At 62.8% G+C, this 115,343-nt stretch carries 84 protein-coding genes, 3 tRNA genes, 3 rRNA genes and 1 pseudogene; 38 read left to right on the forward strand and 53 right to left on the reverse strand.

What is annotated here, in order from left to right; genetic code table 11:
* The first annotated feature begins 45 nt into the window (after positions 1 to 45).
* Together mltF and FLM52_15180 are read left to right on the forward strand one after the other, a co-directional pair.
* On the forward strand, positions 46 to 1,539 hold the full coding sequence (mltF, locus tag FLM52_15175) for a membrane-bound lytic murein transglycosylase MltF (protein NVN57083.1): 1,494 nt from the start codon (positions 46 to 48) through the stop codon (positions 1,537 to 1,539).
* An 82-nt stretch (positions 1,540 to 1,621) separates the two neighbouring features.
* Complete coding sequence (locus FLM52_15180; protein NVN57084.1) at positions 1,622 to 3,577, forward strand: sensor domain-containing diguanylate cyclase; 1,956 nt, start codon at positions 1,622 to 1,624, stop codon at positions 3,575 to 3,577.
* Positions 3,578 to 3,688: 111 nt separating this feature from the next.
* Here the strand turns inward: FLM52_15180 and FLM52_15185 are convergent, their stop codons facing one another.
* Positions 3,689 to 4,135: a nucleoside deaminase gene (locus FLM52_15185; protein ID NVN57085.1), complete on the reverse strand. Its 447-nt coding sequence runs from the start codon at positions 4,133 to 4,135 to the stop codon at positions 3,689 to 3,691.
* A 200-nt stretch (positions 4,136 to 4,335) separates the two neighbouring features.
* Between FLM52_15185 and FLM52_15190 the strand changes: the two genes are divergently transcribed.
* The 4 genes and pseudogenes from FLM52_15190 (at position 4,336) to FLM52_15205 (ending at position 8,155) form a co-directional block, all read left to right on the forward strand.
* Complete coding sequence (locus tag FLM52_15190) at positions 4,336 to 5,181, forward strand: acyl-CoA thioesterase II (GenBank protein NVN57086.1); 846 nt, start codon at positions 4,336 to 4,338, stop codon at positions 5,179 to 5,181.
* A 672-nt stretch (positions 5,182 to 5,853) separates the two neighbouring features.
* Positions 5,854 to 6,222 (forward strand): transposase, encoded by a 369-nt coding sequence (locus FLM52_15195; protein NVN57087.1) that lies wholly within the window; start codon positions 5,854 to 5,856, stop codon positions 6,220 to 6,222.
* Complete coding sequence (gene tnpB, locus FLM52_15200; protein ID NVN57088.1) at positions 6,219 to 6,554, forward strand: IS66 family insertion sequence element accessory protein TnpB; 336 nt, start codon at positions 6,219 to 6,221, stop codon at positions 6,552 to 6,554. Before FLM52_15195 ends, tnpB begins: the two co-directional genes overlap by 4 nt.
* 63 nt (positions 6,555 to 6,617) lie before the next feature.
* Positions 6,618 to 8,155 (forward strand): annotated as a pseudogene (locus FLM52_15205) (IS66 family transposase).
* Positions 8,156 to 8,288: 133 nt separating this feature from the next.
* Here FLM52_15205 and rrf read toward each other — a convergent pair.
* The 5 genes from rrf to FLM52_15230 form a co-directional block, all read right to left on the reverse strand.
* A 5S ribosomal RNA gene (rrf, locus tag FLM52_15210) occupies positions 8,289 to 8,404 on the reverse strand.
* A 120-nt stretch (positions 8,405 to 8,524) separates the two neighbouring features.
* A 23S ribosomal RNA gene (locus FLM52_15215) occupies positions 8,525 to 11,422 on the reverse strand.
* A 231-nt stretch (positions 11,423 to 11,653) separates the two neighbouring features.
* Positions 11,654 to 13,196, reverse strand: a 16S ribosomal RNA gene (locus FLM52_15220).
* The 16S, 23S and 5S rRNA genes sit together here, the layout of an rRNA operon.
* A 605-nt stretch (positions 13,197 to 13,801) precedes the next feature.
* A complete protein-coding gene (cobA, locus tag FLM52_15225; protein ID NVN57089.1) occupies positions 13,802 to 14,713 on the reverse strand; it encodes a uroporphyrinogen-III C-methyltransferase in 912 nt (303 codons plus the stop codon).
* Between the two features lie 43 nt (positions 14,714 to 14,756).
* Positions 14,757 to 17,621, reverse strand: coding sequence for a molybdopterin-dependent oxidoreductase (locus tag FLM52_15230; protein NVN57090.1), 2,865 nt, complete (start codon positions 17,619 to 17,621; stop codon positions 14,757 to 14,759).
* Positions 17,622 to 18,479: 858 nt separating this feature from the next.
* Here FLM52_15230 and FLM52_15235 point away from each other — a divergent pair.
* Genes FLM52_15235 through nirD form a run of 3 tightly spaced genes read left to right on the forward strand, consistent with a single transcriptional unit; the run spans position 18,480 to position 23,004 of the window.
* Positions 18,480 to 19,913, forward strand: coding sequence for an NAD(P)/FAD-dependent oxidoreductase (locus FLM52_15235; GenBank protein ID NVN57091.1), 1,434 nt, complete (start codon positions 18,480 to 18,482; stop codon positions 19,911 to 19,913).
* Complete coding sequence (gene nirB / locus FLM52_15240; protein ID NVN57092.1) at positions 19,910 to 22,567, forward strand: nitrite reductase large subunit; 2,658 nt, start codon at positions 19,910 to 19,912, stop codon at positions 22,565 to 22,567. Before FLM52_15235 ends, nirB begins: the two co-directional genes overlap by 4 nt.
* Positions 22,564 to 23,004 (forward strand): nitrite reductase small subunit NirD, encoded by a 441-nt coding sequence (nirD, locus tag FLM52_15245; protein ID NVN57093.1) that lies wholly within the window; start codon positions 22,564 to 22,566, stop codon positions 23,002 to 23,004. Before nirB ends, nirD begins: the two co-directional genes overlap by 4 nt.
* 524 nt (positions 23,005 to 23,528) lie before the next feature.
* Here the strand turns inward: nirD and FLM52_15250 are convergent.
* From FLM52_15250 to FLM52_15275, 6 genes are all read right to left on the reverse strand, one after another.
* Complete coding sequence (locus FLM52_15250; GenBank protein ID NVN57094.1) at positions 23,529 to 24,530, reverse strand: branched-chain amino acid ABC transporter permease; 1,002 nt, start codon at positions 24,528 to 24,530, stop codon at positions 23,529 to 23,531.
* 1 nt (position 24,531) lies between these two features.
* Positions 24,532 to 25,419: a branched-chain amino acid ABC transporter permease gene (locus FLM52_15255; protein ID NVN57095.1), complete on the reverse strand. Its 888-nt coding sequence runs from the start codon at positions 25,417 to 25,419 to the stop codon at positions 24,532 to 24,534.
* Positions 25,420 to 25,526: 107 nt separating this feature from the next.
* Entirely contained in the window at positions 25,527 to 26,708 is a 1,182-nt protein-coding gene (locus tag FLM52_15260) for an ABC transporter substrate-binding protein (GenBank protein ID NVN57096.1), read from the reverse strand.
* A 209-nt stretch (positions 26,709 to 26,917) separates the two neighbouring features.
* Positions 26,918 to 27,823 carry an ABC transporter ATP-binding protein gene (locus FLM52_15265; GenBank protein NVN57097.1) on the reverse strand — a complete coding sequence of 302 codons (906 nt, stop codon included), beginning with the start codon at positions 27,821 to 27,823 and terminating at the stop codon, positions 26,918 to 26,920.
* Positions 27,820 to 28,653 carry an ABC transporter ATP-binding protein gene (locus FLM52_15270; GenBank protein NVN57098.1) on the reverse strand — a complete coding sequence of 278 codons (834 nt, stop codon included), beginning with the start codon at positions 28,651 to 28,653 and terminating at the stop codon, positions 27,820 to 27,822. The genes FLM52_15265 and FLM52_15270 overlap by 4 nt, the downstream gene beginning before the upstream one ends.
* Before the next feature lie 632 nt (positions 28,654 to 29,285).
* The gene (locus FLM52_15275) at positions 29,286 to 30,668 is read right to left on the reverse strand and encodes an L-serine ammonia-lyase (GenBank protein NVN57099.1); all 1,383 of its coding nucleotides are present in this window, start codon (positions 30,666 to 30,668) and stop codon (positions 29,286 to 29,288) included.
* A gap of 258 nt (positions 30,669 to 30,926) precedes the next feature.
* On the opposite strand from FLM52_15275, the gene FLM52_15280 reads away from it, so the two are divergent.
* From FLM52_15280 to FLM52_15290, 3 genes are all read left to right on the forward strand, one after another.
* Positions 30,927 to 31,937: a LysR family transcriptional regulator gene (locus tag FLM52_15280; protein ID NVN57100.1), complete on the forward strand. Its 1,011-nt coding sequence runs from the start codon at positions 30,927 to 30,929 to the stop codon at positions 31,935 to 31,937.
* Positions 31,938 to 32,090: 153 nt separating this feature from the next.
* Positions 32,091 to 32,825, forward strand: coding sequence for a hypothetical protein (locus tag FLM52_15285; GenBank protein NVN57101.1), 735 nt, complete (start codon positions 32,091 to 32,093; stop codon positions 32,823 to 32,825).
* Positions 32,826 to 33,243: 418 nt separating this feature from the next.
* Positions 33,244 to 33,570 carry a hypothetical protein gene (locus FLM52_15290; protein ID NVN57102.1) on the forward strand — a complete coding sequence of 109 codons (327 nt, stop codon included), beginning with the start codon at positions 33,244 to 33,246 and terminating at the stop codon, positions 33,568 to 33,570.
* A gap of 213 nt (positions 33,571 to 33,783) precedes the next feature.
* On the opposite strand, the gene rpoD is transcribed toward FLM52_15290, so the two are convergent.
* From rpoD to rpsU, 3 genes are all read right to left on the reverse strand, one after another.
* Positions 33,784 to 35,625: an RNA polymerase sigma factor RpoD gene (gene rpoD, locus FLM52_15295; protein NVN57103.1), complete on the reverse strand. Its 1,842-nt coding sequence runs from the start codon at positions 35,623 to 35,625 to the stop codon at positions 33,784 to 33,786.
* Between the two features lie 326 nt (positions 35,626 to 35,951).
* The gene (locus FLM52_15300; protein ID NVN57104.1) at positions 35,952 to 38,030 is read right to left on the reverse strand and encodes a DNA primase; all 2,079 of its coding nucleotides are present in this window, start codon (positions 38,028 to 38,030) and stop codon (positions 35,952 to 35,954) included.
* A gap of 227 nt (positions 38,031 to 38,257) precedes the next feature.
* Positions 38,258 to 38,473: a 30S ribosomal protein S21 gene (gene rpsU / locus FLM52_15305; protein ID NVN57105.1), complete on the reverse strand. Its 216-nt coding sequence runs from the start codon at positions 38,471 to 38,473 to the stop codon at positions 38,258 to 38,260.
* A 425-nt stretch (positions 38,474 to 38,898) separates the two neighbouring features.
* Between rpsU and tsaD the strand changes: the two genes are divergently transcribed.
* Positions 38,899 to 39,939 carry a tRNA (adenosine(37)-N6)-threonylcarbamoyltransferase complex transferase subunit TsaD gene (gene tsaD, locus FLM52_15310; protein NVN57106.1) on the forward strand — a complete coding sequence of 347 codons (1,041 nt, stop codon included), beginning with the start codon at positions 38,899 to 38,901 and terminating at the stop codon, positions 39,937 to 39,939.
* A 180-nt stretch (positions 39,940 to 40,119) separates the two neighbouring features.
* Here the strand turns inward: tsaD and folK are convergent, their stop codons facing one another.
* Both folK and folB read right to left on the reverse strand, forming a co-directional pair.
* Positions 40,120 to 40,659 (reverse strand): 2-amino-4-hydroxy-6-hydroxymethyldihydropteridine diphosphokinase, encoded by a 540-nt coding sequence (gene folK, locus FLM52_15315; protein ID NVN57107.1) that lies wholly within the window; start codon positions 40,657 to 40,659, stop codon positions 40,120 to 40,122.
* Entirely contained in the window at positions 40,656 to 41,033 is a 378-nt protein-coding gene (gene folB, locus FLM52_15320) for a dihydroneopterin aldolase (protein ID NVN57108.1), read from the reverse strand. The genes folK and folB overlap by 4 nt, the downstream gene beginning before the upstream one ends.
* A gap of 161 nt (positions 41,034 to 41,194) precedes the next feature.
* Here folB and FLM52_15325 point away from each other — a divergent pair, with 161 nt between their 5' ends.
* Entirely contained in the window at positions 41,195 to 41,815 is a 621-nt protein-coding gene (locus FLM52_15325; GenBank protein NVN57109.1) for a glycerol-3-phosphate acyltransferase, read from the forward strand.
* A gap of 158 nt (positions 41,816 to 41,973) precedes the next feature.
* On the opposite strand, the gene FLM52_15330 is transcribed toward FLM52_15325, so the two are convergent.
* The 8 genes from FLM52_15330 to FLM52_15365 all read right to left on the reverse strand — a co-directional run bounded on the left by FLM52_15330 (position 41,974) and on the right by FLM52_15365 (position 50,970).
* The gene (locus tag FLM52_15330; protein NVN57110.1) at positions 41,974 to 43,218 is read right to left on the reverse strand and encodes a polynucleotide adenylyltransferase; all 1,245 of its coding nucleotides are present in this window, start codon (positions 43,216 to 43,218) and stop codon (positions 41,974 to 41,976) included.
* A gap of 91 nt (positions 43,219 to 43,309) precedes the next feature.
* Complete coding sequence (glpE, locus tag FLM52_15335; protein ID NVN57111.1) at positions 43,310 to 43,636, reverse strand: thiosulfate sulfurtransferase GlpE; 327 nt, start codon at positions 43,634 to 43,636, stop codon at positions 43,310 to 43,312.
* Between the two features lie 79 nt (positions 43,637 to 43,715).
* Complete coding sequence (locus tag FLM52_15340) at positions 43,716 to 44,555, reverse strand: symmetrical bis(5'-nucleosyl)-tetraphosphatase (protein NVN57112.1); 840 nt, start codon at positions 44,553 to 44,555, stop codon at positions 43,716 to 43,718.
* Positions 44,556 to 44,626: 71 nt separating this feature from the next.
* Positions 44,627 to 45,007 carry a Co2+/Mg2+ efflux protein ApaG gene (gene apaG / locus FLM52_15345; GenBank protein ID NVN57113.1) on the reverse strand — a complete coding sequence of 127 codons (381 nt, stop codon included), beginning with the start codon at positions 45,005 to 45,007 and terminating at the stop codon, positions 44,627 to 44,629.
* Positions 45,004 to 45,981: a 16S rRNA (adenine(1518)-N(6)/adenine(1519)-N(6))-dimethyltransferase RsmA gene (rsmA, locus tag FLM52_15350; protein NVN57114.1), complete on the reverse strand. Its 978-nt coding sequence runs from the start codon at positions 45,979 to 45,981 to the stop codon at positions 45,004 to 45,006. The genes apaG and rsmA overlap by 4 nt, the downstream gene beginning before the upstream one ends.
* A gap of 194 nt (positions 45,982 to 46,175) precedes the next feature.
* On the reverse strand, positions 46,176 to 47,192 hold the full coding sequence (pdxA, locus tag FLM52_15355; GenBank protein ID NVN57115.1) for a 4-hydroxythreonine-4-phosphate dehydrogenase PdxA: 1,017 nt from the start codon (positions 47,190 to 47,192) through the stop codon (positions 46,176 to 46,178).
* A 27-nt stretch (positions 47,193 to 47,219) separates the two neighbouring features.
* A complete protein-coding gene (locus FLM52_15360) occupies positions 47,220 to 48,503 on the reverse strand; it encodes a molecular chaperone SurA (GenBank protein ID NVN57116.1) in 1,284 nt (427 codons plus the stop codon).
* A gap of 82 nt (positions 48,504 to 48,585) precedes the next feature.
* A complete protein-coding gene (locus tag FLM52_15365) occupies positions 48,586 to 50,970 on the reverse strand; it encodes an LPS-assembly protein LptD (protein ID NVN57117.1) in 2,385 nt (794 codons plus the stop codon).
* 381 nt (positions 50,971 to 51,351) lie between these two features.
* Between FLM52_15365 and FLM52_15370 the strand changes: the two genes are divergently transcribed.
* The 4 genes from FLM52_15370 (at position 51,352) to speD (ending at position 55,174) form a co-directional block, all read left to right on the forward strand.
* Complete coding sequence (locus FLM52_15370) at positions 51,352 to 52,602, forward strand: phosphotransferase (protein NVN57118.1); 1,251 nt, start codon at positions 51,352 to 51,354, stop codon at positions 52,600 to 52,602.
* The gene (locus tag FLM52_15375) at positions 52,602 to 53,462 is read left to right on the forward strand and encodes a nucleotidyltransferase family protein (protein NVN57119.1); all 861 of its coding nucleotides are present in this window, start codon (positions 52,602 to 52,604) and stop codon (positions 53,460 to 53,462) included. The genes FLM52_15370 and FLM52_15375 overlap by 1 nt, the downstream gene beginning before the upstream one ends.
* Positions 53,463 to 53,640: 178 nt before the next feature.
* The gene (locus tag FLM52_15380; protein NVN57120.1) at positions 53,641 to 54,066 is read left to right on the forward strand and encodes an OsmC family protein; all 426 of its coding nucleotides are present in this window, start codon (positions 53,641 to 53,643) and stop codon (positions 54,064 to 54,066) included.
* 313 nt (positions 54,067 to 54,379) lie between these two features.
* Entirely contained in the window at positions 54,380 to 55,174 is a 795-nt protein-coding gene (gene speD, locus FLM52_15385) for an adenosylmethionine decarboxylase (protein NVN57121.1), read from the forward strand.
* Positions 55,175 to 55,290: 116 nt separating this feature from the next.
* Here speD and FLM52_15390 read toward each other — a convergent pair whose 3' ends face one another.
* The 4 genes from FLM52_15390 to FLM52_15405 all read right to left on the reverse strand — a co-directional run bounded on the left by FLM52_15390 (position 55,291) and on the right by FLM52_15405 (position 60,754).
* A complete protein-coding gene (locus FLM52_15390) occupies positions 55,291 to 56,175 on the reverse strand; it encodes an ion transporter (protein ID NVN57122.1) in 885 nt (294 codons plus the stop codon).
* A gap of 166 nt (positions 56,176 to 56,341) precedes the next feature.
* Positions 56,342 to 57,112, reverse strand: coding sequence for a hypothetical protein (locus FLM52_15395; GenBank protein ID NVN57123.1), 771 nt, complete (start codon positions 57,110 to 57,112; stop codon positions 56,342 to 56,344).
* Between the two features lie 78 nt (positions 57,113 to 57,190).
* A complete protein-coding gene (gene glnE, locus FLM52_15400; GenBank protein ID NVN57124.1) occupies positions 57,191 to 60,280 on the reverse strand; it encodes a bifunctional [glutamate--ammonia ligase]-adenylyl-L-tyrosine phosphorylase/[glutamate--ammonia-ligase] adenylyltransferase in 3,090 nt (1,029 codons plus the stop codon).
* Positions 60,281 to 60,382: 102 nt separating this feature from the next.
* A complete protein-coding gene (locus FLM52_15405; protein NVN57125.1) occupies positions 60,383 to 60,754 on the reverse strand; it encodes a diacylglycerol kinase in 372 nt (123 codons plus the stop codon).
* 287 nt (positions 60,755 to 61,041) lie between these two features.
* Here FLM52_15405 and nhaB point away from each other — a divergent pair, with 287 nt between their 5' ends.
* The gene (gene nhaB / locus FLM52_15410) at positions 61,042 to 62,574 is read left to right on the forward strand and encodes a sodium/proton antiporter NhaB (protein NVN57126.1); all 1,533 of its coding nucleotides are present in this window, start codon (positions 61,042 to 61,044) and stop codon (positions 62,572 to 62,574) included.
* Between the two features lie 222 nt (positions 62,575 to 62,796).
* Positions 62,797 to 63,774, forward strand: a complete 978-nt coding sequence (locus tag FLM52_15415) for an oxidoreductase (GenBank protein ID NVN57127.1) — start codon at positions 62,797 to 62,799, stop codon at positions 63,772 to 63,774.
* 305 nt (positions 63,775 to 64,079) lie between these two features.
* On the opposite strand, the gene dacB is transcribed toward FLM52_15415, so the two are convergent.
* The 3 genes from dacB to FLM52_15430 all read right to left on the reverse strand — a co-directional run bounded on the left by dacB (position 64,080) and on the right by FLM52_15430 (position 66,484).
* Complete coding sequence (gene dacB, locus FLM52_15420; protein ID NVN57128.1) at positions 64,080 to 65,495, reverse strand: D-alanyl-D-alanine carboxypeptidase/D-alanyl-D-alanine-endopeptidase; 1,416 nt, start codon at positions 65,493 to 65,495, stop codon at positions 64,080 to 64,082.
* A gap of 202 nt (positions 65,496 to 65,697) precedes the next feature.
* Positions 65,698 to 66,027, reverse strand: a complete 330-nt coding sequence (locus tag FLM52_15425; protein ID NVN57129.1) for a multidrug efflux SMR transporter — start codon at positions 66,025 to 66,027, stop codon at positions 65,698 to 65,700.
* Between the two features lie 4 nt (positions 66,028 to 66,031).
* Entirely contained in the window at positions 66,032 to 66,484 is a 453-nt protein-coding gene (locus FLM52_15430; GenBank protein ID NVN57130.1) for a PACE efflux transporter, read from the reverse strand.
* Between the two features lie 138 nt (positions 66,485 to 66,622).
* On the opposite strand from FLM52_15430, the gene FLM52_15435 reads away from it, so the two are divergent.
* Entirely contained in the window at positions 66,623 to 67,549 is a 927-nt protein-coding gene (locus tag FLM52_15435; protein ID NVN57131.1) for a LysR family transcriptional regulator, read from the forward strand.
* Positions 67,550 to 67,555: 6 nt separating this feature from the next.
* Here FLM52_15435 and FLM52_15440 read toward each other — a convergent pair whose 3' ends face one another.
* Positions 67,556 to 68,245 carry an SAM-dependent methyltransferase gene (locus FLM52_15440; protein ID NVN57132.1) on the reverse strand — a complete coding sequence of 230 codons (690 nt, stop codon included), beginning with the start codon at positions 68,243 to 68,245 and terminating at the stop codon, positions 67,556 to 67,558.
* 477 nt (positions 68,246 to 68,722) lie between these two features.
* Between FLM52_15440 and FLM52_15445 the strand changes: the two genes are divergently transcribed.
* The 4 genes from FLM52_15445 to FLM52_15460 all read left to right on the forward strand — a co-directional run bounded on the left by FLM52_15445 (position 68,723) and on the right by FLM52_15460 (position 75,119).
* Positions 68,723 to 70,597 (forward strand): beta-ketoacyl synthase, encoded by a 1,875-nt coding sequence (locus FLM52_15445; protein NVN57133.1) that lies wholly within the window; start codon positions 68,723 to 68,725, stop codon positions 70,595 to 70,597.
* 243 nt (positions 70,598 to 70,840) lie between these two features.
* Positions 70,841 to 71,350 (forward strand): pantetheine-phosphate adenylyltransferase, encoded by a 510-nt coding sequence (gene coaD / locus FLM52_15450; GenBank protein NVN57134.1) that lies wholly within the window; start codon positions 70,841 to 70,843, stop codon positions 71,348 to 71,350.
* Between the two features lie 10 nt (positions 71,351 to 71,360).
* Positions 71,361 to 71,618 (forward strand): YfhL family 4Fe-4S dicluster ferredoxin, encoded by a 258-nt coding sequence (locus tag FLM52_15455; GenBank protein NVN57135.1) that lies wholly within the window; start codon positions 71,361 to 71,363, stop codon positions 71,616 to 71,618.
* 570 nt (positions 71,619 to 72,188) lie between these two features.
* Positions 72,189 to 75,119 (forward strand): diguanylate cyclase, encoded by a 2,931-nt coding sequence (locus FLM52_15460; GenBank protein ID NVN57136.1) that lies wholly within the window; start codon positions 72,189 to 72,191, stop codon positions 75,117 to 75,119.
* A 108-nt stretch (positions 75,120 to 75,227) separates the two neighbouring features.
* Here the strand turns inward: FLM52_15460 and FLM52_15465 are convergent, their stop codons facing one another.
* Complete coding sequence (locus FLM52_15465; GenBank protein ID NVN57137.1) at positions 75,228 to 75,569, reverse strand: hypothetical protein; 342 nt, start codon at positions 75,567 to 75,569, stop codon at positions 75,228 to 75,230.
* A 213-nt stretch (positions 75,570 to 75,782) separates the two neighbouring features.
* Here FLM52_15465 and FLM52_15470 point away from each other — a divergent pair, with 213 nt between their 5' ends.
* From FLM52_15470 to FLM52_15485, 4 genes are all read left to right on the forward strand, one after another.
* A complete protein-coding gene (locus FLM52_15470; protein ID NVN57138.1) occupies positions 75,783 to 77,117 on the forward strand; it encodes an MATE family efflux transporter in 1,335 nt (444 codons plus the stop codon).
* Between the two features lie 172 nt (positions 77,118 to 77,289).
* On the forward strand, positions 77,290 to 78,600 hold the full coding sequence (locus FLM52_15475; GenBank protein NVN57139.1) for a short-chain fatty acid transporter: 1,311 nt from the start codon (positions 77,290 to 77,292) through the stop codon (positions 78,598 to 78,600).
* Between the two features lie 272 nt (positions 78,601 to 78,872).
* Positions 78,873 to 79,397, forward strand: a complete 525-nt coding sequence (locus FLM52_15480; GenBank protein NVN57140.1) for an acyl-CoA thioesterase — start codon at positions 78,873 to 78,875, stop codon at positions 79,395 to 79,397.
* Positions 79,398 to 79,511: 114 nt separating this feature from the next.
* On the forward strand, positions 79,512 to 80,843 hold the full coding sequence (locus tag FLM52_15485) for a methylated-DNA--[protein]-cysteine S-methyltransferase (protein NVN57141.1): 1,332 nt from the start codon (positions 79,512 to 79,514) through the stop codon (positions 80,841 to 80,843).
* A 13-nt stretch (positions 80,844 to 80,856) separates the two neighbouring features.
* On the opposite strand, the gene FLM52_15490 is transcribed toward FLM52_15485, so the two are convergent.
* Positions 80,857 to 82,308 carry a PLP-dependent aminotransferase family protein gene (locus tag FLM52_15490; GenBank protein ID NVN57142.1) on the reverse strand — a complete coding sequence of 484 codons (1,452 nt, stop codon included), beginning with the start codon at positions 82,306 to 82,308 and terminating at the stop codon, positions 80,857 to 80,859.
* 157 nt (positions 82,309 to 82,465) lie between these two features.
* Here FLM52_15490 and FLM52_15495 point away from each other — a divergent pair, with 157 nt between their 5' ends.
* The 6 genes from FLM52_15495 (at position 82,466) to FLM52_15520 (ending at position 86,515) form a co-directional block, all read left to right on the forward strand.
* Positions 82,466 to 83,068 carry a LysE family translocator gene (locus tag FLM52_15495; GenBank protein NVN57143.1) on the forward strand — a complete coding sequence of 201 codons (603 nt, stop codon included), beginning with the start codon at positions 82,466 to 82,468 and terminating at the stop codon, positions 83,066 to 83,068.
* Positions 83,069 to 83,201: 133 nt separating this feature from the next.
* Positions 83,202 to 83,807, forward strand: a complete 606-nt coding sequence (locus FLM52_15500; GenBank protein ID NVN57144.1) for a glutathione S-transferase family protein — start codon at positions 83,202 to 83,204, stop codon at positions 83,805 to 83,807.
* A gap of 43 nt (positions 83,808 to 83,850) precedes the next feature.
* Positions 83,851 to 84,294 (forward strand): GNAT family N-acetyltransferase, encoded by a 444-nt coding sequence (locus tag FLM52_15505; protein ID NVN57145.1) that lies wholly within the window; start codon positions 83,851 to 83,853, stop codon positions 84,292 to 84,294.
* A gap of 114 nt (positions 84,295 to 84,408) precedes the next feature.
* Positions 84,409 to 84,765: a DoxX family protein gene (locus FLM52_15510; protein ID NVN57146.1), complete on the forward strand. Its 357-nt coding sequence runs from the start codon at positions 84,409 to 84,411 to the stop codon at positions 84,763 to 84,765.
* The gene (locus tag FLM52_15515; protein ID NVN57147.1) at positions 84,765 to 85,349 is read left to right on the forward strand and encodes a DNA-3-methyladenine glycosylase I; all 585 of its coding nucleotides are present in this window, start codon (positions 84,765 to 84,767) and stop codon (positions 85,347 to 85,349) included. The genes FLM52_15510 and FLM52_15515 overlap by 1 nt, the downstream gene beginning before the upstream one ends.
* Positions 85,350 to 85,399: 50 nt before the next feature.
* On the forward strand, positions 85,400 to 86,515 hold the full coding sequence (locus tag FLM52_15520; GenBank protein ID NVN57148.1) for a metal-dependent hydrolase: 1,116 nt from the start codon (positions 85,400 to 85,402) through the stop codon (positions 86,513 to 86,515).
* 85 nt (positions 86,516 to 86,600) lie between these two features.
* Here FLM52_15520 and FLM52_15525 read toward each other — a convergent pair whose 3' ends face one another.
* The 3 genes from FLM52_15525 to FLM52_15535 all read right to left on the reverse strand — a co-directional run bounded on the left by FLM52_15525 (position 86,601) and on the right by FLM52_15535 (position 90,298).
* Positions 86,601 to 87,920: a sodium ion-translocating decarboxylase subunit beta gene (locus tag FLM52_15525; protein ID NVN57149.1), complete on the reverse strand. Its 1,320-nt coding sequence runs from the start codon at positions 87,918 to 87,920 to the stop codon at positions 86,601 to 86,603.
* A 70-nt stretch (positions 87,921 to 87,990) separates the two neighbouring features.
* Positions 87,991 to 89,826: an oxaloacetate decarboxylase subunit alpha gene (gene oadA / locus FLM52_15530; protein ID NVN57150.1), complete on the reverse strand. Its 1,836-nt coding sequence runs from the start codon at positions 89,824 to 89,826 to the stop codon at positions 87,991 to 87,993.
* A 205-nt stretch (positions 89,827 to 90,031) separates the two neighbouring features.
* The gene (locus FLM52_15535) at positions 90,032 to 90,298 is read right to left on the reverse strand and encodes a sodium pump decarboxylase subunit gamma (GenBank protein ID NVN57151.1); all 267 of its coding nucleotides are present in this window, start codon (positions 90,296 to 90,298) and stop codon (positions 90,032 to 90,034) included.
* 256 nt (positions 90,299 to 90,554) lie between these two features.
* Here FLM52_15535 and FLM52_15540 point away from each other — a divergent pair, with 256 nt between their 5' ends.
* The gene (locus FLM52_15540; GenBank protein NVN57152.1) at positions 90,555 to 91,631 is read left to right on the forward strand and encodes a tRNA-dihydrouridine synthase family protein; all 1,077 of its coding nucleotides are present in this window, start codon (positions 90,555 to 90,557) and stop codon (positions 91,629 to 91,631) included.
* A gap of 358 nt (positions 91,632 to 91,989) precedes the next feature.
* Here FLM52_15540 and FLM52_15545 read toward each other — a convergent pair.
* From FLM52_15545 to FLM52_15590, 10 genes are all read right to left on the reverse strand, one after another.
* Positions 91,990 to 92,066 (reverse strand) — tRNA-Arg (locus FLM52_15545).
* A 96-nt stretch (positions 92,067 to 92,162) separates the two neighbouring features.
* Positions 92,163 to 92,239 (reverse strand) — tRNA-Arg (locus tag FLM52_15550).
* Positions 92,217 to 92,309, reverse strand: coding sequence for a hypothetical protein (locus tag FLM52_15555; protein ID NVN57153.1), 93 nt, complete (start codon positions 92,307 to 92,309; stop codon positions 92,217 to 92,219). The genes FLM52_15550 and FLM52_15555 overlap by 23 nt, the downstream gene beginning before the upstream one ends.
* Positions 92,262 to 92,354: transfer RNA gene (locus FLM52_15560), tRNA-Ser, on the reverse strand. The genes FLM52_15555 and FLM52_15560 overlap by 48 nt, the downstream gene beginning before the upstream one ends.
* Positions 92,355 to 92,807: 453 nt before the next feature.
* Positions 92,808 to 92,999 (reverse strand): carbon storage regulator CsrA, encoded by a 192-nt coding sequence (gene csrA, locus FLM52_15565; GenBank protein ID NVN57154.1) that lies wholly within the window; start codon positions 92,997 to 92,999, stop codon positions 92,808 to 92,810.
* A gap of 358 nt (positions 93,000 to 93,357) precedes the next feature.
* Positions 93,358 to 94,605 carry an aspartate kinase gene (locus FLM52_15570; protein ID NVN57155.1) on the reverse strand — a complete coding sequence of 416 codons (1,248 nt, stop codon included), beginning with the start codon at positions 94,603 to 94,605 and terminating at the stop codon, positions 93,358 to 93,360.
* A 109-nt stretch (positions 94,606 to 94,714) separates the two neighbouring features.
* The gene (gene alaS / locus FLM52_15575; protein ID NVN57156.1) at positions 94,715 to 97,318 is read right to left on the reverse strand and encodes an alanine--tRNA ligase; all 2,604 of its coding nucleotides are present in this window, start codon (positions 97,316 to 97,318) and stop codon (positions 94,715 to 94,717) included.
* 242 nt (positions 97,319 to 97,560) lie between these two features.
* Entirely contained in the window at positions 97,561 to 98,145 is a 585-nt protein-coding gene (locus tag FLM52_15580; protein ID NVN57157.1) for a regulatory protein RecX, read from the reverse strand.
* 225 nt (positions 98,146 to 98,370) lie between these two features.
* On the reverse strand, positions 98,371 to 99,438 hold the full coding sequence (gene recA / locus FLM52_15585) for a recombinase RecA (protein ID NVN57158.1): 1,068 nt from the start codon (positions 99,436 to 99,438) through the stop codon (positions 98,371 to 98,373).
* 215 nt (positions 99,439 to 99,653) lie between these two features.
* A complete protein-coding gene (locus FLM52_15590) occupies positions 99,654 to 100,214 on the reverse strand; it encodes a CinA family protein (GenBank protein NVN57159.1) in 561 nt (186 codons plus the stop codon).
* Positions 100,215 to 100,356: 142 nt separating this feature from the next.
* On the opposite strand from FLM52_15590, the gene mutS reads away from it, so the two are divergent.
* Both mutS and FLM52_15600 read left to right on the forward strand, forming a co-directional pair.
* Positions 100,357 to 102,942, forward strand: a complete 2,586-nt coding sequence (gene mutS / locus FLM52_15595) for a DNA mismatch repair protein MutS (GenBank protein NVN57160.1) — start codon at positions 100,357 to 100,359, stop codon at positions 102,940 to 102,942.
* Positions 102,943 to 103,201: 259 nt separating this feature from the next.
* Entirely contained in the window at positions 103,202 to 103,525 is a 324-nt protein-coding gene (locus FLM52_15600; GenBank protein ID NVN57161.1) for a ferredoxin family protein, read from the forward strand.
* Between the two features lie 1,253 nt (positions 103,526 to 104,778).
* Here the strand turns inward: FLM52_15600 and FLM52_15605 are convergent.
* The 5 genes from FLM52_15605 to gltB form a co-directional block, all read right to left on the reverse strand.
* Positions 104,779 to 106,068: a phosphopyruvate hydratase gene (locus FLM52_15605; protein ID NVN57162.1), complete on the reverse strand. Its 1,290-nt coding sequence runs from the start codon at positions 106,066 to 106,068 to the stop codon at positions 104,779 to 104,781.
* 102 nt (positions 106,069 to 106,170) lie between these two features.
* Complete coding sequence (gene kdsA / locus FLM52_15610; protein NVN57163.1) at positions 106,171 to 107,022, reverse strand: 3-deoxy-8-phosphooctulonate synthase; 852 nt, start codon at positions 107,020 to 107,022, stop codon at positions 106,171 to 106,173.
* 131 nt (positions 107,023 to 107,153) lie between these two features.
* A complete protein-coding gene (locus FLM52_15615) occupies positions 107,154 to 108,794 on the reverse strand; it encodes a CTP synthase (protein ID NVN57164.1) in 1,641 nt (546 codons plus the stop codon).
* A 194-nt stretch (positions 108,795 to 108,988) separates the two neighbouring features.
* Entirely contained in the window at positions 108,989 to 110,404 is a 1,416-nt protein-coding gene (locus tag FLM52_15620; protein NVN57165.1) for a glutamate synthase small subunit, read from the reverse strand.
* Positions 110,405 to 110,481: 77 nt separating this feature from the next.
* Positions 110,482 to 114,933 carry a glutamate synthase large subunit gene (gltB, locus tag FLM52_15625; protein ID NVN57166.1) on the reverse strand — a complete coding sequence of 1,484 codons (4,452 nt, stop codon included), beginning with the start codon at positions 114,931 to 114,933 and terminating at the stop codon, positions 110,482 to 110,484.
* Positions 114,934 to 115,343: the final 410 nt, after the last annotated feature.

Below are 115,343 nucleotides of genomic sequence, written 5' to 3' on the forward strand. Positions count from 1 at the left end.
GAGCTGCCGGTATGGTGGAAGCCCTGCCGTGAATGATGCTGACGCATGCTCAAGACCTCGCCCTCTTCTCTCATTCCGCCCGTGCGACAGCTGCTGCGCCACGCGCGGCGTTTTTTCGTCACGGCACTGGCCCTCGCCTTGCTGATACTGCCCGAGCGCACCCTCATCGAGATGCCTACGCGGCTGGACGATGTCCGTGCGCGCGACTTCATTCAGGTCGCCACACGCAACACCCCCACGACCTTCTATCGTGGCCGTCAGGGGCCTACCGGTTTCGAATACGAACTGGCACGTGACTTCGCCGATTATCTTGGCGTGAGTCTGTCGATGGATTCCGAGCACAATATCGAGAGCCTGACCCAGAGCGTGCTCAATGATCAGGCCGATCTCGCGGCCGCGACCCTACCGCTGGATCTCTCCGAACAGGGCCTGCGCTTCTCACGCCCCATCCTCGAATTGCAGGCGATGGTGGTCTATCGACGCGGCATGCACCCGCCCAAGGAATTGAAGGATCTGGTCGGCAAGCGCATCGGCGTCATCAAGGGCGCCGGCACCAGCCTGGTACTGAGGGAAGTCCAGCAGGACATCCCCGAGCTCAGCTGGAAAGAAACCGGCGAGCTTGAGGTGGCGGATCTGCTGCAACGCATCGAGGAAGACAAGCTGGATGCGGCGGTCGTCTATTCCCATCAATTCAAGCTCAACCGCCTGTTCTTCCCCAATGTGGAGAACGGCTTCGACGTGGGCGACCCTCTGACGCTGGCCTGGGCCTTCCCCGCGCATGGCGACATCTCATTGCTGACCGCCGCCAATGATTTTCTCGAGACACGCCGCCAGGATGGCACCCTCGATCGACTGGTCGAGCGCTATTTCGGCCATGATGATTATCTCGAGTATGTCGGCGCCCGTACCTTCATCCGCCAGGCACGCGATCGCCTGCCACGCTATATCGATACCTTCAAGGAAGCCGCACGCGAAACCGGTATCGACTGGAAACTGCTGGCCGCCACGGGCTATCAGGAATCGCACTGGCAACCCGAGGCCACCTCTCCTACAGGGGTGCGCGGTCTGATGATGCTGACCAATGTGACGGCACGCGAAATGAAGATCGCCAACCGTTTGGACCCCGTTCAGAGCATCGATGGTGGCTCACGCTATCTTGTGAGTATAAAGGGACGCTTGCCGGACGAGATCAAGGAACCGGATCGCACTTGGATGACGCTGGCAGCCTACAATGTCGGCCTGGGTCACCTGTTTGATGCCAGACGGATCGTGAAGATGAAGGGCGGCGACCCGAATCGCTGGAAGGATGTCCGCGAAGCCCTGCCCTTGCTTCAGAATCGTGAGTGGTACCAGAAAGTCCGTTATGGTTATGCACGCGGCGGAGAACCTGTCATCTATGTACGCAATATCCGACGTTATTATGAAATACTGAATTATGTTTACCGTAGCCAGCAGCAGTTCTATCAGCTGGACGAGCGTCCGATTACCGACGACGAAGGCGACAGCAATCCCTTCGATACTGTGCCTCCGATTCTCTGAGGATGGAGTTCGGACCGTCAGCACTCCGGTGCCTCAAGTGCACGCATCTTCACCACACATCAAGAGCCTCTAAGGACAGGGAATGACACGCAGACTCGTCTTGATGTCGCTAAGCCTGATCGCGTTCGGCATCGCCTTGCTGGGGCTCTGGCCGTCTGCCGGCAATGAAGCCAATGCGCTACTGCTGATGATGTTGACCCTGCAAGCCGCCGGCCAGACTGCCTGGCACTGGCGAAATACCTTCCTCAGTCAGCTGTTTCTCAGCGCCTCATTGATCCTCAACATCCTGCTGATCTGTACCTTCCTGCTACCGGAGAGCTGGGTGGGGGTGGACCACTGGGGAGGCCTGCTGATCAATCTGCCGGGCGATTGGCATATCGCCAATATCCGCCCGCCTATCCTGATCCTGTTTGCCTGTTTCGGCCTCACGACCTGCGCCCTGTTGCGCATGCGACTGGGATTCGGCTCTGCCATCCAACTGACGCAAGTCACGCTGTTGCTGCTGTTTGCCATGACGACAGACGCCAGCCTTTCCGTCGCCAGCATGGTACTGGCAGGTCCGGAGCGCATCACGCTGACCAGTTTTGTCAGTCTGCTATTGCTCGCACAATGGATCGATGTGCAGCCGGCACTCATGCATATGTGGCGCCGTACTATCGTACCATTGGTCATCTCCTCCATGATCACCCTGATATGCCTGCTCGCCTGGCAACAGCAGAGCCAGGACGAGAACGATCGCATCAACCAGTCGACCTACGTACTGGGCGACAAGATCGCCACGGAGCTGTCTCGCGAGATCAACGACCAGCTCAATGCGATGCGGCGCTTCGCCGGTTTCTGGAGCCTGATGGGGCAGACACCGACGCGCGGAGAATGGCAGCGTCTGGCACGCAGCTATTACAAGGATTTCGATTACTTCCAGAACATCGCCTTCATCGATCCGGACAGCGTGGTTTCGCGCGTCTTCCCGGACAAAGGGCGCAATCATGACGTGCTGGGCGTACGCCTGCTGGATGCTCAACCGGACACGCCGCTGCGCAATCCGCTGGAACTCGGCATCGAGGGCCATACCGGCATCATCGACCTGATTCAGGGCGGCAAGGGCATGGTGTCCTACCTGCCGGTGCGTGACCCTCGCGATGGCACCATTCTGGGGGCGATCGCCATGGTGGTGGACCTGGCCCCTCTGCTCGACAGAGCCATGGACACGGCACGCAATGAGGCATTTGCGGTCACCCTGTCAGAGCGTGGCAACATCTATATCCATGTCGGCCCCGAAAGTCGTCTGGCGCCCTGGGGACATCGCATTCCCATCGAGCTACCCGCCACCGACCTGACACTGGGCCTGCAGCCGACACAGCACTTCCTGGCAGCCACTCGTGGTCGTCTGCCGGAAGTGACATTGCTGACGGGGATTCTGTTGGCTTACCTGCTCTTTCTCGTGATCTACATGTATCGCCGCGTCTCGCAGGAGCACGGCATCGTCAAGAATGCCAACGATGCACTACGCGAAGAGATGGTGCGGCGAGAGCGACTGCAGAACGAGATCCAGTGGCTGGCGCGCCACGACGAGCTGACCCAGCTGCCCAATCGTCGCTATTTCCTCGAGCAGGTGCAGAGCTTCAGCGGCAAGATGCCTCTGACGGTCATGATCCTGGATATCGACTTCTTCAAGACGGTCAATGACAAACTGGGACACTTGGAGGGAGATCGCTACCTGCAGAAAGTTGCCGCCGTCTCACGGGCGCCCGTGGAGTCTGCCGGCGGCATACTGGCGCGCTTCGGTGGTGAGGAATTCGTGGTCTGCATCCCGGAATGTCCGCGTGCGGTCGGCCGCACGCTGGCAGAAGAGCTGCGGCGTGCCGTGCAGGCGGCAGGGTTGCCACAGCCCGCCACGGACAGCGTCGTCACGGTATCCGTGGGGATGGCATGCGTGGCGCGCGCTCCGTTGCGGCTGGATGCACTGCTGCAGGCAGCGGATGAGGCGCTGTATCGCGCCAAGTCCAGTGGTCGCAATCAGGTTCAGGTCGCTGCCTGACGATCCATGCTGAGGCCAACACGATGGCAACGCGAAGAGATCTGAACGGAAGGTTCAGCGCGAGAGGACCCTGCGCGGGCGGATCTGAGCGAAAGGATCAGCATGAAAGGTTCAGCGAGGAAGCTCACCGCGCCGCTCAGCGAAGAACGATTTGAGCAAGCGCTTGGCGTGCGCGGCCAATAGCCCCCCTTCCACCTCGACGTGATGGTTGTGCCAGGGCTGTGCAAACAGGTTGGCACGCGATTCCACCATGCCGGTCTTGGGCTCGGCAGCCCCGTAGACGACCCGCTTCACCCGCGCGTGGATCAAGGCACCACTGCACATCATGCAGGGTTCCAGCGTCACATACAGCGTGCAATCGTCGAGACGATAGTTGCCGAGTCGGGCCGCCGCCGCGCGCAAGGCCTGCACCTCGGCATGTGCTGTCGGGTCGGGGGTGCTGACTGGCGCATTGTAGCCAGTGCCGATGATGTCGCCCTGGGGATTGACCACCACCGCGCCGACAGGCACCTCGCCAGCCTCGAATGCCAGCCGCGCCTGGTCCAGCGCGCGGTGCATATAGTAATGATCCCCACGTGGCCCACTCCGGGCCTGCGGCGCTATCGCCAACTCGTCACTCACCGTAGTTCTCCGGTATCCTGAGGCCATTGTTTCGCTCACCATGATAACGGCTTGGCGCTCGCGCTTCCTCCTGCATTGCCGCCCCGCGCGGGATGGCAGTGCTCCGAGCGCCTGCCCCTCAGCACAAGGATAGATTCATGACCCAAACAGCTACTGCGCCTCTTGAGGCTCTGGTCACCCTGCTGGGTCTTGAGACCCTGGAAGAGAATCTGTTCAGAGGGCACAGTCAGGACCTCGGCTTCCCTCAACTGTTTGGCGGACAGGTACTCGGACAAGCGCTGTCCGCAGCGACACGCACGGTGCCGGTCGAACGCCAGGTCCACTCACTGCATGGCTACTTCCTGCGCCCGGGCGATGCCCACAAGCCTGTCATCTATCAGGTTGATGGCGTGCGTGATGGCGGCAGCTTCACGACCCGCCGCATCAGTGCCATCCAGAATGGCAAGACCATCTTCTTCTGCAGCGCCTCCTTCCATGGCAAGGAGGCGGGATTCGAGCATCAGCTCGCCATGCCCGACATCGAATCGCCAGAGCAGTTGATCGAGCAGGGGGCACGCATCGAGCGCTACGAAGGTCACCCCATCGAGTTCCTGCGCCTGAAGGCGCCGATCACGGCGAGTGATGATGATGCCTGCCCCCCACCACGTCAGCGGCTGTGGTTCCGACTGGCAGGCGAGCTGCCGGAAGATGATGCCCTGCATCGCTACCTGCTGACATACAGCTCCGACTTCAACCTGCTGGCGACAGGCCTCGGCGGACATGGTGTGCGGTTCGGTTCGCCCGAACTGCAAATGGCGAGCTTGGATCACTCGCTATGGTTCCACCGCGATGTACGCGTCAATGATTGGCTACTCTATGAGATGGACAGCCCATGGGCAGGAGGGGCACGCAGCTTCGCTCGCGGCAGTCTGTATAACCGGTACGGCGAGCTGGTGGCATCAAGCGCCCAGGAAGGCCTGACCCGCCTACGCAAACGTCCCTGAACGAATCGCTCTGTGCGAATTGTCCGAACAACAATGCCCCTCCTGAGACATTCTCAGGAGGGGCATTGTCATGTTTGCCTGCGTTTCTCTACAACCTACAATCTACAGCACTAAGAGTAGCGCACTGCGATTCACTATTATCGCGTCAATAGGGGGTCACTTCAGTGCTGTCCTGACACGCGTGCAGTTTTCATCTCGATAGCGTTGTTTGTAGTCATTACGCTGTGACTGCCAACTTCGCATCTGGCCCGACGACCCGCCGCCGCGACGCCTATCGGTATAATATTCGATCTTGTCCTTGATGAACTGACAGTGCTCTATCTTTCTCTCTCGCTCCCCGGCAGATACCATTTCTGATGACATAAGCCCCATCAAAAGAGCCATCATTCCTGCCAATAGAAGTCTTGATGAAGAACATGAAAAGTCCCTCGACATGTCGCCTCCTTGCGCCTGTACACGGATAGATTCCAATGAGTGATTTTCAATGACAGCGCAGACACCGAGCAGGTGCTGCAACAGCAAAGATATCTCTCGATAGCGTGGAATGCCTGCCGGTGGAGACCACCCTCGATAGAGCCCAGCACAACTGTAAGCGACCGGTGATCCCATCTACCGCAGAGTCCTGAATTCCGTCACGTTAGATGTCCACCTATCAATAAGTGGACACTTATCATGACGGAATCAAGCGTGTTGGAAGTTCCTCGCAAGCGTCGCCGCTTCACTGCCGCCTTCAAGGCCAGGATCGTCGAAGCGTGTCAGCAACCCGGTGCCTCCGTTGCCGGAGTGGCGTTGGAGCACAGCCTGAATGCTAACCTGGTCCACAATTGGATCCGTACCACCCGTCAGCAAACGGCTGTGCCAGAAATACCGGCATTTGTACCGGTGCCCATGACTCGCGAGTTGTCACCGGCCACTCCCCAGCATCAGGTGGCGGACCCTATTCGCCTCACGATCCCGCACCCCAACGGCCCGATGGTCATCGAGTGGCCTGCCTCGGAGGCCGACGCCTGCCGATCTCTGATCCGAGAGCTGCTCGCATGATCCGCATCGACGAAATCTGGCTGGCCACCGAGCCGCTGGATATGCGGGCCGGTCCGGATACGGCCCTAGCCCGGGTGGTGAAGGTGTTCGGCGCGGCTCGCCCGCACTGTGCCTATCTCTTTGCCAACCGGCGCGGCAACCGTATGAAGGTGCTGGTCCACGATGGCCTGGGTGTCTGGCTGTGCGCCCGGCGCCTGAACCAGGGCAAGTTCCACTGGGCCGGTCACTGGCAGGGCGATCGTATCGAGCTTTGCCCCGAGCAGGTCACGGCACTGGTGCAAGGACTGCCCTGGCAGCGTCTCGGCGCCGACGGGGTGATCTCGGTCGTGTGATGAGCGGCACAGACTTGGCGGCCCGCTATTCGCGGATGCGCTAATCCCGTTCTCGTCGGCGGGCTGGCATACTGGCGGAATGACGACGCCCCTGACCTGACTCAACTCTCTCCCGATCAGCTCCGCCACTTGGCAGCAACGCTGATGACGCAGGTGGAGGAAAGGAGAAAGCGCTACGCCACAGCGAGCAGGTCAATCAAAAGCTGACCTATGAAATGGCATTGCTCAAGCGCCACGCCTTCGGCAAGCGCAGCGACAGCTCAATGTCCTGCAGATCAGCCTGCTGGAGGAAGGGTGGACGCCGACATTGCTGCCATCGAGACCGAGCTGGAAGAGCTCCACCTCACTGCTGCCACGCCAGTGGCAAGGAAACGCCCAAGCGCACGCCCTTACCTCCCGAGCTACCGCGCACCGAGATTCATCATGATCCGGAGAATGATCACTGCCGGTGTGGTTGTCAGCTGAGGCGGATCGGCGAGGAAATCAGTGAGAGTTGGATTACACGCCGGGCGTGTTCCACGTCGGCGGCATATCCGTGGCAAGTGGGTCTGCGACCAATGCGAGACACTGACCCAGGCACCGATGCCGACGCAGATCATTGACAAGGGCATCCCCACCGCCGGCTTGCTGGCCCAGGTGCTGATCGCCAAATATGCTGATCACCTGCCACTCTATCGCCAGGAGCAGATCTTCGCCCGCGCCGGCGTAGCGATTCCGCGCTCCACCCTGGCCGAGTGGGTCGGCACCTGCGGGGTGCGACTTCAGCCGCTGATCGATGCACTGCGTGAAGTGTTGCTCAACGAGCCGGTGCTGCATGCCGACGAAACGCCGGTACCGATGCTGGCCCCTGGCAAGAAGAAGACGCACCGCGCCTATCTCTGGGCCTACGCCACCACCCGTATGCCGGGTTGAAGGCCGTAATCTACGACTTCAGCGAGGGACGTGGCGGTCAACATGCCCGCGACTTCCTCGGGAAGTGGCGGGGCAAGCTGGTCTGTGACGACTACAGCGGCTACAAGCAGAGCTTCGCCAACGGTGTTACCGAGATCGGTTGCATGGCCCATGCCCGCCGTAAATTTGTCGATCTGCACGTCGCTGGCAAGAGCCAGATCGCCGGGCAGGCTATCGAACTGATCGGTCAGCTATACCAGGTGGAGCGTGAGGTACAGTCATTCAGTGCGGAAGAGCGTCAACGGCTGCGGGAGACGAAAGCAAAGCCCATCGCCGATGCGCTACATCGCTGGATGCTGGCGCATCGCGAGAAGGTTCCGAATGGTTCGGCGACGGCGAAAGCGTTGGATTACAGCCTGAAGCGCTGGGCGGCGTTGACGCGCTACCTGGATGACGGCGCGTTGCCGATCGATAACAACCGGGCGGAGAATCTGATTCGCCCCTGGGCGCTGGGGCGTTCAAACTGGCTGTTCGCCGGATCTCTGCGCAGTGGCCAGCGTGCTGCCACCATCATGAGCCTCATTCAGTGTGCCAAGCTGAACGGCCATGAGCCCTATACCTACCTGAAAAATGTGTTGGAAAGGCTGCCGACCCAAAAGGCTAGCCAAGTGCACGAACTTCTGCCCCATCATTGGCAGCATACTGCGTGATCACTCGCAAGCGGTGATGCCCGAACGCTTACGCACAACTCTCCCGTGTGCGACTTTTCTTTTGCGCCAATTTTTCCTGAGCACAAAGAGAACCGCCCCTGCAGCAAGGCTACAGGGGCGGTTCGGGATAAGTGCCTGACGATGACCTACTCTCACATGGAGAAACTCCACACTACCATCGGCGCTAAGCGGTTTCACTTCCGAGTTCGGCATGGGATCGGGTGGTTCACGCTCGCTATGGTCGTCAGGCGAAACGGTGGCATCTTGCGATGCCTGAGTCACGAGGCTTGTGGCCTCGCGACTCGCAATATGAATCATGCTGACCGATATGTCGTCGATCCTGTCGCAATCCCGGCGGTTTGCCTGGGCAAACCCCTTGGGTGTTATATGGTCAAGCCTCACGGGCAATTAGTACTGGTTAGCTCAACACATTGCTGTGCTTCCACACCCAGCCTATCAACCTTGTCGTCTTCAAGGGCCCTTCAGGAGGCGCAAGGCCTCAGGAAGTCTCATCTTGAAGGGGCTTCCCGCTTAGATGCCTTCAGCGGTTATCCCGTCCGAACGTAGCTACCGGGCAATGCCATTGGCATGACAACCCGAACACCAGAGGTTCGTCCACTCCGGTCCTCTCGTACTAGGAGCAGCTCTTCTCAAACTTCCGACGCCCACGGCGAATAGGGACCGAACTGTCTCACGACGTTCTAAACCCAGCTCGCGTACCACTTTAAATGGCGAACAGCCATACCCTTGGGACCGACTTCAGCCCCAGGATGTGATGAGCCGACATCGAGGTGCCAAACACCGCCGTCGATGTGAACTCTTGGGCGGTATCAGCCTGTTATCCCCGGGTACCTTTTATCCGTTGAGCGATGGCCCTTCCATACAGAACCACCGGATCACTAGAACCTACTTTCGTACCTGCTCGACGTGTCTGTCTCGCAGTCAAGCACCCTTATGCTCTTGCACTCAATGCACGATTTCCAACCGTGCTGAGGGTACCTTCGTGCTCCTCCGTTACTCTTTGGGAGGAGACCGCCCCAGTCAAACTACCCACCATACACTGTCCTCGATCCGGATGACGGACCTGAGTTAGAACGCCAATGATGTCAGGCTGGTATTTCAAGGTTGGCTCCACCGCATCTGGCGATGTGGTTTCAAAGCCTCCCAGCTATCCTACACAGACAACATCAGCATCCAGTGTAAAGCTATAGTAAAGGTTCACGGGGTCTTTCCGTCTAGCCGCGGGTACACAGCATCTTCACTGCGATTTCAATTTCACTGAGTCTCGGGTGGAGACAGCGTGGCCATCATTACGCCATTCGTGCAGGTCGGAACTTACCCGACAAGGAATTTCGCTACCTTAGGACCGTTATAGTTACGGCCGCCGTTTACCGGGCTTCGATCAAGAGCTTCGGACGAATCCTAACCCCATCAATTAACCTTCCGGCACCGGGCAGGCGTCACACCCTATACGTCCGCTTGCGCGTTTGCAGAGTGCTGTGTTTTAATAAACAGTTGCAGCCACCTGGTATCTTCGACCGGTAGGAGCTTACGGAGCAAGTCCTTCACTCTAACCGGTGCACCTTCTCCCGAAGTTACGGTGCCATTTTGCCTAGTTCCTTCACCCGAGTTCTCTCAAGCGCCTTGGTATTCTCTACCTGACCACCTGTGTCGGTTTGGGGTACGGTCGCATGTGATCTGAAGCTTAGAGGCTTTTCCTGGAAGCGTGGCATCGATGACTTCCTGACCGTGGTCAGTTCGTCTCGCATCTCGACCTCGGAGGAACCGGATTTGCCTGATTCCTCGGCCTACATGCTTTCACCAGGACAACCAACGCCTGGCTCACCTAGCCTTCTTCGTCCCCCCATCGCAACCACATCCGGTACGGGAATATTAACCCGTTTCCCATCGACTACGCGTTTCCGCCTCGCCTTAGGGGCCGACTCACTCTGCTCCGATTAACGTAGAACAGAAAACCTTGGTCTTCCGGCGGGGGAGTTTTCACTCCCCTTATCGTTACTCATGTCAGCATTCGCACTCGTGATACCTCCAGCAGACTTCTCAATCCACCTTCATTGGCTTACGACGCTCCTCTACCGCTCATCCAGAGGATGAACCCGTAGCTTCGGTACCTGATTTAGCCCCGTTATATCTTCCGCGCAGGCCGACTCGACTAGTGAGCTATTACGCTTTCTTTAAAGGGTGGCTGCTTCTAAGCCAACCTCCTAGCTGTCTGAGCCTTCCCACATCGTTTCCCATAATCAGGATTTTGGGACCTTAGCTGACGGTCTGGGTTGTTTCCCTTTTCACAACGGACGTTAGCACCCGCTGTGTGTCTCCCACGCTGCACTCACTGGTATTCGGAGTTTGCCTCGGGTTGGTAAGTCGGGATGACCCCTAGCCGAAACAGTGCTCTACCCCCAGCGGTGATACGTGAGGCGCTACCTAAATAGCTTTCGAGGAGAACCAGCTATCTCCGGGCTTGATTAGCCTTTCACTCCGATCCACAGCTCATCCCAGCATTTTTCAACATACTTGGGTTCGGGCCTCCAATTGATGTTACTCAATCTTCACCCTGGCCATGGATAGATCGCCCGGTTTCGGGTCTATACCCTGCGACTGGTCGCCCAGTTAAGACTCGGTTTCCCTACGCCTCCCTATACGGTTAAGCTCGCCACAGAATATAAGTCGCTGACCCATTATACAAAAGGTACGCGGTCACACCACGAAGGTGCTCCCACTGCTTGTACGCATACGGTTTCAGGATCTATTTCACTCCCCTCGCCGGGGTTCTTTTCGCCTTTCCCTCACGGTACTGGTTCACTATCGGTCAGCCAGGAGTATTTAGCCTTGGAGGATGGTCCCCCATGTTCAGTCAGGGTTTCTCGTGCCCCGACCTACTCGATTTCACGTGACTCGGACTTCGACTACGGGACTATCACCCTGTATCGTCAAGCTTCCCAGCTTGTTCGCCTGTCGGTTGTCACGCTTAAGGGCTGGTCCCCGTTCGCTCGCCGCTACTTGGGGAATCTCGGTTGATTTCTTTTCCTCCGGGTACTTAGATGTTTCAGTTCCCGGGTTTGCCTCTATAGGTTATGTATTGGCCTATAGATACTCACCTGATGGTGAGTGGGTTTCCCATTCGGAAATCGTTGGGTCGCAGGGTATTTGCCACCTCGCCAACGCTTATCGCAGGCTATCACGTCCTTCATCGCCTCTGGCTGCCAAGGCATCCACCGTATGCGCTTAATCGCTTGACCATATAACCCCAAAGGGGTCTGTCAAGGATTACGACTCTGTCGGACCTCTCCGACATATCGTTTTGATGGTGATGTGCTTGGCGCACATTCCATCGTCAGCATGATTCACATTGTTAAAGAGCGGCTGTTCAGAGAACAGTGAGAAGCGCGCTCTGATGAGCACGCTTGCCACTGCCGGCTAAGCCAGCAATAAGATCAGGTAATTCGTTGTGAGCACTTGCCGCGAGCAGTAGACAGTGTCGATAAGGAGGTGATCCAGCCCCAGGTTCCCCTAGGGCTACCTTGTTACGACTTCACCCCAGTCATGAACCACACCGTGGTGATCGCCCTCCCGAAGGTTAGGCTAACCACTTCTGGTGCAGTCCACTCCCATGGTGTGACGGGCGGTGTGTACAAGGCCCGGGAACGTATTCACCGTGGCATTCTGATCCACGATTACTAGCGATTCCGACTTCATGGAGTCGAGTTGCAGACTCAATCCGGACTGAGGCAAGCTTTATGGGATTGGCTCCACGTCGCCGTATTGCAACCCTTTGTACTTGCCATTGTAGCACGTGTGTAGCCCTACCCGTAAGGGCCATGATGACTTGACGTCGTCCCCACCTTCCTCCGGTTTGTCACCGGCAGTCTCCTTAGAGTTCCCGACATGACTCGCTGGCAAATAAGGATAGGGGTTGCGCTCGTTACGGGACTTAACCCAACATTTCACAACACGAGCTGACGACAGCCATGCAGCACCTGTCTCAGAGTTCCCGAAGGCACCAATCCATCTCTGGAAAGTCCTCTGGATGTCAAGGGTAGGTAAGGTTCTTCGCGTTGCATCGAATTAAACCACATGCTCCACCGCTTGTGCGGGCCCCGTCAATTCATTTGAGTTTTAACCTTGCGGCCGTACTCCCCAGGCGGTCAACTTATTGCGTTAGCTGCGCCACTAAGTCCTCAAGGGACCCAACGGCTAGTTGACATCGTTTACGGCGTGGACTACCAGGGTATCTAATCCTGTTTGCTACCCACGCTTTCGCACCTCAGTGTCAGTGTCAGTCCAGAAGGCCGCCTTCGCCACTGGTATTCCTCCCGATCTCTACGCATTTCACCGCTACACCGGGAATTCTACCTTCCTCTCCTGCACTCTAGCCAAGCAGTTCCAGATGCCGTTCCCAGGTTGAGCCGGGGCTTTCACACCTGGCTGACTTAGCCACCTACGCGCGCTTTACGCCCAGTAATTCCGATTAACGCTTGCACCCTCCGTATTACCGCGGCTGCTGGCACGGAGTTAGCCGGTGCTTCTTCTGCGAGTGATGTCTTTCTTGCGGGGTATTAACCCACAAGCGTTCTTCCTCGCTGAAAGTGCTTTACAACCCGAAGGCCTTCTTCACACACGCGGCATGGCTGGATCAGGCTTTCGCCCATTGTCCAATATTCCCCACTGCTGCCTCCCGTAGGAGTCTGGGCCGTGTCTCAGTCCCAGTGTGGCTGATCATCCTCTCAGACCAGCTACGGATCGTCGCCTTGGTGAGCCGTTACCTCACCAACAAGCTAATCCGACATGGGCTCATCCGATAGCGCAAGGTCCGAAGATCCCCTGCTTTCTCCCGTAGGACGTATGCGGTATTAGCCTGAGTTTCCCCAGGTTGCCCCCCACTATCGGGCAGATTCCCATGCATTACTCACCCGTCCGCCGCTCGACGCCTCCTAGCAAGCTAGGATCGTTTCCGCTCGACTTGCATGTGTTAAGCCTGCCGCCAGCGTTCAATCTGAGCCATGATCAAACTCTTCAGTTGAAAGCTTGATAGTCTGTTAAGCAGACCAAACTTGGTTCAGAGTCAAACTTCTCGTGAGAGGCTTGCTCCGATATTTGGTGACCTTGTCACCACTCATCGGCAAGCGCTCACACGAATTACCTGATCAAATTTTTAAAGAGCGTCGCTGTGAAGCGAGGAGGCATATTCTACTCGGAACGCTTGAGAAGTCAAGCACTTGATGATGAGTCAGTCGACTGCCTCTAAGCATCATCGAGCGGTGAGGAGCCTTGCTCGATCACCTGTTCCACAAGGAGTGCGGCGCATTCTAACGAATCGCCCGCAATTGTCAATCGATGATTTCGAAGCGGACTCCAAAAACATCAAGCAAAACAATCACCTGCAAACCTCTTTCACCGCTGGCAACGCCATGCGTCCCCGGCAGCGGATGCGTACTTTACGCACGAACCCGCTTCAGCGCAAGGGCTTTTTGACAGCAATGTCCAAAAGAGTGCAAAGCGGGCCCATGCGTTTTCTAATGCCATCAGAGCGACATCTCGAAGAGCACCACATGAAGAGCCCTCCATACAGCCACTTCATTTACCGGCGCTTTCAGTACCACTCCATCAAGCGCACCTCCCCCCCTCTCAACAAGCTTCTTCAAAAACTTCCCTGCAAGACATATGAGCCGCTGCATGCGCGACGGCATCGGCCAATGCACTCTCTCTCCCCGCCGCCATCTGGCAGACACTGCCCACGATGATCAGGCACGGTGTCGGCAATGGATGCTCGGCCAGACGACTCACCATATTGCCGAGCGAGCCATGCAGGGTCTGCTGCTCGGGAAGGCTGGCATTGGCGACCAGCATCATCGGCCAGTCCGCTGGCAGTCCATGACGCTGCAACTCATCGCAGATCACCTCGAGACGATTGAGCCCCATGTAGAAGAGAAGCGTTTCATCGCGACGCACCAGCTGCTGCCATTCAGGCTGCTCGCTCTTGCTGCAGAGCTGAGCGGCCACGAAACGCAGACGCTGCGCATGCGCCCTGTCCGTCAATGGCATCCCCAGGGCAGCGGCCGCACCGGAAGCCGCAGTAATGCCCGGCACGATATGCCGCGTGATGGCGGCCTCATCGAGAGCCGCGAGCTCTTCACCCATGCGGCCGAAGACACCGGGGTCACCGCCCTTGAGACGCACGACCCGCATGCCCTCCCCCGCCAGACGCACCATCAGCGCGCCGATCTCATCCTGCGGCACACTATGATTGCCGCAGGCCTTGCCGACGTAATAGCGCTCACAGTGAACCGGCAGCTGAGCGAGAACCTCATCGCCGACCAGACGGTCATAGACCACCGCATCCGCAGCATTCAGCATTCGCCATGCCTTGAGCGTCATCAAGTCCGGGTCCCCCGGCCCCGCGCCCACCAGCGCGACCTGCCCCGGAAGAAACGCCTCCCAGGCGGGAGAAATCCCGTTGGCATCGCTGCGCGTCGGCGCATGCCGATTCTCGCCACGCCACTCGCGCCGCGACATCAGGCCGTCGGTCAGCCGTGCCATGAGAATCCCGAGAGACTCTGCACTGCTGGATACCGACATCAGATCACGCCATTTCCAACGAATCAGTCCGCTCATCGGATCGCTCCTCTTCCACAAGACGCTTAAGTTCAGGCAGGCAGGAACCGCAGCGAGTGCCGCAGGCCAGTCGTGCGCCCAGGGCTTCCACGGAACCGTCACCGGACTGGATGGCCTGACGGATGGTCAGCTCGCCGACCTGATGGCAGGCGCAGATCATCGCCCCGACGTCCGCCTGCCCGGAGAGACGGCCGGCCAGCAGGCTGCGCCGCTCATGCGCGGAGAGCTGCTCTGATGCGAAGCATTCGCCCAGCCAGGCAATATTGGGTTGGCGATCGAGGTGTGCGTCGCCCGGCATCACCTTCAGCCACCAGACAAGGCGCTCGTCACGAAAGCCCGCTGCACTGATGCCGCCCTGGGCGGCGTCCTGTGCCCAGAGCCCCGCCGGGACACCCAGATGGCTTTCGCACCAATGCTGCCAATCCGGCTGACCCTGACCTGCCAGCTGGTAGCGCACCAATGCCGATTGCGGAATACGTGCCCAGTAGCGCCCATCGAGCTGGGCCACGGCATCCGCCAGATCCTCACGCCCGGCCAGGATGGCGGGGGCGATCAACAAGGTGGCCTGCCACTCGCATGGCAATGGCGCGACTTCGACCGCGCCATGCTTGGATTCCGGCTGACCGGAGAAGGGATCAACGAGACCCGCCAGCAGCGCACCGGCCCGGGCATGACTCGCGAAGTGGTCACTCCAGTGCATCGGAATGAACACCTCTCCGCGACGCTGAGCACTGCTGATGCGCACGCGAGCCCGATAATCCCCACGTAGCCCGCCCTGCTCATCACGCCCCTTGAGTTGCGCGAGACCGCCATCCTGCAGGCCGCGAGCCGCCGCATCCTGAGGATGGATCTCCACGAAAGGCTCGGCCCGGTGATTCATCAGGCGAGCACTGCGCGCGGTACGCGTCATGGTGTGCCACTGATCACGGATACGTCCGGTATTGAGACGCAGAGGCGCCGCATCGCTCAGCACCTGTTGCGGCAGCTGCGGCACGACGGGCACCAGGCGGGCACGTCCGTTGGGGGTATTGAAGGTGGCATCCTCGAACAGGCGCGGCGTGCCGACCAGCTCGCCCTTCTCGCCGCGACGTACCGGCCACTGGATCGGCTTGAGTGCGTCGTAACCCGCGCGATCCAGCTCCGCCAGCGGCGCGATGTTGAACAGCCGCTTGACCGAGGAGGTCGCCGATGGCTTGCGACCGGCCTTGAGACGCGGCGCAGCATTGCGGAACCCCGAGAGGCGGGCGTGCTCACGGAAGATCGCGTGGGGGCCCGAGTAGCCAAAGGCCGTCTCATACCCCATGCGCTTGCCGACCTCCGCCAGCTGCCACCAGTCATGACGCGCCTCACCCGGCGGAGTCAGCACCCCACGCTGACGTGAGATGCAGCGTTCGGAATTGGTGACGGTGCCATCCTTCTCGCTCCAGCTGCTGGCCGGCAGCACCACATCGGCATAGGCCAGGGTGTCGCTGTCGGCCATGCACTCGGAGACGATCACCAGCGGACAGGCCGCCAGCGCAGCACGCACGCGCGCGCTATCCGGCAGGCTCACCGCCGGGTTGGTCGCCATGATCCACAACGCCTTTATCTCGCCACGCCCCAGTGCCGCGAACAGCTCGACCGCCTTGTGACCGGGTCCTTCGGGCAGATTCGGTGCCTGCCAGAACTCGCTGACCAGCGCCCGCGCTCCCGGCGTCTCGTAATCCATATGCGCCGCCAGCTGGTTCGCCAGCCCACCGACCTCACGGCCGCCCATCGCATTGGGCTGACCGGTGATGGAGAACGGCCCCGCCCCCGGCAGCCCGAGCTTGCCGCCGGCCAGGTGGCAGTTGATGATCGCATTGCCCTTGTCGGTGCCACTGGTCGATTGATTCACGCCCTGGGAGAACAGCGTGACCACATGCAGCTGGGAGGCGAACCAGTAATAGAAGGTCTCGAGCCGCTCCACATCGATATCGCAATCCCGCGCGATTGCCGCAAGCGAGCAGTCGTCACGCCTCGCCTGCTGGAGCGCCGCATCGAAGCCCTGGGTGTGGGCCTCCAGGTAGAGGCGATCGGTACGTCCGCGCTCGGCCATATAGGCCAGCAGGCCATTGAAGAGGCGCGCATCGCTGCCGGGACGAATGCCCAGATACAGGTCCGCGATCTCGCAGCTGTCGGTCAGGCGCGGGTCGATCACCACGATACGCAGCAGCGGATTGTCGATACGTGCCTGCTTGAGACGCTGGAACAGCACCGGGTGGTTCCATGCCAGATTGCTGCCGACCAGCACCACAAGCTCGGCACGCTCGAGATCCTCATAGCTGCAAGGCACGGCGTCTGCCCCGAAGGCACGCTTGTGCGCCACGACCGCCGAGGCCATGCACAGCCGCGAATTGGTATCCAGGTGCGGTGTGCCGATGAAGCCCTTGAACAGCTTGTTGGCGAGGTAATAGTCCTCGGTCAACAGCTGCCCCGACAGATAGGCGGCGATGCTGTCCCCACCATGGGTGCTGCGCAGCTCACCGAAGCGAGCGGCGATCAGGTCCAGCGCCGTACCCCAGCTCACCTCTCGCAGCACGCCTGCGGCATCGCGTATCTGAGGCTGCGTCAGGCGGCCGCTGGGTGACAGTGTCTCGGCAAGCGCAGACCCCTTGACGCACAGACGCCCGTAATTGGCCGGATGGTCGTTGTCGCCGCTGACGGCGGCGATCCTGCGCTTGAGCTCACCACCCTCCTGCACCTGGGTTTCCAGCTCAAGCGATACGCCACACCCGACACCGCAATACGGGCAGGTCGTCGAGGCGCTGCAGGGGGAAGACTCACTTGTGCTCTGGGGCTTGCTGGCCTGCATCGACATCACTCCCTGGTGCAGTAAGCATGAAAAAAAGGCGCCTGATGACCCGCCACGTAATGTGCGGTCATCAGGCGCCTTTGCCTGTCGTGGTCAGTCCTGGTCTACCCTGCAGACTGACAAGGAAAACTGACGGTGGATACGGTCTCGTCATGCCGATGGGTGCGCAATCTCGTCTTCGAGACGTCGACATGGCGTGTATGCATGATTGAAGAGCCGCCGTTGGCCGGTTCGCGAGTCTCGCAACAGTGAAGCTTGCGGAGTCACGAACCCTCAATCAGGTATCACACCAATGACCTGACAGACGCACTTAACAGACCAACCCTGACCAATCATCAGAAATAACAATCACTTGGCCGTCACAAGCTACCGAAGCAGGAGGCGAACAGCGCGAGACGGCCAGCGCCAGGTACTACTGACGCACCAGCCATGTGCATCAGCGCATGCGACTGCACCAATCCCTGCCTTGATGTCTCCCGCAACCGCGAACGACTCTGCCATGCCAGGACATCGCCTCGAGCCTCTGCAACTGCAAGTGAATGAAAAATAGCGACTTTCTCTGAAGCGGCACCGAATTCGCCTGAGTATCGGCAGGTTGGGTCAATGACGACCCCGAATCACAGGTCTCGCAGCGCATCACTCCAATGAGTGACATGCCGCAGCCAACGGTCCGCCAGACCTGCCGCAGTTGCGGGTGACAGCGACATCGTCACCTGACGCTGCGTCTCGCTATCCAATGCTTAGCCCTCATCTTCCAGGCAAAGGCGCCTGCTTGACGTCGTGAACATCACGGCGGCAAGCAGGCGCTTTTTTTATGCATCTTTTTCATGCGTCAGAACATCAGCGCAAGGAGGCAGCATGCACGCACCACCTCTCACCCGCGAGCCTACGCCAGCACTGGTCATCATCGGCCACGGCATGGCGGCGCAGAAGCTGCTGGAGCAGCTGGTCTCGCTGAGCCCTGATCAGCAGCTGCCCTGGCCGGTCACGGTGATCGGCGAGGAGCCCCACCTCCCCTACAACCGCATTCAGCTCTCGCCGCTATTGGCCGGCGAGACACGAACCGAAGGCCTGATCAGCCAGCAGGCCGACTGGTTCTCGCGGCACGGCATCACACGGATCAGCGGCGACCCCATCAGCCAGATCGATCGCGCCGCCCGCTGTGTCGAGACCGCCAGCGGTGGCCGCATCCCCTATCAGCGGCTGGTGATCGCGACCGGCTCACGTCCGGCGCTGCCCCTGCCACTACCCGCTCACCTGCCAGAGTCGTCGTCCGCCAATGACTGGCCGCCGGGGCTGATGGGCTTTCGCGATCTGAAGGATGTCGAGCAGATGCAGGCCGCCTGCCTTGCCGGACGGCGGGAGGGCGCCGGCGCACTGGTCATCGGTGGCGGGCTGCTCGGGCTCGAGGCCGCCGAGGGCCTGCGCAAGGGTGGCCTTGAAGTGACGCTGCTGCAACGCAGCGAGCGCCTGATGAACCGTCAGCTGGATGATGTCGCGGCCGGACTGCTGGAGCAGGAACTTCGCGAGCGTGGCCTCGACATCATCACTGGCGCGCATCTCGAAGAGTGGCTCGAGACCCCGGCGGGCCGCATCACCGGCGTGCGCCTCAAGGATGGCCGCGAACTTCACGCCGGATTGACCATCGCCGCCACCGGCATTCGCCCCGAGATCGAGCTTGCGTGTGCTGCGGGGCTGGCCTGCCAGCGCGCCATCCAGGTCGATGGCCACCTGCTCACAAGCGATCCGCACATTCACGCGCTGGGCGAATGCAGTGAGGTGGATGGCGAGACCTTCGGCCTGATCGAGCCCATCTGGGCGCAGATCGAAGTGCTCACCCGCCAGCTTCTCACGCAACCGACTCCGCCCTATCGCAATGCGCCACTGGCGACGCGCCTCAAGATCAGCGGCATCGACCTCTATAGCTGCGGCGAGCTTGCCCCCCAGCCGAAAGACGAGGTGCTGGTCTATCAGGACCACGCCCTGGGCGACTACCGCCGACTGCTGCTGCGCGAGGAGCGCCTGGTCGGCGTGGTGCTCTACGGCGACGTCAGTGCCGGCAATGCCCTGTTCGAAGCGCTCAAGGGCGGCACACCACTGACCAGGATTCGCGAAGACCTCCTGCTGATGCCGGCAGAAGCCCTCGCACGTCTGACTCAGGACGGCCCGCCGACGGCGCCTGATGACCCCAGCGGCAAGCCGGGCACTCAAGACATGACAGACCAGCATCGTGATCGCGACACCACAGACAAGAACGACAACACCCCTGACACCTTCGAGGAGGCCGCATGAAACACCTGATCATCATCGGCAATGGCATGGTTGGCCATCACTGCGTCGAACAGCTGATCGCACTGGGTGCCACCGCGCACTACCAGATTCATGTCTTCGGCGAAGAACGCCGCATCGCCTACGACCGCGTGCATCTCTCGGAGTATTTCACCGGACGTGATGCCGAATCTCTCGCGCTCGGCACCGCCGACGACTACCGCAAGGCGGGCGTCACCCTGCACCTCGACGAGTGCGTCACGGCGATCGATCGCGATGGTGGCCATGTCATCACTCCGCGCGGGCGCTATCCCTACGACAGCCTGGTGCTGGCGACCGGCTCGACCCCCTTCGTGCCGCCCATCCAGGGCCTCGGTGAGCCGGGAAGCGAGGCCGCTGCCAGCAATCGTCTGGTCTACCGCACGCTGGAGGATCTTGATCAGATTCGCGCCGCTGCCGACGGCAAGACACGTGGCGTGGTGGTCGGCGGTGGCCTGCTGGGACTTGAGGCCGCCAATGCCCTCAAGTCACTCGGCCTGGAAGCGCATGTCGTCGAATTCGCGCCACGCCTGATGCCGGTGCAGCTGGATGAGGATGGCGGCCTTGCGCTCAAGCAACACATCACTGCACTGGGCGTGGGGGTGCACCTCAATCGCGCCACCACCGACATCGTGCCCGGCGAGCACCATCAGTGGCGGATGAACTTCTCCGATGGCGAGTATCTGGAGACCGACCTGATCGTGTTCTCCGCCGGCATCCGTCCTCAGGACACGCTGGCACGCAGCGCCAGCCTCGAGATCGGCGAGCGCGGCGGCATCATCATCGATGACGAATGCCGCACCTCGGACCCGGAAATCTTCGCCATCGGCGAGTGCGCTCTGTGGCAATCGCGCATCTTCGGGCTGGTCGCCCCGGGCTATCAGATGGCCCGCGGCGTGGCGTCCCTGCTGGCCGCCAGCGCTGGCGATGCCACAAGCGATGCGCAGGAGAGCTTCCGCTTCCAGGGCGCCGACATGTCCACCAAGCTCAAGCTGCTGGGCGTGGATGTCGGCTCCATCGGTGACGCCCACGGCAAGAGCGAGGGTGCGATCAGCTATCGCTACTGTGACGAGGCCGATGGCGTCTATCGCCGTCTGATCGTCTCGCAGGACCGCAAGCAGGTGCTGGGCGCGGTGCTGATCGGCGACAACTCGCGCTACGACACCCTGCTGCAGTACGTCACCAATGGCATTGCGGCGCCCAAGGACCCGGCGGCACTCATCCTGCCGGATGCCAGTGGCGAGGCCATCACGCTGGGCGCGGATGCCCTGCCCGACAGCGCCACTCTGTGCTCCTGCCACAACGTCTCCAAGGGCGATGTCTGCAGCGCCATCGATGCCGGCAACAGTGATCTGGGTGCCATCAAGGCCTGCACCAAGGCCAGCACCGGCTGCGGGGGCTGTGCGGCGCTGCTCAAGAAGGTGGTGGATGCCGAGCTGGAAAGCCGTGGCGTCGAGGTCGACCGTTCACTGTGCGAGCACTTCGCGCACACGCGTCAGGAGCTCTACTCGCTGGTGCGCGTCGAAGGCATCGAGACCTTCGCCGAGCTGATGGCCAGCCACGGGCGACATCCCGATGCTCTGGGCTGCGAGGTCTGCAAGCCGGCGGTGGGCTCGATTCTGGCCTCGTGCTGGAACGCGCCGATCACCGAGTCCTCGCACATTCCGCTGCAGGACACCAATGACACCTTCATGGCCAACATGCAGAAGAACGGCACCTATTCCGTGGTGCCGCGCATCCCCGGCGGCGAGATCACGCCGGACAAGCTGATCGCCATCGGCGAGATCGGCAAGCGCTACAACCTCTATACCAAGATCACTGGCGGTCAGCGCATCGACCTCTTCGGTGCCCAGCTGCATGAATTGCCGGAAATATGGAGCGAGCTGATCACCGCCGGCTTCGAGACCGGCCACGCCTACGGCAAGTCCACCCGCACGGTGAAATCCTGTATCGGCAGCACCTGGTGTCGCTATGGCGTGCAGGACAGCATGGCGATGGCGCTGACGCTGGAAGACCGCTACAAGGGGCTGCGTTCCCCACACAAGCTCAAGTTCGCCGTCTCCGGCTGTACCCGTGAGTGCGCCGAGGCCCAGAGCAAGGATGTCGGTGTGATCGCCACCGAGAACGGCTGGAACCTCTACGTGTGCGGCAACGGCGGCATGCGCCCGCGTCATGCCGAGCTGTTCGCGACCGACCTGGACGACGAGAGCCTGGTCCGCACCATCGACCGCTTCCTGATGTTCTACATCCGCACCGCCGACCGCCTGCAGCGCACCTCCGTCTGGCGCGAGGGCCTCGAAGGCGGCCTCGACTATCTGAAAGAGGTGATTCTCGAGGACAGCCTGGGGCTCGGCGAGACCCTGGAAGAGCAGATGCAGCAGGTGGTGGACCGCTACGAGTGCGAATGGGCCAATGCCCTCAAGAGTCCCGAGAAACTCAAGCGCTTCCGCAATTACGTGAATGACCAGCGCCCCGACCCGGCCGTGGTCAACATCGTCGAGCGCGACCAGATCCGCCCCGCCAGCCGCGATGAACTGGCCAGTGGCAATCTGATCATCAGCGACGGTGGCGCACGCGAAGCAGTGGCAGAACATCAGCCTCAGTCAACGACCCGCCTGGCCACGGAGGTACGCTCATGACATCGCCTGCACTTGCCACGACACGGAACACTGCATCGCCCCACTCCGCCACGGCGACATCATCCCATCGCTGGGTGACACTCTGTCAGCGCGAGGACCTGGTACCGGGCTCCGGCGTCGCCGCCTGGCTTGAGGCGGACGGCCAGGCCTGCCAGATCGCCCTGTTCACGCTGCCGGCCACAGCCGATAGCGATGACCTCACGCTGTTCGCCATCGACCATCATGACCCGGTGTCAGGCGCCAACGTGATTGCCCGCGGCCTGCTGGGCGATCACGCCGGAGAGCCACTGGTGATCTCGCCACTCTACAAGCAGCGCTATCGACTCAGTGATGGCCAATGCCTGGACGATGACACTCTTGCCTTGATGGTGTGGCCAGTGCGTCTGGCAGGCGGCGAGGTACAGATACAGTGCCAGCGGGCAGACGATGCCTGCTAGCCACACGCGCTATCCACACCCGCAAACCACACCCGCAAACCACATCTGCAAGCCACATAAGTGATTGATGACGTACGCATATGCTCGAAAAACGGCACATATTTGGTGCACAACTATGCTGCAACGCACCATGAATCGCCCAGCAGCGCGCACGCCTCGAGTCATCTGACCGCCAGCTGGCAGCCCACAAACAGGCATCAATATCTCAAGCCACTGTTTTTATTGAGGATACTGAAAAACTGGCATCGGACATGCAATTTATATAGCGAGATGGCAAATGGCGGCTATCTCGCATGGCGTGCTCATTGCTGAGTCGAGGATCCGGGACCGGCGTATCCCCCTCGATATACAATGGCATTTAAGTCCACCCTATCTGGGGTGGACTTTTTTTATGCCTGTAGACAGCGACAAGCCATTGATTTCTTTGATTTATAACAGGATGGGCCGCTCACTTCTTCTTGCTGACCTCCCATCTTGCTTCTCGCTTTTCCTTCTTGCCCCTCGCCCCCTTACCCCCTCGCCGCTCATTTTTCTTCCCGCTGCTGACGACGCGCGATCCAGCGCTGACATTCCCCGATGATGCCGCTGCGGAAGCTGAGCACGCAGACCACGAAGATGGCGCCCAGAATCACGCTGACCCAATCGCCCAGCGCGGATTGCGCCAACTGATGTTGCAGCCCGATGACCAGCCCGGAGCCTACCAGTGGCCCGAGCAGCGTGCCGACGCCGCCCAGCAACGTCATCAGGATCACCTCCCCCGACATGTGCCAGCTGGCATCGCCCAGCGAGGCGAGCTGGAATACCAGCGTCTTGGTCGCACCCGCCAGGCCTGCCAGCCCCGCCGACAGCACGAAGGCCACCAGCTTGTAGGCATCGGTGTGATAGCCCAGCGAGATGGCGCGCGGCTCGTTCTCGCGGATGGCTTTCAGCACCTGACCGAAGGGGGAATGCACCACGCGCCGGATCAGGGCAAAGGCCACCACGAAGATCGCGAACACGAAGTAATACAGGGTGTGGTTGTTCGCCAGATCGAACATGCCGAACAGCTCACCGCGCGGCACGCCATGCAGGCCATCCTCGCCGTGGGTGAACGGCGCCTGGATGAAGAAGAAGAACATCATCTGGGCCAGGGCCAGCGTGATCATCGCGAAGTAGATGCCCTGCCGCCGGATGGCCAGCGCCCCGAACAGCGTCCCCAGCACTACCGCGCCGAGCGTACCGGCCACGATGCCCAACGCCGGACTCAGGCCCGGGTATTCCGCGAGCAAGAAGCCGGTGATATAGGCGCCCGTGGCCAGGAAGGCGGCATGCCCGAAGGACAGCAGCCCCACGAAGCCGAGCAGTAGATTGAAGGCGCTGGCGAACAGCGCAAAGCACAGAATCTTCATCAGAAAGACGGGATAGGCGACCCAGGGTGCCAGCAACCCGAGCAGAAACAGCACGAGATACAGCATGCCCAGCGGGGTGATTCTGCGCGGCGCGCTGCCTGCACGCGCGGCCTGGTGATCCTGTTGCAGTACGGCCATGTCAGGCCTCCTTTCCGAACAGCCCGGCAGGGCGAAGCATCAACACCATCACCATCACCACGAAGATCACGGTATTGGCAGCCTCGGGATAGAACACCTTGGTCAGCCCCTCGATCAGCCCCATCGCGAGCCCGGTGAGAATAGCGCCGAGAATCGAGCCCATCCCGCCGATGACCACCACCGCGAACACCACGATCAGCAGGCTCGAGCCCATGGTCGGCGAGACGGGATACAAGGGCGCGGCCAGCACGCCGGCGAAGGCGGCAAGCGCCACGCCGAGCCCGTAGGTCAGCGACACCATCAAGGGCACATTGATGCCGAAGGCCTGCACCAGCTCGGGATTCTCGGTTCCCGCGCGCAGATAGGCACCGAGACGCGTGCGCTCGATCAGGAACCAGACTCCGAAGCAGACCACCAACGCCGCCACCAGCACCCAGGCGCGGTAGGTGGGCAGGAACATGAAGCTCAGCTTGAAGCCTCCACTCAGCGCCTCGGGGATCGGATAGCTCGACCCCGAGACGCCGAACAGATTCACCAGTGTGCCCTCGAAGATCAGCGCCAGCCCGAAGGTCAGCAACAGGCCATAGAGGTGATCAAGATGCTGGATGCGCCGCAGCAGCAGACGCTCGACCACGATGCCCAGGGCGCCCACCACCAGCGGCACCACGATCAGCGCCGTCCAGTAGTTGAGCCCCAGATATTGCGCTCCCAGCAGCGCCGCGAAGGCGCCCAGCATGTACTGGGCACCATGCGCGAAGTTGATGATGCGCAACAGACCGAAGATCACCGCCAGCCCAAGGCTCAGCAATGCATAGAAGGCACCGTTGATCAGCCCCAGCATCAACTGGCCGAACAGCACCATCAGGGGTATTCCAAAAATCATGGTCATCCGCCCATTCCTTTTCAGCGCCCATTCGCGTCAGCTGCTCGGCGCTGCCGATCATCCGGCCGGCAGCGCCATGTCATACGCCTCAGCGACTCGACTGATGTTCGGCTTCAGCCCTTGACCAGCTCGCACTGGCTGTCCGCCAGCGGTCGGTAGGCCTCAGCGCCGGGGATGGTGCGGATCACGTCATAGACATCCCACTCGCCTTGAGACTCGAAGGGCGCCTTGACCTTGACCAGATACATGTCGTGCACCATGCGCCCATCGGCACGGATGGTGCCGTTGCTGGCGAACATGTCGTTGACCGGCGTCTCGCCCATTCTGGCGCGCACGGTGGCGGTGTCATCGCTACCTGCGGCCGCGACCGCATTCAGGTAATGCAGGGTGCTGGAGTAGATACCGGCCTGCACCATGGTCGGCATGCGCTCATTGCGCTCGTGATAGCGCTGGGACCAGGCACGTGTCTCGTCATTGAGGTCCCAGTACCAGCCGGTGGTGAGCTGCAGCCCCTGCGCCACCTCAAGCCCCAGGGCATGCACGTCGTTGAGGAAGATCAGCAGCCCCGCCAGCGACTGCCCGGCCTGCACCACGCCGAACTGACTCGCCGTGGTCAACGCATTGACGGTGTCCGACCCGGCATTGGCCAGCCCGACGATCTTGGCCCCGGAGCCCTGCGCCTGCAGGATGTAGGAGGAGAAATCACTGGTCGGGAATGGATGACGTACCTTGCCGACGATGGTGCCGCCGTTCTCGTTCACCACCTTTTCCACATCGCCTTCCAGGGCATGACCGAAGGCGTAGTCCGCGGTCAAAAGGAACCAGCTGTCGCCGCCTTCATCGACGATCGCCTTGGCCGTGCCATGCGCCAGCGGATAGGTGTCGTACACCCAGTGGACATGATTGGGCGTGCAATGCTCATTGGTGATGCTGGAAGCCGCCGAGCCGGAAACGATTCCCAGCGTGTCCTGTTCGGCGAGAATCCGCGTCACCGCGATGCTCACCGATGAGGCCACCAGCCCGGCGACCATGTCGACATTCTGCTGATCGATCCAGCCGCGCACCGTATTGGCACCGACATCGGCGCTGTTGCGGTCATCGGCACTCAATACCTCGATCGGCATGCCGTTGACGCTGCCGCCGAAGTCCTCGACCGCCATCTTGAGTGCATCGAGGCCGCCCGGGCCTGCCAGGTCACGATAGGTGCCTGACATGTCGGCCAGGTAACCGATCTTGATCACGCCGTCGCTGATATCGGCCTGCGCGATTCCCGCCGACAGCAGTGATCCCACCATGAGCGCGGACAGCGGCAACAGGCGCCGGCGTGTTGCCGCCGTGATGCGGCGTGACAACGGTAACGCGACGGGGATGGCACTGGATGAAACGGTGGCACTGGATGAAACGGTGGCGCTGGATGTAGCAGTGGCGTTGGATGAAGCGGTGGCGCTGGATGTAGCAGTGGCGTTGGATGAAGCGGTGGCGTGCATGACATCTCCAAGCCGGATTACCCGGCAATATTGTGATTGTTGTGGCGAGACGTGCGGACTTCAGATTGGCGAGTGCAAAGGCCGTGCATGGCGGCCAGCCTGTGCAGCTCATCCCGAGCGGGAGCTCTGACCCCCAGTACCTTGTGCAGATATTCGTGGCGGGCCGGCAATTCAGCCGCGCTGATCTCTTCCAGAATGGTGCCGTGCTCCATCAGGTAATGACGGTCGGCCAGCGGGGCGGCAAAGCGGAAATTCTGCTCCACCAGCACGATGGTCATGCCGCGCGCCTTCAGCATCATCAGCACTTCGGCCAGCTTCTGGTTGATGACCGGCGCCAGCCCCTCGGTGATCTCATCCAGCAGCAGCAGGTCCGCCCCGGTGCGCAGGATGCGCGCCAACGCCAGCATCTGCTGCTCGCCACCGGAAAGGCGCGTGCCCTGACTGGTGCGCCGCTCATGCAGATTGGGGAACAGGGCATAGAGCTCATCCAGCGACATGCCCCGGCTCTGATCCTGGCTCCGGCCCTGGTCATGTCCTGTGCTCTTGACCAGCGGTGGCAGCAGCAGATTCTCCTCGACGCTCAGACTGGCGAAGATGCCGCGCTCCTCTGGGCAGAAACCGACACCGAGATGAGCGATGCGATGCGGTGCCAGCCCCATGCTGTCCTGCCCCTTGATGAGGATCTCGCCGCTGCGCCGGCCGACCATGTTCATGATCGCGCGCAGCGTGCTGCTGCGTCCGGCCCCGTTGCGCCCCAGCAAGGTCACCAGTTCACCGCGCCGCACCATCATGTTGACGCCATGCAGCACATGGGACTCGCCGTACCAGGCGTTCAGCTCGCGCAGGCAGAGCTGCTCTTCCCCCAGCGGCGAGTCGGCCGCCGAGGCTTGCCTGTCCGTCGCCTGCTCCATAACCACCGTCATGAAACCTCCTTGTGCGCATCCGCCGTGGACTCGGGCGCTTCACTGCCCAGATACGCCTCGCGCACCTCGGGGTTGGCCGACACGCTGGCGTAATCGCCTTCCGCCAGCACCCGTCCGCGCGCCAGCACGCTGATGCGATCGCACAGACGGCTGACCACGCTCAGATTGTGCTCGACCATCAGCACCGTACGGCCCCGCGCCGCGACACGAATCAGCTCGACCACACGGTCCACATCCTCGGCGCCCATGCCTTGGGTCGGCTCGTCCAGCAGCATCAGCGTGGGCTCAAGCGCCAGCGTGGTCGCCAGCTCCAGCGCCCGCTTGCGGCCATAGGGCAGACTGGCGGTCACACGGTGGGCGTCATCGCGTAGCCCTACCTGCTCCAGCAGATGCAATGCCTGCTCGTTCAAGCTGTCGAGGCTGCGTTCCGGCTTCCAGAAATGAAACGAGGTGCCCTGGGGGCGTTGCAGGGAGACCCGCACGTTCTCGAGCACCGTCATCTGGGAAAACACCGCCGATATCTGGAAAGAGCGCACCAAGCCCAGGCGCGCGATCTCATGCGACTTCATGCGGGTGATGGATTTGCCGCGGTAGAGAATCTCGCCGCGAGTGGCCGGCAGAAAACGTGTCAGTAGATTGAAGACTGTCGTCTTGCCGGCGCCATTGGGGCCGATCAGGGCGTGGATATGCCCTTCCTGCACCTGGAGATTGACGTCATCGACGGCCGTGAAACCTCGAAAGTCCTTGCTCAAGCCACGCGTCTCGAGAATCGGGGCTGTCGCGGATGCGCCCCCGCTGGCACGCGGCCCCTGAATGGGCGGTGATGGCATGTCAGTACTCCGTCCTGACCGGCAAGCCGGTGGTCTGTGTCTTCCAAGAGACATGGGGGCTGTTCGTCAGCGCTGATGCCCGCAACGTCCGCCCGCAATGTCTGCTCGCAACATCACGGCTCGTCGTCGACACGCAGTATCAACAGGAGGCGCTATCCACAGGCCTTGGTCACAGACCCTGTCCACTGGCCCTGGTCAAGGCGCAATCTACAGACAGCTCTGCCAGGCCTTCGATACGATCCATCGTTACGATCCATCGTTGCGATCAGCGCAACTGACGTTAACGTAAACTAGAATAGCAAGAGGCGCGCTGCCAGCGGCAAGCGCGCTCACTCGACCAATAGCCGATATATCAGCGACTTCTTTACAAGGCAGCCATCCCGAGACATCTCAAGGCCGGCAGATACCCCACCAGCCCGAGCCGAACAGTCGAGATGAGCGTAACTCCCGCCATAAAAAAGACGCCTGTCCGTCGCGGAATACCGCGCCGAAGAGGCGTCAACGAGGGTTGCCGAGATCATGACCTCTGGCCGGAGATCACGTACCTGACAAGAGACAACGGGTTTGGCCGGAGGCGGCAGGCCTCCGGCGGAAAGTCATATCAGCTCATATTGGAGTGGCGACCGGTCGAATCAGCATTCGATGGCGTTGACCGCGAGACCGCCCTTGGAGGTCTCCTTGTACTTTTCCTGCATGTCACGGCCGGTATCGCGCATGGTGCGGATCGCCTTGTCCAGCGAGACGAAGTGATCGCCATCGCCACACATCGCCATCTGGGCGGCATTGATCGCCTTGACCGAGGCAATCGCATTGCGCTCGATGCAGGGAATCTGCACCAGGCCGCCGATCGGGTCACAGGTCAGCCCCAGATTGTGCTCGAGACCGATTTCCGCCGCGTTCTCGACCTGCTCCGGCGTCGCGCCCATCAGCTCGGCAAGCCCGGCGGCCGCCATGGCGCAGGCGGAGCCCACCTCGCCCTGACAGCCGACTTCCGCGCCGGAGATGGAGGCGTTCTTCTTGCACAGGATGCCCACCGAGGCTGCCGTGAGCAGGAAGTCGACCACGTCCTCCTCACGAGCATCCTCCTGGAATTTCATGTAATAGCTGAGCACCGCCGGAATGATGCCGGCCGCGCCATTGGTCGGCGCCGTCACCATGCGACCGCCGGCCGCGTTCTCTTCATTGACCGCCAGCGCGAACAGGTTGACCCAGTCCATCGCCGAGAAGGTCGAGGTGATGATCGACTTGCTGGATTCCACATCCAGCAGACGCGCATGCAGACGCTTGGCACGGCGCTTGACGTTGAGACCGCCGGGCAGCACGCCTTCGTGCGTCAGGCCGTTGTCGATGCACTCGTTCATCACTTCCCAGATGCGCCATAGCCCACGCCGCACCTGGGCCTCACTGCGCAGCGCACATTCGTTGGCCATCATCAGCTCGCTGATGCGCATCTTGTGCATGCGACACAGCGCCAGCAGTTCATTGGCGGTGTTGAATTCATACGGCAGACGCAGGCTTTCGTCTTCCAGCAGCGGGTCACGCGCGGCCTCGACTTCGTCGACCACGAAACCGCCACCCACCGAGTAATAGACATTGCGATACAGCTCATCGCAGTGGCCGTAGGCGATCAGACGCATGGCATTGGGGTGATACGGCAGCGGCGCATCGTGCCACTGCATATCACGCACCCATACGAAGGGCACCGCGATGCGGTTGTCGAGCAGCAGTGTCTGGGACTCCAGCAGCTCTTCGATGCAGGGGTCGATGATCGCAGGGTCGATCGTTTCCGGCAGCTCGCCCATCAGGCCGAGGATGGTCGCCTTGTCGGTACCGTGGCCTACGCCGGTGGCAGACAGCGAACCATGCAATTGCACCTCGATGCGCGCCACGCGCTCCAGCTGGTCGCGCGAGCGCAGGGTCTCGACGAACTGCGCGGCAGCACGCATCGGGCCGACGGTGTGCGAGCTGGAGGGGCCGACACCGACCTTGAAGAGATCAAATACACTGATGGACATGACAACACCTCATCTCGGAAACTCGCCGCGCCTGAGCGCCTGCCAGTGGATGAGGCAATGATGATGGATGGGGACAGGACGCGACAAACCATAAAAATTGGTCGTGGGTTTAGCCTGACTAAACCCTATGCATCAAAAACGGCGTAAACTATGCTCTTCGCGCCACCTTGTGCCGTGATGCCTTTAGCTACCACCGCCATCTGGCCATCGCGGTTTCTCCCTCACTATCTGCCTCCAGCGCTTGCATGAGACCCGCCCATGACGTCTTCCCTCGACAACACGCCTGGTACTGGCCCCGTCGTGCCGCCGACGGCGACCGGCACGCCCGCCACCACACCGAGCCTGCGCCACCTGAATGGACAGACCCATGCCTGGCTGCAGGTATTTGCCTGCGCCGCACGTCATGGCTCCTTCACGCGTGCGGCGGAAGAACTGCACGTCACCACCGGCGCGGTGAGTCAGCAGATCAAGCAGCTGGAGGAGCGGCTGGGCTTCAAGCTGTTTCTGCGTCGTTCACGCGGACTCGAGCTGACAGGGGAAGGCGCGCGACTGGCGCGCGTGGTGGAGCAGTCCTATAGCGCGGTGGGACTGGAGGTCAAACGGCTGCGCAGCGGCTTGATGAGCGGTGTGCTCAGGTTGCGTTCGGTACCGTCATTTCTCTCCAAATGGCTGGCGCCCCGACTACCACGCCTGCAGGCACGCTTTCCGGATATCGAGCTGCACGTGCGCGCCGAGGACAGTGACTCGCCGCTGCGCGAGGGCGATTTCGAGCTGGCAGTCGACCTCAACGACGGCCACTACCCGGGGATGCAGGTCACCGACCTGATGGAAGAGGAGATCTTCCCCGTCTGCCATCCCGGCCTGATGCGCGGACGCCCACCGCTGCGCAGCGCAGAGGACCTCGCCTGGTATCCGCTGCTGCATGACATCACCGCCTGGCGCGGCAGTCACGACCACGCCGAGTGGGAATTCTATCTGGCCAGCATCGGCGCCCCCGAGATCAACGTTCAGCGTGGCTATACCTTCAACCGCAACCACCTGTCGATGGAAGCTGCCATCGCCGGCATGGGAGTCGCGATGGCAAGGCGCACGCTGATCACCGACGAGCTGTCCCGCGGCACACTGATCGCGCCCTTCACACAGCGGGTACTGACCGGCAAGCGCTACGTCATCGTCCACCCCCACGGCACCCTAGATGATGGCCGTATCCAGGCCGTGCATGACTGGATCGTCGAGGAGGCCGAGCGTGATCGGTTACGTAAGGGCTGACGTAGATTTGCGCTTTACGCAACATCGATGCTGAATTGGAATCTCACAGTTTTCTTACCAGAATATTAACTGGCCACCTTTGCACCGTTATAATGAGCAGGCAAACAAGATTTCCATCCTGACAGGCAGTCCATGGACTGTCCGGAGAGCCCCATGTCCCGCCTGACTTCGCATACCCGACATCACCAGACTGTCCCACTCCCCATCAGCGCCGAACAACCGCTGTATGGTGGCAAGCCCACCTCGCTCTTCATGCAGGCCTGCCTGCGCCTGGCCATCTATGCGCCGCTGGTGGCTGCGATGATGTCGCTGGTCATGCATGATGCCTACCACTTCGGTGATGTCGGCTTCAGCGAAGCCAGCTGGACAGAACACATGCAGAGCACTCTGCTGGCGTTGAGCGCAGCCACCATGTGGCTGGTGCATTCACGCCTGCCGGACCTGCGCACCATCAGCCTGCTGCTGTTCGGCCTGTTCGCGGCGTCCCTGATCCGTGAACAGGATGCCCTGCTCGACGACATGATCGGCGATGGCAGTTGGCAGTTCCTGGTCAGCGTGGTCGCGATCCCGGTCATCATCGGCGTATGGCGCAACCGCAGCCGCTTCATTGCCGAGTTCGAGCACTTCGGACGCAGCTTCGCTTTCGGCCTGTTCGGAGCCGGCTTCCTGGCGACCTACGTCTTCTCACGCCTCTACGGTCGCTCGGAATTCTGGGAAACCCTGATGGGGGACTCCTACCTGCGTTCGGTCAAGAATGCCGCCGAGGAAGTCACCGAACTGTTCGGCTACACCCTGATGGCCATTGCCGTGATCGAGATCGTGCTGCTGGCGATCCGCATGGGCCGCCAGCGCCGCGCCCTGCTGCGTGAGCTCAACGCCAACGACTGAGCCCGGCAACAAAACCCTCTTGCCGAGCTGCACGCAAGACCTGTCGCACGACCGTCACTTCGCCCTGCCCCATGAAACAACGCGAAGTGACGTGACATGAAGCACAGCGTGAAGCACAAGAGACAGACCCGTGACTCTCCCAAAAGCCGCTGCTCACCTGAGCCGCGGCTTTTTTCGTTTCTACTCTCAACAGGCTTCGCGAGACAGTCTCTGCTCGACAGCCTTCTCTCGACAGGCTGCGCTAAACAGCCGTCTCTCGATAGCCATTGCGCGAGGCAGTGACCGGAAACGGCTGGACATCAAATGAGAATGATTATATTTTACTAAGCAGTGGATACAATTCAACTATCGCCACTGCCACAGGAAAGCACCGACAGGATCTTGACCGTGTCATGCCCTCATTCTCAAGGAGCCTCACATGCGCTGGTTCAGTAGCTACCGCTTGCACGGTCATAGTCTTGCCCCCAGTCTCCCGCAGCACAGCCTCATCATCAGCATGCGCTGGCCCAGCCGCTGGCGATTGACGCCCGGCGCCACCGTCGTGGTGGAACATCCCAGGCTCGGCCAGCTGGTCAAGCGCCTGCATCGCATCGACGACAATGGTCGCCTGTGGCTACGTGGCGAGCACCCCGACGGCTTGAGCAGCGAGCAGATGGGGCCGGTCTCCCGTCAGTGCATCAAGGGCCGCGTCATCTTCAGCGTGGCGGCGACGCCCTCGTCTCACCAGTTGCGCCACGGCGCCTGATACCCCCCCCCAGGGCACATCACGCAGCTCTGGAACGACACAGTTCGAAGGTGGCAAGATCCGTAAAGGCAAGCCTGGAGGCGGCACAGCCCACAGAGAAAGACCCGTAACGTAAAGCCCGCAAACGACAACGCCCGCCTCCCATTCGCATGGGGGGCGGGCGTTGTCTTGTCAGCGGGGCCAGCAGTCGAGGCGCGGCCCGAGCGCTTCAGATCACTCTTCCATGAAGGAACGCAGTGACTCGGAGCGTGACGGGTGACGCAGCTTGCGCAGCGCCTTCGCTTCGATCTGACGGATACGCTCACGGGTGACATCGAACTGCTTGCCGACTTCCTCGAGGGTATGGTCGGTGTTCATGTCGATACCGAAGCGCATGCGCAGCACCTTGGCTTCACGTGCGGTCAGGCCGGACAGGATACCGCGGGTCGCTTCGATCAGACCTTCGCCTGTGGCGGAGTCGATCGGCGAGACCATGGTGCCGTCCTCGATGAAGTCACCCAGGTGCGAATCATCATCGTCACCGATCGGCGTCTCCATGGAGATGGGCTCCTTGGCGATCTTGAGTACGCGACGCACCTTGTCTTCCGGCATTTCGAGACGCTCGCCCAGCTCTTCCGGCGTCGGCTCGCGCCCCATTTCCTGCAGCATCTGACGCGAGACACGGTTCAGCTTGTTGATGGTCTCGATCATGTGCACCGGAATACGGATGGTGCGAGCCTGGTCCGCGATGGAGCGAGTGATCGCCTGACGGATCCACCAGGTGGCGTAGGTCGAGAACTTGTAACCACGACGGTACTCGAACTTGTCCACGGCCTTCATCAGACCGATGTTGCCTTCCTGGATGAGATCCAGGAACTGCAGACCACGGTTGGTGTACTTCTTGGCGATGGAGATGACCAGACGCAGGTTGGCCTCGACCATTTCCTTCTTGGCACGACGCGCCTTGGCTTCACCGATCGACAGGCGACGGTTCACTTCCTTCAGCTCGCTGACCGGCAGCTGGACCATGTCCTGCTCGAAGGCGATCTTGCGCTGGGCACGCAGCACGTCGGCACGGAACGGCTCGAGCTTGTCGGCGTACTTCTTGCTGCCACCGATGAAGCTGTCGAACCAGTCCATGTCGGACTCATGCCCCGGGAAGGCCTTGATGAAGCTCTTGCGTGGCACCTTGCCGCGCTTGACGAAGATCTGCAGGATGACCTTCTCCTGCTCACGCACCTGCTCGACAGATACGCGAACCTGACCGACCAGACGCTCGAAGTGCTTGGGCACCAGCTTGATCGGCGAGAACAGCTCGGCAAGACGCTCCTGCTCGGCCTTCGCTTCGGCAGAGCCGGAGCCGTACTTCTCGATGGCGGCCTTGGTCGCATCGTTCTGCTCTCGGATCTGCTCAAAACGGACACGAGCCAGCTCGGGGTCCGGACCGCCTTCGGAAGCGGTGTCGTCATCTTCGTCTTCGTCGTCGCCCTCGGACTCTTCGCCCTCGGGAATCTCCTCGACTTCCTCGACTTCGACTTCCGCGACACCCGGGACGCCTTCGTCAGGGTCGATGAAACCGGAGAACAGGTCGGACAGACGTCCACCGTCTTCGCCCAGAGTGCCATCGTAGGCTTCCAGGATGGAGTCGACCGCCCCCGGCAGGAATGCCAGCGACGACATCACCTCACGCGTGCCCTCCTCGATCCGCTTGGCGATCTTGATTTCGCCTTCGCGGGTCAGGAGTTCCACGGTGCCCATCTCACGCATGTACATGCGCACGGGGTCGGTGGTGCGTCCCACATCGCTTTCCACCGCGGCGAGAGCGGCAACGGCCTCTTCTGCGGCAGACTCGTCAGTGGAGGAATCAGACATCATCAAGGTATCGGCATCGGGCGCTTCTTCCGCGACCTTGATGCCCATATCGTTGATCATGCTGATGATGTCTTCCACCTGTTCGGGATCAGCGATATCCTCGGGCAGGTGATCGTTGACCTCGGCATAGGTCAGGTAACCCTGTTCCTTGCCGCGCGCGATCAACTCCTTGAGACGCGACTGCTGCTGCGCATTACCAGCCATAGAACCCCTATCTCGACGAAGAAGAATGAAACACCTGGACGCGACGCGGCTCAGCGAGTGAGCATGGCGCCGGTATAGGGACGAAGAGAGCATCAAGCGCACCAGTATAGCGTGCCATCAGGAGATGCTGCCAGCGGCGTATTTGCCGGACCATCCAGGTGTGTTAGCGTTATCGGTTACGTTGCGGCAGTCCGCATCGGGAGCTACCTCATTAAATAGTGGGCGCGAGCGCGTCTTTCAAGGCCATGCGACGTATTTTCCTGCGCCATCGCCTCAGCTCTCACGGCATTTCCACCATTGTCGGCCTTCCTGGCACCGAGACTGCGTCAGCGCCGTGTTGCCAGCTCCATCAGCAGGGCCATCAGCCGCTGCTTCTCTTCTGCCGACAACTTCTCGCCACGCTTTTCCTTGGCCAGCAAGGCCTGATATTCCGCTTCCGGCGTGGTGCGCGCCTGCTGATGCTGGCAATGCTCCACCAGCCCCTTCAGCTCTTCGCTGCGCACGTCACGCGGAATCAGCAATTCGCGGGCTGCCAGCTGCTCAAGTCTCGGCCCCTGCGCGGTACCGAGGAAGTGCGCCAACAGCACCTGAGGCGAACGATATTGCCCCGCCTTCAGGAGACGCACCACATCGCTCAACAGCTGCGCATCCTCGCTGTCGGCCGGCTCGCCCGCTCCTTCGATCCACTCATTGGAGTCAGGCAGCTCGGCGACCAGCTGAGGCTCGTGCACCAGAAGATGCAACAGGCGCGTCAGCATGCTGACCGAGGTGCGTTTCTGAGACCTGGCCGGCGTCGCACGCGCGGCTTGCGCGCCCTGGCCCGCAGGCATCTCGCCATGCGACTGCCAGTCATCCGGCTGCCAGCCATCGGGCTCGCCATCGCCGAAGCCGGCATCTGCCATCGCCTCCAGCGACGACCACTCGTCCTGCGCGTCACTCAGCGTCGCGCCGTCCTGAGAACTGGCAGCAGGCGCTGAGCGTGTCGCGCCGGGCTGACGTTGTTGCTGTTGCGAACGCTGCTGCGGTTGCTGACGTAGTTGCTGGTGCTGACGCAGCCGTGCCTGCTGGGCTTCACGCGCCGCGGCGCGCTCCACCAGCATGGCATCCAGCCGCTCACGCTCAAGACCACTGCGCCGCTCCAGCTCCTTGAGCAGCAGCGAGCGCAGCACCCCTTCGGGCACGCGCGAGATCCACTCCAGCGCCTGGGTCACGAACCGCTCGAGCTGCTCCATGCGCTTGAGGTCGCGTCCTTCCGCGGCCTGCTCGAACAGGAACTCGGAGAGCCCGGAGGCGCAGGTGACACGCTTCTCGAATGCCTCCTGCCCCTCGCTGCGTACCAAGGAATCCGGGTCCTCGCCTTCCGGCAGGAACAGGAAGCGCGCCTGACGCCCATCGATCATGACCTCAAGCACGGTCTCCAGCGCGCGGCGCGCCGCCTGCCGACCGGCCTTGTCGCCGTCGAAGCAGAACACCACCTCATCGACCAGGCGATAGAGGCGCTTGAGGTGCTCCTCACTGGTCGCGGTGCCAAGAGTCGCGCAGGCATTGCGAATCCCGTACTGCGCCAGCGCCACCACGTCCATGTAGCCTTCGACGATCAGCATGCGTTCCAGCTTGCGATTCGCCTCACGGGCTTCAAACAGCCCGTAGAGCTCGCGCCCCTTGTGGAAGACGGGAGTCTCGGGAGAATTCAGGTATTTGGGCTTGGCGTCGCCCATCACGCGACCGCCGAAGGCGATGGTGCGGCCTTTCCAGTCACGGATCGGGAACATCACGCGATCACGGAAGCGGTCATAGCGGCGGCCGCTTTCCTCGTGGTGGATCAGCAGACCGTATTCAATCTGCACATCCTCGCTGACACCCAGCTTGCTCAGGTGATGCTTGAGGTGCTCCCAGCCTTCCGGCGCGAAGCCGATGCCGAAATCACGCATGATCTCGCGCGATAGACCCCGCCCTTCCAGGTATTCACGCGCCGGCTGCGCGGCCGGTTCCGTCAGGCGCTGACGATAGAAGTCCGCGGCCGCCTCGAGCAGATTGACGCCCTCTTCGCGGGCCTGCTCGCGACGCTGGCGCTCACGGCGCTCGTGCGGACTCTGGTTGCCGCCTTCGCGCGGCACTTCAAGCGCCAACCGCGAGGCCAGCTGCTCCACGGCCTCGGGGAACGGCAGGCGATCGAACTCCATCAGGAACTTGAGCGCACTGCCGCTCGCCCCGCACCCGAAGCAGTGATAGAACTGCTTGTCCGGGATGACGTTGAACGAGGGGGAGTTTTCCTGATGGAACGGGCAGAGGCCGACATAGCTCTTGCCGGCCTTCTTCAGCTGGACGCGCTCACCCACTACCTCGACCACGTCGGTGCGGGCCAGCAGATCGTCAATGAAGCCTTGGGGGATGAGACCAGCCATGATTCGCCAGAAGTCGTGGAAAAACGGACTGACCGCAAGATAGTGCCGGCTCAGCAAAGTGAGCGGCTACCTTCGGGTCAGGCCATTCCTCGAGTTAGCGACATGTGCCAGTGGCGGCACATGGCTCGAGAACGAACGGACCACTAGAGACAAAAACAAGCGGCCACCGTGAGGCAGCCGCTTGGTGTCCTTCCAGAGAGCAGAATATCACTCCCCAAAAGTACGGATCAGTAGAGACGCTCGAAACGCTTGCGCTCACGCTGAACCTTCTTGGCGTGGCGCTTTACAGCGGCCGCCTGCTGACGCTTGCGAACAGCTGTCGGCTTCTCGTAGTGCTCACGACGACGCACTTCGGAAAGAACACCGGCTTTTTCGCAGGAGCGCTTGAAACGGCGCAGGGCGACGTCGAACGGCTCGTTGTCACGTACTTTAACTGAAGGCATTAAACACTCACCTACCTTGAGATCATGAGTTCGGTTTGAACGCACATCCGGTGCAGCCACTCCTCAGGAGCCACCAGCCAGCGACGGTAAACCGCCACCTGCAGGTCGATCCAGCATCAATCAGTCGCCTGCGACACCACCGGTGAGGGTAGCCGTCGCTGGCTGGAATCATGATTCGGGGAGCTTTTGCGGGGTGGTCGGATGCACGACCCAGTCTTGCAGAGTGCCATATTCTAGACACCCGCCCCCGGCTTTGCAAACGCGGAAGCCGGAAATCCTCTCTGCCTCAACACCAGCTGGCGCGACACCCGTGCCCACAGCCAGTAGAATGTCGCGCATTCACGGCACACACGCCTCTCGGGCTCGCTCAGGCAGCCTCGCTGGCCGTGCCGCCCTCTACTTCTGATACTTCCTGAGAGTCAGCCATGCGTGTGCTCGGCATCGAGACTTCCTGCGACGAGACCGGCGTCGCCATCTACGACACGGACCAGGGCCTGCTTGCAGATGCCCTCTACAGCCAGATCGCCATGCACGCCGAGTTCGGCGGCGTGGTGCCGGAACTGGCGTCGCGTGATCACACTCGCAAGCTGCTGCCGCTGATCCAGCAAGTGATGGATGAAGCGCAGCTCAAGGCTGCCGACATCAATGCCATCACCTATACCGCAGGCCCGGGCCTGGTCGGTGCGCTGATGGTCGGCGCGTCCACCGCACATGGGCTCGCCAAGGCATGGGGAGTGCCGGTGCTCGGCGTCCACCACATGGAAGGCCACCTGCTGGCCCCGATGCTGGAAGACGATGCGCCCGAATTCCCCTTCGTGGCGCTGCTGGTCTCCGGCGGGCACACCCAGCTGGTCGCGGTGCGCGGACTGGGTGAATACGAGCTGCTCGGCGAGTCCGTGGATGACGCCGCCGGCGAAGCCTTCGACAAGGCCGCCAAGATGCTGGAACTGCCCTACCCCGGGGGCCCGCAGGTCGCGAAGCTGGCCGAACAGGGCGACCCCAAACGCTATCGCTTCCCGCGCCCGATGGCAGACCGCCCGGGCCTCGACTTCAGCTTCTCCGGCCTCAAGACCCACACCATGGTCACGCTCAAGAAGGCCAAGGCCGCGGATGACCTGGATGAGCAGCACTGCGCCGATATCGCGCGCGCCTTCGAGGAAGCCGTGGTCGACACCCTGGTCATCAAGTGTCGTCGCGCGCTGGACCAGACCGGCCTCAAGCGCCTGGTCGTCGCCGGCGGGGTGAGCGCCAACACCCGCCTGCGTGAGCGCCTGAGCCATGAGCTGACCAAGCGCAATGCCCGCGCCTACTACCCGCGCGGCCGCTTCTGCACCGACAACGGCGCGATGATCGCCTACGTGGGCGCGCAGCGCCTGAATGCCGGCGAGCAGGACACCGGCCCGATGAAGGCCGTGCCGCGCTGGCCGCTGGACAGCCTGGCGGCCCCGAGCACAGCGCAGGACTGAGGCTCAGCCCTGCCAGACGCCAGTACTCTGCCATACGACAACGGCCTGCCATACGACAACGCCCTGCCGATGAGAATCGGCAGGGCGTTGTCATTGAGAGGCCGGTCACACTCACCGCCGGACACTGACACCGGCGACGTGGCGCCTGATGGTGTCAGGCCGGGGCATCAGAGAGCAGTGTCAGACCGTGGCATCGCCGCGAGAGATCATGCGGCAACGCCAGCTGAAGTCCACCGGCCACAACGGCTGCTGTTCGGCGCGTCCGGCGGCCACGAACGCCTTCCAAAGCGAAGCGTAATCCTCGCCGGTGACGGGGTGGCGCTCTTCGCCGAACGACTCGGCCAGCGGCAGCAGCACGAAGGCATTGCGATCGACCTCATCGCGCGGCAGCATCACGCCATCGACCTCCCCGGTCAGGGTACCGACGGTCAGCAGGTCCAGATCCAGGGTACGCGGGCTGAACTTGGCGCTGTTCTTGAGGCGGCCGTTGGCCAGCTCGAGCTGCTTGCACCAGGCCTGCAATTCGCCGACGCTCCAGTCGCTCTCGAAACCTGCGACCAGATTGAGGAAGTTGCGCCCGTCGACGAAGCCCACCGGCTCGCTCTCGTAGACGGAGGACAGCGTCAGGTTGCCGAAGCTCGCTTGCAGCGCATCCAGGCAGACCCGCACATGATGCTCACGCTCGATATTGCTACCGATGGAGATCAGTACCAGACTCATGCCGGCGCATCCGAGGCGGCATCGAGGCTACCGCGCACGATGCGCACGCCAACGGCGGCGGCTTCCGGCACGGCGCCCGGCTTGCGCACCGTCATGGTCAGCCAGGGGATGCCGAACTCTTCACGCAGCAGGGCTGCCAGGCGCTCGGCGAAGGTTTCCACCAGCTCGAAACGGCTATCTTCGGCAAAGGTCTGGATGCGCGCGCTGATGGCGGCATAGTCCAGGGTGTGCGTCAGGTCATCGTCGGCAGCTGCGGCACGAATATCCGTGGCCATTTCCAGATCCATCACCAGACGCTGGCGAATGGTACGCTCCCAGTCATAGACACCAATCACGGTTTCCACGACCAGAGCCTCGATCAGCACACGATCCACGGCGTTACCTCTATGCTTGTCGAATGAACGAATAAAAACGACGCCCAAGGCCCCGCCATCATGCGACTGATTCTACTGCACCCGGCCCCTGCTTGGCCAAGCCGCCTGCCCCTCTCTCCCTGCCTGTGTGCGACACCTCGGACACTCAGCGAGTCGGCATCATGTTGACGGGCCTGATAGAGTGGGGTGCGCAACTGGCCACCTGGCAACAGTTGAGCCTGCTGATCGCCGTGGCCTACGCCAGTGGTTCGGTGCTGGGCGCGGTGTGGATCTGTCAGCGACTGGGGCTGCCCGACCCACGCCTGGCGGGCTCCTTCAATCCGGGCTTCTCCAATGTGCTGCGGCTGCATGGCGCACTGCCCGCCGCCCTGGTGCTGACCTTCGATGCCGCCAAGAGCATGCCGGCACTCTGGCTGGGGCTGGCGCTCTCGCTGCCGCCCTGGGCTCTGGGATTGATCGGGCTGGCCGTTCTGGTCGGCCACAGCCTGCCGCTGTGGCACCGTGGCCATCGCGGTGGCAAGGCCGTGGCCGCCGCCTTTGGCGTGCTGCTGATGCTGGCGCCAGGCGTCGCCTTGAGCTGTGCCGCGCTGTGGGTCGGGCTGGCCTGGCGACTGCGCACGGCAGCCATCGCCTCGCTGGTGGCCGGACTGGCGGCACCCCTGTTCAGCCTGTGGCTGGCGCCGCAGATGAGCGGCGTGATTCTGGTCTTCGCCAGCCTGATCGTGATTCGTCATGCACTGAATCTGCGCCGCCTGAGCGATGGCAGCGAGCCGCGCCTGTAAGCATGCTTTGCTCACACGCAGCGCACTGCTCATGAAAAACACGCTCTGCTCAAACGCACACTCCGCCTCACAAAAGCCCCCTTCCTGCGGCCAGGACGCAAAAGCCCCGGCGCAGGGCCGGGGCTTTCGGGGTCATATGCTCAGCAGCGGGCAGGAGATCAGTGACTGTGTCCGCAGCCGCAATGAGGCGCGTGCACTTCCGGCATGGCCTGCCATTCGCTCAGCGCCTGCTCGATGGCCTGCTGGCGCTGTTCACTGAGCGCACGCCCGATCTCCGCCCCTTTCAGGCCCTGTTCGACCAGAGATTGCGGCGACACCGCCGTCGCGGCTTGCCAGACGGCATTGCCCAACCGTGCCACCCCCTTGTCCTCGACGGCCAGCAGGGCCACCAGCACCGACTGGCGCTCGCCACGCCGCCAGGCATCGACACCATCCAGCCAGGCCTTGAGATCGGCTGCGCTCACGCCACCTTCCCGCCGCGAGGCCTCGTTCAATTCCCGGCACAGACGTGCCTGCTGGGCGGCGTCACGCACGGCGCTGGGCAGGCGCAGGTCCTGCGCCAGGGCATCGATCTCGTCGCGTGACAGGTGCTCCACCAGGCGCGCCATGCGCCAGCAGACCATCTCCGCCTCATCGACCAGCTGACGCGGCAGACGGTCCAGACGCGCCAGCGCCGCTGTGAGCTGTTCGGCATCGCGGGTCAGTGGCGGCATCAGCACCGCCAGTGCTCCCAGCTCATCAAGCAGCTGGAAATAGGACTCGGGGCTGGCCTCGCCCAGCGCCTTCTCGGTCTCCTTCCAGACCCGCTCGGCCACCAGATGCGAGACCTCGCCGCTCTCGACCATGGCCACCATCATCTCACGCGTCTCATCCGCGACCGTGAAGCCGAGCCCCTGATAGCGCGCCACAAAGCGTGCCACGCGCAATACGCGCAGCGGGTCTTCGCTGAAGGCGCTCGAGACGTGACGCAACACACGCGCCTCGAGATCCGCCAGGCCACCATAGGGGTCTATCACCTCGCCCTGACCCGGCGTGCTGTCGAGCGGTTCGGCCATGGCATTGATGGTCAGGTCGCGACGAATGAGGTCCTCTTCCAGCGTCACATCGGGGCTGGCATGCACGCTGAAGCCGACATACCCGTGGCCGGACTTGCGCTCGGTACGCGCCAGCGCGTATTCCTCCTGGGTCTGCGGATGCAGGAAGACCGGGAAGTCCCGCCCGACCGGCCGAAAGCCCCGCGCCTGCATGTCTTCCACCGTCGCGCCCACCACCACGAAGTCGCACTCGTGCCACGGCCAACCCAGGCGCGCATCACGCACTGCGCCGCCCACGCGATAGATCTCAAGCCCGCTCAACAGGCGGTCACGCGAATCGGTCAGTGAAGAAGGCGTCGTCTGAGTCATGCGAATGTCCTTGCCCTGCGGCACGAGATACAAAGCTGAATGAGGAAAGCGAGGAAATACGACCAGTGATGGCAGTCACGTGCAGGCGGCGTCAGCTACCGCTCTCGACGTCATCACCATGCGTCAATTGGTACTGGGTAAAGCCACCATCGAGGGAATAGACCTTCTCGAAGCCCTGCCCCGCCAGCCAGGCGGCGGCCTGCTGACTGGAATGGCCGTGATAGCAGACCACCACCAGCGGCTTGTCGCGCGGGGTGTCTTCCAGAATGGCACCGGCACTGGCGTTGTCCAGATGACGGCTGCCCGGGATACGCCCCTGCGTGAAGCTGAGCGGATCGCGGATATCGAGTACCACGAGCGACGGGTCGCGTTGGCGCCAGTCACTGAGGGTGGCGAGATCAAGATGTTCGAAACTCATGCGGACTCCGCTTGTTGAGTAAGGGGAAAGGCATTCACCAGCGACGGCAGACCTGCTGTCACTGGCGACGGGAGGGCGCTCAGCGCGAGGACAGCGCCGGCTCGAAGACGCGCTCTTCCGTCTCGAGATTGAGCGCCGTCAGGCCACCGCCCCACACGCAGCCGGTGTCCAGCGCCTCGACATCCTGACGCGCCGCCGGTGTCTCGCCTTCCAGAGCAGCCCAGTGACCGAACAGCAGGCGCGGCGAATCATCCCAGGCCCCTTCGGGACGCGGGTACTGGAACCAGGGACGGCACCCCTCCGGCGCGCTGTCCAGCCCTTCCTTGGCCGCGAAATCCAGTCGACCATCACTGTGCAGAAAGCGCATGCGCGTGAAGACATTGACGATGCAGCGCAGGCGCGGCGTGCCTTCGAGATCCTCCTGCCAGCGGTCCGGCGTATTGCCGTACATCTCGCCGAGAAAGCCTCGATAGTCGTCGCCCGCCAGCACGGCGTGCGCTTCGCGGGCATAACCGGCCGCCTGGTCCAGCGTCCAGCTCGGCAACACGCCGGCATGGCTCATCACCGTGCGACGATTGCCGACCAGCGCATCCACCATCAGCGGCTGACGACGTAGCCAGTCCAGCAGTTCCTCACGGTCCGGCGCCTCGAGAATCGGCCTCAGCGTATCGGAGCGCTTGTGGCGGCTGAAGCCTTCGGCCACCGCCAGCAGGTGGAGGTCATGGTTGCCCAGCACCACCCGCGCATCATCGCCCAGCGACTTGACCAGACGCAGGCACTCCAGCGAGCCCGGCCCGCGATTGACCAGATCTCCCGCCAGCCACAGCACATCGCGCCCCGGCGTGAAATCGAGGCGCTGCAACAGAAGTTCAAACTCTTGATGGCAGCCCTGCAAATCGCCAATCGCCCACTGCGTCATGCCCACTCCCTGACCGCCGTGGCGGCCTGACTTGCTGTCTTGAATACGAAACGCTGCGCCACGCGGCCACCCTAGTGAACCTGATGCGGACCGGCGAGACGGAACGGTGCGATGGCGACCTCGAAGGTGCGCGCATGGGTCGCGTCACAGAAGGTATAGGCCCCCTGCATCACGCCGACCGGCATGTCGAGCACGGCGCGTGAGGTATAGCGGAAGCTCTCGCCGGGCGCGATCAGTGGCTGCTTGCCGACCACGCCCTTGCCACGCACTTCCTGCTCGTCGCCGCTGCCCTGTGTGATCTTCCAATAGCGCGCCAGCAGCTGCACGGTCTCATCCGTTCCGTTGTGCACGGTGATGGTGTAGCGGAACACGTGTCGGTTCTCGCTCGGACGACTCTCGTCGGCGCAGTACTCGGGTACGGCGTCGATACGAATGTCCGCCACGCTACTCATGCGTCGTGGTCGCTGGCGTTGCGGGCGTCGCCCTTGGCATCGCTCTCGGCATCGAGACGCTCGCCACTGTCGCTATCACGATGACTATCACTGCCGCTGTCGGCTGCCGACGCACCGTGGCCGACATTGCTGCGCGGACGCTTCTTCGGTGCCTTGTCGGCCTTGTCCACCGTCATGCCCTGCTCACTGAGGTGGTTGCTGATCATCACCAGCTCAGCGACGGTCAGCGTCTGCGGGCGACGCGAGGGATCGATGCCCAGCGCGGTCAGCTGGTCGGCATCGATGCGGCCCTTGAAGTTGTTGCGCAGCGTCTTGCGGCGCTGGGAGAAGGCCTCGCGCACGATGACGGCGAGCAGCTTCTCGTCCTTGGCCGGGTGCGGCAGTTCACGGTGCGGTACCAGACGCACGATGGCGGAATCCACCTTCGGCGCCGGGAAGAAGGCGCTCGGCGGCACCAGGAACAGATTTTCCACCGCGCAGTAATACTGGGTCATCACCGACAGGCGGCCCCAGTCGGTGCCACCCGGCTCGGCGGCCAGACGCTCGACGACTTCCTTCTGCAGCATGAAGTGCATGTCGGAGATCGCGCCGCGCGCTTCCAGCAGGTGGAAGATCAGCGGGGTGGAGATGTTGTATGGCAGGTTGCCGACCACGCGCAGCGCCGGGCCGTCACCGACCAGCTCCGGGAAGTCGAAGCGCAGGGCATCGCCTTCGTGGATCACGAAGTCCGGGTAGTTGAAGAACTGCACGCGCAGACCCGGGATGAGGTCACGGTCCAGCTCGATGACTTCCAGCTTGCCTGCCGCTTCCAGCAGCGGGCCGGTCAAGGCACCCTGCCCCGGACCGATCTCGACCAGGCGCTCGCCTTCCGCGGGACGAATGGCATTCACGATGCGAGAGATGACGCCAAGGTCCTGCAGAAAGTTCTGACCGAAACGCTTGCGAGCGCGATGCGCGGGGAAATGCTGGGACATGGGACTGACCTTCCTCCGGGGAATCCGTCGGGATTCCCGACAACAAGACGCCGCCATGGCCTGCAGGGACACAGGCAGACCGGGGCGGCGAGACCATCCTCGATGGTCGAATGACTGGGGTAGCGAGACGCCACGCGGTGGCGCACGCCTGACGTGCCGCCATGCGGACACGCCCGAGTGATGCGGGGATTATCTCAGGCTCGCGCGGCGGCTGCCATCTCGATGGCGACACGCACGGCCTGCAGCAGGCTGCCGACGTCGGCGCGCCCGCTGCCGGCAATGTCCAGCGCCGTGCCGTGATCCACGGAGGTACGCACGATCGGCAGGCCCAGCGTGATGTTGGCGGCTTCACCGAAGCCGGCATACTTGAGCACCGGCAGGCCCTGGTCGTGGTACATCGCCAGTACCGCATCCACGCCATCGAGATGCCTCGGCGTGAACAGGGTGTCGGCCGGCAGCGGGCCATCCAGCTGCATGCCGGTCGCGCGCAGGGCATCGAGCGTCGGGGAGATCACCTCGATCTCCTCATGCCCCAGGTGCCCGCCCTCGCCGGCATGCGGGTTGAGCCCGCATACCGCGATGCGCGGTACGGCACAGCCGAAGTAGCGCGTCAGGTCCTTGGCGAGGATCTTCATCACTCGCGTCAGGCCCTCGGGCGTGATGGCATCGGCCACCTCGCGCAGCGGCAGGTGCGTGGTGGCCAGCGCCACCCGCAGCCCGGGGCACGCCAGCATCATGACCACTTCCTCGACCCCGCAGACATCGCGCAGGTATTCGGTGTGGCCGGTGAAGCCCGCATGCCCGGCCTCGATCACGGCGGCCTTGGACAGCGGCGCCGTCACCATCGCGCTGGCATGCCCCGCCTGGCAGGCGGCGATGGCGACATCCAGCATTGCCAGCACATGATCGCCGTTGCGCGCATCGATCACGCCCGGCTCGCTGGGCACTGCCAGCGGCACCGGCCACACGGCCAGTTCACCATTGCGGGCCGGCGGCAGCGGGTCGCCTGGCGACAACTCATGCACCACCAGCGGCAAGCCCAGCAGGCGAGCACGACTGACCAGCAAGGCGGGGTCCGCCACGGCGACCAGCTGCGCGGGGAACGCTTCCGCCTGGCCGGCCAGCATGACCAGCAGTTCCGGGCCGATGCCCGCTGGCTCGCCGGCGGTCAGGGCGATGATGTCGGGCGCAGTCTCTTCGCGACGATTCATGACGGTGTCTCGCTGCTACGCTCGGACTTACCGTTCATCGAGACGGTTGTCGACGTAGGCCTCGGCACGCACCTGCTGCTGCCAGGCTTCGAGCTCATCATTGAGCTTGCGCTGGAACAGGGTCTTGCGCACCTTGTCACGCTGGCTGGAGTTGGTCACATCCTGCTGGCGACGCTCCTCGACTTCGATGATGTGGTAGCCGAAGCGGCTCTTGACCGGCTGGCTGATCTCGCCCACGTCCAGGCCATTCATGGCCGTCTCGAAGGAGGAGACCGTCTGGCCCGGGCTGACCCAACCCAGCTCGCCACCCTTGAGGGAGCTGCCCTTGTCGTCGCTGAATTCCTGAGCCAGCGCAGCGAAGTCCTCGCCTCCCAGCAGACGGCGGCGAATGGACTCGGCACGCTCAAGCGCCTGCTGATCGCTGAGGTTCGGGTTGGGCTGGATCAGGATGTGGCGTGCGCGCGTCTGGGAAATCAACGCCTTGCCCGCGCCACGCTTCTCGATCAGCTTGACGAGGTGATAACCGCTGGCACTGCGCAGCGGCTCGGAGACCTGACCGGCCTGCATGCTCGGGATGACATCGGCGAACACCGTCGGCAGCTCGCCGCCGGAACGCCAGCCCAGGTCACCGCCGCTCAATGCCTGACTGCCGGCCGATTCGGCGGCGGCCAGCTGGGCGAAATCGGTGCCCTGCTCGATCTGCTGGCGCAGGCTGTCGGCCTTGGCGCGCGCGGCCTTGACCTGGTCCGGCGTCGGCTCCTGGGGCAGTGCCACCAGCAGGTGGGCCAGATGGTACTGGACGTCGCTGCCGACATTCTGCTGATTGAGATAGCGGTCTATCTCACGATCGGAGATCCGCACCCGACTGGCGACGCTGCGCTGCTGGATCTGCTGCACCAGCAGCTCACGACGCACCTGATCACGCACCTGGGCCAGTGACATGCCGTCCTGCTCGAGCTTGTCCGCGAAGGCTTCCAGGCTCATGCCGTTGTCCTTGGCGATGCCGCGCAGGGTGGCGTTGAGCTGGGTGTCATCGATGCTGAGATTGGCCTGCTCCGCCAACTGCAGCTGAATCTGCTCGTTGACCATACGATCAAGAACCTGACGCTCCAGCACGTCGCGCGGCGGCAGGTTGATGCCACGGCTCTGCAACTGCTGACTCGCCTGGGTGACGCGCTGCTCCATGTCGCTTTGCATGATGGCGTCCTTGTTGACCACGGCAACCACGCGGTCGAGCAACTCGGCGGCACCGGCCGGCAGACTCGCCAGCACAAATGCCAGCCCCAGCGGGGCAATCAGGGTCTTGCGCATCACATGTTCTCTCGGCGTAAAAATGTGGATGGCGCCGCCCTGCGGCGGCGCCTTGGCGTCATTCACGGCCTGGCGCGGCGACTCAGAAGCCCGCGTTGCGATAGCCCGGTACAGCCTGCTCCAGGTAGCTGTCAGCACTCTGGCCGAAGCCTCCCAAGCCCTTGAATTCAAAGGTCAGGAAGATGCCATTCTTCTCTTCGTCATCCGAGATGGTGTTGGCGGTGTCGTTGTCATCCTGCCATTCACGCCAGGTGACCTGCACGCCGTAGCAGCAATCGTTGTACTGCACGCCCAACACCTTCTCCAGTGAACGGGAATTGGTGCTGTCATACATGTAGCGGCCCAGCAGCGACCAGCTCTCGCTCATCGGCGTCGCGAAGGAGAAATCCCACTCGTTGCGGGTATAGCCCAGCACGTCATCCGCGTCCTCATCGTCGTAAGGCACGAAGCCTTCGATCTCACGATTGAAGCCAAAGTTCAGTACCGTGCCTTGTTCCGCGCGATAACGCAGCGAGGTCTGGGCACTTTCGGTCACGCCACGATCGAAATCCTGGAACACGGCCTGGGAGGCGGTCCACTGGTCGTTGAGCACCACATCGGCCTGGAAGACCACCGGCGAGCGGTCACGCGTCGCACGATAGTAGTCGGAGTAGCTGTCGAAGTCGGAGCGTGAGGTCTTGTCCGGATCACCGTCCATGTCGATGTTGCGGTCCGACAGGTAGCTCGACTGGCCGACGCCCAGCTTGAGGCGTTCACGGCCGCTTTCATCGCTGATGAAGCGTGACGACACGCCGTAGGAGACCTTGTTGGTATCGCCGACGCGGTCACCCCCGCTGAAGCGGTACGGAGACCACAGCTGATTCCAGCTGAAGGCGTCTTCCGAGGTGTCGAAGTCGGGCAGATCGGACTGGTCGACCTCCGGCACGTAGGCGTAATAGAGGCGCGGTTCCAGCGTCTGGGTATAGCCGTCGCCGAACCATTCGGTCTCGCGATCGAAGATCAGGCCGCTGTCCAGCGACAGTACCGGGATGGTGGCGGACGGGCTGGTGCTGCGGTCCGTCTCGCGGTCACCATAGTCCAGGCTGTATGACAGGCTGACCAGCTGCGCGCGCGGCTCGATGAAGCTCCAGCTCTGATCACTACGCCAGCCCAGTGCCGGCGCCAGACGCAGGCGCGAACCATTGGCAGCCTGGTCTTCGTCGATATCGGTATCCGTCTCATCGACATCACGCCAGAAGTAGGTCGCGTTGGAATTCCACTCTTCGTAGAAGCCGTTGGACTGACTCCAGCGACCATTCGCGGTCAGGCTCGGCAGACGGTAGAACGGCTTGTCATCGTTATCCAGCGGGTAGTCCATGCGCTGGTAGCCCTGCGCCTTGAACTGCAGGTCCCAGGCATCGCCGTGGTAATCGAGCTGTGCCAGACGCTCGAGGCTATCGGTTTCCGTTTCCCCGAAGTTGCGCCCGAAGTCGTCGAAATAATTGCCATCGGAGGCGGCACCGTACTTCAACTGGTAGTCGGTACGGGCGTCATAGCGGCCAGCATGCTGGTAGTTGATGTACCAGCGGTCCTCGCCGATCAGGTCTTCCTCGTCATCGTCGGGGTCGCTTCCGCCGTCGTCATCGGCGAGCCAGGCGCCCTCGATGCTGCCTTCATCGCCACGCGGCAATAGATAGCGGAACTCGCCTTCCAGCATCTCGCCACGCTCGGAGATGTAACGCGGCGTGAGGGTGGCATCGTAATTGGGGGCCAGGTTCAGATAGATCGGCTGTGCGTAGTCGAAGCCGCTGGAGCTGGTGTAGCTGAACTGCGGCCACAGCAGGCCCGTGTGGCGACGGTCATCGACCGGGAAGCGCACGTAGGGCCAGTAGAAGACCGGCACCCCGCCCATTTCCATGCGCGCATGCTTGGCCGTCCCCCAGCCGGAGTCCTGATCGATGGTGATGTCGCTGCCGACCAGGCGCCACAGGCTGTTGCCCGGCTCGCAGGAGGTGAAGCTGGCATCCTTCAGGCGGTAGCGGCCATCCTCGAGACGCGCCAGCTGCACCGCATCGCCGCGCACATGCTGCTCGTGAAAGACGTAGTGGCCGTTGTCGACGCTGGCCGCATCGCTGTTGAGCGAGACCCGCGCATCGTCGCCACGCAGCAGGACTCCGGGCTGGCGATAGGTGACAGGGCCCTTGGCGGTGGCGGTGTCACGCGCCTCGTTGACGCTGACCTCGGGCGATTCCAGCTGGGAATCGCCGCGCCGCAGCACCACCTCCCCCATCAGGGTGGCGACGCCATCGTTGCCGTAGTTGGCCTTGTCGGCCGAGGTCGTGACCTGCTCCGGCGTGTCGCCCGCCTCGATACGGTAGGCCGGCGTGACATAGCGCCCGGAGCACAGCTGGCCCTGCGGCACCTCATCATAGGGCTGCCAGTCGAGCTGACTGGCTGACAGGGGCTCGGGCGGCGCGGCCTGTGCCATCAGAGGAGCGCCGGCGGCCAGTGGCGCCAGGGTCCACAACAGACGAAAAACCAGTGGCTTGAGCTGCCAGACCGGGCGGTCATCGCCCAATCGGGCTATCGATGCCTGCCGGGAATGAGCAGACAGAGAGGGAGTCGCGAAGCGACGCTGACGTCGCCCGGGAGCGGTCGTCGGCTTGCCCGGATGGGATGAATGGCTGCGCTGGGCCATGGCTGCTCTGTGTCCTTGGCTGGGGGAATCGGTATTATACAGGCCCAGCAACCGGCCTTCCTGCTTGCCGGTTCCGCCTGCCTTCTCGTCACCACACGACAGCATGCGGGGCCGCGGCACAGGCGTCAACTGACAGCCGGCCCCGCACACGCCGACAGGAGCCCAAGCCCCATGACATCCGACGCCCGCCGCCAGGCGCTGCACGCCTGGGCCGCCGCCCGCCACGACCTCACGCCAGAGGCCGTGCGCATGAGCGCCGTGGCTGACGACGCCAGCTTCCGCCGCTATTTCCGCCTGCACCTCGAGGAGCTCGACCCGGCCACGCCGGCGCGCATCCTGATGGATGCCCCGCCCGAGAAGGAAGACAGCCACGGCTTCGTCGCCATCGCCCGCCAATGGCGTGACGCCGGCCTGCCGCTGCCCGAGGTCTTCGCCTTCGACGAGTCACTTGGCTTCCTGGAGCTGGAAGACCTCGGCGACATCCCGCTGATGACCGCCCTGACCAGCACCGAGCACGCCGACCACTACTATGGCGAAGCCATCGGGCTGCTCGAGCAGCTGCATCAGCTGCCACCCGGCAACCTGCCTGCCTATGACGACACCCGGCTGTCCGCCGAGCTGGAACTGTTTCCGGAGTGGTGTCTTGGCCAGCTTCTCGACATGCCGCATGACCGCCGCTACGCCGCCTGGGGCAAGCTGAGAGACCAATTGCTCGCGGCCGCCAGCGCGCAACCGGTGGTGAGCGTGCATCGCGACTTCCATGCCCAGAACCTGTTCCTGCATCAGTCGGCATCCCAGCACCAGCCCCGGCTGTGGATCATCGACTTCCAGGACGCCGTCAGCGGCCCCGAGAACTACGACCTGATCTCGCTGCTGCGTGACCGTCACTGGCGCTGGCCGGAACCCGCCATGGCGCGCTGGATCGAGCAGGCACGCCTGGCCGCCTTGCCACGCTACGCCGCGGCCGGCCTGCCGGCACCAAGCCCGCTCGAGTACCGCCAGAGCGTCGAGCGCATGGGCGTGCAGCGCAATCTCAAAATTCTCGGCATCTTCGCGCGCCTGACGCTGCGGGACGCCAAACCCCGCTACCTGACGCTGATGCCGCGCTTCCTCGGCCATCTGCGCGAAGGCCTGGCCTTCTGCCCGGAACTGATCTCCTTCACCCACTGGCTGGATGAGGTGTTGACGCCGGCGCTGTCGCTGCGCCTGGCCGAGGAATGCGAGGCGCGCGATCTGCGTCTCGCCAATGGCGAGCGCCCCGAGATCAACCTCGATGATTACGATGAGCTGGCGGCACTCGCCGATCGCGCCGCCCGCCTGCAGCGCAATGCGGCCGCCGCTGACACCGCGAAGAGTGCTGCGGCAAGTGGGGAAAGCAAGAGAAGCGCAGCAAATGCCGATAACCAGCCGGGGAGCCACTGATGCGCGCGATGATTCTGGCGGCCGGTTTCGGCACGCGCATGCGCCCGCTGACCGACCACACCCCCAAGCCGTTGCTGGAAGTCGCCGGGCTGCCGTTGCTGGAGCACCATCTACTGCGTCTGGAAGCGATCGATGTGGACAAGGTCGTCATCAATGTGGGCCACCTGGCCGGCAGGATTCTGAGCCACTTCGCCGCGAAGCCGAATGCCCAGGGCCAGCTCGAGGCTTGCTGGCAGGGGCGCAAGCGCTCCCTGACACTGATCTTCTCACACGAGAAGACGCCACTGGAAACCGGCGGCGGCATCGCTCGCGCCCTGTCACTCTCCGATGCGTTGACGCAGGACGCAGGCGATGACACGCCCTTCCTGCTGATCAATGGCGATGTCTGGTGTGACGTCGACCTCACGCTGCTGACCATCCAGGCGCTGGCGAGCCATTCACTGGCTCTACACGCCGACCAGCCGCAGGCGCTGGCGGGGCTGGTGCTGGTGGATAACCCGCCCCATCATCCCGAGGGCGACTTCCTGCTGACTCCGGCGGGGATTGTGAAGGGTGAAACCCGCGCCGAACATGGCGGACAGGACGAGAAGGAAGAGAAAGATGAGCAGGACGAGCAGGCCGGCAGCCGGCTGACCTTCTCCGGCGTGTCGTGGCTGTCACCCCGCCTGATCCGCCGCGCCATCGCCGAGACGCCGGCCTACCAGGGCCCCGACAGTGTCTTCAAGCTGGCGCCGCTGCTGCGTGAGGCCATGCAGCATGGCGAGGTGCGCGGCCTGCATCATCGCGGCGCCTGGATCGATGTCGGCACCCCACAGCGTCTGGCCGAGCTGGATGAGCTGCTGAGCCACGCCAGGGCCTGAGCCAGTGCGATATAAGCTCAGCGCTGGACGTTCCTCCGGGCACGGCGATGACAATGCTACCCTGTGCGCCATCGTGCTCACCGCGCCCTTATTCCTATCGCCCCTGGCCTTTATAGCCACTAGCTCCGGGCCGGTGGCGCATCAACGACTTATCAGAAGGAGAAGTTCCGACATGGCAATGAACGCCAGCATCAAATGGACCGATGGTCGCCAGTTCCTCGCCGAATCCGGCAGCGGCCACAGCGTGGTCATGGACGGCAATCCGGACAACGGCGGTCGCAACACCGGTCCGCGTCCGATGGAAATGCTGTTGATGGGGCTGGGCGGCTGCACCAGCTTCGATGTCATCCAGATTCTGGAAAAGGCCCGCCAGCAGGTCACCGACTGTCACGCCGAACTGAGCGCCGAGCGCGCCGATAGCGTGCCGAGCGTGTTCACGAAGATTCACGTCAAGTTCGTGGTCAGCGGTCGCAACCTCAAGGAATCCCAGGTCAAGCGTGCCGTCGAGCTGTCCGCCGAGAAGTACTGCAGCGCCTCCCTGATGCTGAGCGCCGGGGGTGTCGAGATCACTCACTCCTACGAAGTCATCGACATCGCGGCCTGATCTCGCCTGGCCCTCCCGCCGCTCAAGGCCCCGCCGACGGCGGGAGGGAGCGCACCACTGACGACGACTCGCCAGGATCGGCGGGAATTGTCGCTGGCGTGTCAGCCCTGCCTGTGCATAATACGCCCCTCAAACCGGTCGTCTCACCGGTCGTCTTGTGGCAAAGATGGCACGCAATGCTCCCTGTGAGTCATGCTGCCAGCGGCCGGGACGGACCTTTCGAGATGTCCTCTTCGGCCCGATGCCTGCCTCTGCCCCATTGCGATGGCGCATCGGATGTCATACCACCCTCCCATCTCTAGGAGGCCTGGACGTGAGCGATCAACTCCGCCTTCACGGGTTCAACAACCTCACCAGTTCGTTGAGCTTCAATATCTACGACATCTGCTACGCGCAGACCGAAGAGCAGCGCACGGCGTATATCGATTATATCGATGAGCTCTACAATGCCGAGCGTCTTACCCAGATCCTCAAGGATGTCACCAACATCATCGGTGCCCACGTGCTGAACATCGCACGCCAGGATTATGAGCCGCATGGTGCCAGCGTGACCATCCTGATCGCCGAGCACGAGCTGGAAGAGCAGGACGTGTCCCAGACCGCGCCGGGCCCGGGCCCGCTGCCGGAAACGGTCGTCGGCCATCTGGACAAGTCTCACGTCACGGTACACACCTATCCCGAGTCCCACCCGGACAACGGCATCAGCACCTTCCGTCTGGATATCGATGTCTCGACCTGTGGCATGATCAGCCCGCTGAAGGCGCTGAACTATCTGATCCACAGCTTCGATTCCGATATCGTGACCATGGACTACCGCGTACGTGGCTTCACGCGCGACGTGGATGGCAAGAAACTGTTCATCGATCACGACATCACCTCCATCCAGGATTACCTGGCGGAAGACACCAAGCGTGCCTATCAGATGGTCGATGTGAACGTGTATCAAGAGAACATGTTCCACACCAAGATGCTGCTCAAGGACTTCGAGCTGGACAACTACCTCTTCGGCACCTCGCGTCGCGAGCTGACCTTCGAGGAAGCCACCAACATCGAAGGTCGTCTGCGTCGTGAAATGCTCGAAATATTCTACTCGCGCAACTTCGGCTGAGCGTCATCTACATCATGCGCGGCGCAGCGCCCTGCTTGTCTGACGCCTGATGACAGTCCGAAAAAAGCCCCTGACACCTCACGGCGGCAGGGGCTTCTTCTTGGCTGTCTGGCGACTCAGCGCTCGCCGGCGGGGCCCTCCCTGTCTGGCGGGGCGGCATCCCCCAGGCGCTGTTCCATCTCCTCCTTCACCTGGCGCTGCAGCGCCTCACGGTGGTGCTCACGCTCGACAAGCGACTCGCCCCGCTCCTGAGCGACCTGATCCAGCCGTTCTCGCAACTCGCGCACCTCCGTCGTCAGCTCGCTGATCTGATGATAGAGCGCCCGCGTCATGTCGCGCTGGGCACGCGCCGCCCGAGCCTCCTGCTCGCTGTCATCCTCGATGAAGATCGAGCTGATATAGGCGGCGAAACTCCCGAACAGCCCCACGCCCCCGACCATCAACAGCACCGCCACGACGCGACCGAGCGTCGTGATGGGATAGTAGTCGCCATAGCCGACGGTGGTCACCGTCACCACCGCCCACCACAGCGCCTCCTCGGCGGTATTGATGGGACTGTCAGGATTGGGGGTCTCCACCATCAGCATGGTCAGGGCGCCGAACACCACCAGCAGCACCGTGGCGGTGGCCGCCGAGGCGAAGACTCCCTCGGCCCGGTTGCGGAACAGCAGCTTCCAGATCATTTCCATCGACTTGATGGCGCGCAGCACCCGCAGTACCTGCACCACGCGAAACAGCCTCGCGCCCTGGAAGAGCCCCGCCGGGATACAGGCCAGCAGGTCGATCCAGCCCCACTTCATGTACTCGCGCTTGCTCTTGGCACTGGCGAAGCGCTTGCAGAAATCGATGAAGAAGAACAGGCAGACCACGTAGTCCATGTACTCCAGCAGCCGCTGGACCTGCGGTGACAACTCAAAGACAAGGTCCACCACCATGGCGCCGATCACATAGATCGACAGCACCAGGATGAACAACTGAAAGGGCGTGACGCGTTCCTGCATCCGAGGGTTCTCCGTGAATGGGCTCTGCAAAGCCTACCCCATCCTCGACACCCTGACAGTGTGAAGACACCGCTGTCATGCTTACGATGATGCATGCGCCCGGTGATTCGTGCGACCGGGACTTCATGCATCCGATGGTTCATGCATTAGCTTCATGCGCCCGCATTCACGAAGCCTTGTTGCGCGACTCCTCGTCACTCGGGGGCTGGAAGGTGGACTGCTCGCTGATGTCTTCCCCACTGATGCGCTCCAAAAGCTTGCGCAACTTGTGACGCTGCCTGCGTGATGACAGGCGATTGGAATCCCAGCGCTCCGGTACCAGCGCACATTCTCCACCGGCATCGTGCAGACGGAAGGCACGCTCGACGCCGATCGGGTGGTCCTCACTGCCGTAGATGCCAATGATGCGCAGTGTCAGACGCTGGAATTTCAGTTGCTCATTGCTGGGCCAGTGCCCCTCGAGCGAGATGCCATTGCGGCGCGCCATGCGCTCGATGACTTCAGAGAAAGTCCCGATATGCAGGAAGTCGCCCGAGCCCAGCGGCCCCTGACGCGTAGTATCGGAGATGCGCCATTCACTGCTGCTGGAAGCCTCCTGCGCGGACTGCTCACTCTCATCGTTCTGCGCATCCTTGCGCTGCTCGTCACCTACCTGGTAACTGCGCTCGAACTCGGTGACATCCATCAGCAGGCTGCCGTGACTGGTATCCAACCTGGCAATGATGTGCTCGATGAAGATCGATTCGGCACTCATGTTGCTGACGATGCACAGACTGTCGATGCCTTTGGACTTGCCGCGATTGATCAGCACGCGCGGGCGACGCTGGCGACGGAAGTTGTGATACAGCAACTGCGCATAGACCAGCCAGATGAAGAACGAGCCGATACTGGCTATCGCCGAGATGGTTTTCGAGTGATTCGCGATCCACTCCATCATGCTGACCTCCCCTGTCAACGTTGTCTGATGCCCCTTTCTTGGGGATAGCGACAGGGGATTGCGAGCATTGATTTGACGTTAAACTCCCTCGTGACTGACCTGATCTTCGCCCAGCAGTGACTGCCAGAGGGTGATGACCCGCTCACGGTGGGCAGCAATCAGCGGGTGCTGCTCCAGCCGCATCAGGCTGCCGTGCTTTTCCAGCGCCAGGCGATGACTGACATCGCGATAGGCCAGATAGGCCTCGCGCAGCTCACCGGCCTGCTCGCCCGGCAGCCGTCCGCAGGACTCGAGGGTTTCCAGCAGCCGCATGTTGTCACTCCACTCGAGCAGAGCGGGCACCTGATGACTCAGCGCCAGCACGCAGTACTGGGCGAGAAACTCGATGTCGACGATGCCGCCGGCGTCCTGCTTGAGATGGAACTGGCCGGCCTCGCGGTCTCTGGCGCTGCTGCCCAGGTGATCACGCATCTTGTGGCGCATGGTGATCACCTCCTGACGCAGCGTCTTCTCGTCCCGCTGCTGACCGAGCACCTCACGGCGCACCTCCTCGAAGGCCAGCGCCAGCGCCGGGTCCCCCGCCACGGCCCGCGCGCGTACCAGCGCCTGATGCTCCCAGGTCCAGGCTTGCGTGAGCTGATAGTCCCGGAAGGCCGCCAGACTCGAGACCAGCAGCCCCGAATTGCCTGAGGGGCGCAGGCGCATGTCGACCTCGTAGAGCGCACCGGCCGGCGTCACTGCCGTGAGCAGGTGGATGATGCGCTGCCCCAGGCGCGTGAAGAACAGCGGGTTGTCCAGCGGCCGCGGGCCATCCGTCTGGCCCTTGCTGGCCGCATCATGCAGGAAGACGAGATCCAGGTCCGAGCCATAGCCCAGCTCGATGCCGCCCAGCTTGCCGTAGCCGACGATCACGAAGCTGCCACTCAGGCTGTCGCCGGTGATCGGCTGGCCATCGCGTCCGATGGGGAAGCCATGCTTGCGGGTCAGGGTCTTCCACGCCATCGCCAGCACCTGTTCCAGCACCACCTCGGCGATGAAGGTCAGATAGTCACTGACCTTCATCAGCGGGCGGGCACCGGCGATATCGGAGGCCGCCACGTGTAAAACCTGGGCATGGCGGAACACTCGCAAGGCCTCGAGCAGCGCTTCTTCATCATCCTCCGGAATGCGAGACAATGCGGTGCGCAGCTCATCGGCGAGGCGCGTCTTGTCGGCGGGTGAATAGAGGTTGTGGGGATGCAGCAGCTCGTCAAGCAACACCGGATAACGCGCCAGCTGTTCGGCGATCCAGGGGCTTGCCGCACACAGGCGCATCAACTGCGTCAGCGCATCCGGATTCTCGCGCAGCAGCGCCAGATAGGCCGTCCGCCGCAATACCGCCTCGACCAGCGGCAAGACGCGCTCCAGCACTCGGCTGGCATCGTGCTCGGCGGGCTTCTCGGGGTCGCCCGCCGCCGAGCACAGCGCCTGCAGCAATGGCGGCATCAGTGCATCGAGGCGATCAAAGCCGATGCGCTGCATGCCCTGCACCGCACGCGACCGCCGCAGGCTATCGAGACGGCGGAAACTCTCGGCCGCACTCTTGAAGCCGCTCTCGGCGAGCAGTGCCTCGCCCTCCTCCGCCGTCAGCTCGCCGCGCCACAGCGCTCGCCACTCATCCAGCGCCTGCTGGCCTTCGCCCTGCTCGGCCTCGTCGTCTTCCGGCGCGGCGATCACGTTGTCGAAGTGATGGCGGATGCGCATACGCACCTCTTCCAGACGCGCGGTGAGTGCCTCCCAATCGGGCAGTTTCATGGCCAGGGCGAGACGCTCGCGGCCCAGCGGATCCAACGGCAATGTCTGGGTCTGACGGTCGGCCTGGGCCTGCAGGGCGTGCTCGAGATCGCGCAGGAAGACGTAATCCGGCACCAGCTCATCTACGACCGCCTGCGGCAGCAAGCCCAGGGCTGGCAGGCGCGCAAAGGCCTGCTTGAGCGAGGTAACCTGCAATTCCGACTCACGCCCGCCCCGAATCAGCTGGAAGGCCTGGGCGACGAACTCCACCTCGCGAATGCCGCCGGAGCCGAGCTTGATGTTGTCGGACAGCCCGCGCCGTTTGACCTCGCGGTTGATCATCGCCTTCATCTCGCGCAGCGACTCGATGGCACCGAAATCCAGATACTTGCGATAGACGAAGGGGCGCAGGTGCGCGATCAGGCGCTCGCCGGCAGCGACGCGGCCTGCCACCGGGCGCGCCTTGAGCATCGCGTAACGCTCCCATTCGCGGCCCTGATCCTGATAGTAGCTGGCCAGCATCGAGAAACTGCCGACCAGAGGCCCGCCGTCCCCCAGCGGACGCAGCCGCATGTCGACGCGAAACACGAAGCCATCGGCGGTCATCGCGTCCAGCGCGGCAATCAGCTTCTGGCCGAGACGCGTGAAATATTCCTGATGATCCAGAGACTTGCGGCCACCGGATGTCTCGCCCTTGTCGGGAAAGGCGAAGATCAGGTCGATATCGGAGGAGAGGTTGAGCTCGCCGGCGCCCAGCTTGCCCATGCCGAGCACCACCAGCCGCTGCGGCTCGCCGAAGCGGTCCGGCGCGGGGCGGCCATAACGCAGCTCAAGCGAGGCTTCCAGCCAGCCAAGCGCGCCCTCGAGAGTGACTTCGGCGAGGCGCGAGACCGCCGCCGCGGTCTGCCACATTTGGGCGCCGTTGAGGTCGCGCCACACGATGCCCAGCATGCGCAGCTGGCGGAAGCGCCGCAGCACCTGCTGCATCGCCTTCTCGTCTTCGGCGCTGGCGAGGCCGGCGGCGAGACGCTCAGTGAGCTGGGCGACCGGCAAGGCGCGCTCCAGCTCGCCACTCTCGAGCAGCTCGGACAGCAGTTCTGGGCGACGGCACAGCGTCTCCAGCGCGAAGTCGGAGAGCGTGATCAGACGTCCCAGCTGGCTGCGCTGACGCTCATCGAGGGCCAGGAAGGTCGCCAGCGGAGAGCTGTCATCGCCACGCATCTCGCTGAGATTCTCAGCCTGGGTCAGGCTCTCTTCGAGGCGCTCCTGGGCGGCGTGCAGGGCGCTCACGAGCGTGGCACGGCTGTCAGCCGACTGCTCGGCCAGCAGCGATGACGGTGCAAGGAAATCAGCGGGCAACAGTGGGCGGGACTGCGCGGGGGGTAGCTGGGGCATGGTCGTCTCCTTCGATCCAGCCCTCAGCATAACGGAGGCCGCTGGCACATGACACGGCCCTGCCCGCCGCCCCTTTCATTGATGTGGTCGGGGCTTGGGCACTCAGCCGAACAGCTTGTCGTAGAGCAGGGTGCCCCAGGTCAGCCCGGCGAAGATCAGGCTGATCATCACCGCCGCCGAGCCCATGTCCTTGGCGCGCCCGGACAGTTCATGGAATTCCGGGCCGATGCGGTCAATCGCGGATTCCACCGCCGAGTTGAGCAGTTCGACCATCAGCACGATCAGCGTAGAACCGACCAGCAGCAGCCATTCGACATGCGAGTCACCGATCCACCAGGCAAACGGCAGCAGCAAGGCGCACAGCACGATCTCCTGGCGGAAGGCCTCTTCGTTGCTCCAGGCGGCCTTGAGGCCCTTGAGCGAGTAACGCGCGGAATGCTTGAGGTGGGTCAAGCCGGTATGCCGTGATTTCATCTTCGGGTCTCGTACAAAAGCAGCACGGGGGCTGCAAAGGCCGATCTTTCAATCGGACGACGTCTGCCAGCAACGCGCCTCGGGAGAGCTCGCAGCACACCGGCCAGCGACAGCGCAGCGCTGCCTGCGCGAATTTCACGACCAAAGGCTACCCGAGACCTCATCGACGGGCGTGCTCTAATACCGCCAGGCGCTCGATGACGGCGGCGATGATAGCAAAGCACGCGCTGAAGCGGCATTGCCGATCCCGTCCTCCAACAACAACAAATCAACGCCGGGAACTGCCCATGCCTTCGCTATCACACGACACACGCCAGACGCTCAGCCGCGGACTGGCGCGCAACTTCCTCGGCCAGTCGCCACGCTGGTACAAGCAGCTGATGTGCCTGTTTCTGATCACCAACCCACTACTGCTGTGGTTCAGCGGCCCCCAAGGTGGCGTGATCGTCGGCTGGCTGCTGCTGGGGGAATTCATCTTCACGCTGGCGATGGCGCTCAAGTGCTATCCCCTCCAGCCGGGCGGTCTGCTGGCGCTGGAGGCCGTCGTCATCGGCATGGCCTCACCGGAGGCCATCATGCAGGAGATGGAGCGCAACCTGCCGGTGATCCTGTTGCTGATGTTCATGGTGGCCGGCATCTACTTCATGAAGCCGCTGCTGCTGTATGCCTTCACCAAGATCATCCTCGGCGTGCGCTCCAAGACATGGCTGTCGCTGATGTTCTGTCTCTCCAGCGCCCTGCTGTCCGCCTTTCTCGATGCCTTGACGGTGACGGCGGTCATCATCGGCATCGCGGTGGGCTTCTACTCCGTCTACCACAAGGTGGCCTCGGGCAAGCATTTCGATACTCAGCATGACCATGCCAACGATGTCAGCGTCGAGGCCGTGCACAGTGAAGACCTTGAGGATTTCCGCGGCTTTCTGCGCTCGCTGCTGATGCATGGCGCGGTGGGAACCGCGCTGGGAGGCGTCAGCACCATGATCGGCGAGCCGCAGAACCTGGTGATCGCCAAGGCCGCTGAATGGGACTTCATCGACTTCTTCCTCGCCATGGCGCCGGTCACCGTGCCGACCTTCTTCGCCGGCCTCGCCCTGTGTGTGCTGCTGGAGCGCGGCCGTTGGTTCGGCTACGGCCAGCGACTGCCCGCCAGCGTGCGACGCATTCTCGAGGATTATGATCATCATCAGGATGCACGGCGCACGCCGCGGGAACGCGCCGCGCTGATCGTGCAGGCCGTGGTGGCCGTGCTGCTGGTACTGGCGCTGGCGCTGCACATGGCAGAGGTCGGGCTGATCGGGCTGGCGGTGATCATTCTGCTGACCGCCGGCAACGGCATCACCGATGAGCACCAGATCGGCCGCGCCTTCCAGGAATCACTGCCCTTCACCTCGCTGCTGGTGGTGTTCTTCACCATTGTCGCGGTCATCCACGAGCAGCACCTGTTCCAGCCATTCATCCAATGGGTACTCAGTCTGCCCATCGAAGAGCAGGCCGGCGCGTTGTTCCTGGCCAACGGGCTGCTCTCGGCCATCTCGGACAATGTCTTCGTGGCCACGGTGTACATCACCCAGGTCAAGAACGAGTTCGTGGCCGGCAATATCAGCCGCGAGCACTTCCATGCGCTGGCGGTCGCGGTGAACACCGGCACCAACCTGCCCAGCGTTGCGACCCCCAATGGCCAGGCGGCGTTCCTGTTCCTGCTCACCTCCGCCATCGCGCCACTGGTCAGGCTCTCCTACGGGCGTATGGTATGGATGGCATTGCCCTACACGGTGCTGATGACGCTGGTCGGGCTGGCCACCGTGCGCAGTTTCATCTAGTCAGCGTCTTGACGAGAGCCTTCCGTCAGCGCCTCCTGTTACCGGGGCCAGCCGCACATCCGGCTGGCCCCGGTCGCGTCAGTCTCATCCCAATGTCGATAGCGCGAGGCTTCCCCACAGCGTCGCTTGCAGGCACTGTGAGATGACGCGTCTCGATCAGACGCCGTGACACCTTCACGCAGGAAGACCGCCAACACCCACGCCATCCACAAGGAGACAGCCATGTCCCGCGCACTGATGCTGCACGACGAGACCCCACGCGCCCGAGTCGTCGAACTCTCCGATGATCAGCTGCCTGACCTGCCTGTCACGGTGGCCATCGAGCGTTCCGGACTCAACTACAAGGACGCGCTGGCCATCACCGGCCGTGGCAAGATCGTCCGTGAGCTGCCCTTCGTGCCGGGCATCGATTTCGCGGGTCGCGTCGAGGCCTCCGACTCGCCGGACTATCAGCCGGGCGACGAGGTCCTCCTGACCGGCTGGGGCGTGGGCGAGCGCCATTGGGGCGGCCTGGCCGAGCGCATGCGCGTCAAGCCCGAGTGGCTGGTCAAGCGCCCTGCCAATCTGAGCGCCGAGCAGGCCATGGCCTTCGGCACCGCCGGCCTGACCGCCATGCTGTGCGTGATGCGCCTCGAGGAGGCCGGCCTGACGCCCGAGCAGGGCCCGGTGATCGTCACCGGCGCCACCGGCGGGGTCGGCAGCTGGGCCGTGCAGATGCTGGCCAAGCAAGGCTTCGAGGTTCACGCGGTCAGCGGCAAGGCCGAGCAGCGCGAATGGCTCGAGTCACTGGGCGCGAGCGAAGTCCATCTGCGCAGTGATTTCGAGGACAAGGGCCGCCCGCTGGAAAAGAGCCGCTGGGCAGGCGCCGTGGATACTGCCGGTGGCCAGGTGCTGGCCAATCTGCTGGCGCAGATGAATTACGATGGCAAGGTGGCGGCCGTGGGCCTCGCGGCGGGCGCCGACCTGCCCACCAGCGTGATGCCGTTCATCCTGCGCGGCGTCTCGTTGCTGGGCGTCGATAGCGTCATGATCAATGCCGAACGTCGTCGAAAGGTCTGGCAGCGTCTGGCCGACCTGCCGGACGAGATGCACGCCCAGATGCAGCTCGAGACGGTCGGCCTGGATGGCCTCGCCGAACGCGCCGAGGCGATGATCGACGGACGCGTCAGCGGTCGCGTACTGCTCGACCCGACGCGCTGAAGACACTCGACGCACGACCCGCGACGGAAAATTTGCCCTCGCAGCGCCAAAAACGCTTCAAGTCCTTGATTGTTGCGGTGCAATAGCGATTTTGGCGTTAGCCAACGCCGTCACACAACGCTATGCTCTTGTTATCTCGTTGCGCCCTGTCGAGCGTCCCGAGTGCCCTCCCCTCAGCCATGCCGGGCGTGTGGAGGACCACCCCGCCTTCGGGCGGGGTTTTTTGTGTCTGCCACTCAGGCCATGAACACGAAAGCCCCGCCGATTGGCGGGGCTTTCGTGCCATGCGCTCGCGATCAAGGAGCTCAGTTGCGCTCGATCATCGCGGTCAGGTCCTCGGCGACCGGATCCAGCACCTGCGGCCAGGACAGATAAGGCACCGCCGCCCGGCCGTTGACCATCACCGCGAAGGCGCCCCAGCGGCCACTTTGCGTGCGGAAGTATCCCGAGATGGCGCGCACCGGCACCGGGTTGTTGAGCGTGCCCGTCTTGACCATCACGTGATTGCGGAAGGTCTCGCTGCCACGGCGGATGAAGCGCATCGGGCCATTGACCGGTGCCTGCAGACCCGCCACGAAGGTGGGGAACAGCGCCGGGCGGTGATACATGCTGTCGAGCAACGCCATCAGCCCACTGACGCTGGTGCGGTTCTGTGAAGTCAGGCCGCTGCCGGAGTACATCGTCAGCGGGCCGTGACCGGGAATCGCGCTGGCGAAGGTCTCGAGCTTGGCGCCGCCCTGGCGCAAGGTGGCCTGACTGCCGCCGACCAGCGCCAGCGTCAGCTGGTCCGCCATGAAGTTGTTGGAGTAATTGAGCATGCGCGTCAGCAACTCCTGCATCGGCTTGCCTTCGACGCTACCGAGCTGCGCGGCGCTGGAGGGCGGCGCCGTCGAGGTGATGTCCACCCCACCGGTCACCGTGATCCCGGCGCGCGCCAGGATGTCGCGCATCAGCTCACCGGTGTACAGCGCAGGATTGGAGACGGCGCGGTAGATGCTGCGCGGCTGGCTGTCGGCGGCGATGGTGCCGGTGACGACCAGCGTATCGCGACCGTTGCTGGTGGTGCGCCGGGCATTGATGGCGCTCTTGCCCCCCGCGCCGACCGTGGTGACCTGGTTATCGAAGATCTCGGTGGGCTGGGTGGTGTCGCAGCTGGCCAGTCGCGCCGGCGCCTGACTGCCCGCCCCCGGCATCACCTTCACGCACCAGCTGGCATAGTTGCTGGCCGCGGACGACAGCAGCGCATCATAGGCATTGCTGGAACGCCGCGAGGCATTGCAGCGATCGGTACTGATGCAAGGCACCGGCCCGAAACGCCACTGGCTGATCAGCAGGCGCCCTTCGACGCGGCGGATGCCCCGAAAGCGCAGCTCCTCGGTCAGCCGCCACAGCTCTTCACTGGTCAGCGCCGGGTCGCCGCTGCCCTCGAGCACCAGGTCACCGGTCAAGACGCCGCCGCTGATTGTGCCCGTGCTGCGCAGACGCGTCGAGAAACGGTACTGCGGGCCGAAGCGGTCCAGCGCCGCACCGGCGATATAGAGCTTGGACAGCGAGGCCGGCGTCAGTTGCTGGTCGGGATTGACCGAGGCCAGCGTCTCGCCGGTATCGAGCATGCGCGCCTGGGCACTGACGATGAAGCCCTTGTCAGTCAGGCGCGTCAGGTTGTCAAAGCCCGCCGCCTGCGCCGGGCCCGCCACGACAAGCGTCGCTCCGGCCACCATGGCCAGTCGGCGCAGCGAGCGCGTGAAACGCAGCGACTTGCCCGCTCCTGAGGGGCGCGCCGCCTTCAGCAAAGGCAACAGGGGAGACAGTCGGGAGGGTCGCGCAGAGGTCGGTGCAGTGCGAAATAGAAGCATGAGGCATCCAGTGACGTCGTCGGTGAGCATCCATGTCACAGCCGGGAGGCGCCGTGATGCCCCTAGCTTAATGAGGACTGGCGCTGGAAAACAGATGCAGGACGGCGACACCGCCCACGATCATCGCCAACCCCAGGATGGCCGGCAGATCCGGCATCTCGCGATAGACCACCGCACCGAACACGGTGACCAGCACGATGCCGAGCCCGGACCACACCGCATAGGTCACACCCAGCGGCAGATCACGCAACACCAGCGTCAGCAGATAGAAGGCAATACCATAACCCACTATCACGATCAGGCTCGGGCCGAGTCGCGAAAATGACTCGGAAGCCTTGAGTGCGCTGGTCGCGATGACCTCCGCCAGTATTGCCAGTGCCAGGAAGATATAACTCATCGAATCACCTTGTGTTGTGTGGTGCGGCATGGTGTTGCTCACGGGCGGCCCTGCGCGCCAGCAGGCGACGCATCACGGCATCGAACAGCGGATTGAAGATCATCGCCCAGACCAGGAAGAAGGCAACGAAGCCCAGATCCAGCAGCAATGCCTGCCACAGCCCCAGGTCGAGCCAGGCGGCCACGATGAAGACGGTTACCAGTACCAGACCGAGTTCGAAGCCGAGTGCCTGAGCGATGCGCTGGGTCACGCTGCGCTGGCGGGTCGGCACCCAGCGATCGAACATCCAGTTCCAGACCGTACTCCAGATCACCGCCAGTGTGGACATCACCACCGCCAGGCTGCCCATGCTCGCCAGATCATGCCCCGTGACCACTGCCGACAGCGGCGCCACGAGCAGAATACCGCCCAATTCCAGCAATCCAGCCTGGGCCAGACGTTCTTTCTTGGAACGCATGTCATACCTCCTCTCGATCACCGCGTGTGATGCCATAGGGCTGAATGACGCGGATGGAGGAGGCATTCTAGAGAGATACAAGATGGTTTAAAGTTGGTACCCATCTACTGTTCAGATAGATCAAGGTGAGGCGAGGCAATGAACTGGACACTGGAGCAACTGCAGACACTGCGCTGCGTGGCGGAGACGGGCTCGTTCTCGGCGGCGGCGCGGCGTCTGGGTCGCGCGCAGTCCGCGGTCAGCACCGCCATCGCCAATCTGGAGCTGGACCTGGGCTGCGAGCTGTTCGATCGCCGCCCTCGCACGCCGGTGCTGACGCCCGCGGGCGAGGCCATGCTGCACGAAGCCAACAGCGTGCTGATGCAATGCCAGCGCCTGGAGGCACGCGCCCGCACTCTCAGCCAGGGGCTGGAAGCCAGCCTGACGCTGGCGATCGATGAGGCGCTGGTAGAAATGCCGCCGGTGATGGCGGTGCTGGAAAAGATGGCGGTGCAATACCCGACGCTGACGCTGAATCTGCTCAATGGCGCGCAGGATGAGGTGGCCCGCTGGGTGGAGCAGCACCAGGCCAATCTCGGCATCCTGTTCTATCAGCCACTGGGTGTCATGGCGCTGGAGCGCGAGGCGCTGGGGAGACTGGAGCAGGTGCTGATCGTGGCACGCAACCATCCGCTGGCGCAGCTTGAGAGCCCGACCCACAGCGACTTGGCGGATCACCGCCAGCTGATGATCGGTCAACGCCAGCAACTGGAACCCGGCCACGAGGGGCCACGCTCACAGCGCTTCTGGCAGCTCAACAGCTTCTATGCGATGGCAGAGCTGACGACGCGCGGACTGGGCTGGGCGCAGGTTCCGCGCCATATCGCCCACTACCCGCCCTTTCAGCAGCGTTTGAAGATTCTGGATTTGAGCGCGCTGGGCGCCACCGCCGACATCGATATCGAACTGATCTCGCGTCGCGACAGCCCTCGTGGCCCCGCGGCAAGCTGGCTGCGCCAGTCCCTGCGCGACACCTTCCACAACAGCCACGCCGCTATCGCCAACCAGAACCTGCCACCAGCGTGATTCGCGTCAGACCTGCAGCGAGTAGCGCTCGGGCGTGTGTTCAAGCTGGCATTCGAGTCGCCACAGCGCCTGGCCAGACTCGTGATACTTGCGCTCGAAGTGCGTCAGATATTCGCCCTGCGGTTCGAAGGCGTGCGCCGTCACCTCGATACCGGTGGCATGCCCGATGGCCTGAGCAAATTCCCGGGCGTAGATCTCCCAGTTGGTGCGCAGCTCCAGCTGACCGCCCAGCGCCATGATGATCGGGAATACCGGGTGGCCCTGCCAGCGCATCTTGAGATGACGCGCCTTGGGATAAGGATTGGGGTACAGCAGGGTATGATGCGCAGGTGCCCAGCCAGCGGCAAGCGCCAGGCGCCAGAAGTCGACGAGGTCCGCGCGGACCAGCAAGGCGTTGTCCGGCAACTCACCATGCTTGCGGCTGAGACGGTCTTCGCTGCGGTCCACGCCGATGACGGCATGGTCCGGGTGCGCCAGTGCCAGCTGGCGAGTCGATCGCCCGACGCCGCAGCCGCTGTCCAGCCACAGGGGCCTGCCCTGAGCCGACAACCACTGTTGCGCTTGCAGAAACGCTTCGCGGGTATGCTCCGCGACGGGTTTGCGCAGCGGATGCGCCATCGCACGGCGCACGCGACGCTCGACATCCTCGTGGGGGCCGGTCTGGGGAGAATCGATCTGGCGGGAGTTGGCGTACATCAGCAGTTCCGATAGCAACGGGCAGGAAAATCACGCGCGGAGTCTAGCAGATGCGCCTGCATCGGGCTGCGCCATATGGCGTACAGCCCATCTGGGGTCGGCGGCGCAGGAAGGCCTGAGCACAAAAAAAGGCGCCTGCCTCGCGGCACGCGCCTACACCAACTCAAACAGCCAAGACAGAATGTCAGCTTGCCTCTCGAAAATCAAACAAACGTTTAATCACGATTATATCGTGTCATGACAAGTATAAAACAGGCCAGTGGGACTCGCGCTGAGCGCAGAGATATCGCACAGTGTTCGCAGCAAGCGCTCGCTGGCGCGCCCGCGTATAGGCGGGGGTGCATGACGCCTGTATTGAGGGGGTGTTATCATCCGCTCATCATTTGGACGAATATCCGCAGAGGTATCGCCCAGACCAACGACTCACAGTATTTTTACGAGGAAAGCGGCTTGTCACACTTACCGGTGATCGTCGGCATGGGCGGCGTCAATGCCGCCGGCAGAACTTCGGGCCATCAGGCGTTCCGACGCACGGTGCTCGACTCCCTGCCGGAGACAGACCGTCAAGAGACCCTGCTGGGTCTCGCGTCGCTCATGAACCTCGCCCGCTGCGATGATCAGGGCCAATGGTTCGATGCCGAAGGCCAGCCCGCCGAGGCTCAAGCGCTTGCGGAGCGTCTGGCAGATCAGGTGCTGTCCCACACCCTGATTCGTCGCATTGAAGACGAGCGCTTCAACGCGACCGGCATTCCTGCCAATCGTCAGTCAAAGCTGACGCTGGGCCAGGACTTGACCTTCACGCTGCGCAGCCGCCAGCTGCCGGAACAGCCGCCCGCTGACTGGCAGATCCGCGAGCTGGACAACCGTCATGTCGAAGTCACGGTACCGGCCGGCGAATTCGAGGTCCTGCTGCCCGATCATCGTCAGGCGCTGGTGCGCGCCGCGGGTCAGCTGCCCAGCGGCTTCGCACCGGAGCAGCTCTATCGCAGCGTGCATCACCCGCGCGGCCTGTCGATGACCATCTTCGGCGCCAGCGACTGCCTCGGCGACAGTGGCCTGGACTGGGATGCGCTGCGCGATAGCCTCGATCCGGACGATATCGCCGTCTACGCCGGCAACTCCATCGGCCAGATGGATGCTGAAGGCTGGGGCGGGTTGATGAAGTCCTTCGTGGCCGGCGAGCGCGCCACTTCCAAGCAGATGCCGCTGGGCTATGCCCAGATGCCCGCCGATTTCCTCAATGCCTATGTGCTGGGCAATGTCGGCGGCGCCGGTGCCGCGATGGGCGCCTGTGCCAGCTTCCTCTACAACCTGAAGCTGGGCCTGAACGACATCCGCAGCGGCCGTCGCCGCGTGGTGATGGTCGGCACCGCCGATGCGCCGATCACGCCGGAAGTCATCGAGGGCTTCCGCAGCATGGGCGCCCTGGCCGATGACGAGAGCCTCAAGGCCCTCGACGCGCTGGAAGTGCTCACGGACAGCGATTACCAGAAGGCCTGTCGCCCGTTCGCGCGCAACTGTGGCTTCACCATCGCGGAAGCGACCCAGTTCGTGATCCTGATGGCGGATGATCTGGCGCTGGATACCGGCGCTCGCATCATCGGCAGCGTGCCGGACGTGTTCGTCAATGCCGACGGCTGGAAGCGCTCCATCTCGGCGCCCGGCGTCGGCAACTACATCACCCTGAGCAAGGCGGTGGCACTGGCCCGCGATATCGTCGGCGATGAAGGCGTGCGCCAGCGCAGCTTCGTGCACGCCCATGCCACCTCCACGCCGAAGAACCGCACCACCGAGTCACACGTGCTCAATGAAGTGGCTCGCGCCAACGACATCCAGGCCTGGCCTGTGGTGGCGGTAAAATCCTTCGTCGGCCACAGCCAGGGCAGCGCAGCGGGTGATCAGGCAGTATCGGCGCTCGGCAGCATGGCGACCGGCATCCTGCCAGGTATCCCGACGCTGGATGCCATCGCCGATGACGTGCATCACAGCCACCTCGACATCCGCCGCGAGGCGCGCGAATTCACCGCAGACGTCGCCTTCATCAATGCCAAGGGCTTCGGTGGCAACAACGCCAGTGGCGTGGTGCTGTCGGCTGACGTCACCCTGAAGTTGCTGGCGGCGCGGCATGGTGAGGAGGCACTGGCTGCCTGGCGTGAGCGCAGCGGTCTCTGCGAGCAGCGGCGCGCCGACTATCTGGACAAGGCACAGCGCGGTGAATTCACGCCGACCTATCGCTTCGGTGAAGGCGTGCTCGAAGGTCCGGAACTGGAGATCACGGATCGCGAGATCCGCATCCCCGGCTATGCGAAGCCCGTCTCGCTCAAGGTCGATAACCCCTTTGGTTCGCTGTAAGCCAGGTTCGCTGTAAGCCAGGCTCGCTGCAAGACCGGCTCGCTCCCCCTCCCGGGTTGTGCATCCGGTGACGAATCCCCTCGCTCGACTGGCAAGCCGCGCGAGGGGTTCTACACTCGGCGGACCGGAGGAGCCGTCGGCGCGACAGCCATTGCGTTACGGCCTTCTAAGGCTCCTCATCCTTCGTCGTCCACTGCAGCCGGCCACCAGGCTGACCCGCTGCCGACAGAGCTCGAGTTCGTCATGCCCAAGAACATTGCCGTCTATCCCGGCACCTTCGACCCGATCACCAATGGCCATACCGACCTGATCGAGCGCGGCGCCCGCCTGTTCGACAAGGTGGTGGTCGCGGTAGCTTACAGCCCCAGCAAACGCCCCGCGCTGCCGCTGGAGATTCGCATCGATCTGGCGCGCCGGGTTCTGGCGCATCTCGACAATGTCGAGGTCATCGGTTTCAGCTGCCTGCTGACAGAGCTGCTTGAGCAGCAGAATGCGCGTATCATTCTGCGCGGCCTGCGTGCGGTCTCCGACTTCGAGTATGAACTGCAGCTGGCCAACATGAACCGGGCTCAGGCACCGCACGTCGATAGCCTGTTCCTGACACCGGAATTACAGAACTCCTACATTTCATCGACCATCGTGCGCGAGATATCGCGTCATGGCGGTGATGTGTCGCGTCTGGTGCATCCGCTGGTGGCCGAGACCCTCGCCCGGCATTTCTCCGCTACCGACGACGACACCGCCACAAGCTGAGGACAGCATCATGGCCCTGATCATCACTGATGAGTGCATCAACTGCGACGTCTGCGAGCCGGAATGTCCCAATGGGGCCATCTCGCCGGGGGAAGAGATCTACGTCATCGACCCGGATCTGTGCACCGAATGCGTCGGACACTTTGATGAGCCGCAATGTCAGCAGGTCTGCCCTGTCGACTGCATCCCGCTCGACCCGGACAACAAGGAAAGCCAGGAAGAGCTGATGGACAAGTACCACATCATCACGGCCGCTCTCGGCAACTGATTACCGCCTGCTCCGGCAGCCGTCATGGCGATGATATGGCCTGTACTGCGCCACATCCATCGTGACGGCTGCTGCTTGCTTATTGCCTGACACCTCCTGCTCTCCCCGCAAGCCCTCACTGCAAACCCTCTTCTCAAGCTAACCCCGATAGACCTTCCTGTAGCCCCTTTCCTCAAGCTCTCTCTTCATGCCCTTCCCTCAAGCACGGCCCTGACTGACGCTTCAGCGCCTGACTCGCCAACGCGGTGCCTCTTGCTGCAAGAAACCAACGGGTAACGTAGTCGACTGGCACTAACACCGACTGGCAATACACTTCGCTCACTATCAGGACCTTTCCCGGCGCGCTGCCCGCCATTGCCTACTCCCGTCGGCCCCGCTGCTGGCCTCACTGCTGACATGGCCAGACAGAATCGTGGCTACCAACCTGCTCTCGCCCCCTGCATAAACGGCTACTCAATCAATATCAAACGCTACACCAGGTTATTTTCTGTTAGCATAATGTAAGCAAACTGTTCTATCCTGTAGTTGTCCATTCACCGGTCATCCCCTTTTCACGCGCACGGATTGCCCATGTCCTCTCACTCTCTCTCTACTGCTCTCAAGCACTCCTTTTTGGGGACACGCACACAGCTGCCCAATGCCGGCACAGGGATGCTGCTTGTCATGCTGGCGATCATGGTGGTCTTGATCGTGGTGCCGCGTCCGCAGCTGTTCAGCTCGGTCGAACAGTACCTTGTCCCGCATTCACTGCTGGAAATGGGTGCGATACTGGTCGCTCTGATGTCTGCCGTCTCCATCTTCCAGGGGCACCGTCGGACATTGCCGACCAGCTTTCTGGTCATGGGGTGCGCCTTCATGCTCTCCGCTTTCTTCGACATGGTGCATATCTTCAGCTACGACGGCATGCCGGACTTCGTCAGCGAGGCCTCCGTCAGCAAGGCCATCCACTTCTGGCTGGCAGGACGGACCGCCTTCATCATCGCCCTGTTGGCTCCCTGTCTGCTGACGGCACGCCCCGTGCCGCGTCGCTATCTGCCCGTGGCCTTTGGCGTGACACTCGCCATCGGGCTAATGGTGAGCTGGATAGGCCTCTTTCATCTCGACTTCCTGCCAGAGACCTTCATCGTCGGCAGCGGCCTGACCGCCTGGAAGATCGGCTATGAATGGGCCCTGGCGCTGAGCGCTGCGCTGGCCGCGGTACTTCTGCTTGGCGCGCGCCGACTGCCTGAAGGCACCAATGCCGGCTGGCTGGCGATCGCTGCGCTGGCCACGGGGATATCCGAGCTTTGCTTCACGCTCTATGCCACTGCCTTCGATGTCTTCAATCTGCTCGGCCATCTGTACAAGGTGGTGGCCTACGCGATGATCTATCACGCCATCTACTCATCGCGCATGGTCTACCCCTATCAGCAGCTGCAGAAGATGAGTGACGCCCTGGGCGAGGCCGAACAACGCTGGCAGTTCGCGCTGGAAGGCTCAGGCGCCGGCGTCTGGGACTGGAAGCAGGATACCGATCATGTCTTCTACTCTGCGCAGTGGAAGGCGACGCTCGGCTTCCAGGAACACGAGATCGGCAGCAGCTTCGATGAGTGGAAGTCACGCATCCATCCGGATGACATGCCGCGCACCCTAGACGACCTGAAACAGCACTTTGAAGGTCACAGCGCTGAATATCGCAACGAGCACCGCATGCTGACGCGCAACGGTGAATGGAAGTGGATTCTCGATCAGGGACGCGTGGTGGAACGTGCCGAGGATGGCAGACCCCTGCGCATGATCGGCACTCACAGCGATATCGACTGGATCAAGGAACAGCAGCAACGCCTGATCAGCAGCCGCGCCCGTCTGCGCTCCATCTATCATTCCGCCCCAGTGGGCATCATCGTCGCCAACGGGGATGGCACCATCGCGGATGCCAACTCGACCATGCATGCCCTGCTGGGCAAGAGTGATACCGAGCTTTTCCAGCAATCGCTGTGGGGGCTGTTCTCACTGGATGAGATCAGTCGCATGAAACGTGCCTGGGGCCAGCTGCAACGCGAAGGCGGCAGCTTCCAGGACGAATACCACATGCAGACTGACACGGGGCAGATGTTCTGGGCGGAAGTCACCCTCACCCCGCTGGAGGGCGAAGAGCGCACCCTGGTATTGATCAACAATATCGAGGACCGCCGTCGCGCCATCGAGCTGCTCGAGGAGAATGCAGCCCTGTATCAGGAAGTCTTCAGCACCGGCAACGCCATCAAGCTGCTGATCGACCCGGAGCTTGCCGAGATCATCGATGCCAATCCGGTCGCCGCCGACTTCTATGGTTACAGCATCGGCGAAATGTGCGGTATGCCATTGGGCCGTATCAACGTGCTGGCCAGCCAGTCGCTCTCCAAACGCATCCGTGCGGTCGTCAATCGTACCGACAACCACTTCGAGGCCAGCCACCAGCTTGCCAACGGTGAATTGCGTGATGTCGAGATCTTTACCGGCCCGGTAGACCTGAACGGCCGCACCCTGCTGTTCTCCATCGTTCACGACATCACCGATCGCAAGCGTGCCCAGCGCGACCTGCAGATCGCCAACCTCAAGCTGTCGCGACTCTCAGAGAGCCGCAGCCAGATCCATCACCTCGCGGAATCCCTGCTGACCTGCTCCCAGCTCGATGAGGTCATCACCCAGCTCAATGTTCGTCTGCCCAGCCTGTTCGCCGGCTGCGAAGGCAGCGTGACCCTGCATGACCCGAACGACATCCATCAGACGATGCATATCAACTGGGGGACACCACCCACCGACGCTCGTCACCTCAAGCAGACGCTGACGGTCGGGGATGGCCAGGCGGGGGAATTCGTGCTGCTGATCCCGCCGGAAGAGGACAGCCTGGAGCGCTTTCAGTCCCTGGCGGAAGATGTCAGCAACCTGGTGATGCTGGCACTGGCCGACCTGCAGCTGAAGCGGGGCCTGGCACACGAGGCGCGCAAGGATACGTTGACGCGTCTCTTCAATCGCCGTCACCTCGATGAAGTGCTGCCCCAGAAACTGGCAGAGGCCAGCATCGGCAACCCACTGTCCCTGGTGGTGCTGGATCTCGACCACTTCAAGCAGGTCAACGATACCTACGGCCACGAGATGGGTGATCAGGTCCTCACGCGTCTGGCCAACCTGATACGTGAGTCGCTGCGCAGCTCCGATGAAGCCTGTCGCTACGGCGGCGAAGAGTTCGTGATCCTGATCCCCGGTGCCAGCGCAGCGGTGTCACGCGCTCGGGTCGAGGCCATTCTCGAAGCCTTCCACGAAGAAGTCTTCGAGCATGAGACGCTGGGGCCGCTGACCGGCCTGAGCTTCTCCGCGGGGGTCGCCAACGCGCCGCATGACAGCCAGGCCACCGATGCGCTGTTCAACATGGCCGACAATGCGCTCTATGAGGCGAAACGCGCCGGACGCAAACGCGTGCTGTGCTTCAACTCACTGCCGCCCCCTGCCGATAGCCATGCCAGACACCCCGCGCATTGACCGCCGCTCTCACCGCCCCTTCAGACACGACAACGCCGACCCTCGAGGTCGGCGTTGTCGTGTCCAGACTTGAGCGGCGCATTCTTACCAGCCGTGATCAGGAGATATTCAATCCCAATCGACCCGCGTGGTCTTGCACCCCAGGCAGCGAGCGAAGGTCGCCTGCGCCGGGGTCGCGACCAGTACGCGCGCCGTCTCATCGATATTCTGCCCCATGGCCGCGAAGGGAGCCGACACGGCGAAGATGGCAGCACCAACGACGGTCGTGGCCAGCAACAGTGGACGTCCGATAAGAGCATCGGCCACCATCATGCCTGCGCTGGGTGTGTCGTCACCCTGCTCGCTGGGCAGCTCGATGGCATGCACCGGCGACGCCAGCATCAGCGTCATGCCAGCTGCTGCAAGCCCAGTGCGCAATCGCGTGCTTCGCTGAAGAATCGTGCGTTTCATAGTCAGTTCCCTTGCGTACGGACGCTCCATGCGTCCCTGTTATGGGGCTTCGCGCCAGTGGATCTCTCGGCTGGCGCATGGCAGGCCTTGCCATCAAGTCACCAGAACTAGATTAGCGCTCCAGCGCCATTACGCCCAGCCCTGCCAGGCCTTATCCTGATCAACGCGACCGCTCCCGGCTGACGTTACCTTCTCCCCTCATTCGGACCCAACATGCCCACCCCTTCCCTGAAGACCGCCACACTGCCTTCCGCCGATCGCCATATGTGGCGCCTGGCCTGGCCCATCATCCTTTCCAACATTTCCGTGCCGTTGCTGGGGCTGGTGGATACCGCCGTGGTCGGGCATCTCGAGGATGCGGTGTATCTGGGTGCGGTCACGCTGGGCGCGGTCCTCTTCAGCTTCCTGTACTGGGGCTTCGGATTTCTGCGCATGGGCACGACCGGCATGACGGCACAGGCTCATGGCCGTGAAGACCACGATGGCCTGCGCACCCTGCTGGGCCAGGGCATCGGGCTGGCGCTGGCCATCGGGCTGATATTGATCATCGCCGGCTCGCCGCTGATCACCCTGGGGCTATCGCTGATGGAGGCCAGCGAGACCACGCGCGCCCTGGCCCATGACTACGCCAGCATCCGGCTGTGGTCGGCACCGGCCGTGCTGATCAACTACGTGATTCTGGGCTGGTTCCTGGGGCTGGGGAATTCGCGCGTCACGCTCGGCATCCTCGTGCTGACCAATGGCGTCAACATCCTGCTCGATCTTGCCTTCGTGCCCGGGCTGGGCATGACCAGCGATGGCGTAGCGCTGGCCAGCGTGATCGCCGACTACTGTGCGCTGGCCACGGGCCTGTGGCTGGTCGCCCGCCAGCTCAGACGCATGCCGGGGCGCAGTGATCGCGCAGCGCTGCTGTCTCTGCCCGCCTGGGGCGCGCTGATCCGCGTCAATCAGCATCTGTTCGTGCGCACCCTGTGCCTGCTGGGCGCGACGGCCTATTTCACCTCACAGGGTGCCAGCTTCGGGGATGATGTTCTGGCGGCCAATGCGGTGTTGCTGCAGTTCGTGATGATGACGTCCCATGCACTGGACGGCTTCGCCCAGGCGGCGGAGTCAGAGGTCGGGCGAGCCGTCGGCCAGAACGACTGGCAACGCTTCGCGCGTAGCGTGGGGGCGGCAACCCGTTTCTCCTTGATCACCGCGACAGCGGCCAGCGGCCTGCTCTGGCTCTGCGGGCCGGCGTTGATCCACCTGCTGACCGACATTCCCGAGGTGCGCGCCCTGGCCACCCTCTATCTGCCCTGGATGGTCGCCCTGCCCCTGGTCGCTGTGTGGAGCTACCTGCTGGACGGCATCTTCATCGGTGCCACGGCGACGCGTGAAATGCGCAATACGCTGGTGATATCCCTGCTGGCCTTCATCGGCCTGTGGCCGCTGCTCGAAGGCTTCGGCAATCATGGACTGTGGCTGGCCTTCCTGCTGTTCACCAGCGTGCGTTCTGCCGTGCTCGGCGGCTACTACCTGCATCATCGCCGCCATCATTGGCGCTGATGCCTTGCCAGTTGGCTGAAGTCTCCAGCAGGTTGATGCAGCGCTGAAAGGCTTGCCGCTGGCATTGGCGTGCCACTCGACCATCGCGCGATATTCTCCTGCCAGCGAATGGACTAATGTAAGCGTGCCAACCCGTTTCCCATACTGATAAAAAGCCAACAGGGACTCTCACATGCTGCAATCGCTATCACGGCCAGCCGTCAAGCTGGTTGAGCGCTACCTGCCTGACCCCTATATCTTCGTCCTGTTGCTGACCGTCGTTGCAGCAGCCGCCGCCATGCTCATCGAACAGCGCTCCCCCGCTGAGGTGATGCGCTATTGGGGCGATGGTTTCTGGAATCTGTTGACCTTCTCGATGCAGATGCTGCTGGTGTTGATCTCAGGCTTCATGCTCGCCAACACCCCGCCGGTGAAGAAAGGCCTGGCCAGCATCGCCTCGCTGGCCAGAACGCCGGGCAGCGCCATCATGCTGGTCACCTTCGTATCGCTGATCGCCAGCTGGATCAACTGGGGCTTCGGGCTGGTGATCGGGGCACTGTTCGCCAAACAGCTGGCCAGGATGATCAAGGTCGATTACCGCCTGCTGATCGCCAGTGCCTACTCCGGTTTCGTGATCTGGCATGCGGGCATCTCGGGCTCGATTCCGCTGACCATCGCCACCGCTGGCCACTTCACCGAGGAAAGCATCGGTATCGTGCCCACCTCGGACACCATCTTCGCCTTCTTCAATATCGCCATCGTCGCGGCGCTCTTGATCATCATGCCGCTGGTCAATCGCGCCATGATGCCCTTCGAGAAGGAAAGCGTGTACGTGGACCCGGCCCTGCTCGAGGAGAAGCACACCGAGATCAGCGACCAGCCTCGTCCCGCCGAGCGTCTCGAGAACTCGCCGATTCTCGCCTGGGTTGTCGGTCTGTTCGGCCTCGCCTGGCTGGTGGATCACTTCGTGATTCGTGGCGGCGGGCTGAACCTGAACGTGATCAACTTCAGCTTCCTGTTCCTGGCCATCGTGCTGCATGGCACCCCGCGCAAGCTGCTGGACAGCCTGAATGAAGCCATCAAGGGTGGCGCCGGCATCGTCATCCAGTTCCCCTTCTACGCCGGCATCATGGCGATCATGGTGCAGTCGGGACTGGCCGCCACGCTGTCCGAAGGCTTCGTGTCGATTGCCACCGCCGACAGCCTGCCGTTCTGGTCCTTCATCAGTGCCGGTGTCGTCAATCTGTTCGTGCCCTCCGGTGGCGGTCAGTGGGCCGTGCAGGCACCGGTCATGATTCCCGCCGCCCAGGCATTGGGGGCCGACCTGTCACGCGTCGCCATGGCCGTCGCCTGGGGCGATGCCTGGACCAACATGCTGCAGCCCTTCTGGGCATTGCCGGTGCTCGCCATCGCCGGTCTCAAGGCCAAGGACATCATGGGCTTCTGCCTGGTGCAGCTGCTGGTGACCGGCATCATCATCTCGCTGGGTCTGACGCTGCTCTAATACCTGGCTGACGGCGGCGTCAGCCAGCCTTTTCAGCCTGCCATTCAGATAGCCTTACCGATAACCCCGCAAGCTCCTTGCCCCCACAGGCGACTGTGGGGGCAAGGTCGTTTATAGATAGCTGATATGCCGCTCACGGGGTGCCAAGACGTCACGAATCCCGCAGACTAGCCATTATCCCTGTCTGCGCGGCATGCCAGAGCCATTGCTTCACCTGAGAGCCCCTGACAGCTCCCACTCACCTGACAGGCCCGTGCCTGAAGGACGCCCCCATGAGCGAGAACCAGCCAGAACAGACCGCCCTCAACGAAGCTCTGCCCGGCCAGCATCAGTTGATCATGACCGAGCTGATGACCCCCGACATGGCCAACTTCAGTGGCAAGGTGCACGGTGGCGCCATCCTCAAGAAGCTGGATGAAGTCGCCTACGCCTGCGCCAGTCGCTACAGCGGCAGCTATGTCGTCACCCTCTCGGTCGACCAGGTGCGCTTCAAGCAGCCGATCCACGTCGGCGAGCTGGTCACCTTCCTGGCCTCGGTCAATCATGTCGGCCGCTCCTCGATGGAGATCGGCATCAAGGTGGTCGCCGAATCCATCCAGGGTCGCCTGATTCGTCATACCAACAGCTGCTATCTGACCATGGTCGCGGTCGACTCCAACGGCCAGCCGGTGCCGGTGCCGCCGCTCAACCTGGAAACCCAGGAACAGAAGCTGCGCTTCCACAAGGCTGCCATCCGCAAGAAGCTGCGCAAGCAGGCCGAAGAAGAAGAGAAGCGCCAGGAATCCATCGAGTTCTGAGCGAAACCCGGCAAATGCTGCGAGCGCAATCCTGACAGTCAGCACAAGATACGGAGTGCACCGCCCCGAGCGGATGGCGATACTGAGCGTGAACCTTGCACAGCGAGATGAACGATGACATCAGTGTCCGGCGAAAAGACAGCGGCGGGGATGACGGCACCACCTGCCGCTGGCGACGCTCAAGGGTGCGATGAGGCCATCTGGCAGCGTCTGCTGGCGCGCCAGCCGATCTCCGGGGAGGCGCTGCGCTACGGCGTGATCACCACTGGTATCTTCTGTCGCATCGGCTGCCCATCCCCGGCGCCACGCCGCGACAACCTGCGCCTGTTTGCCGATTGTCACGCGGCGCGAGCCGCAGGCATGCGCGCCTGCCGGCGCTGTCATCCTGAGCAGCCCGACAAGCCTGATCGCCCTCAGGCCGACAAGCAGAACCGCCACCCTGTCAGGGCCACGCCTGGAGCACCGACGATGCCGGAATCGAACGCCCCACTTTCACGCGCCTCCACTGCCGCCCGCTCGACACCTGCGAATACTGACTCACGCCCCGCCACGCCCTGGCCACTGGCGGTGTGTCGGCAGCTGGAGCAGGCCGTCGCCGCAGGCGAGCCCGCCCCGCCACTCGCAAGTCTGGCGGCGGAGCACGGGATAAGTGCCTCGCATCTTCAGCGCCGCTTCACGGCACTGCTGGGCCTGTCACCTTCCGAGTACTCGGCGGGTCTGCGCCAGATGCAGTTCCATGCGCTGCTGGAGGAGGGCCATGGCGTGACCGAGGCGATCATCGCCGCCGGCTATCGCTCCAGCAGCCGTGCCTATGCACGCAGGGACGGCATCACGCCCAGCGCCCGCCGCTCCGGCGGCCAGGGAGAACACCTGCTGGCATTGCATTGGCCGTGTCGCTTCGGGATGCCGGAACAGTCCTGCTGGCTGAGCGCAGGACTTAGCGCGCGTGGCGTGGTCGTCATTCAGCTCAGCGACAGTCGTGAGGCGGGCCAGCAGGCGCTGGAAGCACGCCTGCCCAGAGCCAATTGGCAGCAGATGGAGACAGGGACAGATGGTCAGCACGGCAGCGCTCACGCGGCCAGTCGTCTGCTGCATGCCTCACTGGGGGCACGGTTGCTCGCCCTGTGTGAGCAACCGGAGACCAGCCATGCACTGCTGCTCGAACTGCCGCTGGATGTGCGTGGCACCGCCTTTCAATTGCGCGTCTGGCAGCAGCTCAACGCTACCGTGAGTGGCGATACCCTGACCTATCGCCAGCTGGCCGAGGCGCTCGAGCGCCCGACCGCCAGCCGCGCCGTCGCCAATGCCTGTGGTGCCAACCCGCTGGCTCTGCTGACGCCTTGTCATCGTGTGGTACGCGGTGATGGCGGGGTCGGCGGCTATCGCTGGGGCGTGCCGCTCAAGCAGGCCAGATTGGCACAGGAATCCGGCGACCGCCGGGAGTGAGCGCGGCGAGGCGCTAGAGCGTCATGGGACGCAGCGCAGGCGGCGCCTGCAGCTGCTCGCGCACGATTTCCAGCGCGTGGGTCAGCGCCTCACGGCTCTCGGCAGCGCTCAGGCACAGCCGGATGGCCTGCGGTGGCGGCTCATTGCCGACACAGAAGGGCTCGGCGCTGGTGACGTGCACACCCCGCTCGGTCAATGACGCGACCATCGCCTGACTGCGCTGCCCTTCGGGCAGCTCGAGCCACAGATCGAACGAAGACGGCCGCGCCGCCGGCGACCACTCCGCCAGCAGCATGCGGGCCAGTTTCTGGCGCGCGCGCATCTCTTCCGTCTGCCACGCCACCAGCTGTGTCGCGTTGCCGCTGGTCAGCCAGGCGCAGACCGTCTCCATCAACAGCGGCGCCACCATCCAGCTATGGCTGCGCAGCACTGCGCCGATGCGAGCCAGCACCTCCACCGGCGCCCTCAATACGCCCAGGCGCAGGCCCCCGGCCAGCAACTTGGAGGTACTGAAGACATACAGGGTGCGCTCCGGCGCCATCTGATAGAGCCGCGTGCCGCACTCCTCGTCGGGCAGATATTGCACCCCGTCTTCCAGAATCCAGAAGTCATGCTGGCGCGCGAGGGCGACCAGGGCCTCGCGCCGTGCATGAGACAACTGCGCCGCGCCGGGATTGTTCTGCTCGGCCATCACATAGACCATCCTGGGCGCCTGCTGACGGCACAGCCGCGCCAGCGCCTCGACATCCATGCCGTCCTCGTCAAGCGGCACCCGCAACAGCTTGAGGCCACGTTCGGCGCTGGCGACGATCAGCCCGGGATAGGTCAGCGCGCCGGTGACCACGGCATCCCCGGGCGCCAGCAGCGCCGACAACGCCAGCGTGATGCCATTCTGGCCGCCCTGGGTCAGCATCAGCTCCTCGGGGTCGACCGGCATGCCGAGCTCGCCCATCCAGTTCGCCAGCAACTGACGGTGGCTGCCGTCCCCGAATTCATTCTGATACTCGACACTGCGCAGCAAGGCCTCGGGTGACTGGCTGATCGCGGCCAGCGCCGCTGCCATTCCCTGCTGCCGCGCGGGGTGAGGCGGTGGCAGGCTCATGGTGAGATCGATCACGCCGGCCGCTGCCGTCAGCACGCCCTCCTGTTCTGACGCCAATCCATAGGCCTTTCTGGCCCGCAGGGCATGCCCGAAGCTGCTGGAGGATCCATGCGCGCTCCGGGTGGCGCCGTTGATGTAGGTGCCGCTCCCGACACGCGCCGATACCAGGCCACTCCGCTCGGCCTCGGCGTAGCCTCGCGTCACCGTGCCGATGGTCACGCCCAGCGCATCCGCCAGCCGACGCTGAGGCGGCAGTCGCTCGCCTTCCTTGAGCTGGCCTGAGGCGATATCGAGGCGGATAGCCTCCGCCAGAGCACGGTAACGCGGCATGGCGGGGTCCAGGGTCGGAATCCACATTGTCATGGTGACAAAAAACCTGTTGACGGTAATTGTCATCAGATTATGCTCAAAACATGCCGCCAACAAGCCATAAAACACGGGAATGTGCCGGCACTCGCAAATTGAATCCATACAATCAGATATGCGACCTCGACAACGCCCACCACGCTGAAGGACACCCATGGAATCCCTCGCCTTTCTGGCCCCCGCCACGCTTTTCATGCTGTCGATGACCCTGACACCCGGCCCCAACAACGTGATGTTGACGGCCTCGGGGGCCAACTATGGTTACTGGCGCACCCTGCCGCATATCTTCGGCATCCTGATCGGCTGCCTGGTGCTGTTCATCGCCATCGCGCTGGGCCTGGGGCTGGTCTTCGAGCGTTATCCCATCGTGCAGACGCTGCTGAAGGTGCTGGGCAGTGCCTACCTGCTCTACCTGGCCTGGAAGATCGCCACCGCCCCGCCACCTGACTTCGCCAGCCAGCAGGATGCACGCCCGATGACCTTTCTCGCGGCAAGCCTGTTCCAGTTCGCCAATCCCAAGGCCTGGGTGATGGGCATGGCGCTGATGGCGAGCTTTCTGCCCGAGGAAGGCCCGGCACTGCTCAACGCCGTATTGCTGGCAGGCTTCGCGGAACTGGTCGCGCTGCCCTGCATCTCGCTATGGGCGGGCTTCGGGACCGCCATCGGGCGCCTGCTGAATACCGAACGCGCCTGGAAGATCTTCAATCGCGTGATGGGCGTACTGACCGCTTCCTGCGTGGTGATGATCCTCGGCTGACCCACAGCCTACGTCTGGAGCACGCGAATGACACCGATTCGTCGAACACTGTTCGAATGATCACTGTTCATGCAGGCGAGGTTGGTTAGACTGTCGAGACGCCAATTCCACGCTCGCACAGGACGCTCCCTGCATGCTGACACTCTACGGTGATCGCCGCTCCGGCAACTGCTACAAGGTCGAGCTTCTGCTGCACCTGCTCGAACGTCATCATCACTACATCGAGGTCGACATTCTGGCCGGCGACACCCGCACGCCGGAATTTTTGACCCGCAACGTCAATGGCAAGATTCCGCTGCTGGAGCTGCATCGCGGCGAGACGCTGTCAGAGTCGAACGCCATCCTGAATTATCTCGCCGATGGCAGCGACTACCTGCCGAGTGACCCCTTCCTGCGCGCCAAGGTGCTGCAGTGGCAGTTCTTCGAGCAGTACAGCCATGAGCCGTACATCGCCACTGCCCGCTTCATCAATCGCTACCTCGGCCTCCCCGACGAGCGCCGCGCCGAGTACGCCGCCAAGCAGGAAGGCGGCAAGCGCGCCCTGCGCGTGATGGAGCACCATCTCGCCGAGCATGACTGGCTGGCCGGGGATCGATTCACGATCGCCGACATTTCCCTTTATGCTTATACGCATGTCGCCGATGAAGGCGGCTTCGCGCTGGACGACTATCCCGCCATTCAGGCGTGGCTGGCACGTGTCGCGGCGCAGCCGAGACATTTCGATATCCCGCGGGACTGATAGGATAAGGCATCCCCGACGACCGCTGCTGCCAGGACACACAATGCCAACCTTGACCTATCGCCCGATGACACCGGAAGACCACCCTGCCTTCATCGCCATGATGGAGGCGACCCCGGGAGTGGTCATCCGCGATGCCGACCGCCATGCCCCTGTCGCCCGCTATCTGGCGCGCAACCCCGGCATGAGCCACCTGGCCTTTATCGATGAGCGCCTGGTCGGCTGCGCCATGGCGGGCCATGACGGCAAGCGCGGCTATCTTCAGCATGTGATGACGGCGCCGGACATGCGTGGCCAGGGCATCGCCAGCACGCTGGTCGACCGCTGCCTGGCGGCCTTGGCCTGTGAAGGCATCGACAAGGTGCATCTGGATACCCTGCACGACAACCATGACGCTCATCGCTTCTGGGAGCGTCTTGGCTGGTCCAACCGCAATGCCGAGATCGTGCGCTTCTCGCGTATTCTGGTGGACAACCCCAACGCCTGAGGCAGCCGCCTTGTATCCGGACGACCGCTAAGCAAGCCCGACGACCGCTGAGCAAGGAGCTCTACCGTGCAATATCTCGAAAATGACGACCTCGGCAAGCTGATACTGCGCCTGATGCTGGGCCTGCTGTTGCTGTTTCATGGCCTTTCAAAGCTGCTGGGGGATGGTGGCACGCTGAGCTGGATCGCCGGCGAGCTGGAGAGCATGGGAATCCCGGGCGTGGTGGCCTATGGCGTCTATATCGGCGAGATCATCGCGCCCATCATGCTGGTACTCGGCGTGCACTCGCGCATCGCCGGGCTGATCGTGGTCGCCAACATGCTGTTCGCCTTTGCCGTGGCGCACATGGGCCAGCTGTTGAGCCTGTCGCCCTCCGGCGGCTGGGCGCTGGAGCTACAAGGCTTCTTCCTCGCCAGCGCCCTGGCCATCGTCTTTCTCGGCAGCGGCCGCTTCGCGGTACAGGAGGACTGATGGCCGACGTCGTCACCGCCAGCACCTATTGCGAGAATGCTCCCCGGCACCCGATTCATGGCCCATATCATGATCATGAATACGGCTTTCCGGTCAGCGATGACCGGGTGCTGTTCGAACGCTTCGTGCTCGAGATCAATCAGGCCGGCCTCTCCTGGCTGACAGTGCTCAAGAAGCGCGCGGCCTTCCGCGAGGCATTCGAGGATTACGATATCGCGCGCATCGCCGCCTACGGGGACGAGGATCGCGCGCGCCTGCTCAGCAATGCCGGCATCATTCGCAACCGGCTCAAGATCAATGCCGTGATCCACAACGCAGGCGTGGTGATGCAGCTCAAGGATTCCCACGGCAGCTTCAACGGCTGGCTGGATGCCCACCATCCTCAACCGCTGTCAGCCTGGATCAAGCTGTTCAAGAAGACCTTCCGCTTCACCGGCCCCGAGATCGTCAACGAGCTGCTGATGAGCTGCGGCTATCTGCCCGGCTGTCATCGTGATGACTGCCCGGTGCAGGCGCGCGTGCTGGATGCCGGCCCACGCTGGGCCGAGCCGGGCGCCCTGGCGGCGATCCGCGCAGATGACTGACGCCTGCTCCCACGCCCCCCGCTCTCTTCTTCCTCACAGGTAGCCCACGCATGGACTCCCTTACCCAGATCTGCCTCGGGGCCGTCGTTGGCGGCGCCGTCATGACACCGGCCATTCGCCGCCTGCCCAGCCCGAAACGCGGCGCGGCCATCCGCCATGCGCTGCTCGGCGGTGCGGCGCTCGGCACCCTGCCCGACCTCGACGTGATGATCGACTACGGCGACGCGGTCGCCAATTACACCCATCACCGTGGCTTCAGCCATTCCCTGCCGGTATTGGCGCTTCTGGGCATCGTACTCGGCTGGCTGCTGGCTCGCCTGCCACGTCTGGCGAGTCTTGGCCGTGGTCGGCTGATCGCCTACTGCGTGCTGTGCCTGATCACCCACCCGCTGCTGGACAGCTTCACCACCTACGGCACCCAGCTGCTGTGGCCGTGGCCCAGTCGGCCCATCAGTCTGGCCAGCGTCTTCATCATCGACCCGCTCTACACCCTGCCATTGCTGATCACCGGCCTGTGGGTGGCGATTCGTGGTCGCGCCGGGCACCTTCTGACCGCGGGCCTCATGCTCTCGAGCCTCTATCTGGGCTGGGGGCTGGCCGCCAAGAGCTGGGTCGAACATCGCGTGGCGCCGCTGCTGGCCAGCCAAGGCTTCGCCGACGCCCCGCGCATGGTGCAGCCGACGCCCTTCAACAGCCTGCTGTGGCGTGTCAGCGCCACCACACCGCAGGCGGATCACGAGTGGATGGCCAGCGTGTTCGACTCCGACGCGCAGCTGGCGTCTCTCGCACGCCGCGATTATCCGCGCCATCCCACGCTGGATGCCGAGGTCGCGAAGCTGGAGGACGGCCAGCGCCTGCGCTGGTTCGCGGCGCCCTATCTACGTGCGAGCCGCGAGCGGACCCCAGAGGGTGAGACGCTGCTGGCAGTGACCGATACACGCCTGGGCTCACCCGGCTATCACCCCTTCCGCTTTGCCCTCGCACGCCAGAACGCCGCGGGGGAATGGCAAGGGCTCGAGGACAGCCAGCGCCTGCCCAGCCGACGCGTCGATCGCGCCGCCCTGCAAAGCCTCTGGCAGGCCGTCCATGACCCACAGACACGCATGCAGCCGAATCAGCGCACCGTCTCTGCCACGCCCTCAAATCCCTCGGCCGAGACACGATAAAGCGCCGCTGATGAAGGCCCGAGATACGACAACGCCCGCCATGGTCGCCATGACGGGCGTTGTCGTATCAGTGCTGCAAAGACGATCAGCCGAGGTACTTGATCATCACCCCCGCGGCAACCGCCGAGCCGATCACACCGGCCACGTTCGGCCCCATGGCATGCATCAGCAGGAAGTTGTGCGGGTTGTACTCGAGCCCGACCTTGTTGGAGACACGTGCCGCCATCGGCACCGCCGAGACACCGGCCGACCCGATCAGCGGATTGATCGGTGTCTTGGAGATCTTGTTCATCAGCTTGGCCATCAGTACCCCGCAGGCCGTGCCAATGCCGAAGGCGACCACGCCGAGGGCCAGAATGCCCAGTGTCTCCACCGCCAGGAACTTGTCGGCCTGCAGCTTGGAGCCCACCGACAGTCCCAGGAATATGGTAGTGATGTTGATCAGCGCGTTCTGAGCGGTATCCGACAGACGCTCCACCACACCACACTCGCGCATCAGGTTACCGAAGCAGAACATGCCCAGCAGCGGTGCAGCGTCCGGCAGCAGCATCGCCACCATGATCAGCAGCACCAGCGGGAAGAGGATCTTCTCGGTCTTGGACACCGGCCGCAGCTGGGTCATGACCAGACTACGCTCCTTGGCGGTGGTCAGTGCGCGCATGATCGGCGGCTGGATCATCGGCACCAGTGCCATGTAGGAGTAGGACGCCACGGCGATCGCGCCCAGCAGCTCCGGCGCCAGCAGACTGGCGACATAGATGGAGGTCGGACCGTCCGCACCACCGATGATGCCGATAGCCGCCGACTGCTGCAGGCTGAAGTCCATCAGGCCCATCGAGGTCAACGCCACCGCGCCCAGCAGGGTCGCGAAGATGCCGAACTGCGCCGCCGCGCCGAGGAACAGGGTCTTGGGATTGGCCAGTAGCGGGCCGAAGTCCGTCATCGCGCCCACGCCCATGAAGATCACCAGCGGCGCGATGCCCGAGGCGATCGCCACGCTGTAGAAGCTGTAGAGCATGCCGTTGGAGAAGCCGCCATCCAGCGCCATGTTGCTGGCCTGCTGCTTGAGCGCGGCGGGAATCTCGCCATGCAGCGCCTGCTCCACCGCGTGGCGCGCCTCATCCAGCGGCAGGCTGGCGATGTTGACGTTGAGCAGATTGGCCATCGAAGCCAACAGCTCCGGCTTGCCGAGATGGGCCGCCTGCTCGGCGGCAGACAACGCCAGCCCGGCTTCCGGGATGTTGGCCAGAATGCCGCCGAAGCCGATCGGCACCAGCAGCAGGGGTTCGAAGTTCTTGCGGATCGCCAGATAAAGCAGGCCAAGGCCGATGACGATCATCGCCAGCTGACCGAAGCTCATGTTGTAGAGCCCCGAGCCGTGCCAGAGGTTGAGTATCTTGTCCATGTCGTGTCGCCTTGCAGAGGAGCATCACAGACCGGCCCGCCGTGCATGACGACGGGCCGGATACACCGGCTCAGAGGGTGATCAGAACGTCGCCGACACTGACACTGTCGCCTTCCTTGACCTTCACCGCGGAGACAGTACCGGCCTGGTGAGCCCGGATCTCGGTCTCCATCTTCATGGCCTCGAGGATGATGACCACATCACCCTCGGCCACGCTGTCACCGACACTGACATTGACCTTGAAGATGTTGCCCGCCAACGGGGCACTCACCGGCTCGCCGGAGGCGGCCTGCGCGGCGGGTGCCGCTGCAGGAGCAGGCGCCGCTGGCTCACTGGCCTGCACCTGGGTGATGTCTCCGCCTTCGGCGACCTCGACCACATACTGCTTGCCGTTGACGTTCAGGGTGTAGGTCTGCGGACCGCTGGACGCGGCTGTAGCACTGGCGACCGGCGATCCGGCGGCCGGCGCTGCGGCGACCGGCGCACTGGCCGCTGCCTTGCCATCAACCGCCTGCGGGGCGGGCTCGAAGGCATCCGGGTTGCCGCGGTTGCGCAGGAACTTGAGGCCGATCTGCGGGAAGAGCGCGTAGGTCAGCACGTCATCGGTCTCGCGCTCGCCGCTCTCCAGCGTGATGCCCTCCTCACGGGCCTTGCCCTTGAGCTCGTCACGCAGGCGCTCCATCTCCGGCGTCAGGTTGTCTGCCGGACGGCAGGTGATCGGCTCGGCTCCCTCCAGCACGCGAGACTGGAGCTCGCTGTCGAAGGCAGCCGGAGCCGCACCATATTCCCCCTTGAGCAACGCCTGCACTTCCTTGGAGATCGACTTGTAGCGCTCGCCCATCATCACGTTCATCACCGACTGGGTGCCGACGATCTGCGACGTCGGGGTCACCAGCGGGATATAGCCCAGGTCCTTGCGTACACGCGGAATCTCGGCGAGCACGTCATCCAGCTTGTCGCCGGCGCCCTGCTCCTTGAGCTGATTTTCCATGTTGGTGAGCATGCCACCCGGCACCTGCGCGACCAGGATACGCGAGTCGATACCGCGCAGACTGCCCTCGAAGGCCGCGTATTTCTTGCGCACTTCGCGGAAATAGCCGGCGATATCCTCGAGTTTCTCGAGATCGAGCCCAGTATCGCGCTCGGTTCCCGCCAGCATCGCGACGACCGATTCCGTCGGGCTGTGGCCATAGGTCATCGACATGGAAGAGATGGAGGTATCGACGTTGTCGATGCCCGCCTCGATGGCCTTGAGCGCCGTGGCGGTAGAAAGGCCGGTGGTGGCATGGGACTGCATGTGGATCGGGATCGACAGGCTCGCCTTGAGGCGCGACACCAGCTCGAAGGCGGTGTACGGCGTCAACAGCCCCGCCATGTCCTTGATCGCCAATGACTGGGCACCCATCGACTCCAGCTGCTGGGCCAGTTCGACCCACATCTCCAGGGTGTGCACTGGGCTCACGGTGTAGGAGATGGTGCCCTGGGCATGCTTGCCCTGGTCCAGCACCGCCTTGAGCGGACGCTCGAGGTTGCGCGGGTCATTCATGGCATCGAAGACACGGAAGACATCGACACCGCTGGTCGCGGCACGCTTGACGAAGGTATCCACCACATCATCGGCGTAATGACGATAGCCGAGCAGGTTCTGGGCGCGCAGCAGCATCTGCTGCTGGGTCTTGGGCATCGCTTCCTTCAGGGCACGAATGCGCGCCCAGGGGTCTTCGCCCAGGTAGCGAATGCAGGCGTCGAAGGTCGCACCGCCCCAGCTCTCCAGCGACCAGAAGCCGATGTCGTCCAGCTTGGCGGCGATCGGCAGCATGTCATCGAGGCGCATGCGCGTGGCCAACAGTGACTGATGCGCGTCGCGCAGTACCACATCCGTGATGCCCAGCGGTTGCTTGTCCATGAGTGATCCCTTGTTCTTTATATTGTGGATATCGAGTTCTGCGCGCGCTGCAGGCAGCCTGTTGCGTCAGCCTGCAACACGGAATATTGCACTCGGGGGGAGGTCTACCCACCGTACTGCTCGTGATAGAATCGCCGCCTGCTACTCTTGGCAGTGGTCAGACGTTCAGCAGAGCCCAGATGCTATCGGCGAAGCCACTAAAGCGTCAGTGCCGGTGCTGGTCCTGCCGGAAGCGGTGAATCGCCGCGGCCATGACGGCCGTCAGTTCGCTGTCGTCCTCTGCCGCAGGGGCCGGGGCAGCCGGCGCCCGCGCAGCACCTGGCGCAGCGGGCACTGGTGCAGGCGCGAAGCGATCCACCAGCCTGGCCATCGCCATCATGGCGACCACCAGCAGACTTAGAAACACGAACACGAACCCCATCCCGAACACCATCAGGTTCAAGCCTTCACCGAGCAGATCATTCTCTTGCATGCCAGTGTCCTCGAGTCTTTCTCGTTATCGAGCCGCACTACGGCGCAGCGCCTGCGCTGAACGCCAATGTCTTCGGTCACGCCGGACACGGCACGACGGATAGGCTCCGCCGCCGATAGCCTCTGTCGGTATGCCCATGCAGCTGCATTCAATGCTTGTTGGTCGCTCTAAAGTGCCTGATTCCACGGCAATTGCAATGACACCATCGTTGACCCCACAGGCCCTCGCGCGGGCCGGCCGCATCGGCATCGCGCCGATGGAAGGCGTGATAGATGACATCACACGCGAATGTCTCACTGGCCTTGGCGGCTACGACTGGTGCGTGACGGAATTCGTGCGCGTGACCCACGTCAAGTTACCGCCGCGCGTTTTCAAGCGCATCTGTCCGGAGCTGCTCGACGCCTCCCCGACACAGACGGCCCGTACACGACACGAGACCCCGGTCGCCCTGCAGTTGCTGGGGGCCGACCCCGAGGCACTGGGCATCAATGCCCGCGTCGCCGCGCGTCTGGGTGCGCCAAGCGTCGATATCAATTTCGGCTGCCCGGCCAAGACCGTCAATCGACATGATGGTGGCGCGGCATTGCTGCGCTCGCCGGAACGCGTCTTCCGCGCGGTGGAAGGCGTGCGCAAGGCACTCGAGGGCACGGGCGTACCGGTCACCGCCAAGATTCGTCTCGGCTTCAATGATCGGCGCCTGGCACTGGCCTGCGCTCAGGCGGCAGAGGCAGGCGGTGCGACTCAGCTGGTGGTGCATGGCCGCACCAAACAGGAAGGCTATCGCCCACCGGCGCACTGGGAGTGGATCGGCAAGATCACCTCCGAGCTCTCCATTCCGGTGGTCGCCAATGGCGATATCTGGGATATGCACTGCTACTGGCGCGCCCGCTCCCTGTCCGGCTGTCGCGATGTCATGCTGGGTCGCGCCGCCCTGGCCGACCCCTTCCTGGCGGCACGCATCAAGCATTGGCAGGCGAGCGGCGAGCTGCTGCCCGAGACGGACTGGACACAGCGTGCGCAGGTGCTGCTCTCTCACGCCGAGCGCTGCGCTCACCTCCCTGACAAGGTGATGGTGCCGCTGCTCAAGCAGTGGATGAACATGATGCGCCAGAGCGGCAACGCGGAAGCCGAAAGCCGTTTCCAGGCCATCAAGCGTCACAAGGGGCGTGCAGAGTTCTTCACCGGCCTGGTGGCCGGCACTGCGCTGGAGCTGGCGCCGAGTCTTCTCACCTCAGTGACTCGCATGCCGGAACCGGCTCAGGCACCAGAATCTCCTCAGGCATCGGAATCGCCCCAGGCATCGCAAACGGAAGCCGTGAACGCCCCAGTCTGAGTCTGAGCCTGAACTGAAACCTGAACATCAGCACCGGCCAACACCCGATCCGGCCGCTGCCCCGATCAGTGAACCAAAAAAAGGGCGCCCCTCGCGAAAAGGGCGCCCTGGCGATCGTCCGCCCGAAGGCGTGACATCACAGTCAAGGAAAGCGGTAGAACACCAAGATCGTCGGCAATGCGGGGATCGGGGCCGTGCAGGCAGCGATCACTCGGCGCTGACCTTGCCTCATGGACTTGCTTCAGAGCCTTGTTTCAGAACCTTGTTTCAGAACCTGGCCTCAAAGCCTGGCTTCTTTCATTGCCTGACTTTTCTTCAGACGAAGAAAAACCCGCTTCGTTGAAGCGGGTTTTTCAATTGGCGCGCCCTGGAGGATTCGAACCTCCGACCGCCTGATTCGTAGTCAGGTACTCTATCCAGCTGAGCTAAGGGCGCATAAACCTTGAAATCTGTGGCCTGAGCATTTCAAATGACTTCAGGACTTCATCGTGCGAGTACTGCGTCTTTCCAACTTCATGTCTTGCGTTGCAGTGGCGCGCCCTGGAGGATTCGAACCTCCGACCGCCTGATTCGTAGTCAGGTACTCTATCCAGCTGAGCTAAGGGCGCATCTTACTGCATTTGCACCTAATGGCGGAGAGAGAGGGATTCGAACCCTCGATAGGGCTATAAACCCTATACTCCCTTAGCAGGGGAGCGCCTTCAGCCACTCGGCCACCTCTCCTCATCAGGTACGGCGCATATCTTACTCATTTGATTGGGCTTTGTCCAGCCCCTGTGTCGATTTTTTGGCTTCGATGCTGAACATCTCATCACCACTCGACAACAGGCTCGAGGCTGCGCGCCCCCAAGCAATCTCCCCGCATGAACCAGAACATGACGATGGCTAGCCTGTCGTCGCGTCTCGTTCGAGGGAGCGGGCATATTACCGAACCAGAATCGGCTTGTCTCCCCCTTTTTGAGAAAAAAGCCAAATTTTTCCCTTACGGAACACAGACTTGAACAAGCCGTCCTCTCATCACCCCGCATGAGCCGCTGCTCATGGAGGTAAGTACGCCGTTGTTCATGAGCTAGGCGGGCCGCCCTCACCTGCGCCAGGCCCACACACGCGAACGCCAGCCATGGGGACAATGGCTGGCGTTCATCGGGTCGTGCGACGTGCAGGCGCAGTATGCCGTCAGGCGATGGCATCGCCATTGTCTTCTTTCTCACGCTGGATGCGCTGATAGATCTCTTCTCGATGGACGGCAACGTCCTTGGGCGCGTTCACACCGATACGCACCTGATTACCTTTCACTCCGAGAACGGTGACAGTGATGTCGTCTCCGATCATCAGAGTTTCACCCACTCTACGGGTCAGGATGAGCATGACTGATCTCCTTGTCAGAAATTCAAAACAGCTGGGACTTCAACGGGATGTGGAGGCGGCGATCGACCGGGACAAGTCGACCACCCTGATGCATGAAGCTCGAATTATGCGCCATGCATGCTCCGACGGCCAATGCCATACCTTCATCACACCCGATAGACACGTTGAATGAAAGCGCCCGATGCACAGACTGACATTCATAAGAATGACAGAAAATGCATCGGGCGCTGTCGACTTCACGTACCGCACGTCTGCCAGACCAATATCCCCGGCCTGGGCACCGACGCTTCACGACTTGGGCAAGTCATTGATTGTCGGTGTCTTTACGACTTACTTGCTGCACGCTCCGTGGTGAGACTCAGGCAGTCTCGTCGCTGATCGCTTCTGCATCCAGCCCGAAAGCGGTGTGCAGGGAGCGAACCGCCAGCTCCATGAATTTCTCGTCGATCAGGACGGAAATCTTGATCTCTGAAGTGGAGACCATGCGGATATTGATGCCTTCTTCCGCCAGGACGCGGAACATCTTGGAGGCGACACCCGCGTGTGAACGCATGCCGACACCGACCAACGAGACCTTGGCGATATTGTCATCACCGCGCATCTCACCACCACCGACGGACGGAATCACCGTCTCGGTCAGGATGCGCTGGGTCGCCTTGAAGTCGGTCTTGGCGACGGTGAAGGAGAAGTCAGTGGTATTGCCGTCCGGAGAGACGTTCTGGACGATCATGTCGATTTCGATGTTGGAATCGGCGATCGGGCCCAGGATCTTGGAAGCGACACCCGGGATATCCGGTGTGTTGAGCAGAGTCAGCTTGGCTTCGTTGACATTGAAGGCGATGCCGGAGATCAGCGGTTCTTCCATGTTGTCTTCTTCCTCAGCGACGATCAGGGTACCCGGGCCATCCTCGAAGGAAGACAGCACACGCAGGGGAACATTGTACTTGCCGGCGAATTCCACCGAACGGATCTGCAGGATCTTGGAGCCCAGGCTCGCCATTTCCAGCATTTCCTCGACGGTCACCGTTTCCAGACGACGTGCCTTGGAGCACACGCGCGGGTCAGTGGTATAGACACCATCGACATCGGTGTAGATCTGGCACTCATCCGCCTTCAGTGCGGCAGCCAGGGCGACACCGGTGGTGTCAGAGCCACCACGACCCAGCGTCGTGATGTTGCCCTCTTCATCGACACCCTGGAAGCCTGCCACCACGACCACCTTGCCATCGTCGAGGTCTTCACGCAGGTCATCGGTATCGATGCGCTGGATACGCGCCTTGGTGTGCGCGCTATCGGTGCGGATGCCCACCTGGGCCCCCGTGTAGGAGGTCGCGTCGACGCCGATCTTCTGCAGCGCCATGGCCAGCAGGGAAATGGTGACCTGCTCGCCAGTGGAGACCAGCATGTCCATCTCGCGCGGTGTCGGGTCATCATTGATCTCGCTGGCGAGACCGATCAGTCGGTTGGTCTCGCCACTCATGGCAGAGACGACCACGACAACCTGATGCCCTTCATCGCGGAATCGCTTGACCTTCTCGGCGACGGCCTTGATCCGCTCCACCGAGCCGACCGAAGTGCCTCCGAACTTCTGAACGTATAGCGCCATGTGCGTTTCCGTTATCCGTGTCCGTTTGCGTTGTCCCCACATGAAGCTCATGTGAGCCCAAAAAGAAGCCGGGTCTCCCCAAGAGGAGCCCGGCCTTCATCTTGTACTGTCAGCCCAGCTGGGCGTCTACCCATGATGGCACACCGGCCAGTGCGCCCGGAAGCGAGGCGGCATCACTGCCACCGGCCTGGGCCATGTCAGCACGACCGCCACCCTTGCCACCGACCTGCTCGGCCACGTGGCGTACCAGGTCACCCGCCTTGACGCGCGAGGTCAGGTCGTCGGTGACACCGGCGATCAGGCTGACCTTGTCACCATCCGCGACGCCGAGCACCAGGATGCCGGAGCCGAGCTTGGACTTGAGGTCATCCATCAGGCCGCGCAGCTCCTTGCCGGAGACGCCTTCGACCTGCTTGGCCAGCACCTTGATGCCCTGGACATTCGCGATGTCGCTGAGCATGTCGCTGGCCGAGGCAGACGCCAGCTTGGCCTTGAGGCGCTCAAGCTCCTTCTCGAGGCCGCGGTTGCGCTCCAGCAGGCTGCCAACGCGCTCCTCGACCTGTTCCGGCTTGGCCTTGAGACGCTCACCGAGGCGAGTCAGGGTCGCTTCCTGCGCAAGCAGGAAATCACGCGCGGCGCGACCGGTGATGGCCTCGATACGACGCACGCCGGACGCGATACCGGTTTCGGCGAGAATGTGCATCTGGCCGATGTCGCCGCTGCGCTTGACGTGAGTCCCGCCGCACAGCTCGATGGAGAAGGCATCCTGACCGATGGTCAGCACGCGGACTTCCTCACCATACTTGGCATCGAAGAGTGCCGCTGCGCCGCGCGCCTTGGCCTCATCGAGACTCATGAACTCGATGGTGGTCTCGGCATTGGCCAGGATCTGCGCGTTGACGATGCGCTCGACCTCGGACAGCTGCTCGGCCGTCATCGCCTCAAAGTGGCTGAAGTCGAAGCGCAGACGCTCGGCCGTGACCAGCGACCCCTTCTGCTGAACGTGCTCACCCAGCACCAGACGCAGCGCTTCGTGCAGCAGGTGCGTGGCGGAGTGGTTGCGCACGGAAGCCGCGCGCAACTCGGCATCGACCTGCGGACGCACCTTGTCACCGACCTTTAGAGCGCCTTCGATCAGCACACCGTGGTGCAGGTGATGGCCGGTCTGCTTCTGGGTATCGCTGACCTGGAAGCGGCCGCCATCCAAATGCAGATAACCTGTGTCACCGGCCTGGCCACCTGACTCGCCGTAGAACGGGGTGGTATCGAGCACCACGATGCCCTTGGTGTCCACCTCGAGCTGCTCGACGGCATTGCCTTCGGCGTCGAACAGCGAGGTGACGGTGGCTTCCCCTTCCAGCTGGTCGTAGCCGGTGAAGACGGTCTCGCCTTCCAGCACCAGGTTGGCGGAGTAGTCGCCGCCGAAGTTGCTGGCGGCACGGGCGCGATCACGCTGTGCTTCCAGGGCCGCCTGGAAGCCGGCCTCATCGAGGATCAGCTCGCGCTCGCGGCAGATGTCGGCGGTCAGGTCATACGGGAAGCCGTAGGTGTCGTAGAGCTTGAAGATGGTCTCGCCGTCGAGGGTGTTGCCCTCGAGGCCAGCGATGGCTTCTTCCAGAAGCTTCATGCCGTGTTCCAGCGTACGTGCGAACTGCTCTTCTTCCTTGAGCAGCACCCGTTCGATCTGCTCGCGTGCGGCGCGCAGTTCCGGATAGGCATCGCCCATCTCGCTGTCGAGAGCCGCGACCAGCTTGTAGAAGAAGCTGCCACGCGCGCCCAGCTTGTGACCGTGACGCACAGCGCGACGGATGATGCGACGCAGCACGTAGCCACGGCCTTCGTTGGAGGGCAGCACGCCATCGGCGATCAGGAAGGCGCACGAGCGGATGTGGTCAGCCACTACACGCAGTGACGGCGTGGCGATGTTGTCGTGACCGATGATCTCGGCCGCGGCGGCCAGCAGATTCTGGAACAGGTCGATCTCGTAGTTGGAGTGCACGCCCTGCATCACGGCCGCGACACGCTCCAGGCCCATGCCGGTGTCGATGGACGGCTTGGGCAGCGGGTGCAGCGTGCCCTCGGCGTCGCGGTCGAACTGCATGAAGACCAGGTTCCAGATCTCGATGTAGCGATCGCCATCTTCGTCCGGGCTGCCCGGCGGGCCACCGGCGACGTCTTCGCCGTGGTCATAGAAGATCTCGGAGGACGGGCCGCACGGGCCGGTGTCGCCCATCTGCCAGAAGTTGTCCTCGTCGAGACGCGAGAAGCGGTTCTGATCGATGCCGACCTCGTTGAACCAGATGTCACGGGCTTCGTCATCGCTGACGTGCACGGTGACCCACAGCTTCTCCTTCGGCAGGCCGAGTTCTTCGGTCAGAAACTTCCAGGCGAACTGGATGGCTTCGCGCTTGAAGTAGTCGCCGAAGCTGAAGTTGCCCAGCATCTCGAAGAAGGTGTGGTGGCGGGCGGTATAGCCGACGTTATCCAGGTCATTGTGCTTGCCGCCGGCGCGCACGCAGCGCTGCGCGGAGGTCGCACGGCTGTAGCCACGCGGGTCACGGCCCAGGAAGACATCCTTGAAGGGCACCATGCCAGCGTTGGTGAACAGCAGTGTCGGGTCATTGTTCGGCACCAGAGAGCTGGTGGGCACGATGGTATGGCCTTGCTTCTCGAAATAGGTCAGGAAGGCGTTTCTGATTTCTGCGCTTTTCATAGAGGTTCCGTAGCGATGTGCGTAAAGACGCTCCGGGGGTCTTCTGCATGACTTCCGCATGGTTTCTGCATGTTCATCCATGTGGGTATGCATGGAGGTGCAATGAAAAGCATGAAAGAAGGCGCCTGCCCCGTGCCGTCGCAAGACGACCTAGTATAACGCCTGTTCGCGCAAGCTAAAGGGGGGGAAATGTCCTGAAGCGCCGGTTTGCGCGCCATGAGAGCCAAACAGTCGCCCGCCAGCTAGCCTTCTTCCCCCTCATCACTCCAGGCGGACTCCATGGCATAGCGCAGCTGCTCATAGTCGAAGCCGCGCTGGAGCAGAAAGCGTTCGCGCCGTGCGCGCTCCTTGTGCCCCTCGCCGGGGCCGGAAAAGCGCCTGGCCAGCGTCTCGCGCGCCAGTTCGAAGAAATCCACCGCCTCGACATGACCGAAGACATCCGGCGTCGGGTCACTGGCGGCACGCATCACGGCATTGAGCGTCTCGTTATCGATACCACGCTGGCGCAGCTCCTGCTGAATACGCCTGGGCCCCTGCCCGCGCAGGACGCGCATCCGCAGGAAGCTGGCGGCAAAGCGCTCATCGGACTGCAGGCCTTCCTCGGCCATGCGCTCCAGCACCTCCTCGATCAGCAGTTCGACCTCATCGCGACTCAAGGCCGCCGGTGCACCCTCCTCGCCCGCAGCTTGCCGTTCTGCCAACTCGTCATCGCTGAGCGCCCGCAGATAGTCACGCTCTCGGAGATAGTCGTGCAGCTCGCGGCGGCTGTGTTCACGGCGCGCCAGACGCGCGATGGCATCATTGCGCGCACGCCGTTGCGGCGTCATCGCGCCTGAGTCGAGCGGTTGATACTCAGGCCCGCCCAGTGATGTGCTGTCATCGTGCATGGTCATGCTCCCCGGGTTGAGGAGAAGGGCATAGAGGGAGGTGAACGCAAGGCGCCCGCCTCCGAGTCATCGGGGCGGGCGCCTTGGGACCAGCGCAACGGGGCGTTCTCGACCCGCTGCGCTGACGCCAGCCTGGCGGCCGGCGTACTTGCTCAGGAGCGATCCTCAGTCGAGATCGATATCCAGATCGTCCTCACTCTCGGCGGCCGCGGTTTCCTGCGGCTCTTCCTTGGCTTCCGGTGCTGCCAGCAACTGGGCGCGGATCTGGTTTTCAATCTCCTCCATGATGGCGGGATTGTCTTCCAGGTACTGAGCGGAGTTGGCCTTGCCCTGACCGATCTTGCTGCCCTGATAGCTGTACCAGGCACCTGACTTGCCGACCAGACCGCACTGCACACCCAGGTCGATCACCTCACCGGCGTGGTAGATGCCCTTGCCATAGAGAATCTGGAACTCGGCCTGGCGGAACGGCGGCGCGACCTTGTTCTTGACGACCTTGACGCGGGTCTCGTTACCGGTGACTTCATCACCGGACTTCACGGAACCGGTACGACGGATATCCAGACGCACACTGGAGTAGAACTTCAGTGCGTTACCGCCAGTCGTGGTTTCGGGGCTGCCGAACATCACGCCGATCTTCATGCGGATCTGGTTGATGAACACCACCATGCAGTTGGCGTTCTTGATGTGACCGGTCACCTTGCGCAGTGCCTGGGACATCAGACGCGCCTGCAGGCCGACGTGTGAGTCACCCATCTCGCCTTCGATCTCGGCACGCGGCGTCAGTGCTGCCACGGAGTCGACGATGATGACATCGACGCCGCCGGAGCGTACCAGCATGTCGACGATCTCGAGCGCCTGCTCACCGGTATCGGGCTGGGAGACCAGCATCTCATCCAGGTTGACGCCCAGCTTCTCGGCGTAGGACGGATCCAGCGCGTGCTCGGCATCGATGAAGGCACAGACCTTGCCCTGCTTCTGCGCCTGGGCGATGACCGAGAGAGTCAGGGTCGTCTTGCCCGAGGATTCCGGGCCATAGATCTCGACCACGCGCCCGAAGGGCAGGCCGCCGATGCCGAGTGCGATATCCAACCCCAGAGAACCGGTGGAAACCGACGGGATGGCCACACGCGGGGCATCGCCCATGCGCATGACGGCGCCCTTGCCGAACTGGCGCTCGATCTGGGACAGCGCCGCGTTCAGCGCCTTGGTACGATTGTCGTCCTTTGCCATGTGGCCTCCTGTCGAACGGCGGAGCCACACGGGCTGCCACCTGGAATAGAGAATTCTGTCACTGGGAGCTGAGCAGACACTGCCAGACTAGCGGCTGAGGTGTCATGGCAAAACCCTGTATACATGGACAGTATAATGCCGCAAGTTGCGTCGCTCTGCCAGTCCGGTGGTGCGCTTTTTCAGGCAGCACCCTCATCGCGGGGCCTGCACCTGGCTCACGCGTCTTCGGTGCCGACCTGCAAGGCCTCCACGCGCTTGATCAAGCCCTGCAACGCCTCCCGCACGGCGGCGTCACGCACTGCCTGTCGGTCGCCGGAAAAGTGACAGCAGCGTGCCTGCTGGCGCGTCTCGCCCCCCCACGCCAGCCATACGGTGCCGACGGGCTTCTCGTCACTTCCCCCGCCGGGGCCGGCCACGCCGCTGATGGCCACCCCCAGCTCAGCGCCGCTTTCGCGACAGGCGCCCCGCACCATCTCGCACACGACCGCCTCGGAGACGGCGCCGAAAGTTTCAAGCGATGCCTCACTGACCCCCAGCAAGCGCTGCTTGGTGGCATTGGAATAAGTCACGTAGCCCGCATCGAAATAGCGGGAGCTGCCGGCAATCGCCGTGATCGCGGCACTCACGCCGCCCCCGGTGCACGACTCGGCGGTGGTGACGCGCACGCCGCGCGCGATCGCCAGCGCCTGCAACTGCTCAGCCAGAGCATTCGCGCACGCAGCCTCGGGTGTCGTACCAGTCAATTGGCTCACGAACTTTCTCCTCGTGGAGGTCATCAGGTGAAAAGGGCAGCGAGCATGAGACATCACAGGCATTGGAGCCGGCCGCGCCAGTCCGTAGAATATCGCGCATCCCGCATGCCGTGCTCTCGCATGTGTGCTTTTTCCCATTGCAGTGCAGTCAAGGAAGTCCATGGCCATGGCCAAGAACAGCGCGCCCCAGATGACGCCGATGATGACGCAGTACATGAAGATCAAACGCGAGCACCCCGGCGTGCTGCTGTTCTATCGCATGGGCGACTTCTATGAACTGTTTCATGAGGACGCCAAGCGCGCAGCACAACTGCTCGATATCACGTTGACGGCGCGCGGCAGCTCCGGTGGCTCACCGATTCCCATGGCAGGGGTGCCCTATCACAGCGCCGAAGGCTATCTGGCACGCCTGGTCAAGATGGGTGAATCGGTGGCCATCTGCGAGCAGATCGGTGACCCGGCGACCAGCAAGGGGCCTGTCGAGCGCAAGGTGGTGCGAATCGTCACGCCGGGCACCCTGCATGATGAGGCGCTGCTGGATGCCAGCCGCGACAACCTGCTGGTGGCGCTGCACCGTGATGGCGAGACTTGGGGCCTGGCCGCTCTCGAGCTCTCTTCCGGTCGCTTCAGCGTGCTCGAGGTCAATGGTGATGACGAGCTGCTGGCCGAGATCCAGCGTCTGTCGCCTGCCGAAGTCATGGTCGGCGAAAGCCGTACCCTCCCCGCCAGCCTGTCCTCGCGCCCGGGCCTGACCCGCCAGAGCGATTGGCATTTCGATCACGAAACAGCCCTGCGCCTGCTGTGCGATCAGTTCGGCGTCCAGGACCTCAACGGCTTCGGCTGCAGCCACCTGACGCGCGCCATCACGGCTGCCGGTGCCCTGCTCGACTATGCTCGCGATACCCAGCGCACCGGGCTGCCCCATGTGACCGCACTGACGGTCGAAAGCCGCGATGACTCGGTGGTGATCGATGCCGCCAGCCGTCGCAACCTCGAGATCGATACCAACCTGGGCGGCACAAGCGACAACACGCTAGCCAGCGTACTGGATGTCACCGCGACCGCGATGGGCTCACGCCTGCTCAAGCGCTGGCTCAACCGCCCGCTGCGCGATCAGCGCCAGATCGGCCAGCGTCAGGCGGCGGTACAGCGTCTACTGGATGGCGACTACCCCTTCGAACTGCAAGGCCTGCTCAAGCGCATCGGCGATGTGGAGCGTATCCTCGCCCGTGTCGCGCTGCGCAGCGCACGCCCCCGGGACATGGCACGCCTGCGCGATGGTCTCAACACCCTGCCCGAGCTGCGCGCCGTGCTCGCCAGCGTCGAGAAAGGCAGCGCCATCGATGACCTGCGCGATGCCATCCGCCTGTTCCCGGCACTTTCCGCGATGCTCAGCGAGGCACTGGTCGAGAATCCGCCGGTGGTGCTGCGCGATGGTGGCGTGATCGCCGATGGGTACGACGATGAGCTGGACGAGTATCGCGGCCTGTCCGAGAACGCCGGCCAGTATCTGGTCGCACTCGAGACTCGCGAGCGCGAGCGCACCGGCCTGAGCAACCTCAAGGTCGGCTACAACCGCGTGCATGGCTACTTCATCGAGCTGCCGCGCTCGCAATCGGCCGAGGCCCCGCCGGAATATATCCGCCGCCAGACCCTCAAGAATGCCGAGCGCTTCATCATCCCCGAGCTCAAGGAATTCGAGGACAAGGCGCTTTCCGCCAAGTCCAAGTCACTGGCGCGCGAGAAGCTGCTGTATGAGCACCTGCTGGATGATCTGAATACCGAACTGGATGGCCTGCAGCAGACGGCCCGTGCGCTGGCATCACTGGATGTGCTGACCGCCTTCGCCGATCGCGCCGCCGCGCTCGATTTCGTGCGCCCCGAACTCAGCGAGACCCCGGGCATCGACATCGAAGGCGGCCGCCATCCGGTGGTCGAACATGTCAGCGATCATCCCTTCGTTCCCAACGATGTGCGCTTCGATGATACGCGGCGCATGCTGGTGATCACCGGCCCCAACATGGGCGGTAAATCCACCTACATGCGCCAGACGGCACTCATCGCTCTGCTCGCGCATACCGGCAGCTTCGTTCCGGCATCGCGCGCCTGCATCGGCCCGCTGGATCGCATCTTCACGCGCATCGGCTCCTCGGACGACCTGGCCGGCGGTCGCTCGACCTTCATGGTCGAGATGACCGAGACCGCCAGCATCCTGCACAACGCCACTGACGAGAGCCTGGTGTTGATGGATGAGATCGGCCGCGGCACCTCAACCTTCGATGGTCTGTCACTGGCATGGGCCAGTGCCGAGCATCTGGCGCGCACGCGTGCCTTCACCCTGTTCGCGACCCATTACTTCGAGATGACGGCACTGCCCGAGCATGCCGATGCCGTCGCCAACGTGCACCTGACGGCCGCTGAGCACGGCGATGGCATCGTCTTCATGCACCGCGTCGAGGAAGGCCCTGCCAGCCAGAGCTATGGCCTGCAGGTGGCCCAGCTGGCCGGGGTGCCGCAGAGCGTCATCCTGCGCGCGCGCGAGAAGCTGACCAGTCTGGAGCAGCAGGAACAGGAAATCGATCGTCCGCAGGTGGCACGCGAGGATGCGCTGGGCCAGCCGGTACCGCAGCAGAATGACCTGTTCGCGGCACCGCCGCATCCGGCCGTCGAGGCCCTCAACGGCCTTGACCCGGATGACCTGAGCCCCAAGCGAGCGCTGGAGCTGATCTACGAATGGCACCGTCAGCGCTGAGCGCCCTCACACCGAGCCAACGTTGGCGCGCCTGGCTCGAGAATGAGCGGCAAGGCTCGACAGCAACCTTCGGGCATAGCACCATTCCAAAACGATCCGCCCCTGCTGATTGCGGGGGCGGCAGAGCGCCACTAGAATAACGCCTTATAACATCTGCGCCGCTTATAACCTGAAGGCCATGATGTCGCCGAGACGGCACATGGTGGGCGCCTGGACCACGACCTACGAGAGAGACGCCAATCCGCGTCAGGAGACCTGCATGGCATTCATCGTCACCGAGAACTGCATTCGCTGCAAATACACCGACTGCGTGGAAGTCTGCCCGGTGGATTGCTTCTACGAAGGCCCGAACTTCCTGGTGATCAACCCGGATGAGTGCATTGACTGCGCGCTATGTGAGCCGGAATGCCCCGCCGAAGCCATCTTCTCCGAGGATGAAGTGCCGGAGAACCAGAAGGAATTCATCGAGCTGAATGCCGATCTGGCCGAAGTCTGGCCGAACATCAGCGAGAAGAAGGACGCCATGGAAGACGCCGAGAAGTGGGATGGTGTCGACGGCAAGCTTGAGTATCTGGAGCAGTAACCCCCTCAAGTCACCCGCATCTCGCGTGGCTAGCGGCTTGCCCGCCCTGACCGGGCCAGCTCGGCTCTGACGACAGAAACGGCAGCGATTCCCCCGGGAGCCGCTGCCGTTTCTGTCTCTGATGCCTGAAGCCGGTGCCTGAAGAGCTCGCGCTGAGAACTCCTCCCCCCCGACCTCCAGACATAAAAAAGGGCGACCCCGTAAGGTCGCCCGCTCCAAGCGTGTCCCTGTCGATCCATCCTGGATCGCACTCCTGAGTGCTGTCCCTGCCCTTCACGACATCCTGTCATTCGGGGCGCACCGTCACGCGTGGCGGGCATTGCAGCACTGCTCGCGCAGCTGTCCCACCGCAATGCCCGTTAGTGCAGATATTTGCCTGTCCTGCTGTCCTGCCCATGCATTGCCCGGCGTCCTGCCTGTACCGCTCCCTGCCTGTGCAGCTGACAGCCTCACGACATTCCTTGTCCGACTTATCCTTGTCGTGGCTTCCTGCCACTTGATGCTGCCGCTGTCTGCCCCATCATTCCTGACGCGGATGATGTCCCGTCATCCGTCACTTCCTGTGAAGAGCAAGCTTCCTGACTGCATATCAGAGCCTGGGGCTCTTCGACACTCCGTGTCGTTATCGTGCTTCCTGCCTGTGTGGCGCTTCCCGTCGCCGACGGATCATCCTGATCCTGACACACTCCGGTGTCATGCCCGCCATCCTTGCTTCCCTAGCATCTCTCGCCTGACTCCTTCAAGCGAAGATATACAGCTCTCTGCTACCGACGTCCATGCCAGGTCCTTTTCCGCCGAGCGTCCTGCTCAGCGGGGCGAAACGTCCTGTCTCGCCATCAAGTCTTTTCTGATCATCCCGTTGGCATCCTGCCGAGACTGCGGTGTCCCGCCGCACCCTCACGTCCATGTAGCCATTCTGGGCAGCATTCGCCGGCGAGGCAACTAGCCAAACCGCTTAACCCGCTATACCTGAACAGGCCGTCAAAGAAAATATTTTCAATAAAAACAGATACATATTGGAGGACATACGTTCATATCCGCAGGCGACTCGCAGCCAGTGTCTCGATTGTCCTGCGGGATTTGTAAGAGATGACTTACATGAATTCAGTGCCTGAAAGCGGCCTGTTTCCTGCTCCTCCCACAAACGCACTCAATCATCGCCTGCAATGCACAACGGGGCCGTGCCAGAAGGCACGACCCCGTTGCAAGTTACCTCTGCAATGCTAGGCGCTGAGCCCTCACATCACAGGCGATTACTGACCCTTGATCTCTTTCAGGCCGTTGTAAGCCACATCACCCAGCTGCTGCTCGATCACCAGCAGACGGTTGTACTTGGCGACACGGTCAGAGCGGCACAGAGAGCCGGTCTTGATCTGGCCAGCACAGGTACCGACGGCGAGGTCGGCAATGGTGGTGTCTTCGGTCTCGCCACTGCGGTGGGAGATGACCGCGGTGAAGCCGGCGGCCTGCGCCATCTTGATCGCATCCAGGGTCTCGGACAGCGAGCCGATCTGGTTGAACTTGATCAGGATGGAGTTGCCGATGCCTTCCTCGATACCGCGGCTCAGGATGCGCGTGTTGGTGACGAAGAGGTCGTCGCCGACCAGCTGCACCTTGTCGCCCAGCTCGTCGGTCAGCATCTTCCAGCCTTCCCAGTCGGACTCATCCATGCCGTCTTCGATGGAGACGATCGGATATTCCGCGGCCAGGCCGGCCAGATAGTCGACGAAACCACGTGCGTCGAAGCTCTTGCCTTCGCCGGACAGGTTGTACTGACCGTCTTGGTAGAACTCGGAAGACGCGCAATCCAGCGCCAGGGTCACATCGGTGCCCAGGGTGTAGCCCGCATCGCTGACGGCCTGCTTGATGACGGCCAGTGCTTCGGAGTTGGACGCCAGGTTCGGTGCAAAGCCACCTTCATCACCCACGGAGGTGCTCAGCTCGCGACCCTGCAGCACCTTCTTCAGCGCGTGGAAGATCTCGGCACCGGTGCGCAGTGCTTCACGGAAGGTCGGCGCGCCGACCGGCTGGACCATGAACTCCTGGATGTCGACATTGTTGTCGGCATGCTCACCGCCGTTGATGATGTTCATCATCGGCACCGGCATGGAGTACTGACCCGGCTGGCCGTAGAGCTCAGCGATATGAGCGTAGAGCTCGATGCCCTTGGCCTGCGCTGCCGCCTTGGCAGCCGCCAGAGAGACGGCAAGAATCGCGTTGGCACCCAGCGATTCCTTGTTCTCGGTACCGTCCAGCGCCAGCATGGCATCGTCCAGCGCGCGCTGGTCGAGTGCATCCATGCCCACGAGGCGCTCGCGGATCGCGCCATTGACGGCGTCGACTGCCTTCAGCACGCCCTTGCCCAGATAACGGCTCTTGTCGCCATCACGCAATTCCAGCGCTTCACGCGAACCGGTGGAGGCACCGGAAGGCGCGCAGGCACTGGCGCGTTGGCCACCTTCCAGCACGACCTCGGCCTGTACGGTCGGGTTACCACGGGAATCGAGCACCTCAAGGGCGCGGATTTCGACGATATTGGCCATCTTGTGTCGTCCTCTACACGGGGGATTGAAACACCACGACGGGCATCTTGCCCATAGTGCAAAAAGGCCGCTCACACAGGGGTGAACGGCCAGTAGTCCTGCTCAACGAATGTTCAGCGGCGCGAAGCCCTTGACCAGCGCATCCAGCGATTGCAGCTGGCGCAGGAAGGGTTCGAGCTGATCCAGCGGCAGGGCGCAGGGGCCGTCACACTTGGCATTGTCCGGATCCGGGTGCGCCTCAAGGAACAGGCCCGCAAGCCCCAATGCGACACCGGAGCGTGCCAGATCGAAGACCTGCTCGCGGCGTCCGCCAGCGGAGTCGGCTCGCCCGCCCGGGCGCTGCAACGAGTGGGTGACATCGAACAATACCGGCAAGCCGGTATCCTTCATTTCGGCCATGCCGAGCATGTCGACCACCAGGTTGTTGTAACCGAAGCTGGAGCCACGCTCGCACAGCAGAATCCGGTCATTGCCCGCTTCACCGCACTTGGCGACGATATGGCGCATCTCGTGCGGCGCGAGGAACTGCGGCTTCTTGACGTTGATGACGGCGCCGGTGCGCGCCATGGCCACGACCAGGTCGGTCTGCCGCGCCAGGAAGGCCGGCAGCTGGATGACATCGGCCACTTCCGCAACGGCTGCCGCCTGATGCGGCTCATGCACGTCCGTGATGATCGGCACACCGAAGCGCGACTTGATCTCGGCCAGAATCTCGAGCCCCTTCTCCATCCCGGGTCCGCGGTAGGAGTGCATGGAGCTGCGATTGGCCTTGTCGAAGCTGGCCTTGAAGACGTAAGGCATGCCCAGGCGTGACGTCACCTCGACATATTGCTCGGCGACTTCCAGCGCCAGCTCTCGCGATTCGAGCACGTTCATGCCACCGAAAAGCGTCATCGGACGATCGTTGGCGACTTGCAGACCCGCAAAGTCGATCACGCGTTGTTCGTTGCTCATCTCTGCACCGTCCATCAAATCGTTGTCCATCGGCAGTCTGCCTGAGGATGCTCTGGCGAACATCAAGACCTGCAACCACCGCGGAGAAGACCTACGGGCGCCACCCGAGGTGGCGCCCGCTCAACACCCTATCACTCGCCGCGAGTCCGCGCCGCCTTGTGATTGAGTGCGGCATTCACGAAGCCGGTGAACAGCGGATGGCCATCACGCGGCGTGGAGGTGAATTCCGGGTGGAACTGACATGCCACGAACCATGGGTGATCCGGCAGCTCGACCATCTCGACCAGCGAGTTGTCGACGCTGCGACCGGAGAAGATCAGGCCCGCTTCTTCCAGGGCCGGCACGAACTGGTCGTTGACCTCATAGCGGTGACGGTGACGCTCGACGATCTCGTCGCTGCCATAGGCCTGATGCGCCTTGGAGCCGTTGAGCAGGCTGCAGGCCTGGCCGCCGAGACGCATGGTGCCGCCCAGATCAGACGCCGCGTCGCGGGTCTCGATCTTGCCTTCCGGCGTCAGCCACTCGGTAATCAGACCGACCACCGGGTGCTGGGTGTCATGAGTGAACTCGGTAGAGTTGGCATCGCTCCAGCCCGCCACATTACGCGCGAACTCGATGACGGCAACCTGCATGCCGAGGCAGATGCCCAGATACGGCACCTTGTTCTCACGCGCGAAGCGCGCGGTGGCGATCTTGCCTTCCACACCACGCTCGCCGAAGCCGCCCGGTACCAGCACCGCGTCCTTGCCGATCAGACGGTCGGTGCCGTTGCGCTCGATTTCCTCGGAGTCGATGAAGTCGACGTTGACCTTCACACGCCCCTGGATACCGGCGTGGGTCAGCGCCTCGTTCAGCGACTTGTAGGCGTCGAGCAGCTCCATGTACTTGCCGACCATCGCGATGTTGATGGTCTTGAGCGGATTGAGCTTGGCGTCGAGCACCGCGACCCACTCGGACATGTCGGCCTCTTTGGCCTCCAGGCGGAACTTGTCGCAGACGATCTCGTCGAGGCCGGCTTCGTGGAGCATCAACGGAATGCGATAGATGGTGTCGGCATCCTGCAGGGAGACGACAGCCCGCTCTTCGACGTTGGTGAACAGCGAGATCTTGCGACGCTCGCTTTCCTCGATCTCGACTTCGCTGCGGCAGATCAGGATATCCGGCTGGATACCGATGGAGCGCAGCTCCTTGACGCTGTGCTGGGTCGGCTTGGTCTTGGTCTCGCCGGCCGTCTTGATGTACGGCACCAGTGTCAGGTGCATGAAGAGTGCACGCTCGCCACCCAGCTGCGCACGCAGCTGACGGATGGACTCCAGGAACGGCAGCGACTCGATGTCACCTACGGTACCGCCGATCTCGACCAGTGCGACGTCATAGCCTTCACCGCCGGCGATCACGCGACGCTTGATCTCGTCGGTGATGTGCGGGATGACCTGCACCGTTCCGCCGAGGTAGTCACCGCGGCGCTCCTTGCGCAGCACGTGCTCGTAGACGCGACCGGTGGTGAAGTTGTTGCCCTGGGTCATGCGCGAGCGGATGAAACGCTCGTAGTGACCGAGGTCCAGATCGGTTTCCGCGCCATCTTCGGTGACAAAGACTTCGCCGTGCTGGAACGGGCTCATGGTGCCCGGATCGACGTTGATGTACGGATCCAGCTTGAGAATGGTGACCTTGAGGCCACGGGCCTCGAGAATAGCCGCCAGCGAAGCGGATGCGATGCCCTTGCCAAGCGAGGACACAACGCCGCCCGTCACGAAGATAAATCGTGTCATGGAAACCTGCCGAAAACGTGAGCTGTAGGAGAGACCCGGGGGAACGGATCAGGATGGGTCGCCAGTCTAGCGGAAAGGCTGCTCCGGCTCAATTTGAATGCCACCACCTGCCCATCTCGCGTCACCATCCGATGCACCCGCCATAACGCATCAGACCCGCCGTGGCGGGCCTGATGCGTGACGCCAGATGACCTTTACACTTCCAGGAAATCAAGAATCCCTTCAGCGGCACGGCGACCTTCATCGATGGCGGTCACCACCAGATCGGAGCCGCGCACCATGTCACCGCCAGCGAACACCTTGGCGTTGGTGGTCTGGAAGGCATGACGCTCGGCGCTGGTCGCGATGCGGCCACGCTCATCGACGGCGATGTCGAAGTCGGCGAACCACGGCGCAGGGCTTGCCTGGAAGCCGAAGGCCACGACCACGGCATCCGCCGGCAGAATCTCTTCAGAGCCCGGCACCACTTCCGGACGCTGACGACCATTGGCATCCGGCTCACCCAGACGGGTGCGCACGACCTTGACGCCTTCGACCTTGCCATCGCCGACCACTGCCACCGGCTGACGGTTGAAGAGGAAATCGACGCCCTCTTCGCGAGCATTGGTCACCTCACGGCGTGACCCCGGCATGTTGGTCTCGTCACGCCGGTAGGCACAGGTCACGCTTTCCGCGCCCTGACGGATGGAGGTGCGGTTGCAGTCCATCGCGGTATCACCACCGCCGAGCACCACGACCTTCTTGCCTTCCATGGAGACGTAATCCGCCGGGTCCTTCTCGAAGCCCAGGCAGTGATTGACGTTGGCGATCAGGAAGTCGAGCGCCTTGTGCACGCCCGGCAGATCCTCACCCGGGAAGCCGCCACTCATGGCGTTGTAGGTACCCATGCCCAGGAAGACGGCATCGTATTCCTCGAGCAGCGCATCGAAGGTCACATCACGCCCGACCTCGACGTTGAGACGGAACTTTATGCCCATCTCTTCGAAGATCTCGCGGCGACGCGTCATCACGCCCTTCTCGAGCTTGAACTCCGGGATACCGAAGGTCAGCAGGCCGCCGATTTCCGGATGGCGATCATAGATCACCGGACGCACGCCATTGCGCACCAGAATATCGGCAGCACCGAGACCCGCCGGACCTGCACCGATGATGGCGACGCGCTTGTCGGTCCAGCTGACCTTGGACATGTCGGGGCGCCAGCCCATGGCGAAGGCGGTGTCGGTGATGTACTTCTCCACCGAGCCGATGGTGACGGCACCGAAGCCATCGTTCAGGGTGCAGTCGCCCTCGCAGAGACGGTCCTGCGGACAGACGCGACCACAGACTTCCGGCAGCGAATTGGTCTGGTGCGAAAGCTCGGCGGCCTCAAGGATGTTGCCCTCGGAGACCAGCTTCAGCCAGTTGGGAATGTAGTTGTGTACCGGGCACTTCCACTCACAGTAGGGGTTGCCACAGCCCAGGCAGCGATGTGCCTGGCTGGCGGCTTCTACCGGCTTGAACTCGGCATAGATCTCGTTGAACTCACGTGCGCGTACGCGAGCATCTTTCTTCTGCGGGTCCTGACGACCCACATCGATGAACTGGAAGTCGTTGGCGAGCTGATTGGCCATGATAAATCCTCTCTCAAAATCCGGGCACCGTCGCGGTGCGGGCCCTCACCCGAGGCATGCTGGGGTGAGGGGTGCGATCACTCCGGCTGACGCCGTGACTGGTCCAGCAGGCCGTTGAGGCTTGCCGCCTTCGGCTTGACCAACCAGAAGTGACGCACGAAGTCAGGGAAATCGCGCAGGATGTCGCGCCCGCGCTCGGAGCCGGTCTCGGCCACATATTCCTCGATGACTTCGCGCAGGTGGCGACGATAGGCCTCCATGGCTTCGGTATTGATGCGGTGGATTTCCACCAGCTCGTGGTTGTACTTGTCGACGAAGTCGCGATTCTCGTCCAGCACGTAGGCGAAGCCGCCCGTCATGCCCGCGCCGAAGTTGACGCCTGTCTCGCCCAGCACGCACACCAGACCGCCGGTCATGTACTCACAACAGTGGTCACCCGCACCTTCGATCACGGCGTGCGCACCGGAGTTGCGCACCCCGAAGCGCTCGCCGGCGGTACCCGCGGCATACAGCCGCCCGCCGGTCGCGCCGTACAGGCAGGTGTTGCCGATGATGGCGGTCTTGTGGCTCTCGAAGCGCGAACCACGCGGCGGCACGATGGTCAGCTTGCCGCCGTTCATGCCCTTGCCGACATAGTCGTTGGCGTCGCCTTCCAGATGCATCTCGAGTCCATTCGCGTTCCAGACACCGAAGCTCTGACCGGCCACACCGGTCAGGCTGACCTTGAGCGGTGAGCCTGTCAGTCCGGCCTCGCCATAGCGCTTGGCGATTTCCCCCGAGACACGCGCGCCCACCGAGCGATCGCAGTTGGTGACATGGAAGCTGAACTCGCCACCGCTGCGGCTGTCGATCGCCGATTCCATCGCGGCCAGCATCTCGAGGTTCTTGGCACCGGGATCATGCGGCTCGTTGCGGCTGACCTGGCAGAACTGCGGCGCGTCCTTGGGCACGAAGTCATTGCCCAGCAATGGCGTGAGGTCGAGACGACGCTGTGCGTTGGTCTCGCCTTCCAGCACTTCGAGCAGATCGGTACGACCGATCAGGTCGGTGATCTGACGCACGCCCAGCAGCGCCATCAGCTCACGCACTTCCTCGGCGATGAAGCGGAAGTAATGCTTGACCATCTCGACGGTGCCGCGGAAATGCTCGTCACGCAGCGCCTGGTGCTGGGTCGCGACACCGGTGGCACAGTTGTTCAGGTGACAGATACGCAGGTACTTGCAGCCCAACGCGACCATCGGCGCGGTACCGAAGCCGAAGCTCTCTGCCCCCAGGATCGCGGCCTTGACCACGTCCAGGCCGGTCTTGAGGCCACCATCCGTCTGCAGACGGATCTTGTGGCGCAGCTGGTTGATGCGCAGCGCCTGATGCACCTCGGGCAGCCCCAGTTCCCACGGGGAGCCGGCGTGCTTGATCGAGGTGATCGGGCTGGCCGCGGTGCCGCCGTCATAGCCGGAGACAGTGATCAGGTCGGCATACGCCTTGGCGACACCGGTGGCGATGGTGCCGATCCCCGGCTCGGAGACCAGCTTGACCGAGACCTGCGCCGACGGGTTGACCTGCTTGAGATCGAAGATCAGCTGCGCCAGATCCTCGATGGAATAGATATCGTGGTGCGGCGGCGGCGAGATCAGTGTCACCCCCGGCACGGCGTAGCGCAGACGTGCGATCAGGTCGTTGACCTTGCCGCCCGGCAGCTGACCGCCTTCACCGGGCTTGGCGCCCTGGGCGACCTTGATCTGCAGTACCTCGGCATTGACCAGATACGCCGGTGTGACACCGAAGCGACCGGAGGCGATCTGCTTGATCTTGGAGGAGCGCACGGTGCCGTAACGCGCCGGGTCTTCGCCACCCTCACCGGAGTTGGAGCGCCCACCGGCCTCGTTCATGGCCTGGGCCAGCGCTTCATGTGCCTCGGGAGACAGGGCGCCAAGCGACATGCCGGCGCTGTCGAAGCGCGGCAGCAGTGACTCGACGGACTCGACTTCCTCGATCGGCAGCGGCTCGGCGACCGGCTTGAGGGTCAGCAGATCACGAATGGTCGCCACAGGGCGCTCGTTGACCAGGCGCGCGAATTCCTTCCACTTGCCGTAGTCGCCCTGCTGCACGGCCTGCTGCAGCTTCACCACCACATCCGGGTTGTAGGCGTGGTATTCACCGCCATGCACGTACTTGACCAGCCCGCCCTGCTTGATGCGCTTGCGCGGCAGCCAGGCTTCACGCGCCAGCAGTTCCTGCTGGAACTGCAGCTCGGCGAAGCCGGCACCTTCGATGCGCGAGGCCATGCCGGTGAAACACATGTCCATGACTTCACTGTTGAGGCCGACCGCCTCGAACAGCTGAGAGCCACGGTAGGAGCCGATATGCGAGATACCCATCTTGGACAGGATCTTGTAGAGGCCCTTCTGCATGCCCTTGCGATAGTTCTCGCGAGCATCCGCCGGGTTGCCGGACAGCTCGCCGGTACGATGCATGTCCGCCATCACCTGATAGGCGAGGTACGGATAGACCGCCGTGGCGCCGACCCCGAACAGCACTGCCATCTGGTGTGCATCACGCGCATAGCCGGTCTCGATCACCAGGTTGACGCGCGGGCGCAGGGCCAGCGCACCGAGGTGATGATGGATGGCGCCGGTCGCCAGGGCGGCGTGGATCGGCAGCTGACCCTTCTTCAGGCCACAGTCGCTGAGCACCAGGATCACCTTGCCGTTGCGCGCGGCTTCCTCGGCCTGCTGACAGATACCCTTGAGCGCCTGCTTGAGGGAGTCCTGTGCCGGATCGTAGTGCAGCTTGAGCGTCTGGGAGGTGAAGGCCGGGTCCTCGTGATTGACCAGCGCATTGAACTTGCGCGGTGACAGCACCGGCGTGGTCAGGATCAGGCGATGCGCGTGCTCCGGCGTCGCGTCGAAGATGTTGAGCTCGGCGCCACAGCAGGTCTCCAGCGACATCACGATCGCTTCGCGCAGCGGATCGATCGGCGGGTTGGTCACCTGGGCGAACTTCTGACGGAAGTAGTCAGTCAGCACGCGATTCTGGCGCGACAGCACGGCCATCGGCGTGTCATCGCCCATCGAGCCGACCGCCTCCTGACCGCTCTCGGCCAGCGGGCGCAGCAGCTGATCGCGCTCCTCGAAGCTGACCTGGAACATCTTCTGGTAGACATCCAGCTGATCGGCATCCATCGGCTGGAAGCGTGCCAGCTCGGTCAGTGCAGACTCGAGATAGTTGGCATTCTCGCGCAGCCAGCGCTTGTAGGGGTGGGCACCCTTGAGGCGCTCACTGACCTGGTCGGTGTGCAGCACTTCACCGGTTTCGGTATCGACACCCAGCACCTGACCCGGCCCGACGCGCCCCTTGGCGACGACATCTTCCGGCTTGTAGTCGTAGGTACCGATCTCGGAGGCCAGCGTGATGAAGCCATTGCGCGTGATGACCCAGCGCGCCGGACGCAGGCCGTTGCGGTCCAGCATGCACACGGCGTGGCGACCGTCGGTGAGCACGATGCCCGCCGGACCGTCCCAGGCCTCCATGTGCATGGAGTTGTATTCGTAGAAGGCACGCAGATCGGAGTCCATCTGCTCGACGTTCTGCCACGCCGGCGGCACCATCATGCGGATGGCGCGATAGATATCCATGCCACCGGTGAGCAGGACTTCCAGCATGTTGTCCATGCTGGAGGAGTCGGAGCCGACAGTGTTGACGATCTCGTCCAGCTCGGCGATCTCGGGCAGCTGCGCGGAGACGAAGTTCTCCTTGCGCGCGTTGGCCCAGCCGCGGTTGGCCTCGATGGTGTTGATCTCGCCGTTGTGGGCGAGGAAGCGGAACGGCTGGGCCAGCGGCCAGCGCGGCGCGGTGTTGGTCGAGAAGCGCTGGTGGAAGACACAGATCGCTGTCTCGAGGCGCGGGTCGCCCAGGTCCTTGTAGAAGCGCGGAAGATCTTCCGGCATCACCAGGCCCTTGAAGGAGATGACCTTGCCGGAGAGCGAGCAGACGTAGAAGTCCTCTTCACTCTTCAGCGCCTGCTCGGCATGACGACGCGCCATGAACAGATCGACATTGAAGGCGATGTCGGTGCGCTCGTCGGCGGCGCCGACGAAGACCTGACGGATGCGCGGCAGGCAGTCGCGGGCCATCGGGCCGCACACGCTGTCATCTACCGGCATGTCGCGCCAGCCCAGCACCTCGAGATTGCGCGCGATCAGCGCCGACTCGAAGGCGTCACGCGCGGACTGTTCACGCGCGTCATCGTCGGGCAGGAAAAGCGTACCGACGGCATAGCGGGCGCCAAGTTCCAGCCCGAGGGTTTCTCGAGCGATCTGGCGCATGAAGCCGTCCGGCATCTTGAGCAGCAGGCCACAGCCATCGCCGGTCTTGCCGTCAGCGGCAATCCCGCCACGGTGGGTCATGCAGGTCAGGGATTCAATGGCGGTCTGCAGCAGTTCGTGGCTCGCCTGCCCTTCCATATGGGCGATCAGACCGAAGCCGCAGTTGTCGCGGAACTCTCCCGGATGGTGGAGACCTTTGTTCATGGGGCGTGCCTCACGGAGAAATCATGTGTCCAGATGCTTTTTTTCAAGCATTTTCCCGGTTATAGTTATCGGTTATCTTTATTTTTATACCTGCCGATAGTGGCGCCATCAGTGTCGCTACACGACGCCAGATTTCCCTCGAGCATATCCCCCAGCTTCCCGCCTGCGCAATTCTCCACAGGTCGCCCATCGACCAAAAAAACCTGACAAAACCGAAGGTTAGAAGAACCTTCAACCAAAAAACCCTGTAGGCTCAAGCGCTTAGCAGGTAGACATGCCTCATGAATTTCGCCTTGCAACTTTAGTATTGGTTAAATAAAAAACAGCGTTCTTATTCGCATCACCCCATACCGATTGCGCATACGGCATACCAATTCAGGAATCACGCACCTCGATACGCTCCCCGCTGC

Source organism: bacterium Scap17 (assembly GCA_013376735.1).
GTDB lineage: Bacteria > Pseudomonadota > Gammaproteobacteria > Pseudomonadales > Halomonadaceae > Cobetia.

Excerpts from the sequence above, each read along its gene's own strand:
- FLM52_15300 (NVN57104.1), bottom strand. The coding sequence starts at position 38,030 with ATGGCTGGTCTCATCCCCCAAGGCTTCATTGACGATCTGCTGGCCCGC.
- FLM52_15485 (NVN57141.1), top strand. The coding sequence starts at position 79,512 with ATGACATCAGTGTCCGGCGAAAAGACAGCGGCGGGGATGACGGCACCA.
- glnE (NVN57124.1), bottom strand. The coding sequence starts at position 60,280 with ATGCCCCAGCTACCCCCCGCGCAGTCCCGCCCACTGTTGCCCGCTGAT.
- glpE (NVN57111.1), bottom strand. The coding sequence starts at position 43,636 with ATGAGTTTCGAACATCTTGATCTCGCCACCCTCAGTGACTGGCGCCAA.
- FLM52_15525 (NVN57149.1), bottom strand. The coding sequence starts at position 87,920 with ATGGACAAGATACTCAACCTCTGGCACGGCTCGGGGCTCTACAACATG.
- FLM52_15365 (NVN57117.1), bottom strand. The coding sequence starts at position 50,970 with ATGGCACAGGCCGCGCCGCCCGAGCCCCTGTCAGCCAGTCAGCTCGAC.
- FLM52_15360 (NVN57116.1), bottom strand. The coding sequence starts at position 48,503 with ATGCGCAAGACCCTGATTGCCCCGCTGGGGCTGGCATTTGTGCTGGCG.
- FLM52_15490 (NVN57142.1), bottom strand. The coding sequence starts at position 82,308 with ATGACAATGTGGATTCCGACCCTGGACCCCGCCATGCCGCGTTACCGT.
- nirD (NVN57093.1), top strand. The coding sequence starts at position 22,564 with ATGACATCGCCTGCACTTGCCACGACACGGAACACTGCATCGCCCCAC.
- FLM52_15580 (NVN57157.1), bottom strand. The coding sequence starts at position 98,145 with ATGACGCCGCAACGGCGTGCGCGCAATGATGCCATCGCGCGTCTGGCG.
- FLM52_15265 (NVN57097.1), bottom strand. The coding sequence starts at position 27,823 with ATGACGGTGGTTATGGAGCAGGCGACGGACAGGCAAGCCTCGGCGGCC.
- FLM52_15430 (NVN57130.1), bottom strand. The coding sequence starts at position 66,484 with ATGCGTTCCAAGAAAGAACGTCTGGCCCAGGCTGGATTGCTGGAATTG.
- FLM52_15425 (NVN57129.1), bottom strand. The coding sequence starts at position 66,027 with ATGAGTTATATCTTCCTGGCACTGGCAATACTGGCGGAGGTCATCGCG.
- rpoD (NVN57103.1), bottom strand. The coding sequence starts at position 35,625 with ATGGCTGGTAATGCGCAGCAGCAGTCGCGTCTCAAGGAGTTGATCGCG.
- FLM52_15255 (NVN57095.1), bottom strand. The coding sequence starts at position 25,419 with ATGACCATGATTTTTGGAATACCCCTGATGGTGCTGTTCGGCCAGTTG.
- FLM52_15520 (NVN57148.1), top strand. The coding sequence starts at position 85,400 with ATGGACTCCCTTACCCAGATCTGCCTCGGGGCCGTCGTTGGCGGCGCC.
- mltF (NVN57083.1), top strand. The coding sequence starts at position 46 with ATGCTCAAGACCTCGCCCTCTTCTCTCATTCCGCCCGTGCGACAGCTG.
- FLM52_15195 (NVN57087.1), top strand. The coding sequence starts at position 5,854 with ATGACGGAATCAAGCGTGTTGGAAGTTCCTCGCAAGCGTCGCCGCTTC.
- mutS (NVN57160.1), top strand. The coding sequence starts at position 100,357 with ATGGCCAAGAACAGCGCGCCCCAGATGACGCCGATGATGACGCAGTAC.
- FLM52_15535 (NVN57151.1), bottom strand. The coding sequence starts at position 90,298 with ATGCAAGAGAATGATCTGCTCGGTGAAGGCTTGAACCTGATGGTGTTC.
- FLM52_15540 (NVN57152.1), top strand. The coding sequence starts at position 90,555 with ATGGAAGGCGTGATAGATGACATCACACGCGAATGTCTCACTGGCCTT.
- FLM52_15190 (NVN57086.1), top strand. The coding sequence starts at position 4,336 with ATGACCCAAACAGCTACTGCGCCTCTTGAGGCTCTGGTCACCCTGCTG.
- cobA (NVN57089.1), bottom strand. The coding sequence starts at position 14,713 with ATGGCACGGCTGACCGACGGCCTGATGTCGCGGCGCGAGTGGCGTGGC.
- FLM52_15390 (NVN57122.1), bottom strand. The coding sequence starts at position 56,175 with ATGCAGGAACGCGTCACGCCCTTTCAGTTGTTCATCCTGGTGCTGTCG.
- FLM52_15465 (NVN57137.1), bottom strand. The coding sequence starts at position 75,569 with ATGAAACGCACGATTCTTCAGCGAAGCACGCGATTGCGCACTGGGCTT.
- FLM52_15180 (NVN57084.1), top strand. The coding sequence starts at position 1,622 with ATGACACGCAGACTCGTCTTGATGTCGCTAAGCCTGATCGCGTTCGGC.
- folK (NVN57107.1), bottom strand. The coding sequence starts at position 40,659 with ATGAGTCTGGTACTGATCTCCATCGGTAGCAATATCGAGCGTGAGCAT.
- dacB (NVN57128.1), bottom strand. The coding sequence starts at position 65,495 with ATGGTGGCCGGAGCGACGCTTGTCGTGGCGGGCCCGGCGCAGGCGGCG.
- FLM52_15590 (NVN57159.1), bottom strand. The coding sequence starts at position 100,214 with ATGACCTCCACGAGGAGAAAGTTCGTGAGCCAATTGACTGGTACGACA.
- FLM52_15475 (NVN57139.1), top strand. The coding sequence starts at position 77,290 with ATGCTGCAATCGCTATCACGGCCAGCCGTCAAGCTGGTTGAGCGCTAC.
- FLM52_15445 (NVN57133.1), top strand. The coding sequence starts at position 68,723 with ATGGGCGGCGTCAATGCCGCCGGCAGAACTTCGGGCCATCAGGCGTTC.
- FLM52_15325 (NVN57109.1), top strand. The coding sequence starts at position 41,195 with ATGTTGACGGGCCTGATAGAGTGGGGTGCGCAACTGGCCACCTGGCAA.
- FLM52_15505 (NVN57145.1), top strand. The coding sequence starts at position 83,851 with ATGCCAACCTTGACCTATCGCCCGATGACACCGGAAGACCACCCTGCC.
- FLM52_15510 (NVN57146.1), top strand. The coding sequence starts at position 84,409 with ATGCTGGGCCTGCTGTTGCTGTTTCATGGCCTTTCAAAGCTGCTGGGG.
- FLM52_15570 (NVN57155.1), bottom strand. The coding sequence starts at position 94,605 with ATGGCGCTATACGTTCAGAAGTTCGGAGGCACTTCGGTCGGCTCGGTG.
- FLM52_15270 (NVN57098.1), bottom strand. The coding sequence starts at position 28,653 with ATGCCATCACCGCCCATTCAGGGGCCGCGTGCCAGCGGGGGCGCATCC.
- FLM52_15600 (NVN57161.1), top strand. The coding sequence starts at position 103,202 with ATGGCATTCATCGTCACCGAGAACTGCATTCGCTGCAAATACACCGAC.
- FLM52_15500 (NVN57144.1), top strand. The coding sequence starts at position 83,202 with ATGCTGACACTCTACGGTGATCGCCGCTCCGGCAACTGCTACAAGGTC.
- FLM52_15330 (NVN57110.1), bottom strand. The coding sequence starts at position 43,218 with ATGACTCAGACGACGCCTTCTTCACTGACCGATTCGCGTGACCGCCTG.
- alaS (NVN57156.1), bottom strand. The coding sequence starts at position 97,318 with ATGAAAAGCGCAGAAATCAGAAACGCCTTCCTGACCTATTTCGAGAAG.
- pdxA (NVN57115.1), bottom strand. The coding sequence starts at position 47,192 with ATGAATCGTCGCGAAGAGACTGCGCCCGACATCATCGCCCTGACCGCC.
- nirB (NVN57092.1), top strand. The coding sequence starts at position 19,910 with ATGAAACACCTGATCATCATCGGCAATGGCATGGTTGGCCATCACTGC.
- FLM52_15280 (NVN57100.1), top strand. The coding sequence starts at position 30,927 with ATGACGTCTTCCCTCGACAACACGCCTGGTACTGGCCCCGTCGTGCCG.
- recA (NVN57158.1), bottom strand. The coding sequence starts at position 99,438 with ATGGCAAAGGACGACAATCGTACCAAGGCGCTGAACGCGGCGCTGTCC.
- FLM52_15380 (NVN57120.1), top strand. The coding sequence starts at position 53,641 with ATGAACGCCAGCATCAAATGGACCGATGGTCGCCAGTTCCTCGCCGAA.
- rpsU (NVN57105.1), bottom strand. The coding sequence starts at position 38,473 with ATGCCTTCAGTTAAAGTACGTGACAACGAGCCGTTCGACGTCGCCCTG.
- FLM52_15415 (NVN57127.1), top strand. The coding sequence starts at position 62,797 with ATGTCCCGCGCACTGATGCTGCACGACGAGACCCCACGCGCCCGAGTC.
- FLM52_15460 (NVN57136.1), top strand. The coding sequence starts at position 72,189 with ATGTCCTCTCACTCTCTCTCTACTGCTCTCAAGCACTCCTTTTTGGGG.
- FLM52_15185 (NVN57085.1), bottom strand. The coding sequence starts at position 4,135 with ATGCACCGCGCGCTGGACCAGGCGCGGCTGGCATTCGAGGCTGGCGAG.
- FLM52_15275 (NVN57099.1), bottom strand. The coding sequence starts at position 30,668 with ATGTCCATCAGTGTATTTGATCTCTTCAAGGTCGGTGTCGGCCCCTCC.
- FLM52_15260 (NVN57096.1), bottom strand. The coding sequence starts at position 26,708 with ATGGTGGGATCACTGCTGTCGGCGGGAATCGCGCAGGCCGATATCAGC.
- FLM52_15605 (NVN57162.1), bottom strand. The coding sequence starts at position 106,068 with ATGGCCAATATCGTCGAAATCCGCGCCCTTGAGGTGCTCGATTCCCGT.
- FLM52_15405 (NVN57125.1), bottom strand. The coding sequence starts at position 60,754 with ATGAAATCACGGCATACCGGCTTGACCCACCTCAAGCATTCCGCGCGT.
- FLM52_15235 (NVN57091.1), top strand. The coding sequence starts at position 18,480 with ATGCACGCACCACCTCTCACCCGCGAGCCTACGCCAGCACTGGTCATC.
- nhaB (NVN57126.1), top strand. The coding sequence starts at position 61,042 with ATGCCTTCGCTATCACACGACACACGCCAGACGCTCAGCCGCGGACTG.
- FLM52_15370 (NVN57118.1), top strand. The coding sequence starts at position 51,352 with ATGACATCCGACGCCCGCCGCCAGGCGCTGCACGCCTGGGCCGCCGCC.
- FLM52_15250 (NVN57094.1), bottom strand. The coding sequence starts at position 24,530 with ATGGCCGTACTGCAACAGGATCACCAGGCCGCGCGTGCAGGCAGCGCG.
- FLM52_15495 (NVN57143.1), top strand. The coding sequence starts at position 82,466 with ATGGAATCCCTCGCCTTTCTGGCCCCCGCCACGCTTTTCATGCTGTCG.
- FLM52_15290 (NVN57102.1), top strand. The coding sequence starts at position 33,244 with ATGCGCTGGTTCAGTAGCTACCGCTTGCACGGTCATAGTCTTGCCCCC.
- kdsA (NVN57163.1), bottom strand. The coding sequence starts at position 107,022 with ATGAGCAACGAACAACGCGTGATCGACTTTGCGGGTCTGCAAGTCGCC.
- FLM52_15435 (NVN57131.1), top strand. The coding sequence starts at position 66,623 with ATGAACTGGACACTGGAGCAACTGCAGACACTGCGCTGCGTGGCGGAG.
- FLM52_15395 (NVN57123.1), bottom strand. The coding sequence starts at position 57,112 with ATGATGGAGTGGATCGCGAATCACTCGAAAACCATCTCGGCGATAGCC.
- FLM52_15340 (NVN57112.1), bottom strand. The coding sequence starts at position 44,555 with ATGACGCAGTGGGCGATTGGCGATTTGCAGGGCTGCCATCAAGAGTTT.
- FLM52_15620 (NVN57165.1), bottom strand. The coding sequence starts at position 110,404 with ATGGCCAATCAGCTCGCCAACGACTTCCAGTTCATCGATGTGGGTCGT.
- oadA (NVN57150.1), bottom strand. The coding sequence starts at position 89,826 with ATGGACAAGCAACCGCTGGGCATCACGGATGTGGTACTGCGCGACGCG.
- FLM52_15440 (NVN57132.1), bottom strand. The coding sequence starts at position 68,245 with ATGTACGCCAACTCCCGCCAGATCGATTCTCCCCAGACCGGCCCCCAC.
- FLM52_15480 (NVN57140.1), top strand. The coding sequence starts at position 78,873 with ATGAGCGAGAACCAGCCAGAACAGACCGCCCTCAACGAAGCTCTGCCC.
- coaD (NVN57134.1), top strand. The coding sequence starts at position 70,841 with ATGCCCAAGAACATTGCCGTCTATCCCGGCACCTTCGACCCGATCACC.
- FLM52_15375 (NVN57119.1), top strand. The coding sequence starts at position 52,602 with ATGCGCGCGATGATTCTGGCGGCCGGTTTCGGCACGCGCATGCGCCCG.
- tnpB (NVN57088.1), top strand. The coding sequence starts at position 6,219 with ATGATCCGCATCGACGAAATCTGGCTGGCCACCGAGCCGCTGGATATG.
- FLM52_15515 (NVN57147.1), top strand. The coding sequence starts at position 84,765 with ATGGCCGACGTCGTCACCGCCAGCACCTATTGCGAGAATGCTCCCCGG.
- apaG (NVN57113.1), bottom strand. The coding sequence starts at position 45,007 with ATGAGTAGCGTGGCGGACATTCGTATCGACGCCGTACCCGAGTACTGC.
- rsmA (NVN57114.1), bottom strand. The coding sequence starts at position 45,981 with ATGTCCCAGCATTTCCCCGCGCATCGCGCTCGCAAGCGTTTCGGTCAG.
- csrA (NVN57154.1), bottom strand. The coding sequence starts at position 92,999 with ATGCTCATCCTGACCCGTAGAGTGGGTGAAACTCTGATGATCGGAGAC.
- tsaD (NVN57106.1), top strand. The coding sequence starts at position 38,899 with ATGCGTGTGCTCGGCATCGAGACTTCCTGCGACGAGACCGGCGTCGCC.
- FLM52_15230 (NVN57090.1), bottom strand. The coding sequence starts at position 17,621 with ATGCAGGCCAGCAAGCCCCAGAGCACAAGTGAGTCTTCCCCCTGCAGC.
- FLM52_15615 (NVN57164.1), bottom strand. The coding sequence starts at position 108,794 with ATGACACGATTTATCTTCGTGACGGGCGGCGTTGTGTCCTCGCTTGGC.
- FLM52_15470 (NVN57138.1), top strand. The coding sequence starts at position 75,783 with ATGCCCACCCCTTCCCTGAAGACCGCCACACTGCCTTCCGCCGATCGC.
- FLM52_15285 (NVN57101.1), top strand. The coding sequence starts at position 32,091 with ATGTCCCGCCTGACTTCGCATACCCGACATCACCAGACTGTCCCACTC.
- FLM52_15455 (NVN57135.1), top strand. The coding sequence starts at position 71,361 with ATGGCCCTGATCATCACTGATGAGTGCATCAACTGCGACGTCTGCGAG.
- gltB (NVN57166.1), bottom strand. The coding sequence starts at position 114,933 with ATGAACAAAGGTCTCCACCATCCGGGAGAGTTCCGCGACAACTGCGGC.